Annotated in this window: 105 protein-coding genes and 1 pseudogene (1 of these 106 running past the window's edge); 44 read left to right on the top strand and 62 right to left on the bottom strand. The window is 71.8% G+C overall.

From position 1 onward, the window contains the following. Positions 1-1,208 carry the 3' portion of an FAD-binding protein gene (locus ASF89_RS14840; RefSeq protein WP_055816263.1) on the top strand. 46 nt of this gene lie to the left of the window's left edge, so 1,208 of the gene's 1,254 nt are visible here — the last part of the coding sequence; its start codon lies beyond the left edge, outside the window; it ends in the stop codon at positions 1,206-1,208. 104 nt (positions 1,209-1,312) lie between these two features. Here ASF89_RS14840 and ASF89_RS14835 read toward each other — a convergent pair whose 3' ends face one another. Together ASF89_RS14835 and ASF89_RS14830 are read right to left on the bottom strand one after the other, a co-directional pair. Continuing rightward, on the bottom strand, positions 1,313-1,963 hold the full coding sequence (locus tag ASF89_RS14835; RefSeq protein WP_055816260.1) for a histidine phosphatase family protein: 651 nt from the start codon (positions 1,961-1,963) through the stop codon (positions 1,313-1,315). Positions 1,964-2,035: 72 nt separating this feature from the next. After that, the gene (locus ASF89_RS14830) at positions 2,036-2,713 is read right to left on the bottom strand and encodes a DedA family protein (RefSeq protein ID WP_055801691.1); all 678 of its coding nucleotides are present in this window, start codon (positions 2,711-2,713) and stop codon (positions 2,036-2,038) included. Positions 2,714-2,892: 179 nt separating this feature from the next. Here ASF89_RS14830 and ASF89_RS14825 point away from each other — a divergent pair, with 179 nt between their 5' ends. The 3 genes from ASF89_RS14825 (at position 2,893) to ASF89_RS14815 (ending at position 6,326) form a co-directional block, all read left to right on the top strand. Further along, positions 2,893-3,843: an ABC transporter ATP-binding protein gene (locus ASF89_RS14825; RefSeq protein WP_055801694.1), complete on the top strand. Its 951-nt coding sequence runs from the start codon at positions 2,893-2,895 to the stop codon at positions 3,841-3,843. After that, positions 3,840-4,715, top strand: a complete 876-nt coding sequence (locus tag ASF89_RS14820) for an ABC transporter permease subunit (protein WP_055801698.1) — start codon at positions 3,840-3,842, stop codon at positions 4,713-4,715. Before ASF89_RS14825 ends, ASF89_RS14820 begins: the two co-directional genes overlap by 4 nt. A gap of 135 nt (positions 4,716-4,850) precedes the next feature. Next, positions 4,851-6,326, top strand: a complete 1,476-nt coding sequence (locus ASF89_RS14815) for an MDR family MFS transporter (protein WP_055816257.1) — start codon at positions 4,851-4,853, stop codon at positions 6,324-6,326. A 282-nt stretch (positions 6,327-6,608) separates the two neighbouring features. Here the strand turns inward: ASF89_RS14815 and ASF89_RS15895 are convergent, their stop codons facing one another. Both ASF89_RS15895 and ASF89_RS14805 read right to left on the bottom strand, forming a co-directional pair. After that, positions 6,609-7,589: a glycyl-tRNA synthetase gene (locus ASF89_RS15895; RefSeq protein WP_162240705.1), complete on the bottom strand. Its 981-nt coding sequence runs from the start codon at positions 7,587-7,589 to the stop codon at positions 6,609-6,611. 731 nt (positions 7,590-8,320) lie between these two features. Then, positions 8,321-9,031, bottom strand: a complete 711-nt coding sequence (locus ASF89_RS14805; RefSeq protein ID WP_055816251.1) for an NAD(P)H-hydrate epimerase — start codon at positions 9,029-9,031, stop codon at positions 8,321-8,323. A 295-nt stretch (positions 9,032-9,326) separates the two neighbouring features. Here ASF89_RS14805 and ASF89_RS14800 point away from each other — a divergent pair, with 295 nt between their 5' ends. Further along, the gene (locus ASF89_RS14800) at positions 9,327-10,124 is read left to right on the top strand and encodes an alpha/beta fold hydrolase (protein ID WP_055801711.1); all 798 of its coding nucleotides are present in this window, start codon (positions 9,327-9,329) and stop codon (positions 10,122-10,124) included. 403 nt (positions 10,125-10,527) lie between these two features. After that, positions 10,528-12,126 (top strand): FAD-dependent oxidoreductase, encoded by a 1,599-nt coding sequence (locus ASF89_RS14795; RefSeq protein ID WP_055816248.1) that lies wholly within the window; start codon positions 10,528-10,530, stop codon positions 12,124-12,126. On the opposite strand, the gene ASF89_RS14790 is transcribed toward ASF89_RS14795, so the two are convergent. Both ASF89_RS14790 and ASF89_RS14785 read right to left on the bottom strand, forming a co-directional pair. Beyond that, entirely contained in the window at positions 12,048-12,872 is an 825-nt protein-coding gene (locus ASF89_RS14790; protein ID WP_156357460.1) for a Pr6Pr family membrane protein, read from the bottom strand. The genes ASF89_RS14795 and ASF89_RS14790 overlap by 79 nt on opposite strands. 180 nt (positions 12,873-13,052) lie before the next feature. Next, on the bottom strand, positions 13,053-13,889 hold the full coding sequence (locus tag ASF89_RS14785) for an aldo/keto reductase (protein ID WP_055816245.1): 837 nt from the start codon (positions 13,887-13,889) through the stop codon (positions 13,053-13,055). Positions 13,890-14,200: 311 nt separating this feature from the next. On the opposite strand from ASF89_RS14785, the gene ASF89_RS14780 reads away from it, so the two are divergent. Then, on the top strand, positions 14,201-14,482 hold the full coding sequence (locus ASF89_RS14780) for a hypothetical protein (RefSeq protein ID WP_055816243.1): 282 nt from the start codon (positions 14,201-14,203) through the stop codon (positions 14,480-14,482). A 146-nt stretch (positions 14,483-14,628) separates the two neighbouring features. Here ASF89_RS14780 and ASF89_RS14775 read toward each other — a convergent pair whose 3' ends face one another. The 8 genes from ASF89_RS14775 to chvE form a co-directional block, all read right to left on the bottom strand. Continuing rightward, positions 14,629-15,306, bottom strand: a complete 678-nt coding sequence (locus tag ASF89_RS14775) for an endonuclease/exonuclease/phosphatase family protein (RefSeq protein ID WP_055801787.1) — start codon at positions 15,304-15,306, stop codon at positions 14,629-14,631. A 189-nt stretch (positions 15,307-15,495) separates the two neighbouring features. Next, positions 15,496-18,654, bottom strand: a complete 3,159-nt coding sequence (locus ASF89_RS14770; protein WP_082490083.1) for a S8 family serine peptidase — start codon at positions 18,652-18,654, stop codon at positions 15,496-15,498. Positions 18,655-18,830: 176 nt separating this feature from the next. Then, entirely contained in the window at positions 18,831-19,943 is a 1,113-nt protein-coding gene (locus ASF89_RS14765; protein ID WP_055816237.1) for a helix-turn-helix transcriptional regulator, read from the bottom strand. A gap of 86 nt (positions 19,944-20,029) precedes the next feature. Then, positions 20,030-21,040 (bottom strand): LLM class flavin-dependent oxidoreductase, encoded by a 1,011-nt coding sequence (locus ASF89_RS14760; RefSeq protein WP_055816234.1) that lies wholly within the window; start codon positions 21,038-21,040, stop codon positions 20,030-20,032. A gap of 47 nt (positions 21,041-21,087) precedes the next feature. After that, the gene (locus ASF89_RS14755) at positions 21,088-22,095 is read right to left on the bottom strand and encodes a LacI family DNA-binding transcriptional regulator (RefSeq protein WP_055816231.1); all 1,008 of its coding nucleotides are present in this window, start codon (positions 22,093-22,095) and stop codon (positions 21,088-21,090) included. A gap of 101 nt (positions 22,096-22,196) precedes the next feature. Beyond that, on the bottom strand, positions 22,197-23,465 hold the full coding sequence (mmsB, locus tag ASF89_RS14750) for a multiple monosaccharide ABC transporter permease (protein ID WP_082475426.1): 1,269 nt from the start codon (positions 23,463-23,465) through the stop codon (positions 22,197-22,199). Further along, on the bottom strand, positions 23,452-25,002 hold the full coding sequence (mmsA, locus tag ASF89_RS14745) for a multiple monosaccharide ABC transporter ATP-binding protein (protein ID WP_156357461.1): 1,551 nt from the start codon (positions 25,000-25,002) through the stop codon (positions 23,452-23,454). The genes mmsB and mmsA overlap by 14 nt, the downstream gene beginning before the upstream one ends. Positions 25,003-25,102: 100 nt before the next feature. Then, complete coding sequence (chvE, locus tag ASF89_RS14740; protein WP_082475427.1) at positions 25,103-26,233, bottom strand: multiple monosaccharide ABC transporter substrate-binding protein; 1,131 nt, start codon at positions 26,231-26,233, stop codon at positions 25,103-25,105. 514 nt (positions 26,234-26,747) lie between these two features. Here chvE and ASF89_RS14735 point away from each other — a divergent pair. Next, on the top strand, positions 26,748-27,065 hold the full coding sequence (locus tag ASF89_RS14735; RefSeq protein ID WP_055801742.1) for a hypothetical protein: 318 nt from the start codon (positions 26,748-26,750) through the stop codon (positions 27,063-27,065). A gap of 88 nt (positions 27,066-27,153) precedes the next feature. Here ASF89_RS14735 and ASF89_RS14730 read toward each other — a convergent pair whose 3' ends face one another. Genes ASF89_RS14730 through ASF89_RS14720 form a run of 3 tightly spaced genes read right to left on the bottom strand, consistent with a single transcriptional unit; the run spans position 27,154 to position 30,948 of the window. Then, complete coding sequence (locus tag ASF89_RS14730; RefSeq protein WP_055816228.1) at positions 27,154-28,674, bottom strand: LCP family protein; 1,521 nt, start codon at positions 28,672-28,674, stop codon at positions 27,154-27,156. A gap of 47 nt (positions 28,675-28,721) precedes the next feature. Continuing rightward, the gene (locus tag ASF89_RS14725) at positions 28,722-29,699 is read right to left on the bottom strand and encodes an aldose 1-epimerase family protein (protein ID WP_235484156.1); all 978 of its coding nucleotides are present in this window, start codon (positions 29,697-29,699) and stop codon (positions 28,722-28,724) included. Continuing rightward, complete coding sequence (locus ASF89_RS14720; RefSeq protein WP_055801748.1) at positions 29,692-30,948, bottom strand: FAD-binding protein; 1,257 nt, start codon at positions 30,946-30,948, stop codon at positions 29,692-29,694. Before ASF89_RS14720 ends, ASF89_RS14725 begins: the two co-directional genes overlap by 8 nt. Positions 30,949-31,198: 250 nt before the next feature. Here ASF89_RS14720 and ASF89_RS14715 point away from each other — a divergent pair, with 250 nt between their 5' ends. Both ASF89_RS14715 and ASF89_RS14710 read left to right on the top strand, forming a co-directional pair. Continuing rightward, complete coding sequence (locus ASF89_RS14715) at positions 31,199-31,627, top strand: hypothetical protein (RefSeq protein ID WP_055816225.1); 429 nt, start codon at positions 31,199-31,201, stop codon at positions 31,625-31,627. A 138-nt stretch (positions 31,628-31,765) separates the two neighbouring features. Next, entirely contained in the window at positions 31,766-32,086 is a 321-nt protein-coding gene (locus ASF89_RS14710) for a hypothetical protein (protein ID WP_055801752.1), read from the top strand. A gap of 95 nt (positions 32,087-32,181) precedes the next feature. Here the strand turns inward: ASF89_RS14710 and ASF89_RS14705 are convergent, their stop codons facing one another. Both ASF89_RS14705 and ASF89_RS14700 read right to left on the bottom strand, forming a co-directional pair. Further along, on the bottom strand, positions 32,182-32,886 hold the full coding sequence (locus ASF89_RS14705) for a hypothetical protein (RefSeq protein WP_055816222.1): 705 nt from the start codon (positions 32,884-32,886) through the stop codon (positions 32,182-32,184). Beyond that, entirely contained in the window at positions 32,883-33,218 is a 336-nt protein-coding gene (locus ASF89_RS14700) for a PadR family transcriptional regulator (RefSeq protein ID WP_055816219.1), read from the bottom strand. Before ASF89_RS14700 ends, ASF89_RS14705 begins: the two co-directional genes overlap by 4 nt. A gap of 120 nt (positions 33,219-33,338) precedes the next feature. On the opposite strand from ASF89_RS14700, the gene ASF89_RS15780 reads away from it, so the two are divergent. Further along, on the top strand, positions 33,339-33,794 hold the full coding sequence (locus ASF89_RS15780) for a MarR family winged helix-turn-helix transcriptional regulator (RefSeq protein ID WP_156463444.1): 456 nt from the start codon (positions 33,339-33,341) through the stop codon (positions 33,792-33,794). Further along, entirely contained in the window at positions 33,791-34,558 is a 768-nt protein-coding gene (locus tag ASF89_RS14690; protein ID WP_082490082.1) for an SDR family NAD(P)-dependent oxidoreductase, read from the top strand. Before ASF89_RS15780 ends, ASF89_RS14690 begins: the two co-directional genes overlap by 4 nt. A gap of 128 nt (positions 34,559-34,686) precedes the next feature. Here ASF89_RS14690 and ASF89_RS14685 read toward each other — a convergent pair whose 3' ends face one another. From ASF89_RS14685 to ASF89_RS14675, 3 genes are all read right to left on the bottom strand, one after another. Next, entirely contained in the window at positions 34,687-35,367 is a 681-nt protein-coding gene (locus ASF89_RS14685; protein WP_055816210.1) for an ABC transporter ATP-binding protein, read from the bottom strand. Positions 35,368-35,450: 83 nt separating this feature from the next. Continuing rightward, positions 35,451-36,950 (bottom strand): ABC transporter permease, encoded by a 1,500-nt coding sequence (locus tag ASF89_RS14680; RefSeq protein ID WP_055816207.1) that lies wholly within the window; start codon positions 36,948-36,950, stop codon positions 35,451-35,453. Positions 36,951-37,033: 83 nt separating this feature from the next. Further along, the gene (locus ASF89_RS14675) at positions 37,034-37,789 is read right to left on the bottom strand and encodes an HAD family hydrolase (RefSeq protein ID WP_082490080.1); all 756 of its coding nucleotides are present in this window, start codon (positions 37,787-37,789) and stop codon (positions 37,034-37,036) included. A 133-nt stretch (positions 37,790-37,922) separates the two neighbouring features. Between ASF89_RS14675 and ASF89_RS14670 the strand changes: the two genes are divergently transcribed. Continuing rightward, positions 37,923-38,570, top strand: coding sequence for a LysE family translocator (locus ASF89_RS14670; RefSeq protein ID WP_055816202.1), 648 nt, complete (start codon positions 37,923-37,925; stop codon positions 38,568-38,570). Between the two features lie 146 nt (positions 38,571-38,716). Here the strand turns inward: ASF89_RS14670 and ASF89_RS14665 are convergent, their stop codons facing one another. Further along, positions 38,717-39,322 carry a TetR/AcrR family transcriptional regulator gene (locus ASF89_RS14665; RefSeq protein WP_055802135.1) on the bottom strand — a complete coding sequence of 202 codons (606 nt, stop codon included), beginning with the start codon at positions 39,320-39,322 and terminating at the stop codon, positions 38,717-38,719. A gap of 55 nt (positions 39,323-39,377) precedes the next feature. Between ASF89_RS14665 and ASF89_RS14660 the strand changes: the two genes are divergently transcribed. Together ASF89_RS14660 and ASF89_RS14655 are read left to right on the top strand one after the other, a co-directional pair. Continuing rightward, on the top strand, positions 39,378-40,175 hold the full coding sequence (locus tag ASF89_RS14660; protein WP_055802138.1) for an SDR family NAD(P)-dependent oxidoreductase: 798 nt from the start codon (positions 39,378-39,380) through the stop codon (positions 40,173-40,175). Beyond that, a complete protein-coding gene (locus ASF89_RS14655) occupies positions 40,172-41,116 on the top strand; it encodes an SDR family NAD(P)-dependent oxidoreductase (protein ID WP_055816199.1) in 945 nt (314 codons plus the stop codon). The genes ASF89_RS14660 and ASF89_RS14655 overlap by 4 nt, the downstream gene beginning before the upstream one ends. Before the next feature lie 39 nt (positions 41,117-41,155). Here ASF89_RS14655 and ASF89_RS14650 read toward each other — a convergent pair whose 3' ends face one another. The 6 genes from ASF89_RS14650 to ASF89_RS14625 form a co-directional block, all read right to left on the bottom strand. Then, complete coding sequence (locus ASF89_RS14650; protein ID WP_082490079.1) at positions 41,156-41,563, bottom strand: SRPBCC domain-containing protein; 408 nt, start codon at positions 41,561-41,563, stop codon at positions 41,156-41,158. A 291-nt stretch (positions 41,564-41,854) separates the two neighbouring features. Further along, positions 41,855-42,229: a recombinase family protein gene (locus tag ASF89_RS14645; RefSeq protein ID WP_082490077.1), complete on the bottom strand. Its 375-nt coding sequence runs from the start codon at positions 42,227-42,229 to the stop codon at positions 41,855-41,857. Between the two features lie 259 nt (positions 42,230-42,488). Continuing rightward, positions 42,489-42,917: a cupin domain-containing protein gene (locus ASF89_RS14640; RefSeq protein WP_200937198.1), complete on the bottom strand. Its 429-nt coding sequence runs from the start codon at positions 42,915-42,917 to the stop codon at positions 42,489-42,491. A 71-nt stretch (positions 42,918-42,988) separates the two neighbouring features. Continuing rightward, positions 42,989-44,437: an MSMEG_0567/sll0787 family protein gene (locus ASF89_RS14635; protein WP_200937196.1), complete on the bottom strand. Its 1,449-nt coding sequence runs from the start codon at positions 44,435-44,437 to the stop codon at positions 42,989-42,991. A gap of 1 nt (position 44,438) precedes the next feature. Continuing rightward, positions 44,439-45,554: an MSMEG_0568 family radical SAM protein gene (locus tag ASF89_RS14630; RefSeq protein ID WP_235484154.1), complete on the bottom strand. Its 1,116-nt coding sequence runs from the start codon at positions 45,552-45,554 to the stop codon at positions 44,439-44,441. A gap of 12 nt (positions 45,555-45,566) precedes the next feature. Further along, on the bottom strand, positions 45,567-46,097 hold the full coding sequence (locus ASF89_RS14625) for an MSMEG_0572/Sll0783 family nitrogen starvation response protein (RefSeq protein WP_055802064.1): 531 nt from the start codon (positions 46,095-46,097) through the stop codon (positions 45,567-45,569). Positions 46,098-46,355: 258 nt separating this feature from the next. Here ASF89_RS14625 and ASF89_RS14620 point away from each other — a divergent pair, with 258 nt between their 5' ends. From ASF89_RS14620 to ASF89_RS14595, 6 genes are read left to right on the top strand one after another with little or no spacing between them, the layout of a single operon-like run. Beyond that, positions 46,356-47,252 (top strand): carbon-nitrogen hydrolase family protein, encoded by an 897-nt coding sequence (locus ASF89_RS14620; RefSeq protein WP_055802061.1) that lies wholly within the window; start codon positions 46,356-46,358, stop codon positions 47,250-47,252. 1 nt (position 47,253) lies between these two features. After that, positions 47,254-47,589 (top strand): MSMEG_0570 family nitrogen starvation response protein, encoded by a 336-nt coding sequence (locus tag ASF89_RS14615; protein ID WP_235476681.1) that lies wholly within the window; start codon positions 47,254-47,256, stop codon positions 47,587-47,589. Continuing rightward, positions 47,586-48,875: an MSMEG_0569 family flavin-dependent oxidoreductase gene (locus tag ASF89_RS14610; protein ID WP_055816190.1), complete on the top strand. Its 1,290-nt coding sequence runs from the start codon at positions 47,586-47,588 to the stop codon at positions 48,873-48,875. The genes ASF89_RS14615 and ASF89_RS14610 overlap by 4 nt, the downstream gene beginning before the upstream one ends. Positions 48,876-48,884: 9 nt before the next feature. After that, entirely contained in the window at positions 48,885-49,733 is an 849-nt protein-coding gene (locus ASF89_RS14605) for a carbon-nitrogen hydrolase family protein (protein WP_055816188.1), read from the top strand. Positions 49,734-49,758: 25 nt separating this feature from the next. Further along, positions 49,759-50,913: an MSMEG_0565 family glycosyltransferase gene (locus tag ASF89_RS14600; RefSeq protein WP_055816186.1), complete on the top strand. Its 1,155-nt coding sequence runs from the start codon at positions 49,759-49,761 to the stop codon at positions 50,911-50,913. Beyond that, positions 50,870-52,336, top strand: a complete 1,467-nt coding sequence (locus ASF89_RS14595; protein ID WP_055816183.1) for an AMP-binding protein — start codon at positions 50,870-50,872, stop codon at positions 52,334-52,336. Before ASF89_RS14600 ends, ASF89_RS14595 begins: the two co-directional genes overlap by 44 nt. 121 nt (positions 52,337-52,457) lie before the next feature. Here ASF89_RS14595 and ASF89_RS14590 read toward each other — a convergent pair whose 3' ends face one another. The 3 genes from ASF89_RS14590 to ASF89_RS14580 all read right to left on the bottom strand — a co-directional run bounded on the left by ASF89_RS14590 (position 52,458) and on the right by ASF89_RS14580 (position 56,391). Continuing rightward, positions 52,458-53,840: an NtaA/DmoA family FMN-dependent monooxygenase gene (locus ASF89_RS14590; RefSeq protein ID WP_055816180.1), complete on the bottom strand. Its 1,383-nt coding sequence runs from the start codon at positions 53,838-53,840 to the stop codon at positions 52,458-52,460. 174 nt (positions 53,841-54,014) lie between these two features. Next, a complete protein-coding gene (locus ASF89_RS14585) occupies positions 54,015-55,370 on the bottom strand; it encodes an MFS transporter (protein ID WP_162236441.1) in 1,356 nt (451 codons plus the stop codon). Between the two features lie 277 nt (positions 55,371-55,647). Beyond that, positions 55,648-56,391, bottom strand: coding sequence for a gamma-glutamyl-gamma-aminobutyrate hydrolase family protein (locus ASF89_RS14580; RefSeq protein ID WP_162240706.1), 744 nt, complete (start codon positions 56,389-56,391; stop codon positions 55,648-55,650). An 89-nt stretch (positions 56,392-56,480) separates the two neighbouring features. On the opposite strand from ASF89_RS14580, the gene ASF89_RS14575 reads away from it, so the two are divergent. The 3 genes from ASF89_RS14575 to ASF89_RS14565 are packed head-to-tail and all read left to right on the top strand — an operon-like array spanning position 56,481 to position 57,638. Then, positions 56,481-56,924 (top strand): hypothetical protein, encoded by a 444-nt coding sequence (locus ASF89_RS14575; RefSeq protein WP_055816177.1) that lies wholly within the window; start codon positions 56,481-56,483, stop codon positions 56,922-56,924. Continuing rightward, entirely contained in the window at positions 56,921-57,235 is a 315-nt protein-coding gene (locus ASF89_RS14570) for a transcriptional regulator (protein WP_055802031.1), read from the top strand. The genes ASF89_RS14575 and ASF89_RS14570 overlap by 4 nt, the downstream gene beginning before the upstream one ends. A 49-nt stretch (positions 57,236-57,284) precedes the next feature. Continuing rightward, positions 57,285-57,638 carry a PRC-barrel domain-containing protein gene (locus ASF89_RS14565; RefSeq protein WP_055802028.1) on the top strand — a complete coding sequence of 118 codons (354 nt, stop codon included), beginning with the start codon at positions 57,285-57,287 and terminating at the stop codon, positions 57,636-57,638. A gap of 71 nt (positions 57,639-57,709) precedes the next feature. Here ASF89_RS14565 and ASF89_RS14560 read toward each other — a convergent pair whose 3' ends face one another. Continuing rightward, entirely contained in the window at positions 57,710-60,013 is a 2,304-nt protein-coding gene (locus ASF89_RS14560) for a hypothetical protein (RefSeq protein ID WP_055816174.1), read from the bottom strand. A gap of 408 nt (positions 60,014-60,421) precedes the next feature. Between ASF89_RS14560 and ASF89_RS14555 the strand changes: the two genes are divergently transcribed. Beyond that, positions 60,422-61,462 (top strand): glycoside hydrolase family 16 protein, encoded by a 1,041-nt coding sequence (locus ASF89_RS14555; protein ID WP_055802021.1) that lies wholly within the window; start codon positions 60,422-60,424, stop codon positions 61,460-61,462. 58 nt (positions 61,463-61,520) lie between these two features. Here the strand turns inward: ASF89_RS14555 and ASF89_RS14550 are convergent, their stop codons facing one another. The 5 genes from ASF89_RS14550 to ASF89_RS14530 all read right to left on the bottom strand — a co-directional run bounded on the left by ASF89_RS14550 (position 61,521) and on the right by ASF89_RS14530 (position 67,075). Then, a complete protein-coding gene (locus ASF89_RS14550; protein WP_055816171.1) occupies positions 61,521-62,882 on the bottom strand; it encodes a glycosyltransferase family 2 protein in 1,362 nt (453 codons plus the stop codon). Then, the gene (locus ASF89_RS14545; RefSeq protein WP_055816169.1) at positions 62,879-64,810 is read right to left on the bottom strand and encodes a flippase; all 1,932 of its coding nucleotides are present in this window, start codon (positions 64,808-64,810) and stop codon (positions 62,879-62,881) included. The genes ASF89_RS14550 and ASF89_RS14545 overlap by 4 nt, the downstream gene beginning before the upstream one ends. A gap of 237 nt (positions 64,811-65,047) precedes the next feature. Next, on the bottom strand, positions 65,048-65,704 hold the full coding sequence (locus ASF89_RS14540; RefSeq protein WP_235484152.1) for a hypothetical protein: 657 nt from the start codon (positions 65,702-65,704) through the stop codon (positions 65,048-65,050). 31 nt (positions 65,705-65,735) lie between these two features. Next, positions 65,736-66,713, bottom strand: coding sequence for an NAD(P)-dependent oxidoreductase (locus ASF89_RS14535; protein WP_082490076.1), 978 nt, complete (start codon positions 66,711-66,713; stop codon positions 65,736-65,738). An 83-nt stretch (positions 66,714-66,796) separates the two neighbouring features. Further along, positions 66,797-67,075, bottom strand: coding sequence for a helix-turn-helix domain-containing protein (locus tag ASF89_RS14530; protein WP_055802013.1), 279 nt, complete (start codon positions 67,073-67,075; stop codon positions 66,797-66,799). Between the two features lie 81 nt (positions 67,076-67,156). Between ASF89_RS14530 and map the strand changes: the two genes are divergently transcribed. Together map and ASF89_RS14520 are read left to right on the top strand one after the other, a co-directional pair. After that, positions 67,157-67,939, top strand: a complete 783-nt coding sequence (map, locus tag ASF89_RS14525) for a type I methionyl aminopeptidase (RefSeq protein ID WP_055816164.1) — start codon at positions 67,157-67,159, stop codon at positions 67,937-67,939. Between the two features lie 99 nt (positions 67,940-68,038). After that, entirely contained in the window at positions 68,039-68,371 is a 333-nt protein-coding gene (locus ASF89_RS14520) for a DUF3140 domain-containing protein (protein ID WP_055816161.1), read from the top strand. Between the two features lie 59 nt (positions 68,372-68,430). Here ASF89_RS14520 and ASF89_RS14515 read toward each other — a convergent pair whose 3' ends face one another. Then, the gene (locus ASF89_RS14515) at positions 68,431-68,988 is read right to left on the bottom strand and encodes a CGNR zinc finger domain-containing protein (protein WP_082475446.1); all 558 of its coding nucleotides are present in this window, start codon (positions 68,986-68,988) and stop codon (positions 68,431-68,433) included. Between the two features lie 73 nt (positions 68,989-69,061). Between ASF89_RS14515 and ASF89_RS14510 the strand changes: the two genes are divergently transcribed. The 3 genes from ASF89_RS14510 to ASF89_RS14500 all read left to right on the top strand — a co-directional run bounded on the left by ASF89_RS14510 (position 69,062) and on the right by ASF89_RS14500 (position 71,500). Further along, positions 69,062-70,069 carry an EamA family transporter gene (locus tag ASF89_RS14510; protein ID WP_055816158.1) on the top strand — a complete coding sequence of 336 codons (1,008 nt, stop codon included), beginning with the start codon at positions 69,062-69,064 and terminating at the stop codon, positions 70,067-70,069. Next, positions 70,066-70,791 carry a TSUP family transporter gene (locus tag ASF89_RS14505; RefSeq protein ID WP_055802000.1) on the top strand — a complete coding sequence of 242 codons (726 nt, stop codon included), beginning with the start codon at positions 70,066-70,068 and terminating at the stop codon, positions 70,789-70,791. The genes ASF89_RS14510 and ASF89_RS14505 overlap by 4 nt, the downstream gene beginning before the upstream one ends. A 64-nt stretch (positions 70,792-70,855) precedes the next feature. Further along, complete coding sequence (locus ASF89_RS14500) at positions 70,856-71,500, top strand: MOSC domain-containing protein (protein WP_082490075.1); 645 nt, start codon at positions 70,856-70,858, stop codon at positions 71,498-71,500. A 96-nt stretch (positions 71,501-71,596) separates the two neighbouring features. On the opposite strand, the gene ASF89_RS14495 is transcribed toward ASF89_RS14500, so the two are convergent. After that, positions 71,597-72,733, bottom strand: coding sequence for an AI-2E family transporter (locus ASF89_RS14495; RefSeq protein WP_055801993.1), 1,137 nt, complete (start codon positions 72,731-72,733; stop codon positions 71,597-71,599). A gap of 274 nt (positions 72,734-73,007) precedes the next feature. On the opposite strand from ASF89_RS14495, the gene ASF89_RS14490 reads away from it, so the two are divergent. After that, positions 73,008-74,513: a DHA2 family efflux MFS transporter permease subunit gene (locus ASF89_RS14490; RefSeq protein ID WP_055816151.1), complete on the top strand. Its 1,506-nt coding sequence runs from the start codon at positions 73,008-73,010 to the stop codon at positions 74,511-74,513. A 139-nt stretch (positions 74,514-74,652) separates the two neighbouring features. On the opposite strand, the gene ASF89_RS14485 is transcribed toward ASF89_RS14490, so the two are convergent. The 6 genes and pseudogenes from ASF89_RS14485 to ASF89_RS14460 form a co-directional block, all read right to left on the bottom strand. After that, a complete protein-coding gene (locus ASF89_RS14485; RefSeq protein WP_055801987.1) occupies positions 74,653-75,558 on the bottom strand; it encodes a phosphogluconate dehydrogenase C-terminal domain-containing protein in 906 nt (301 codons plus the stop codon). After that, a complete protein-coding gene (locus ASF89_RS14480; RefSeq protein ID WP_055801982.1) occupies positions 75,551-76,354 on the bottom strand; it encodes a sugar phosphate isomerase/epimerase in 804 nt (267 codons plus the stop codon). Before ASF89_RS14480 ends, ASF89_RS14485 begins: the two co-directional genes overlap by 8 nt. After that, positions 76,351-77,151 (bottom strand): triose-phosphate isomerase family protein, encoded by an 801-nt coding sequence (locus ASF89_RS14475; RefSeq protein ID WP_055816148.1) that lies wholly within the window; start codon positions 77,149-77,151, stop codon positions 76,351-76,353. The genes ASF89_RS14480 and ASF89_RS14475 overlap by 4 nt, the downstream gene beginning before the upstream one ends. Further along, a pseudogene (locus ASF89_RS14470) lies at positions 77,148-77,712 on the bottom strand (RpiB/LacA/LacB family sugar-phosphate isomerase). Before ASF89_RS14470 ends, ASF89_RS14475 begins: the two are co-directional and overlap by 4 nt. 36 nt (positions 77,713-77,748) lie before the next feature. Further along, positions 77,749-79,491 (bottom strand): dihydroxyacetone kinase family protein, encoded by a 1,743-nt coding sequence (locus tag ASF89_RS14465; protein WP_055816145.1) that lies wholly within the window; start codon positions 79,489-79,491, stop codon positions 77,749-77,751. A gap of 110 nt (positions 79,492-79,601) precedes the next feature. Beyond that, positions 79,602-80,993: an MFS transporter gene (locus ASF89_RS14460; protein ID WP_055801940.1), complete on the bottom strand. Its 1,392-nt coding sequence runs from the start codon at positions 80,991-80,993 to the stop codon at positions 79,602-79,604. Positions 80,994-81,162: 169 nt separating this feature from the next. Between ASF89_RS14460 and ASF89_RS14455 the strand changes: the two genes are divergently transcribed. Next, positions 81,163-81,912 carry a FadR/GntR family transcriptional regulator gene (locus ASF89_RS14455; protein WP_055801937.1) on the top strand — a complete coding sequence of 250 codons (750 nt, stop codon included), beginning with the start codon at positions 81,163-81,165 and terminating at the stop codon, positions 81,910-81,912. Positions 81,913-81,994: 82 nt separating this feature from the next. On the opposite strand, the gene ASF89_RS14450 is transcribed toward ASF89_RS14455, so the two are convergent. After that, positions 81,995-82,597 (bottom strand): DNA-binding response regulator, encoded by a 603-nt coding sequence (locus ASF89_RS14450; protein WP_055801934.1) that lies wholly within the window; start codon positions 82,595-82,597, stop codon positions 81,995-81,997. Then, entirely contained in the window at positions 82,594-83,778 is a 1,185-nt protein-coding gene (locus ASF89_RS14445; RefSeq protein WP_055816142.1) for a sensor histidine kinase, read from the bottom strand. The genes ASF89_RS14450 and ASF89_RS14445 overlap by 4 nt, the downstream gene beginning before the upstream one ends. A 131-nt stretch (positions 83,779-83,909) precedes the next feature. Here ASF89_RS14445 and ASF89_RS14440 point away from each other — a divergent pair, with 131 nt between their 5' ends. Beyond that, positions 83,910-84,851 carry an ABC transporter ATP-binding protein gene (locus ASF89_RS14440; RefSeq protein WP_082475443.1) on the top strand — a complete coding sequence of 314 codons (942 nt, stop codon included), beginning with the start codon at positions 83,910-83,912 and terminating at the stop codon, positions 84,849-84,851. 37 nt (positions 84,852-84,888) lie between these two features. Beyond that, a complete protein-coding gene (locus ASF89_RS14435) occupies positions 84,889-85,653 on the top strand; it encodes an ABC transporter permease (protein WP_235484150.1) in 765 nt (254 codons plus the stop codon). Positions 85,654-85,789: 136 nt separating this feature from the next. Here ASF89_RS14435 and epsC read toward each other — a convergent pair whose 3' ends face one another. From epsC to ASF89_RS14405, 6 genes are all read right to left on the bottom strand, one after another. Next, entirely contained in the window at positions 85,790-86,338 is a 549-nt protein-coding gene (epsC, locus tag ASF89_RS14430; protein ID WP_055816139.1) for a serine O-acetyltransferase EpsC, read from the bottom strand. Position 86,339: 1 nt separating this feature from the next. Continuing rightward, positions 86,340-87,278: a cysteine synthase A gene (cysK, locus tag ASF89_RS14425; RefSeq protein ID WP_055816136.1), complete on the bottom strand. Its 939-nt coding sequence runs from the start codon at positions 87,276-87,278 to the stop codon at positions 86,340-86,342. Positions 87,279-87,508: 230 nt separating this feature from the next. Further along, positions 87,509-87,694, bottom strand: a complete 186-nt coding sequence (locus ASF89_RS14420) for a hypothetical protein (protein WP_156463441.1) — start codon at positions 87,692-87,694, stop codon at positions 87,509-87,511. A gap of 211 nt (positions 87,695-87,905) precedes the next feature. Further along, on the bottom strand, positions 87,906-89,603 hold the full coding sequence (locus tag ASF89_RS14415) for an FAD-binding oxidoreductase (RefSeq protein ID WP_369814563.1): 1,698 nt from the start codon (positions 89,601-89,603) through the stop codon (positions 87,906-87,908). Next, positions 89,600-90,493 carry a 1-acyl-sn-glycerol-3-phosphate acyltransferase gene (locus ASF89_RS14410; protein ID WP_082475438.1) on the bottom strand — a complete coding sequence of 298 codons (894 nt, stop codon included), beginning with the start codon at positions 90,491-90,493 and terminating at the stop codon, positions 89,600-89,602. Before ASF89_RS14410 ends, ASF89_RS14415 begins: the two co-directional genes overlap by 4 nt. Then, complete coding sequence (locus tag ASF89_RS14405) at positions 90,490-91,269, bottom strand: SDR family oxidoreductase (protein WP_055801922.1); 780 nt, start codon at positions 91,267-91,269, stop codon at positions 90,490-90,492. Before ASF89_RS14405 ends, ASF89_RS14410 begins: the two co-directional genes overlap by 4 nt. A gap of 85 nt (positions 91,270-91,354) precedes the next feature. Between ASF89_RS14405 and ASF89_RS14400 the strand changes: the two genes are divergently transcribed. The 4 genes from ASF89_RS14400 to ASF89_RS14385 are packed head-to-tail and all read left to right on the top strand — an operon-like array spanning position 91,355 to position 95,707. Beyond that, a complete protein-coding gene (locus ASF89_RS14400; RefSeq protein ID WP_055816131.1) occupies positions 91,355-92,176 on the top strand; it encodes a hypothetical protein in 822 nt (273 codons plus the stop codon). Continuing rightward, positions 92,173-94,503, top strand: coding sequence for an SDR family oxidoreductase (locus tag ASF89_RS14395; RefSeq protein ID WP_055801915.1), 2,331 nt, complete (start codon positions 92,173-92,175; stop codon positions 94,501-94,503). Before ASF89_RS14400 ends, ASF89_RS14395 begins: the two co-directional genes overlap by 4 nt. Positions 94,504-94,526: 23 nt before the next feature. After that, on the top strand, positions 94,527-95,363 hold the full coding sequence (locus ASF89_RS14390; protein WP_055801912.1) for a hypothetical protein: 837 nt from the start codon (positions 94,527-94,529) through the stop codon (positions 95,361-95,363). Beyond that, positions 95,360-95,707: a LysR family transcriptional regulator gene (locus ASF89_RS14385; protein ID WP_055816128.1), complete on the top strand. Its 348-nt coding sequence runs from the start codon at positions 95,360-95,362 to the stop codon at positions 95,705-95,707. Before ASF89_RS14390 ends, ASF89_RS14385 begins: the two co-directional genes overlap by 4 nt. Positions 95,708-95,711: 4 nt before the next feature. On the opposite strand, the gene ASF89_RS14380 is transcribed toward ASF89_RS14385, so the two are convergent. The 4 genes from ASF89_RS14380 to ASF89_RS14365 form a co-directional block, all read right to left on the bottom strand. Continuing rightward, positions 95,712-96,950: a GAF domain-containing protein gene (locus ASF89_RS14380; RefSeq protein WP_156357472.1), complete on the bottom strand. Its 1,239-nt coding sequence runs from the start codon at positions 96,948-96,950 to the stop codon at positions 95,712-95,714. Positions 96,951-97,054: 104 nt separating this feature from the next. Further along, positions 97,055-97,654: a hypothetical protein gene (locus tag ASF89_RS14375; RefSeq protein WP_055816126.1), complete on the bottom strand. Its 600-nt coding sequence runs from the start codon at positions 97,652-97,654 to the stop codon at positions 97,055-97,057. Positions 97,655-97,823: 169 nt separating this feature from the next. Further along, positions 97,824-98,402: a type 1 glutamine amidotransferase domain-containing protein gene (locus ASF89_RS14370; protein ID WP_055816122.1), complete on the bottom strand. Its 579-nt coding sequence runs from the start codon at positions 98,400-98,402 to the stop codon at positions 97,824-97,826. 122 nt (positions 98,403-98,524) lie between these two features. Further along, on the bottom strand, positions 98,525-99,424 hold the full coding sequence (locus tag ASF89_RS14365) for a sugar-binding domain-containing protein (protein ID WP_082490094.1): 900 nt from the start codon (positions 99,422-99,424) through the stop codon (positions 98,525-98,527). A gap of 188 nt (positions 99,425-99,612) precedes the next feature. On the opposite strand from ASF89_RS14365, the gene ASF89_RS14360 reads away from it, so the two are divergent. From ASF89_RS14360 to ASF89_RS14345, 4 genes are all read left to right on the top strand, one after another. Beyond that, a complete protein-coding gene (locus ASF89_RS14360; protein ID WP_055816116.1) occupies positions 99,613-101,364 on the top strand; it encodes a glycerol-3-phosphate dehydrogenase/oxidase in 1,752 nt (583 codons plus the stop codon). A 146-nt stretch (positions 101,365-101,510) separates the two neighbouring features. Continuing rightward, positions 101,511-102,170, top strand: a complete 660-nt coding sequence (locus ASF89_RS14355; RefSeq protein ID WP_055801890.1) for a GntR family transcriptional regulator — start codon at positions 101,511-101,513, stop codon at positions 102,168-102,170. A 60-nt stretch (positions 102,171-102,230) separates the two neighbouring features. Further along, positions 102,231-103,046 (top strand): hypothetical protein, encoded by an 816-nt coding sequence (locus ASF89_RS14350; protein ID WP_156463440.1) that lies wholly within the window; start codon positions 102,231-102,233, stop codon positions 103,044-103,046. 226 nt (positions 103,047-103,272) lie between these two features. After that, complete coding sequence (locus ASF89_RS14345; RefSeq protein WP_055816111.1) at positions 103,273-103,842, top strand: manganese efflux pump MntP family protein; 570 nt, start codon at positions 103,273-103,275, stop codon at positions 103,840-103,842. 9 nt (positions 103,843-103,851) lie between these two features. On the opposite strand, the gene ASF89_RS14340 is transcribed toward ASF89_RS14345, so the two are convergent. The 3 genes from ASF89_RS14340 to nadE form a co-directional block, all read right to left on the bottom strand. Further along, the gene (locus tag ASF89_RS14340; RefSeq protein WP_156463439.1) at positions 103,852-104,748 is read right to left on the bottom strand and encodes a hypothetical protein; all 897 of its coding nucleotides are present in this window, start codon (positions 104,746-104,748) and stop codon (positions 103,852-103,854) included. A 239-nt stretch (positions 104,749-104,987) separates the two neighbouring features. Then, positions 104,988-105,836, bottom strand: a complete 849-nt coding sequence (locus ASF89_RS14335; protein ID WP_055816103.1) for an alpha/beta fold hydrolase — start codon at positions 105,834-105,836, stop codon at positions 104,988-104,990. Positions 105,837-105,909: 73 nt separating this feature from the next. After that, entirely contained in the window at positions 105,910-106,734 is an 825-nt protein-coding gene (gene nadE, locus ASF89_RS14330; protein WP_055816100.1) for an ammonia-dependent NAD(+) synthetase, read from the bottom strand. A gap of 260 nt (positions 106,735-106,994) precedes the next feature. Here nadE and ASF89_RS14325 point away from each other — a divergent pair, with 260 nt between their 5' ends. Further along, positions 106,995-107,726 carry a hypothetical protein gene (locus tag ASF89_RS14325; RefSeq protein ID WP_055816097.1) on the top strand — a complete coding sequence of 244 codons (732 nt, stop codon included), beginning with the start codon at positions 106,995-106,997 and terminating at the stop codon, positions 107,724-107,726. Positions 107,727-107,878: 152 nt separating this feature from the next. Continuing rightward, a complete protein-coding gene (locus ASF89_RS14320) occupies positions 107,879-109,165 on the top strand; it encodes an Nramp family divalent metal transporter (protein ID WP_055816094.1) in 1,287 nt (428 codons plus the stop codon). Positions 109,166-109,237: 72 nt separating this feature from the next. Here the strand turns inward: ASF89_RS14320 and ASF89_RS14315 are convergent, their stop codons facing one another. Beyond that, entirely contained in the window at positions 109,238-111,514 is a 2,277-nt protein-coding gene (locus ASF89_RS14315) for a hypothetical protein (RefSeq protein WP_055816092.1), read from the bottom strand. Positions 111,515-112,664 lie beyond the last annotated feature (1,150 nt).

Here is a 112,664-nt window from a genome sequence, read left to right as displayed (position 1 = left end):
CGGACGTCGTCGTCCCGCGATCCGTCGCAGACCTGCAGGAGGCGGTGGCCGGCACCGCGCGCATCCGCGCCCTCGGCACCCGCCACTCGTTCAGCGACGTGGCGGACGGTCTCGGCGTCCACCTCTCGACCGAGGCGCTCCCCCTGGACCTCGTCGTCGCGGCCGACCGCCGGACGGCGACCGTCGGCTCGGGCTCGACCTACGGAGCCGTCGCCCGAGCCCTCGAGGCCGAGGGACTGGCCCTGGCGAACATGGGCTCGCTGCCCCACATCTCGGTGGGCGGGGCCGTCGCGACCGGCACGCACGGCTCGGGGGTCCGACTGCAGAGCCTCTCCGCGTCGGTCGCCGCCCTCGAGGTGGTCGGGCCGGACGGGACGATCCGGACGATCCGCCGCGGCGAGGCCGGATTCGGAGGGAGCGTCGTCAGCCTCGGGGCCCTCGGCGTCGTGGTGCGCGTGACGCTCGACGTCGAGCCGACCTACCGCATGCGGCAGGACACCTACGTCACGCTGCCGTGGTCGAGCGTCGACGCGCACCTGGTCGACGTGCTGTCGGCCGGGACGAGCGTCTCGCTGTTCCACGAGTTCGACGACTCGGTGCGCGAGGTGCTGGTCAAGTCCCGCGTCGCCGAGGGCGCGGACGACGTGGGCGTCCCCGATGAGCTGCTGGGCGCCTCCCGGGCTCCCGTCGACGAGCACACCGAGGTGACGGGCGACTCGCACACGCCGATGGACGGCAGCGTCGGGCCGTGGCTCGACCGGCTGCCGCACTTCCGGCTCGACGCGACGCCCTCGCACGGGTCCGAGCTGCAGAGCGAGCACTTCGTCGCGCTCGACGACGGCGCCGCGGCACTGCACGCGCTGCGGGCTCTGGGCGCGGACCTCAGGCCGCACCTGCACACCTGCGAGACCCGGGCGGTCGCGGGCGACGACGCCTGGCTGAGCCCGACTCCCGTCGACAGCCTGGCGATCGCGTTCACCTGGAGGAAGCACCCCGTCGAGGTGGCCGGCCTGGTGGAGAGGGTCGAGGAGGTGCTCCGTCCGTTCGGATCGCGGCCCCACTGGGGCAAGCTCAGCTCGCTCGCACCCGAGGTCGTCGTCGCCCGGTATCCGCGGTTCGGCTCGTTCGCGGACCTGGTCGGCGAGGTCGACCCGGGTGGGAAGTTCGTCGGACCGTTCCTCGAGCGCCTCCTGGCCGCGGCTCGCTGACGGGCGGGCTCCGGTCGGTCGCGCACCGGCCCGGTCGTGTCACCGACCGGTCGTGTCACAGAGCCGGTCGCACCCTCTGCCGGTCGTGCCAGCTCGCTCGAGTGCTAGAAGGCCTCACCCGTGGGGTCGAGGTCGTCGTCGTCGAGCTCGGGTCCGCCGACGGGGCGCCCCTCCCACGAGAGCAGCCGCCAGCCCGACTCGGGGTCGCCCTCGAGCGTGACGACGCCGGTGTTCTCGAGCGGGTGCTCTTTGACGAAGAGCGCCGAGCCGACCGCCCGGGCCCCGCACCACCCGCGGATGGCGGCACCGTGGCTGACGACGGCGACGGTCTCGTGCCTGCTCGCCACCACCTGCGCCACGGCCTCGTCGAAGCGCGTGAAGAACTCGTGACCGTCTTCGCCGCCGGGCAGTCGACGGTCCAGCTCGCCCGTCACCCACGACACGACCGTGCCCATGTAGGTCGACACGGCCTCGGGGTCGCTGCGCGCCTCGAGATCGCCGGCGATCACCTCGCGGAACCCCGCGACCTCGACCGGGTCGAGCGACAGGGCCGACGCGAGCGGCGCGACGGTCTCGTGGGTGCGACGGAGCGAGCTGACGAAGAGCGCCCCGATGTCTTCGCCGACGAGCGCACCGGGCACGGCCGAGGCCTGCGCCCGACCGAGCTCGGTCAGGCCGGGGCCGGGCGCCTCGGTGCCGAGTCGACCGGCGACGTTGTCGGGGGTCTGGCCGTGTCGGATGAGCAGAAGACGCATGGGTCAACCCTAGAGGGGACCTCCGACACGAGACCTGCGGGCGGGGGCGCTCGGGTTCAGGGGCGCTCGGGTTCAGGGGCGCTCGGCGGCGGCACGCGCGCGGCGGCCGCGGAGGATGCTGCGCAGCCCGGTGATGAGCACCGGCGTCACCGAGAGCAGCACGAGCACGATCGCCCACACGTCGACGTGGTCGCGGATGAGAGGGATCCCGCCGAGCAGCGAGCCGAGCACCACCATGCCGACGGCCCAGAGGAACGCGCCCACGACGTTGAAGAGCAGGAACCTCGGGTACCGGTACCCGGCCGTGCCGGCGGCCAGGGGCACGTAGGTGCGGACGATCGGCACGAAGCGACCGAGGATCAGCGAGACCCCGCCGTACCGGGCGAAGAACGCCTCGGCCTTCTCGAGGTGCGCGGTCTTGAGGACGCGCGCGTCGGGTCGGAACCACCGTCGACCGAACCGGTTGCCGAGCAGGTACCCGACCTGGTCGCCGAGGAATGCCGCCACGAAGGCGCAGAGGGCGATCGTCCAGACCTGGAGCCCCAGGGCCTCGTGCAGCAGCCCCGCGGTGAACAGCAGCGAGTCGCCGGGAAGGAACGGGAACAGCACGCCCGACTCGATGAAGATCATGATCGAGATCCCGGCCAGGGCCCACGGCCCGAGGGCGGGCAGCAGCGACTCCGGGTCGAAGAGCAGGAATCCGCCCGACGCGGCGGGCAGGGCGGTGGCGAGGAGGGAGGCGGTGGTCACCGGAGGACTGTAGCGTCCGCGGCTCGCAGACACCGCGCCTCCTCCTCCCGCGGGACGAGGTCGGCGCCCTCGATCTCGTCCGACGGAGGGATACCGCCCGTGAGGGACAGGCTCCTAGGCTGACGTCGGGACGAGGCCGCCGCTGGCGGCCCCCACAGCCACGAGGAGACACCCCACCGATGATCGAAGCCCAGGGCTTGACCAAGAGGTACGGCGCCAAGGTCGCCCTCGACCACGTCTCGTTCACCGTCCGCCCCGGTCTCGTGACCGGGTTCCTCGGGCCGAACGGCGCCGGCAAATCGACCACGATGCGCATGATCGTCGGTCTCGACCGGCCCACCGCGGGCACCGTCACGGTCAACGGCCGTCGCTACGCCGATCACGCCGCGCCCCTGCGCGAGGTGGGCGTGCTGCTCGACGCGAAGGCCGTGCACCGCGGCCGGTCGGCCGCCGACCACCTGCTCGCCATGGCCGCCACGCACGGCATCGGCAGGTCGCGCGTCAAGGAGGTCATCGCCCTCACCGGTCTCGAATCGGTGGCCAAGAAGCGCGTCGGCGGATTCTCGCTCGGCATGGGGCAGCGTCTCGGCATCGCCGCGGCCCTGCTCGGAGACCCCGCGACCGTCATCCTCGACGAGCCCGTCAACGGCCTCGACCCCGAGGGCGTCGTCTGGGTGCGCACGCTGGCCCGCCACCTGGCGAGCGAGGGTCGCACCGTGTTCCTCTCGTCGCACCTCATGAGCGAGATGGCGCAGACCGCCGACCACCTGATCGTGCTCGGTCGGGGTCGCGTGCTCGCCGACTCGCCCGTCAGCGACGTCATCGCCCAGGCCTCGGGCGACGCCGTGCGCGTCCGCAGCCCGCGCGCCGACGACCTCGTCGCGCTGGTCGGCCCCGGGTCCGCGACCGCCACGGCGCTCGAGCCCGGACTCGTCGAGCTCCGCGGCGTCAGCGCCGCGCGGGTCGGGGAGCTCGCCGCGGCATCGGGCATCGTGCTGCACGAGCTGACCCCGCTCGTTCGCTCGCTCGAAGACGCCTACATGACCCTGACGCAGGACTCCGTCGACTACCACGCAGGAGGCGCGCCCACCACCGACGCGCCCGTCACCACCGAAGGGGCCCAGCGATGAGCACCACCGCTCCCACCCGTTCCACCCGCTCGCGCACCACCGGCAGCGGCGTCACCTTCGGCGGCGTGCTGCGCTCCGAGTGGATCAAGCTGCGCAGCCTCCGCTCGACCGTGTGGTGCTTCGCGATCATCGCGGTGCTCATCATCGGCTTCGGCGCCCTCTTCAGCAGCGTCGCCTCCGGCTTCGAGGGCATGCAGTCGACGCCCGAGCAGGACCAGTCGCTCGCGGCCTCGGTCACCACCATCGGCGTCGCCTTCGCCCAGCTCGTCGCCGCCGTCCTCGGCGCCCTGATCATCACCGGCGAGTTCGGCACGGGCATGATCCGCTCGACCTTCACGGCCGTGCCCCGCCGTACGCCGGCCCTCGTCGCCAAGCTGATCCTCGTCGCCCTCGGCACCTTCGTGGTCTCGGCCGTGAGCCTCGGCATCACGTCGCTGCTGGCGGTCCCGCTGCTGCGCGGCGTCGACATAGAACTCGATCTCGGCGACGGCCGCTACTGGCTCTCGATGCTCGGCGCCGCGGCGTCGGTGGCCTTCATGGCCATGATCTCGTTCGGTCTGGGCATGATCATCCGCAACAGCACCGGCGCCATCGCCGCCGCGATCGGCCTCGTGTTCGTCGTGCCGATCCTCTTCTCGATCGCCATGGGCCTCGTCGCCGGCACCTGGGTGTACTCGGTGTACGAGTTCATCCCGCCGACCGCGGCCTCGCGTCTCTACGAGTACGTCGTCGACGGCGCCTCCATGCTGACCGGGCCCGCGATCGACGGGGCCATCCGCCTCGAGGCCTGGCAGGCGCTGCTCGTTCTCGTCGGCTGGGTCGTCGTGCTCTTCGGGGCGGGGCTCGCCCTCGTCAAGCGTCGCGACGTGTGATCCACCCGCACCGCGCCTCCTCGGCGTGACGACCGACGGTCCGGCTCGACCGATCCCCACGGATCGGGAAGAACCGGACCGTCTCGTGCGTTCGGTCACCAGGCACACCCAGCCGTCACCCTCGAGGAGCCCCATTTGACCAGCGCGACATCCCCGACGACGACCACCGAGCACGTCTCCGACGACGACGGGACGGCGGCGCGCAACAAGCTCGTCATCGGCCTGCTGCTCGTCTCGGCGTTCGTCGTCATCCTCAACGAGACGATCATGGGCGTGGCCCTCCCGAGCCTGACCCGCGACCTCGGCATCACCGTCACCGCCGGCCAGTGGCTGACCACCGGCTTCATGCTGACGATGGCCGTCGTGATCCCGATCACCGGGTTCCTGCTGCAGCGGTTCAACACCCGACCCGTGTTCATCACGGCCATGAGCCTGTTCAGCCTCGGCACGGCCATCTCGGCCATCGCGCCGGGCTTCGGCGTGCTGCTGCTCGGCCGGGTCGTCCAGGCGTCGGGCACGGCCATCATGATGCCGCTGCTCATGACGACGGTCCTCACCCTCGTGCCGCCGGCCACCCGCGGACGCACGATGGGCAACATCTCGATCGTCATCTCGGTCGCCCCCGCGATCGGGCCGACCATCTCGGGCGTCATCCTCAGCGTGCTCGAGTGGCGCTTCATGTTCATCCTCGTCCTGCCCATCGCCCTGGCGGCGCTGGCGCTCGGAGCGGCCCGCGTCAAGAACGTGACCACACCGAAGAAGGTGCCGCTCGACCTGCTGTCGGTGATCCTGTCGGCCTTCGCGTTCGGCGGCATCGTGTTCGGACTGAGCTCGATCGGCGAGGGAGCCGAGGCGGCCGTGCCGGCGTGGGTGCCGCTCGCCGTGGGCGCCGTCGCGCTCGTCGTCTTCGTGCTGCGTCAGCGTTCGCTGCAGCGTCGGGACCGCGCACTGCTCGACCTCCGCACCTTCTCGTCGCGCACGTTCACGATCTCGGCGACCGTCCTCGGCATCGGCATGATCGCCCTCTTCGGCACGCTCATCGTCCTGCCGATCTACCTGCAGAACGTCCACGGTCTCGACCCGCTGGCGACCGGCCTGCTGCTGCTGCCCGGCGGTCTCGTGCAGGGCCTGCTCTCGCCCGTCGTCGGACGCCTCTTCGACAAGCACGGCCCGACCGTGCTGCTCGTGCCCGGGACGATCCTCGTCAGCGCCGTGCTCTGGTTCATGTCGACCGTGTCGGAGGCGACGCCCATCCCGATGATCCTCGGAGCCCACGTGGCGCTGAGCATCGGCCTCGCCCTCATGTTCACCCCGCTGTTCACCTCGGGCCTCGGCTCGCTGCCGTCGAACCTCTACTCGCACGGCAGCGCCATCGTCGGAACGGTGCAGCAGCTGGCGGGCGCGGCGGGCACCGCCGTCTTCATCACGGTCATGACGCTCGCCACGACCGCCGCGGCTCGGGGCGACGTGGTGGACGTGGCCGCGACCGGCGCCGGCGTGCGCGCGGCGTTCCTGGTGGGTGCGATCATCTCGGTGTTCGCGGTCGTCGGAGCGTTCTTCGTCCGCCGACCGCCGGTGACCGAGGGCGCCGCGCCCGTGTCCGCCCACTAGCGCCAGCCCGCGCCGGCGCCTGGCCCGCGCCGCACCCGCGCCGGCGCCTGGCCCCCGCCGGCGCCTGGCCCCCGCCGGCGCCGGCGCCTGGCCCGCGCCGGTGCCTGGCGCGCGCCGGTGCCTGGCGCGCGCCGGTGCCTGGCGCGCGCCGGTGCCTGGCGCGCGCCGGTGCGCCAGCGCCGGCGCCTGGCCCGCGCCGGGCCCGGCCCCGGCCCCGGACCACCCCCCCCTGGCCACCCGGCACCCGCACCCGCACCCGCACCCGCACCCTGCCCCGCGCTCTCAGCCGGCCGCCTCTCCCCTGGTTCGCCCGGTCGGCAACTCCTGCGTCCTGCTGACCCTCGGAACGGCGAGGCGCCAGTGTCTGCGGCCCCGCGGCCCGAGGACTCGCGGCAGGCAGGAGTTACCGGCGGACACGCGCCTCGGCCCGCCCGCCAGGCCGATCAGCGCGTCGATCGCGGCCGCCGTCGGCCCCCATGTGTCGCGCACCATCCTCGTGCCCGCCCGGAACGGCACGTGACCTGAGCGTGCGATCGCCGCGTCCTTGAGGCGGTCTTCGTCGAACCGCATCTGGTGATGCTCACGCCCGTCGGTCTCGAACCCCACGATGCCGTCGACGACCATGTCGATGATCTTCCGCGTGCGTCCGACAGGCACCTGACGCTGAACGACGTGACCCGCGCGCCGCAGGCGGGTTCCCGCCGCGCTCTCGAGGATGCTCTCCGCGCCTCCGTCGCTCCAGGCCACGAGGCCCGCCGCGTCGGCGCGTCGGCGAGAGAGCACCTCGACCGCGTCGTCATCGTCGTGGAGGAGACCAGACCGCCGGGCCCAGTCGACGAGTATCACGGCGTCCTCCAGCGTTCGCGCCTCGACGACGGCCCGAGCGAGCGCATCCCGAGGATCCACCGACCAGGTCGTCCCCCGCTCGCTGAGCTCCACCCGGTCCCAGACCACTCTCACACCGCGGCGTCGTCGCAGCCGAGAGGCGGTCTCGGGCACGGAGACCGTGACCGTCGGCCGCGTCCACGACCAGGCCCCCATCTGACCGAGGGCCGCGGCCCCGGTGAGACGCCCTCCGATACTGACGGCCACGTACCGGGGGTCGTCCCTGTCCCAGGTCGAGTACCACCCTCGACGCGGCCTCGTGACGCTTCTCGAGCGGACTGCCGCCGTGAGGTGCCGGTCGGTCGCTCCGTGCGCCACGAGATCGTGCTTATGCAGCAGGCCGCCGGCGGACGAGACGAGTTCAGCGATCGTTGTCATGCCGACAGATCGTGCCGATGACACGACGCACCCGCGCGCGCCGATCTCGGCACTGTGGAGGCACCGGTCGCAAGACCAGCTGTGGAGGATCTCCTCGGAGGTCAGCACGTCACGGGGAACGATCGGCCTCTCCGTCGGCAACTCCTGCGGCGTGCAGTCGGAGTGCTCCTCACCCGACTGCCGCAGGTGCCGGGGCCCCCGCCGCCAGGAGTTGCCGACCGTCACGGAGGGGCGTGTGGGGACGTGCGGACGGCGGGAGTGTGCGGACATGGGGGGGGGAGGGGGGACGTTGGGGGCGGACGTGGGGGGACGTTGGAGGGCGTTGGGGGCGGACGTTGGGGGTGCCGGTTGGTGGGGGTGTGTGGGGACGGTGGGGCGTTGTCAGTGGAGGTCGGGGGTAGCGGAGACGGAGGCTGGTGAGGGTACTGACCGTCGGGCTGAGCGGCGGCCGCCTCCGGGGCGGCGAGGGCGTGCGGCGCGCGGCGGGCGGCGGGCGCGGGCGCGGCTAACTCCTGCCAGGTGCTGCAAACCGGCGACGCCACGCCCGCAGACGCCCATCTGCGCAGCCGCAGGCAGGAGTTGCCGACCGGACGAGACGAGGAGCTGGGGTGGGGAGGTCGTCGTTGGCTCGGAGCTGTCGGTCACCGAGGACTCGGGCGTGGACGAGCGGGGGTCACCGAGGGGTTAGGGAGTCGAAGAGCGAGCTTCGACGCGCGAGGGTCGCCGAGGGGTTAGGGCGCGGAGGAGCGGGGGTCGCCGGAGGCGTCGAGGGTGGAGAGGTGAGGGTCGCCGAGGGCCAGGCCGATGTCGATCAGCACCACGCGCCCGGCGAGGTCGGGGCCGCTCCCCCGCAGCAGCCCGGTCTTGCGGCCGCCGAATGTGACGGTCACGTCCGCCGGGAGCACCAGCTCGGCCGTCCCGTCGTCGGGGTGCAGACCGCTGGGGATGTCGACGGCGACCACCAGGGCGTCGACGCGTCCGAGCGCCTCGACGATGCGCCCCGCGTCGCCTCGCAGTCCGCCGCTCGCGCCGATGCCGACCATCCCGTCGAGCACCACGTCGTACCCGCCGACCAGGCCCGGCGCGGTGGCGGGGTCGGTCCAGGGCCCCGGGCCGTCGAGGGTCGCTCCTGCGGCGAGCGCTGCGGCGAGTGCCACCTCGTGCAGGCGCGAGCCGGTGGGCACGATGGTCACGGCGCCACCCGACGGCACCAGGTCCCGGGCGAGCGCCGCGCCCGCGTAGAGGGTGTCACCGCCGTTGTCGCCGCTGCCGACGAGCAGCAGCACCCGGCCAGCACTCCCCCGGGAGGCCGAGGAGGCGCGGAGCAGGTCCCGCACGACCTCCGCGAGCCCTGCGGCGGCCCGCTGCATGAGCGGCTCACCGGCGTCGAGGAGCGGCTTCTCGGCGGCGCGGATCTGAGCGGCGGTCCAGGCGTCTGTCATGACTCCACTCTGCGCCCGGGCGGCACCGCGCCGCTCATCTCACGGCGCGGAGGACGGCCCCCACCCTCGGAGTCCACCACCCTCCGCCCGCCGAAGGCCATCCGCCGCTCTGCGCTGTGGCCCGCTGGCTGGCACCCACCACGCACCACCGGCCACCCGCCACCCGCCACCTACCCCGGGCTGCACCGCACCCGCCCCCGCCCCCTGCACCCACCGCGGGCCGGGCGGTACCCGCCACCACCACCCACCGGGCCAGGCGGCGCCCGCCCCCGCCGGCCGCTGCCAGACTGAGGGGATGCGTGCTCAGGCGAACAACCCCGTCGACGGAACCGAGATCGCCTACGAGGTGGGCGGTGACGGCCCGCCGCTCGTGCTCGTGCACGGCTCGGGTCTCTCGCGCGGCACCTGGCGCGGGCTCGGGTACCTCCGGGACCTGCAGCGCGACTTCACGGTCGTGGCGCTCGACATGCGCGGCCACGGCAAGAGCGGCAAGCCGCACGACGCCGATTCGTACAGCATGGACCTGCACCGCGGCGACATCGAGGCCGTTCTCGAAGCGACGGGGCTGGCCCCGGCTCACTACGTCGGCTACTCGTTCGGGGCGCGCATCGGACTCTCGATCGCCGCGCACACCCCGGGTCTGCTCCGCACCCTGACGACCGTCGGGGGCAGCTGGGCTCCGATGAACGGCAACATCGGCGCGACCTTCGCGCCCGACTGGCACGAGGCGCTGACGACGGGTGGCATGGCCCGCTTCGTCGAGCGGTGGGGCGAGACGATCGGCCGCCCGATCGACCCGGAGACCCGTCTCGCCTTCATGCACGACGATCCGGAGGCGCTCGCCGCCTTCTTCACCGCGGCCGAGACCGGGGGCGGCCTCACCGTCGACCAGCTCGACTCGGTGACCGTCCCGACCCTGCTGCTCGCCGGCACGCGCGACGTCGACCGGCACCGCGAATCGCAGGAGGCCGCGCGCCGCATGCCCGCCGCGGTCTTCTACTCGCTCGTCGGCCAGGACCACGCATCGTCGCTGCTGCCCGTCGATCAGGTGACGGACCTGCTCCGCACGTTCCTCGAGACCGTCGACGCCTGAGGGCGCCGCGCCGGCCCGTGCGGACCGAGGAGACGCAGGGCGGCCGGCCGGGAAGGCCCGCGCGCTCGAGCTCCGGCTCGAACGAGCCGAGGAGGCGCGGGTCGACGGACCAGGGATGCCAGCGCGCTCGAGCCCCGGCCCGCGCGGACCGAGGAGGCGCAGGTCGACCGACCGGGACGGCCCGCGTGATCGAAGCCCGGCCCGCGCATGCCGAGGAGACGCCGGGCGACCGACGAGGAAGGCCCGCGCGCGAGCCCCGGCCCGAGCGGACAGAGGAGACGCAGGGCGACCGACCCGGAAGGCCCGCGCGCTCGAGCTCCGGCTCGAACGAGCCGAGGAGGCGCGGGTCGACCGACGAGGAAGGCGTGCGCGCTCGGGGCCGCGGGCTGCGAGAATCGGGAGCATGGGCATCAGTCGTCGCGCGTTCCTGACGGGCACGCTCTCGGGCGCCGCCGTGCTCGTGCTCGCCGCGTGCACGACCGACGCGCCCTCTCCGGCGCCGTCGACGGGCGGGCCGACCCCGACGCCGACCGAGGCCCCGACCGCGCCGGCCGGTGTCGCCGCGGCGGGGTTCCTCCGCAGCAGCTGGGCCGACGACGCCCTGGCCGGAGGGTCGTCGAGCTACCTGGCGACCGGCTCGACGGTGACCGACCGGCTGACGCTCGCCGGCTCGCTCGACGATCGGCTCTTCTTCGCCGGCGAGGCCGTCGCCGACCGGCACGCGGGAACGGTCTACGGTGCGAGGGCCTCGGGCTTCGACGTCGCCGACCAGGTCGCGGCCGTCGCCGCCGAGGGTGAGCGCATCGCCGTCATCGGGGCGGGGATCGCCGGTGCGACCGCCGCTCGGGCCCTGGCCGACCGCGGCTTCGACGTCGTCGTGGTCGAGGCGCGCGACCGCATCGGCGGTCGCATCCACACGGTCGCCGACGACTCGTGGCCGTTCCCGGTCGAGCTGGGCGTGTCGACGCTGTTCGGCGACGCCTCGCCCGCCCTCGTCGGCGCGCTGACCCTGGCCGGGGTGGACACCGTCCGAGTCGACGGCGCAGGCGGCGCCGGCGGCGCGACCGACACCTCCGACACCCCCGGCTCCACCGCCTCCCCCGGCTCCGGCACCGCGCAGGTCGCGGCCCGCACCGCCGACGGCACGACCACCGATCTGACCGGCGCACTCGCGGCCGCCGTGACCACCGCCTCCGCGTGGGCTGCCGGCACCGACGGCGTCGACAGCGGCGACGGCACGGGCGGCGGCCTCGGCACGTCGGCGCGGCAGGTCTTCGCCGAGTCGGGCGCCGACCGGGTCTCGAGCACGCCCGACGCGACGGGCGTGTCCGACGCCGAGCGCGTGGCGTTCCTGCTCGACACCGTCCTGCCCGCCCGGTTCGGCGCCGAGGCGGGCGACCTGGCGATGAGCCAGATCGGTGACGATCTCCTCCCCGTCGATGCGACCCTCGTCACGGGCGGCTTCGAGTCGTTCGTCACGGGGCTCCTGGACGGACTCGACGTGCTGCGCGGCAGCACCGTGGTCAGCGTCCAGTACGGCGATCAGGGGGTCGGCCTGCGACTCGCGACGGGCGAGTCGCTCTCGGCGGACCGCGTCGTGTCGACGATGCCCCTCGGGGTGCTCAAGCGAGGGGCGGTCGAGTTCGATCCCGCTCTGCCCGCCGCGTACTCGTCGGCGATCGAGTCGCTCGGGATGGGCGACCAGGAGGTCCTCTGGCTGCGCTTCGATCGGGCGTTCTGGTCGACGCAGGCCACCGTCTGGGCCGTGCTCGACGACACCGCGAGCGATCGCCTGTTCGTCAACCTCATGCCGTCGACGGGCGAGCCGATCCTGGTGTCGCTGACGGGCGGCGACGCCGGTCGCGCGGCTGCGGCCCTCGACGACGACGAGGCCGTCACCGCGGCCCTCGCGTCGCTCGAGCCCTACCTCGACCTCGTGTCGGCCTCGCCGACCCCGTCCGGCGAGCCGACCGTCGACCCCTCGGCGACCCCCGGCTCCTGACGCGTGGCTACCGCCAGGTCCCGAGGACCGCGGCGACGCCTGGACGACCCTCGCCGTGCCTCCGGGGAGAGCCCCGCCCCCGCCCTGATCGCGGGAGTCCGAGGAGGCGCGCCCGTCACCGCCGGACGATGCCGCGGACGCAGATGGCTCAGCCCGACGAGGGCCACCGTCACCCCGATGATCGTGCCGATCGCGATGCCGTTGTAGAGCACGAACTCGTCGGGCCAGCGCACCTGGGCCGGGTCGAGGAAGAAGTACGGGTACCAGCCGACCCGCGCGCCCCGCCAGATCGTGAACAGCCCCCAGACGACGGGGAACGGCAGGGCCGCGAGCACGAGGCTCCATCGGACCCTCGTGCGTCCGGGTGCGAAGATCCAGTCGACGAGCACGAACGTGGACAGATAGAAGTGCAGCACCTGGCTCGACCAGGGGACGCCGATCGTGTAGTTGTGACTCGCCGACTCGATCACGATGACCCCGTAGACGAGGCCCGACACGATCACGTACGTCGTCACGAGCGCGTGCAGCGAGGCGAACCAGCGCGGCTCGGGCACTCCCCGCAGCATGAGGATGCCCGACGCGGTCAGCACGACGACGTTCGCGATGTTGCTCTGCTGGGTGAAGTAGCTGAAGTAGTTCACGGTGCTGAACGTGCTGAAGCCGAGAACGTAGACGAAGTACGAGACGAGGGCCGATGACCCGGCGGCGGCGGCGAGCAGCCGGAGAACGCCCACGAGTCGTCGCACGTCGTCACACTCTCCCGGGTCAGGCCGTCGTATCGGAAGAACCGAGCGTACTAGCGGAGCCTGACGGCGACCGGGTCGCGGGGGCCCGCTCCGGGTACGGCCGACCCGCGCCGCAGACGACGACCGGGCCGCCGCGCACGAGGCGCGACGACCCGGTGGGTGTCTCGAAGCGGGGGCCGCTTACGGGATGTAGTTGAACTCGTCGGGGTTCGGGCCCGTGCGCTCGTCCTTGTTCAGGGCCGTGATGGCGGCGACGTCCGCGTCGGTCAGCTCGAAGTCGAACAGCGCGAAGTTCTCTTCGACGCGCGAGCGCGTGACCGACTTCGGGAACACGATGTCGCCGCGCTGGATGTGCCAGCGGAGCGTGACCTGGGCGGTCGACTTGCCGACTCGCTCGGCGATCTCGGTGATCGTCTCGTCTTTCAGGACGCCGCCCTGGGCGATGGGCGACCAGGCCTCGGTGTGGATGCCCTTCGACACGCCGAACTCGCGGAGCGGGTCCTGCGTCAGGTACGGGTGCACCTCGATCTGGTTCACGACCGGCACGACCGAGCCCTCGGCGATCACGCGCTCGAGGTGCGGCTGCTGGAAGTTCGAGACGCCGATGGACTTGGCGCGGCCGCTGGCGTGGATCTCCTCCATGGCCTTCCACGTCTCGATGTAGTCGACGTCGATGCCGGGCAGGGGCCAGTGGATGAGGAACAGGTCGACGTAGTCCTGCTTGAGGGCCTCGAGGGTCCCGTCGAACGCCTTCAGCGCGTCGTCGCGCTTGTGGAAGCCGTTGTTGAGCTTCGAGGTGACGAAGATGTCGCTGCGGTCGAGGCCGCTCTCGGCGATGGCCTCGCCGACGCCTGCCTCGTTGCCGTACATCTCGGCGGTGTCGATGTGGCGGTAGCCGACCTCGAACGCGGTGAGGGTGGCGTCCTTCGTCTCGGCCGGGTCGACCTGGTAGACGCCGAACCCGAGCTGGGGGATCTGGATGCCGTTGTTCAGAGTGATGGTGGGGATCGTGGTCATGTGAGAAGCCAACACCCGGAAGCTGTCCAGGCTTCCAGATTGGCTCTGGTGTCTGCAGCCCGGGCGTGTTACTGTCGTGAGTCGCTTGGAGCAGATCTACTCTGATCGTTCCCGGAACAGCAGCAGCCGAGTCCACACCGGCCATCTGATCCGAACAGCCCGACATCATCGGAGCCACCTCACCAGGTGCTCACTCCTCCGGTGATCGTGACACGGGCCCGACCGGACACCGTCCGAACCGCCGTCGCATCCCGACGGCCCACGCGAGCCGAGAACGCCGCGTGCCGCAGAGCACATCGAGAGAACGCATCATGAAGAACACCATCACCACCATCACCGGGACGGTCACGACCGTCCCCACCCTGACCACCGCCCGCCTCGTCGAGTTCGTCGTCGTCGACGACCGTGGCGCCGAGTTCGCCGTCCGCGCATGGAGCGACGTCGTCACCGACGCCGTGCGCGTCGGCTCGACCGTCACGGTCTCGGGCACCGAGGGCTGGGTCATCCCCGGCCGCAGCTGGCGCCGCGAGCCGAGCCGCACCATCGTGCAGGCCTACTCGGTCGACGCCGAGGCGCTGCTCCTCGCCGCCTGATCGATCCGACGCGACCCCCACGGTCGCGGGAGTGACGACGAACCGCCCGCACGGCCTCGCCGTGCGGGCGGTTCGCCGTGCGAGCGATCCGCCGTGCCGGCGGTGAGCCCCGCGAGCGATCCGCCACGCGGGCGGCGCACCGGCCGTCAGGCGGTCAGCAGCCCCTGCGCGCGGACGAGGATCGGCCGGTGGTCGGAGATCCCCGCCGGCAGCGTGACGATGTCGTCGATCGTGAGGTCGATGCTCGTCGCGAAGTCGAAGTGCCCCTTGACGTAGCGGTAGCCGAGATAGGTAGGCGTGTCGCTGCGGGTGAGGATGAACCCGTCGCGTTCGATCTGCTTGCGGAGCCCCTGGTGGAACCAGGGGTAGTTGAAGTCGCCCACCATGAGCATCGGCACGCCGGGGGCCAGCGCGCGCATCAGCTCGTGCGCCGACGAGACCTGCTTCCGCCGCAGCCCGTTCGACGCCGTCAGGGGCGCCGCGTGGAACGACCCGACGAGCACGTCGGTCTTCGAGACGCGGTCGGCGAGATGCATGGCCAGGAGCCGTTCGTGCGCGGGCGACATGACCCGGTCGTGCATCGACTTCTTCAGGGCGTAGACCTGGGAGCCCAGCAGCTCGAAGCGGTCGGGCCGGTAGTAGGCGGCGAGGCCCAGACGGTTGTTGCGGGTGGACGCCGCCAGCACCAGGTCGCCGAGTCGCTCGGGGATGTCGTTCGTGTCGGCCTCCTGCAGGCAGAGCACGTCGGCCCGGTGATCCCGCGCCAGGGCCTCGATCTCGCCCTTGGCCGTGTGCTCGCGCAGGTTGTAGCTGATCACGCGCATCGAGTTGCCGTCTTCTTCGTTCACGGGGACCGAACCTAGCCCACTCACGTTTCGCGGACGTGCAGATCGGGTGGGTTCTTCGCTCTGCGAACAGGCAGGAGGCGGTCCGCACCGTCTCTCGACAGGTGCGGACCGCCTCCTGGTCACCATCCGACGCGGGGCTCAGGGCCGCGCGCCGTCAGCGGCGGCTCAGCGCCAGCGCGGCCACCAGTGGTGGATCAGGCCGCCGATGGCGTTCCAGATCCAGTCGAGGATCGCGCCGAGGTCCCATCCGTGCCCCGGTGTGCCGGGCTCGGTGGGCGGCTCCTCCGGTTCGGGCTCGGCGCCCGAGGCGACCGTCACGTAGGTGACGGTGCCGGTGTCGCCGTACGAGACCCGGCCCAGATAGCTGGAGTCGTAGTCGAGCCCCGACCACGAGGTCGTGACCGTCGTCGTCTCGCCGAGCGCCGCGTCGAGGGTCGCGGGGTCGACCGCGAAGCCGCCGACGGCCTGCGCCGGGTCGAGGAGGTACGACGTCAGCGTGTAGCCGAGGTCGCCGGCCCCCGAGTAGAAGTCGACCATCAGCACGTAGCTGCCGGCCTCGGGCGCCTCGACGTCGAGCTGCTCGTCGGCGGATCCCGTCGCCGCGTAGTCGACCAGGGTGTCGGGCTCACCGGCCTCGTCCGCCGAGTAGAGCAGCAGATCGAGATCGGCCGTGTCGTCGGCGGAGTCGAGCACGAAGCGGCCGTGGGTCGTCCCCTCGGCGACGGTCAGCGGCACGAGCGCGGGCTCGCCCCCGGCCGTGCCCGAGCCGGTGGCGACGGACCCCTCGACGAGCCCCTCGGTCTCGAGCGGCAGCGTCAGCGCGTCGCCGGCCGTCACGTCGAGAGCGGCCTCGCCCGAGGCGCCCTCTCCGCTGATCTCGGAGGCGGCGTCGAGCTGGACGGGACGCACGGCCAGCGGGCTCCCCACGTCGTGGCTGCCGTCGCTCCAGGTCAGATGTCCGGTGGCGAACTCGTCGAGCGCCGCCGTGGTGCGGGTGAAGGTGACCGAGTACTCCTTCTTCTCGCCCTCCTGGGCGAAGGAGAGGGTCGAGGGCGAGACCTCGACCGAGACGCCCGGCATCTCGACCGGCGCCGCGGTGTACGTGCCCGCGCCGGTGGCCGTGACGGTGCGCGTGACCGTCGCCGTGCCCGCGAGGGATCCGACGCTGATCGACGGGAGGTTCATCGACGAGTCAGTGCCCTCGACCGTGCCGATCGAGTCGACGTAGGCCTGCCACTGATCGGGGCCGTTCTCGTAGAGCAGACCCGGGTCGAGGAACCTCGTCGGGTCGACGTGGCCGGCGCCCTGCGCGAAGACGTCGCGGTTCGGCCGGCCGTCGGCTCCGACCAGGTCGTAGGCCGTCGTCATCATGGCCGACTTGACCTCGCTGGGCGACCAGTCGGGATGCGCCGACAGGTAGAGCGCGGCGAGACCGGCGATGTGGGGCGACGACATCGACGTGCCCGAGAGGAACTCGTACGAGCCCTCCTCGCCGGCGGCGTTCGCGCCGTCGGCGAGGATCGCCACTCCGGGGGCCGAGATGTCGGGCTTCAGCAGGTTGCCGCCGTCGGCCGTGACCGGGCCGCGAGACGAGAAGCCGGCGATCTGCGGGGTCGCGGGCTCGGGCAGGGCGTCGGGGTTGCCGTCGAGGAGGGTGACGGTCGCGCCCTCGGTGGCCGCGTAGGCGTGGAGGGCCGTGTAGCCCTCGGCGTCGACGTGGACGGTCGGGATGACGTGCTCGTCGAGGTCGACGGAGCTCGGGGTCTTGTTGACCAGCAGCATCGCGATGCCGCCGACCCGGTCGACCTCGGCGCTCTTGTCGGTGCGGCCGACCACTCCGCGGTCGCAGAGGACCACGGCGTCGTCGGGCACGAGCGAGGCGTCGAGCGTGCCCGGCGTGCAGAGCAGGGCGTCGGCGGTCGTCGCCGAGGCGAGCTTGACCGCCTGCGAGTCGACCAGCGTCCCGGTCAGGCCGTCCGTTCCGACGGGGACCGTGATCGAACCGCCGAGGTACGAGATGCCGTCGCCGGTGCGGGCGGTCGCCGAGTAGCTCGGGATCGTGCTGGCGGCGACGGTGGTGATCCAGGGCGCGGCGTTGTCCGCGGTGGTGGCCGTGGGGCCGTCGTTGCCGGCCGAGGCGGCGACGAAGACGCCGGCCGAGGCCGCTCCGAGGAACGCCTGGTCGGTGGCCGAGTAGGTGCTCGTGGCGCCGCCCCCGCCGATGGAGTAGTTGATGACGTCGACGCCGTCGGTGACGGCCGCCTCGATCGCGGCGATCAGGTCGAGGGTGGCGCAGCCGTCGTCGTCGGTCGACACGCGGTCGGGGCCGTCCCAGCAGACCTTGTAGGCGGCGATCTTCGCCGCGGGCGCGACGCCCGAGATCGTGCCGAAGTCGCGCCCGGCGACCTGGGCCTCGACGTCGGCGTTGCCGGCCGCGGTCGAGGCCGTGTGCGAGCCGTGCCCGTTGCCGTCACGGGGCGAGAGGTACTCGCCCTGCTCCTCCGTGCCGATGTTGCCGACCCCGAAGCCGTCGACGAAGTAGCGGGCGCCGATCAGCTTCGTGTTGCAGTCGGCGGCGGTGAACTGCACGCCGGTCTGGCAGACGCCCCGGAAGGTGCCCCCGTCGCCGCGCGGGTAGACGGTCGCGTCGCCCTCGAGGTGCGGCTCCGTCTCGCTGGCGGCGCCGAGCGGGTCGCCGGCGAACGACGCGTTGCCGGCGGCGATGCCGGAGTCGATGATGCCGACGACGACGCCGTCGCCCGCGGCGTCCTGACCGCCGAGCGAGTCCCAGACGCCGCCGGCGCCCTGGGCGTCGCCGAGTCCGAGGAACTCCGTCGACGGTGTCGCCTGCAGCTTCAGCAGCTCGTTCTTCGACACGGCGGCGACCGTCGGGTCGGCGGCGAGCGACCGGGCCTGGTCGGCCGTGAGATCGGCCGCGAACGCGTTGGTCGTGACCGAGTAGTGGGCGTCCACCGAGGCGCCGACCGCTGCGGCGACGTCCGCCTGGGTCTCCTCGAGGTGATCGCTGTATTTTTGCACTGGAGCGGCGCGGGCGTCGAGTCGCGTGCCCTCGGGCGTCGCAGTCGCCGGGAGGCCGGCCGTGCCGCCCTCGTAGGTCGCGGCCGCCGGCTCGCGGAGCGTGACGATGTACTTGCCCGCCGAGAACGACGTGTCGCCGACGACGGCCGGCCCCTCGGCTGCGACGGCCGACGACGCCGGCAGGGCGACGACGCCCGCGCCGACGAGACCGGTGGCCACGAGACCCGACAGGAGGAGCGCGGAGAGAGGGACTTTCGGCCGACGAGGGCCGGATGGAATGATCACGGGTGCCTTCCGACGCTGTCGCCCCCATGGCGAAGTCGTCGAGTAAGAGTTACCTGAGAATTCATCTGCCCCTCAAGCGGGGGTGCTGGCCGATCGATGCCACTGGCCGGGTCAGGCCGGTTTGTTTACCTGTCGTGACCTGTTCGGGGGACACCGTGTCCGCCGAAGGGCCGACGTCAGATCCAGCCTCGCCGCGACGCCTCGACGCCGGCGTGGAAGCGGTTCGTCGCTCCGAGCTCGGCGAGCAGCTCATGCAGACGCCGACGCACCGTCCGGACCGACACGCCCAGCCGCTGGGCCACGACCTCGTCGGTCGCCCCGGCCGCGACGAGCGCCACGAGGTCGCGCTCGTCGGCGCTCGGCGGACGTCGTGACCCTCCCGTGGCCGCTCCCCCGGACGCCGCCAGGCCCTCGTCGGCGACGCGGGCGGCGATCAGGGCCCAGTCGCTCGAGGCCGGGCCGGGCACGCCGTCGTCGGGGGCGCGCTCGACGGGCACGGGCACGGCCGAGCGCCATCGCTGCTCGAACAGCTCGACGAGCGCCGCGACGAGGGCGGGCGACTCGGTGACGAGCGCCTCGGGCGCGGCCGGGTCGTGCCCGAGCGAGACGAGGGCGATGCGTTCGTCCGCGACGGCCAGCTTGACGGGCAGGGAGTCGGTGAGCCGCGCCTCCTCGCCGTGACCGCCGAGTCGGCGGACCCCCTGCCACCGGCCGTCGGCCCCGAAGCTGTCGATCGTGTAGACGGCCCGCCAGCGGACCCCGCGGGCCAGCGCCGTCCGCTCGGTCGCCTCGTTGCCGGCGACCACGTACGGCGGGCGGTCGAAGGCCAGGAACGAGCGGGTCGCCGTCAGCTCGAGCCGCGAGTACCAGTCGCCGACGGCCGCCCCGCCGACGAGCGTCCGCGTCGTGGCCGACGGGTCGGCGAGGCGGCGCGTCTCGTCGAACAGCTCGGCGAGGACGGCCGTGGAGGCGCGGGCCGCGGAGAGCGCGTCGGCCCGCTTCGTCACGAGGGCCGGCACCGAGACCCGGGGGTCGATGGCGGCCCAGCGCCCCTCGGGGGCGGGCCGCTGATCGGAGCGCGGCGACGGGGCCGGAGCCGCGGCCCCGCGGTGCACGAGACCGAGCTGACGCAGCTGCTCGAGGGCCACCGCGACCGCTCCCCGGTCGATCACGGGCAGGGCGGCGGCGACGTCGTCGAGCACGACGCCGTCGGGCTCGGCCAGGACGACCTCGAGCACCTCGGCGGCGACCTCGTCGACCCCGAGCGCCGAGAGCTCGGGCAGACTCATGCGCTCGACCCTAGCCGCGGCGCGCGGAGACCGAGCGCGCGTCGCCCCGGCGGGTCATGCGGCGGAGCGCGCAGCGCCCCGGCGGGTCACGCGGCGGGTGCGAGCTCCATGGCCTCGGCGAGCAGCGCGACCGACCGCAGCCGCACCTCCTTCGAGGACCCGGCGTGCGCGACGATCAGCTCGTCGGCCTGCGCCGTGCGGGCGAACTGCTCCATGTACTCGCGCGACTCGGACGGGGTCCCGACCGCTGTGTAGGTCGTCATCGTCTGCACGTGCTGCCCCACCGGGGTGCGCAGCAGGTGGTCGAGCTCGGCGTCGTCGAACTCGCGGGCGACGTCGATCTGACCGCTCTGCCGCAGCAGCATCAGCAGACGCTGCCGCTTCACGACCGCGAACTGGGCGTCGGCGTCGTCCGCGTCGTCGGCCACGACGGCGTTCACCGCGGCGATGACGTACGGCTCGGCGAGCTGCTCGGACGGCTGGAACTCGCGGCGGTAGGCGGTCACCGCGTCGATCAGGTCGCCGGGCGCGAAGTGCGAGGCGAACGCGTAGGGCAGACCCAGGGCCGCGGCGAGCTTCGCCCCGAACAGCGACGATCCGAGGATGTACAACGGCACGTTCGTGCCTCCGCCGGGGACCGCCTGGACGCCGGCCACCCGCGACTCGCCGGCGAGGAACGCCTGCAGCTCGAGGATGTCCTGCGGGAACCGCTCGGACGACGCGGGGTCGCGGCGCAGCGCGCGGAACGTCGCCTGGTCGCTGCCGGGCGCCCGCCCGAGGCCGAGGTCGATGCGGCCCGGGTGCAGCGTCTCGAGCGTGCCGAACTGCTCGGCGATGGTCAGCGGCGAGTGGTTCGGCAGCATGACGCCGCCCGAGCCGAGACGGATGGTGGACGTCTGGCTGGCGATGTGGGCGATCAGCACCGACGTCGCGCTCGACGCGATCGACGCCATGTTGTGGTGCTCGGCGTACCAGACCCGCCGGTACCCGCTCGCCTCGGCCTGCTGTGCGAGGGCCACGGAGGCGGCGAAGCTGTCGCGCACCGTCTCTCCGGGGGCGACGGGGGCGAGGTCGAGGATCGAGAGGGGAATGCTCATGCGGGTGCCAACACCGAGGAGGCGCGGTTCATGCCCGCGCGCGGCCTCTAGTCGGCGACGGTGCGGGGCGGCGCCGTCGAGGCGCGCGCGACGAGCTGGGTGGGCAGCGAGGCCACGGGCGTGGAGTCGCCGGCGAGAACGGCCTCGACCGTCGTCATGATGAGTCGGCCGAGCGCCTCGAAGTCCTGCCGGACGGTCGTCAGCGGCGGCAGGAAGTGCGCCGCCTCGGGGATGTCGTCGAACCCGACGATGCTGACGTCGCCGGGCACCGAGACGCCGGCCTCGGCGAGGGCGTGCATGAGGCCGAGCGCCATCTGGTCGTTGCCGCAGAACACGGCGGTCACCTCGTCGCGGGCGACCCTCTCGACGATCTCGCGGCCGACCCCGTGACCCGAGGCCGGGGTCCAGTCGCCCCGCAGCAGCACCGACGGCTCGAGTCCGAGTCGCGTGCAGGCTTCGCGCCAGCCCCGTTCGCGGTCGCGGCCGTCCATCCAGCCCTCGGGCCCGGCCAGATGCGCGATGCGCGTGTGACCGAGCGCGACCAGGTGCTCGACGGCGGACTCCGCGCCCGCGACCTGATCGAGCGACACGGTGTGGTGCCCGGGCTCGGCCTCGCTGTCGGCCGTGACGAGCGGCACCGACAGATCGGCCCGGCGGAGCACCCGCAGCACCTCGGGGTCGGGGGCGATCAGCACGAGGGCGGCGACGTTCTGACCCAGCAGCGAGTCGAGGGCCTGCTGCATGCCCTTCCGGTCGGCGACGTCGAGGGTGGCCATCGAGACCTGATAGCCGGCCCGGCGCGCGGCGCCGTTGAAGCCGTGCATCGTGCTCGAGGGGCCGTAGTACGGGAACCCGGTGCTGATCAGGCCGAGCGAGGTCGTCCTGCGGCTGGCGAGGGCGCGGGCCGCGAGACTCGGCCGGTAGTTGAGCTCGTCGATGGCCGTGTCGACCTTCGCCTTCGTCGCCGGCCTCACCGACGGATCGCCGTTCACGACCCTCGAGACGGTCTGATGCGAGACGCCGGCCGCGGCCGCGACGTCGAAGAGGGTTGCCACGAGATGATCCTAGATCTGTTCGTTTCGCGGGTCGGACGGGCCCGGACGACGAGGAGGCGCGGCCCCCTCGATCGGGAACCGCGCCTCCTGGGGTGGTCGCTCTACTTGCCTGCCGAGGCGGCGCGACGCTTGTTGAAGACGTCGAACGCGACCGCGGCGAGCAGCACGAGGCCCTTGATGAGGGACTGGTACTCGGTGCCGACGCCGAGGATCGACATGCCGTTGTTGAGGATTCCGATGATCAGACCGCCGACGATGGCGCCGGTGACGGTGCCGATGCCGCCGGTGACCGCCGCACCGCCGATGAAGACCGCGGCGATGGCGTCGAGCTCGAAGCCGTTTCCGGCGCTCGGGCTGGCGAGGTTCAGCTGACCGGTGAAGACCAGGCCGGCGAGGGCCGAGATGACGCCCATGTTGACGAAGAGCAGGAACGTGACCCGCTTCGTCTTGATGCCCGACAGCTCGGCGGCGTGCAGGTTGCCGCCGATGGCGTAGACGTGGCGGCCGAAGACCGAGTTCTTCATGACCGTGGAGTACACGACGACGAGGACCGCGAGGACGACGAGGACGATCGGGGTGCCCGAGTAGCTGGCGAGGAGGAACCCGATGTACATGACGAGGGCGACCGTGAAGACCATCTTCGTGATGAACCACAGGAAGGGCTCGTCCTCGAGCTGGTACTTGCGCCGCGTGGCCCGACCGCGGAGACCGGTGCCGATCAGGGCGACGGATGCGATCGCGCCGAGCACGAGGGTCAGCGGCTCGTAGCCGGTCGTGCCGAACGCCGGCAGGAAGCCCGAGCCGATGTCGCGGAACCCCTGGGGGAAGGGCGAGATCTGCTGACCCTGCAGGGCGATCTGAGCCGCACCGCGGAAGGCGAGCATGCCCGCCAGGGTGACGATGAACGCCGGGATGCCGAAGTAGGCGATCCAGAACCCCTGCCAGGCGCCGACGAGACCGCCGAGGATGAGGCAGAGCACGACGGCCAGAGGCCAGGGCAGACCCCACTGGGTGATCATGACGCCGGCCATGGCGCCGGTGAACGCGACGATCGAACCGACCGAGAGGTCGATGTGACCGGCGATGATCACCATCACCATGCCGATGGCCAGGATCAGGATGTAGCTGTTCTGGACGACCAGGTTCGACACGTTGATCGGCGCGAGCGTGATGCCGTCGGTCGTGACCTGGAAGAACAGCACGATCACGATCAGCGCGATGAAGAGGCCGATCTGGCGGAGCTGCCCGCCGAGGTACGAGACCGCACCGACGAGGGGGTTGCCGCCGGAGCCGCTCTGCGGCTGACGGGAGGTGGGCGACCCGCCCGTGGGCTTCGGGTCGGTGGCCTGGGTGGGGCTAGGCGCGCTCATTGACGGGGCTCTCTCGTTCGAGGGTCATGTACTTCAGGAGGAACTCGGGGGTCGCCTCGGCGATCGGCACGTCGGCCGTGATGCGTCCCTCCGAGAGGGTGTAGACGCGGTCGCAGATGCCGAGCAGCTCGGGCAGCTCGCTCGAGATGACGATCACTCCCTTGCCGGCGTCCGCGAGCTGGTTGATGATCGTGTAGATCTCGTACTTCGCGCCGACGTCGATGCCTCGGGTGGGCTCGTCGAGGATCAGCACGTCGGGGTCGGTGTACATCCACTTCGACAGCACGACCTTCTGCTGGTTGCCGCCCGAGAGCTTGCCCGTCAGGGCGGCCACGTTCGGCGCCTTGATGTTCATGCTCTTGCGGTAGCCCTCGGCGACGCGGCTCTCTTCGGAGCTGTTGACGAAGCCGGACTTCGCCAGCTTGCGGAGGGCCGAGCCCGAGACGTTGCGGGTGATGTCGTCGATCAGGTTGAGACCGTACTTCTTGCGGTCCTCGGTCGCGTACGCGAGACCGGCCTTGATGGCCTTGCTCACGGTGCTGGTGTCGATCTTCTCGCCCCGCTTGTAGACGGTACCCGAGATGCCGGTGCCGTAGCTCTTGCCGAAGACGCTCATGGCGAGCTCGGTCCGACCGGCGCCCATGAGGCCCGCGATGCCGACGATCTCGCCGGCCTTCACGTTCAGGTTGGCCTGGTGGATGATCTCGCGGGTCGCGTCGAGCGGGTGGTGGACGGTCCAGTCCTCGATGCGGAGGAGCTCCTCGCCGACGTTCGACTCGTGAGCGGGGTACCGGCTCTCGAGGTCGCGGCCGACCATGCCCTTGATGATGCGGTCCTCGGTGACCTCGCCGGCGTGCATGTCGAGGGTCTCGATCGTCTTGCCATCGCGGATGATGGTGACCTTGTCGGCGATCGCCTTGATCTCGTTCAGCTTGTGACTGATGATGATCGACGTGATGCCCTGCCCCTGCAGGCTCTTGATGAGGTCGAGCAGGTGGGCGGAGTCGTCGTCGTTCAGGGCCGCCGTCGGCTCGTCGAGGATCAGCAGCTTGACCTTCTTCGAGAGCGCCTTGGCGATCTCGACCAGCTGCTGCTTGCCCACGCCGATGTCGGTGACCTTCGTCACGGGGTTGTCGCGCAGCCCGACGCGGGCCAGCAGGCCCGCGGCGTCGAGGTTGGTCTTGTTCCAGTCGATGAAGCCGCCCTTGGACTGCTCGTTGCCGAGGAAGATGTTCTCGGCGATCGACAGGAACGGGCTCAGCGCGAGCTCCTGGTGGATGATGACGACGCCGGCGGCCTCGGAGTCGTTGATGTTCTTGAAGTCGACGGGCTGGCCGTCGAGCAGGATCTGGCCGTCGAAGGAACCCGAGGGGTAGACCCCCGACAGCACCTTCATCAGCGTCGACTTGCCGGCGCCGTTCTCGCCGCAGATCGCGTGGACCTGGCCGCGCTCGACCTCCAGCGTGACGTTCTGCAGGGCCTTGACGCCGGGGAACGTCTTCGTGATGTCGCGCATCTCGAGGATCGTGTTCGCCACGTGTTCCTTCTCTCGTGCATGGGGTGGGGGCGGAGCTGTGGGGCGCAGGAGGCGCGGCACGGGTGCCCCGCGCCTCCTGCGCCCCGGGGGGCGGGGCGACCTACTTGAGGTCGGCCTCGGTGAAGTAGCCGCTGTCGACGAGGACCTCTTCGTAGTTGTCCTTCGTGACGATCGTCGGCTGGAAGAGGTACGTCGGCACGACCTTCTCGCCGTTGTCGTACGTCTTGTCGTCGTTCGTCTCGGGCGTCTCGCCCTGGAGGATGTCGTCGGCCATCACGACGGACTGGTCGGCGAGCTGACGGGTGTCCTTGTAGATGGTCGAGTACTGCTGACCGGCGATGATCGACTTGACCGAGGCGGCCTCGGCGTCCTGGCCGGTCACGACCGGGAGCGCGTCGGAGCTGTAGCCGGCACCCTCGAGGGCCGAGATGATGCCGATCGAGATGCCGTCGTAGGGCGACAGCACGCCGTCGAGCTTCGTGCCGCCCGAGTAGGTCGACGCGATGAGGTTCTGCATGCGGGCCTTGGCCGTGGCCGGGTCCCACTGCTGGGTGGCGACCTGCGTGAACTCGGTCTGGCCGGAGCCCACCGTGATGGTGCCGTCTTCGATGTAGGGCTTCAGGGTGTCCATCGCGCCGTTGAAGAAGAAGGTCGCGTTGTTGTCGTCGGGGCTGCCGGCGAAGAGCTCGATCGTCTTCTTGTCAGCGCCGTCGATCTTCTTGCCGTCGGCGTCGGCGAGGCCGAGACCGGTGAGGAGGCTGGTCGCCTGGTCGACGCCGACCTTGTAGTTGTCGAACGACACGTAGTAGTCGACGTTCTCGTTGCCGGTCAGCAGACGGTCGTACGAGATGACGGGGATTCCGGCCGCGGCGGCCTGGTCGAGCTGGTCGCTGAGCGAGCCGCCGTCGATCGAGGCGACGATCAGGACCTTCGCACCCTTGGTGATCATGTTGCTGACCTGCTGGACCTGCTGGGGGATCTTGTTGTCGGCGTACTCGAGGTCGACCTTGTAGCCCTTGTCCTCCAGCGCGCTCTTGACGGCGTCGCCGTCCTTGATCCAGCGCTCGGAGACCTTGGTGGGCATCGCGACGCCGACGAGGGCGCCCGCGTTGTCTCCGCCGGTGTCTCCGCTGCCGGAGTCGGCGCCACGGCCGCCGCCGCCCGAGCAGGCTGCCAGCGACGTGACGAGGCCGACGGCGACGATGCCGGCGAGGATCTTCTTGTTCTTCACGGTGTGATTCCTTTGGTGTCCGTGTCATCTCGACGACGTCGTCGATGACGGTGGGAGGGGGGTGAGGGTGAGTCGAGGGGGGCGATCCGGCCGAAGTGACCGGTCACACGGGAGGGCGTCGAGTGCGACGGGGAGGCGACCGCCGGGGCTGAGGCCGCGTCCGGGCCGGCTGCGGAGCAGGCTCGGGGCGACGTGCGGGGCTCCGACCGGAGTGATCGGGGCGGCCGCGGGGCCCGGAGTCAGCCGAGGAGGCGCGGGGCCGGGCCGTCGGCGACGGGGTGCGGCGAAGAGAGGGCGGCCAGGGGGCGGCGGCTCGCGCGTCGGGTTGTGGTGCTGGTGTTCACAGGTGACCTCTTCGTCAGGGACTGCTTGCAATGTGAGCGCTCACATCCGAGCGCTCGCCAACTATGCGCGTTGCGCAGGCGCGTGTCAAGTCGGTTGACCCCCTGTGGGGTTAACACGCTCGCCACACGCCGTTCACGTCGCTGAGCGGAAGGCACGGCACAGTGTCCGCATGATCACCGCGACGGCCACCGTCCACACCGCGCACGACTCGGCCGGTCTGTTCTGGCTGTCGCGGCGGCTGCTCTCCGAGCACGTCGCCGCCCGGGTCGGCGAGGGCCAGTACCTCGTGCAGCTCGCCGACGCCGGCACGGTGCTGCTCACCGAGTCGACGGAGATGCTCCGCTTCGACATGGTCGTCCGTGACGAGCTATCGGCCCGCCGCACGCGTCGCGCACTCGAGGCGGCTCTGCACCGCCTCTCACCAGGGTCGGTCTCGGCGACGACCTGGGAGTCCGACCCGGTTGGCACGCGCTCGATGCCGGCCTAGACCGCTGCACGGCGGGCTGACCGCACCCGAGGGTCAAGGGCCGGTCGACCGCTGCACCCTCGGTCGACCGCACCCGATCGGGTCAGGGTCAGTTGATGCAGGCGCCGGCCGCGTAGCTCGTGCCCGCCGGGGTGGGCGTCGGCGCGGGCTCGGGCGCGACGGTGGCCTCGGGCGCCGTGGTCTCGGCCGGTGTCGAGGGCTCGGGGGTCTCGGTGACGGGCGGCTGCACGGTGATGCCGTCGCTGCCGAGCACGACCGTGACGGCGGTCACCTGACTCGACGCGACCGCGACCGCTCCGGGCAGATAGGCGGCGACCGCCTTGGCCTGGGCCTCCTGCCCCGCGGGGTAGTTCACGACCGTCGCGGCCGTCGCCGACGCCGACGTCGGGGCGCCGGTGACGAAGCCCGCCGCAGCCAGGGCCTCGGTGGCCGTCGTGGCGGCGCCTGTGACGCCGCTCGCGTTGGCGACACTGACCGAGACGTCGGCCGGCGCGGCCGCGACGGCGTCGGTGTACGCCTGCGGCGGACCCACGAGCCCCTGGATGAACCCGGGCATGGCGCCCTTGTCGACCTCGACGATCGACAGCGGCGAGCCGCCGACCGAGATCGTCGGCGTGCCCAGGATCGGGATGGTGGCCGATCGGACGTTCTCGGGCCGGAGGTTCTTGACCTGATTCGCCAGCTGCAGGAAGTTCAGCCCCGAGTCGGTCTCCATCGACGAGCTGACGGCGTCGAGCACCGAGCCGAGCTTGGTCGGGTTCAGCAGGGTGCCGGCCGAGAGGATCTTGCGGGCCTCGACGCTGAGGAAGTACTGCTGACGGACCTGGCGGTCGAGATCGCCGCCGGGGAGGCCGTGCCGCTGGCGCACGAACGACAGCGCCTGCTTGGCGTCGAGCGTCGAGACCCCCGCGGGCAGATTCACCCCCGAGAAGCTGTCGACAGCGGCCTGGTTGAGGCAGACGTCGACCGGGCCGAGCGCGTCGACGACGCGGTAGAAGCCGATGAGCGACACGCGCACGTAGTGATCCATCGTCAGACCGGTGAGGTTCTGCACGGTCTGGATGAGCAGCTGCGCGCCGGCGGCCTCGCTGCCCCCGTGCTCCTTGCCGAGCGAATAGGCCGCGTTGAGCTTGTTCTGCCCGTAGCCCGGGATCTCGACGTACGAGTCGCGCGGCATCGAGATGAGGGTGGCGCTCGAGCCGTCGGCGGGGATGTGCAGGACGATCATCGTGTCGGTGTTCGACGCTCCGCCGTCGGAGTCGGTGCTCAGCAGCGCGAGCTCGTCGGGGGTGGCGTTGTCGGGTCGGTGATCGTCGCCGACCAGCAGGATGTTCTGGGCCACGCCGTCGACGTCGTCGTCACCGTCGTCGCCGGCCGACGGGATCGCGTCGACGTGCGTGACTCCGCCGACGAACCGGTTGTAGCTGTAGGTGGCGTAGCCGCCGGTGAGCAGCAGGAGGGCCGCGAGCACACCCGCAACGGCGGGCAGCACGACGACCCGGCGACGACGGCCTCTGGCGTGCCGCGGAGGCGTGCGGTCGTCCGTCGCGGCGGCGTGGCCGCCCTCGAGGGGCGCCGTCTCGTCGTGTCGTTCGGATCGTCTGCTCACACTCGATGGTAACCAGACGACCCGTGACCGTTCCTGACGATCAGCGCTCAGACGATCGCGGCGATGCTCCAGGACGCCTCGTGCGACTCCCCCGGTCCGAGGTGCACGAGGTCGACGCCGCTCGTGAACGCGTCCGGCGGGCAGGTCATCGGCTCGACGGCCAGACCGCGGCGGTCGTCCTCCGGCTCGGGGCGGTCGCCGGTGTGCACCTGCACCCAGGGGAGCTCCCGGCCCCAGCTCATCCGCACGCCGGTGCCGTCGGCCGTCGTGACCCGCGCCTCGTGACGCCCGCCGGCCGCCGCCGCGACGTCGGTGAAGGCGTGATCGACGAAGAGGTCGCCGATGAGCCGACCGTCGCGGAAGTCGAAGCCGTCGCGTTCGGAGACCCCGTGCACGCCGAGCGGCACGAGGCGGTCGTCGGTCACCTCGAGGTAGCCGTCGGCGGCGAGGGTGAGCGTCCAGTCGTCGACGCGGCCCTCGCCGGCGACGAGGTAGGGGTGCGGGGCCACGCCGTACGGCGCCCGCCCGGCGGCGGCGTTCGACGCCAGCACGGTCGTGTGCAGACCGTCGTCGTCGAGCCGGTACTCGACCCGCAGGTCGAGGCGGTACGGGTAGCCGTCGCTCGGCGCCAGGCGGGTGGCCAGCACGACGCGGTCGGGCGCGTGGTGCTCGACGTCCCATTCGGCCCACTGGACGAGCCCGTGCAGAGCGTGACCGCGCTCGACCTCGGTGATCGGCAGCTGACGCTCGACCCCCTGGTCGTCGTAGAGCCCGTCGACGACCCGGTTGGGCCAGGGGGCGAGCAGGGCGCCGCGGTAGAGCGGCCGGACCTCGTCGACGCCGAACGGGACCACGAGGTCGCGGCCGTCGTAGGTGAGGGCGCGCAGGGTGGCGCCGACACCGGCGATCTCGGCGCGATACGGGCCGTGCTCGATGGTGCTCGCCCGGCCGCTGAGAGGCAGCGGCGCGTCGACCGGACCGGTCGCTGCGGTCGTGGACGAGGAGGCGCGGGTGGGGTCAGACAACAGGGGACTCCTCGAAGACGGTGCGGGCCAGGTGGTCGTTGCGGAAGCGCCCGTCGGGATCGACGGCGCGGGCGTGCGCGGCGAAGTCGTCGAGTCTCGGGAAGCGGCGGCGCAGCGTCCCGTGGTCGAGCGTCGCGACCTTGCCCCAGTGCGGGCGGGCGTCGAACGGCGCGAGGGCCTCCTCGACGACGGGCAGCACGGCGAGTACCTCGTCGGCCAGGCGTCGCCACGTGAAGTGGAAGGCCACGCTGTCGCGTCCGCCGCTCGGGCTGAGCCACGCGTCGTCGGCGGCCACGGTGCGGATCTCGCTGACGAACAGCACGTCGGCGAAGCGGTGCCCCACCGCGCGGAGCGCCCCGATCGCGGCGGCGGCGTGCTCGGCGGGCACGAGGTACTCGCTCTGGATCTCCTCGCCCGCGCTCGGGGTGAAGTCCGCCCGGAAGTGCGGGAGCCGGTCGAGCCAGGGCCCGGGGACGCCGAGCTGCGGCGTCACGGCGTCGGCCGCGGTGTCGGGGAGCATGTGGACGGCCGCCTCGGCGGGCACGCCGCCCAGGTCGGCGAGATCGAGCCGGACCGGGTCGCCGACGCGGGCCTTGGCCCAGACCTGGTCGACGGCGTCGCCCGTCCACCGCGTGAAGAGGCTGACGCTGTACGCGTGACCGAGCACGTCGTCGAGCCGATCGAGGGCGGCCCGCCAGGGCAGCGCCGAATGCACGGTCTGCACCACGTCGAACGTCGGGACCGTGTCGAGGACGAGCGCGGTGACCACGCCCAGGGCCCCGAGACCCACCACCGACGCCTCGAAGCGGTCGTCGCCCCGGCGGACGGTCTCGAGGGAGCCGTCGGCGCGGACGAACTCGACGGCCGCGACGGACGCCGACAGGGCGGGGTTGCCGACTCCCGAACCGTGGGTGCCGGTCTGCACGGCTCCGGCGACCGAGATGTGCGGCAGCGAGGCGAGGTTCGGCAGGGCACGACCCTGACGCTGCAGCTCGACGGCCAGGACGGCGTGCGTCGTCCCGGCCCCGACGCGGACGGTGCCCGCCTCGGCGTCGAGCTCGATGGGCACGTCGAGCCGATCGAGCGACACGAGAGCGCCGTCGGTGTCGGCGACGCGGTTGAACGAGTGCCTCGACCCGAGGGCCTTCACCCGTCGAGACGAGGTGACGACGTCACGGACCTCGTCGACGGTGGTGGGACGGCGCAGGTCTGTCGTCGAGTACTCGACGTTGGCGGCCCAGTTGTGCATCGGGACTCCTTCGGCTCGGTGGCGCGTCCACTCTAGACCTCCGCACCCGCCCGAAGTGAGCGCTCACTCTCCTGCCCCTCGACCGACGCGGGCGGGCGACGACACGCGGCGGACCCCCCGGACTGGGGAGGCGCGACCCCCCTCACTGGGGAGGGGGCGGGCATGCTCCGAGCCGCCCGCACCCTGTTGTCTGGAACAGGACGCCAGGCGAGGGAACGCGGGCGACCGAGACGACCAGGGGACGACCACGATGGACACCACCGCATCCGGCACGGATCAGCCGCCCGCCGTCGTCCAGCGCGCCCCACGGACCCTCGGGAGGATCCGGTCGGAACGCGCCCCGCGCCTCCGGAGATCCCCCCGCTTCTACCTCACCTACCTCGACGAGCCGCAGGCCTCGGGCGACCTCTCCGTGCCCGCCGGCAGCTGCCTCGTGCTGCGGTCCATCGGCGGAGACGACCCCCGGCTCGTGGAGGTCCGCCTGCCCGACGACTCGATCGTCGGCATCGCCCGCCTGCGCCGCGGGTCGTCCGTGGGCGTCGCGTCGCCCGAGTCGCTCGCCGCCCTGGTCTCGCTCGGGACGGTCTTCGTCGACTGGACGTCGCCCGACGGCGTGCGCCGCGCCTCCTGGCTGCGCGTCCCGCCGATCCCCGCCCGGTACCGCACCCTCGCCGGCTGATCGTCGGCGTCGCGATCGACGCCCGGGCAGCAGCCAGGGCGCGACCCGGCGCCTGAGTGAGCGATCCGCGCGGCCTCTTCGGTCGGTCCAGGATGCGCGAGCCGGGCTTGACTGGGAGGACGCCGATCAGGAGACGCCATGAAGAACATCCGCTACGACAGCGCCATCATCCTCACCAGCGACGACGTCGCCGACGCCGTCATCGAGTACGCGGCAGCGCTCTCGGGAGGCGACCGCGCCGACACCGTCGAAGTCCCCGCCGTCGCCCCGGACGGGATGATGACGACCACGAAGATCCTCATCGGGCCGGCCAGCGAACTCGTCGTCGAGGACGCCGAGGCTGACGAGCTCGAGATGGAGAACACGGAGTTCGTCGAGCGCCTCCGCGCGGCGGCCGAGACCTTCGGGCACAGCGAGCCCATCCACGCCGCGGACCGCGAGACCCCCGAGAAGCTCTGAGAGCGCGACCGCATCTCGCCGAGCCGCCCGACAGCCGATCGGTCAGGGGGCTGGCCGCTCCCCCGCAGCTCCGGGGCGCCGACTGTCTCGACAGGTCAGTCCGAGACCGAACTCGGTGAACGATCCCCCATCGGACCGGTATGGCGAGGGTTTCGATGGAGACGCAGGACCGTCGGGGCGCCGAGCAGCGCAAGGGTGAGCAGGACGATGACTGGTGCGTGCGAGATCCACACCGTGGACGTGGGCACGAACCACAGCTTCGCGGCGAGCAGATGAGTCACTGCCAACTGGTTCACCGCGAGTTGCGCAGCGAGGTAGGCCACGTACCCGCCGATGCACAGCACCGACATCAGATACCACCGCTTCCACCGAGCAAGCAAAGGCAGAGGCAGGAAGAGCAGCGCCGGTGCCAGCTGCAGGAGGAACCGCAGGTGCTCCCACAGGAACCACTCGCGTCCGTCAAGGGCCAACATGACAAGCCCGTACACGGCGGGTGGGCAGTAGAGGATGCCTGCGATCAGTTGCAGTCGCTTCGACACCATGGCGTAGCCGGGCCGAAGAGATCTGCCGGCGTGCAGATCATGATCCCGGATCGCTGTCCGGGCGATGAGTTCCGGAGCACCGAGGATCTCCTCGAATGGGCGCGGGTCCTCTGGAGCGGCGTCGTCGAGGTGATCCGCGACGCCCCGGAGCACGTCGCGCCGTCGGCCCGAGGGAAGAACGGACAACTCCCGCCGAAGTTCGCGGAGGTAGCGCGCCTTCTCGTCAACACGACCGGCGAGAAGAGGTGAGGTCGTCATGGAGTCTCCAATAGGTCGTCGACGGTGTTGCGAAAGGGTGCCCACGCTGCCCGGAAGGCAGCGAGACGGGTGTGGCCGGCACTCGTCAGCGTGTAGTACCGGCGCTGACGACCGTCCGCCGGGTTCGTGAGCTCGGTATCGACAAGGCCCGCGTCCCGCAAACGGGAGAGCAGCGGGTACAGGGTGCCCTCGCTCGCGAGCAGGCCTCGCTCCCCCAGCACCTGTGCGAGATTCCGCCCGTAACCGGGTCCCGAGGTCAGGGCGGACAGGACGCAGAACTCCAACACGCCCTTGCGGAGGTTGGTGAGGATCCTGTCCTGTTCATCGCCCATGCCGAGACTCTAACCTTGCTATACAAGGCATTGCAACCCAAGGCTTTCTTGCTCGTGTCTGAACCGATTCGGCTTCGTGCGGGGTCGCCAGCCCGGGGCCTTGATGGAACCTTGGGTTACATGAACACGTCCCGAGCGCTGCCCGGCCACGACTTCGGCTTGGCGGCATCACGCTTCCATCGTGCGACGCGGCAGGCGGTCGAGGCTGCGCTCGAGCCCTTCGAGCTCTCAGGCGCCCAGTACGGAGCGCTCGTCTTCGTCGACCGCAACCCGGGAACGAGCAACGCCGATCTGGCCCGGTTCCTCCTCATCACGCCCCAGGCGCTGGGGCGCGTGACTGCGCAGCTCGGTGTCCGAGGCCTCCTCGTCCGAGATGCCGACGAAGCGATCGGCCGACGCCGACCGTTGGCGCTGACACCCCTCGGGACACGGGTGGTGCGGGAGGCCGAGCCTGCAGTCGAACGCGCTCAGCAACAGCTTCTGAGCCCCCTCACGACCGAACAGCAACTGGCCTTACTGCATGCGCTCGATGCGTGCACGCCATTCCCTGACAGTCCCGGAAAAGACCTGACATGACTTCTTCCCCCTCCCAGATGACCCCACTGGTCGTCGTCATCGGCGGCGGCACGGGCATGGGCCGCGACATCGCCCTGGACCAGGTGAGCCTCGGGCGAGATGTCCTGATCGCCGGTCGACGCGAGGGCCTGCTCACAGAGACGCAGCGGTCCGCGGCAGACCCCGAGAAGATCCTCACCGTCCTCGCCGATGCCTCGACAGTCGAGGGTGTCAGCCGGATCGTCGATGCCGTGGGCGACAGGCGCGTCGCGGGCGTCGTCGCCGCCGCGGGTGGGCAAGGCGGATTCCGTCGACCGGGAACCGACCTCCCGGCGATCGAGAGCGCGTGGGCCGACGCTCTCCGGGTCAACCTCTTCACCGTCGTCCTGCCCGTCGAGGGTCTTCTTCCTCAGGTGCTCGACACGGAAGGACGAATCGTCCTGATCGGCCCGCCGGCCGGACTCGACGGCGGCGGGGGCCCCTGCTCGACCGCCAAGGCCGCCGTCGCCGGCTACGGCCGCGACCTCGCCATCCGCGCTGGCAGGCGCGGCATCACCGTCAACACCCTCGCCCCCGGTTTCGTGGCCGACACGGACTTCTTCGACGCGGCCGGGCTCGGCGACAGCTCGACCATGATCGACGCCGCCGCCGCCCGCACCCTCGTCGGTCGAGTGGGTCAGCCGGAGGACATCACCGCGAGCGTCCGCTGGCTGCTGAGCTCGGAGGCAGGCTGGGTGACCGGGCAGACCATCGCCGTCGACGGCGGCACCGTCATGCTCCGATGACCGCCTGCCTCGTCGTGGGCGCCCACGGTCGAACCGGCAGCCTCGTCGTCGACGAGCTCGTGCGGGCGGGCCCGCCTGGACGATCATCCGCCCCGACGCCGTGACGGAGCCGGCTACGGCCTGCCGGGTCAGGCAGCCGGACCCAGCTCGGCCAGTTCGCCGCCCGCGATGCGGAGACGACGTTGTGCCCGCCGGGCCACGGCCGAGTCGTGCGTGACGATGACGAGGGTGAGCCCTCGATCACGCCAGACGCCCTCGAGCAGGTCCATGATCTCGTCGCGGGTGGCCTCGTCGAGAGAGCCCGTGGGCTCGTCCGCGAGCAACACGCTCGGTTCCTTGACGAGCGCCCGGGCGATGGCGACGCGCTGCTGCTGTCCTCCGGAGAGTTCGCTCGGCAGGTGGTCAGCTCGTTCGGCGAGACCCACGGACGCTAGTGCCGCCTTCGCCTTGTCCCGGCGTTCCGCCCGGGGCGTCGACCCGTCTGCGAAGGCCGTCTCGACGTTCTCCGCGGCCGTGAGGGTGGGGATCAGGTTGAAGCCCTGGAACACGAAACCGATCTCGCGTGCCCGTGCCGCCGCCAGGGCATGGTCGCCCGCCGCCGAGAGCTCGGAGTCACCGAGTCGAACCGTGCCGCTCGTGGGCCGGTCGAGCGCGCCGAGCATCTGGAGCAAGGTGGACTTGCCACCGCCGGTCGGTCCCTGGATCGCGACCATCTGCCCTGCAGGGATCACGAGATCGACCCCGTCGAGTGCTTTCACGGTGCGCTTTTTCTGCTGATAGGTCTTCGTGACGGCGGTGAGCGTGTACATGGGGTCGGTGGCTCCAGAGGCTGTGGTCGGTCGGGTCGTTCCGGCCGGAGCCGGGAGAGAGGTCGAGGTCGGGCGGGACGTGTTCACGCGACGCTCCTCAGGGCCTCGGCGGGACGCAGGCGGGAGGCGCGCCAGCCCCCGACGGCGCCGGCGAGCAGACCGCCGGCGACGGCGAGGCCGACGGCGAGCAGCACGACCGGGACGGTGACGGGAACATTCAGAGCGACGTCGGTGGTCGCCTGGGCGATCTGCTGCCCGAAGCCACCTCCGCCCGCAGCGGCGCCAGGGCCGTCGGCGCCGGGGCCTGCAGCGTCGGTCGTGGCTGCCGCGGACAGAGTCGGCGCCACGATGTTCACGACGAGCACTCCGATCAGGCCGACCGCGACACCGACGACGCCGCCGAGCAGACCCGTGACGAGCGACTCGCCCGCCACCTGGCGGGTGATGCGGGAGTTGCTCCAGCCGATGGCCTTGAGCGTCCCGAATTCGCGCGTCCGGCGGCTCACTCCCGAGACGGTGAAGAGGATCGCGATGAGGAAAGCTGCAGCAAGGACGACCACCGAGAGCCACGTCCCGAGCTTCCCGATCAGGTCGGACGCAGTGGACAGCGAACCCGACACGCTCGACGCGAGGTCGGATTGGGTGTTCACGGTGGCGTCCGGCAGTGCCGCCTGCAGGTCGGTCTTGAGAGCGTTGACGCCGCTGGCGCTCGATGCCGTGACGTAGACGTTGCTGATCTGGTCCGTCAGACCGCTGAGCGCCTGAGCGGTGTCGAGGGGCACGTACGTGTCAGAGGCGGTGGCGGCGTCCGACGACGTGGACGCCACGATCCCGACGACCGTGAAGTCGGTGCCGCCGATGGCGAGCGTGTCACCGACGGCGAGTTCAGCGCTCGTGGCGTACGTCTGGTCGAGCACGACGACGTCGGTCCCCGCGTCGGCGGCGGTGAAGCTGCGGCCGTCGACGAGCGATGCGCTGCTGAGCGGTCCGACCGCGTCCGTGGCGGGGTCGAGGCCCGTGACCGAGAACTGGTCGACGTCGAACGCGCTGCCGCCCGCGCCGTCGGCCCCGCCGGAGGGAGGCGCGGCCTCCGTGCCTGAGTCGGTACCGTCACCGGTCGCACCGTCGGCACCCGCGCCTCCTGCGCCCCCCGGGGAGAAGTCGGGCAGCGTGCCCGAGAAGCTGGAGTTCTGCAGGCTCAGGGTCGCGGTCGCGGCGGAGACGCCGTCGACACCCTCGACGGTGGTCAGGGCCGACGAGTCGAAGGTCGCAGTGCCGCGCGCGGCGGAGAGGGTGCTCTGGGCGACCTCGGTGCTGCCGTCGTCGGTCGTGGTGCCGTCACCGGAGCCGAAGGCGAACTGCTGGCCAGGTCCACCGGTACCCGGCTCGGCGATCTGAGTGATGGTGACGTCGGTTCCGACGCCGTAGATCGACTCGAGGACGGAGGACTGGGCGTTCCTCACGCCGGCCGCCACCCCGCTCACCACGATCACGAGGGCGATGGCCAGGGCGAGGCCCGCTGCGACGATCACGGTCTGTTTGCGTCTGTTGCTCAGCTCTCTGAGCAGGTAGGTCAGGAACACGGTTCTCCTCGGTGCGGGGATCAGGACGAGGAACACGCTAGGAAGCGACACCCTCAGATCCCCATGACCCACATATGCGCTTCCTATGGCTCCAAGGCCTCGGACCCGCCGTCAGGGTCGAACCACGTGCCCGGATGCTGATCGACTATCGGGCATCCGCAGACCGGGCGATCACGGACCGTGACCAAATCACCGATCGGAAGCTCGCGGCGCCTGTGGCCGTCCACCAGCAGCGCCTGCATCCCGGCTGCCCTGGCTCCGTCGATGTCCTTCACGAGATCGTCGCCGACGAACAGGCATGCCCCCGGCTCGACTGCGAGCTCAGAGGCGAGAACTGAGAAGGCCCTCACGTCGGGCTTCGACAAACCGATGCGCTCAGACGTGCAGACGACATCCAACTCGACGAGGAGACCTGTGCGCCGGACCTTCGCTGGTTGCTGAGCCTCCGCCCCGTTCGTCAGCAGCCCGATGCGATGACCGGGCGCGCGCAGGCTCCGAAGAAGCGGAAGCGCATCAGGGAATGCCCGCCACGACGACTCGTACGCCCGCAGATACTCGCTGAACAACTCGTCGATCTCGACGTCACTGGCGGGGACATGGACCCCGAGCGGCGGGAGGACCGAGCGCAGTCTCTCGCGGCGTTGCTCCGAGAAGCTGATCTCGCCCGACCGCCAACGCTCGAAGTGCTGCTCTTCGGCGGCGAACCAGCTATCAAGAGTCGAGTCCGACGCGACGACACCGAGCGAGCCGAGGAAGTGGACCGCGGCGGAGCGGGCCGAACCGTGGTGATCGAACAGCGTCCCGTCGAGGTCGAAGCCGACCGCACCCACTCGCGTCACCGCGCCAGTCTAGAAGTGGACCAGTGGCCGATCCCCTACCGGAACGTCATGAGATGTAGTCGAGCGTGCGCCAAGCTGGGAGCACGACGGGTGCCGATGACGCCGCCTTCACCCCCTCGAGAAAGACACCGGCATGATCTCGCTGACCGCCGCCTCCGCCATGGCCCTCGTCGCGCTGGGCATGGTGCTCACCCCCGGCCCGAACATGATGTACCTCGTCTCGCGCAGCATCAGCCAGGGCCGCCGCGCCGGCCTGGTCTCGCTCGCCGGCACCGCGGTCGGCTTCGTCGTCTACATGACGATGGCCAACGTCGGCCTCGCCGCGGTGTTCCTCGTGGCGCCCTGGCTCTACACGGCGCTGAAGGTCGCCGGCGCCGCGTACCTGCTCTGGCTGGCCTACAAGACGCTGCGACCCGGAGGCGCCTCCGTCTTCGACACCCGTGATCTGCCGCGCGACTCCACGGCCAAGCTCTTCCGCATGGGGCTCGTGACGAACCTGCTGAACCCGAAGGCGGCGATCATGTACCTCGCCCTCATCCCCCAGTTCGTCGACCAGAACGCCGGCGGCGTCGTCGCCCAGGGCTTCCAGCTCGGCGCAGTCCAGATCGCCGTCAGCCTCACCGTCAATGCCGCCATCATCGTCGCCGCCGGGTCCATCGCGGTCTTCCTCCGCCGCAGGCCGAGCTGGATGCGCTGGCAGCGGTGGGCCACCGGAACCCTCCTCGGCGCCGTGGGCGTGAAACTCGCCCTCGACGCACCCGCGCCGGCGGCGGCTGGATAGCGAGCGATCCCCTTACGGGACGCTCCAGCTCCGACAGCCGGACAAGAGATGCATCGTCGTGTGACAACCCGCCAGGAGCAGCCCCGCGATGAGGGCGACGAGCAGGTCGCAGTATGCGGCCGCCGCGCGAACGGTCGAGCCGGAGTTCAGACGCGGACGCGGTGCAACGGGTCGAGCGCCGAGTCCAGCGCCGCCTCGAGCGGCCACGCCGAACGCAGCGGCTGGCTCATCACGAGTCCGCCCTGCACCGCCGTGAGGATCACCATCGCGATCCGCTCCGGGTCGGCCTCGCGGTCGACGTCGCCCGACGCCTGCATCTTGCGGACCCCCGCGGCGAGCAGATCGCGCCACGCGCCCATGCTCTCGGCGATGACGCGCTCGAGCTCCGGGTCGGTCATGGCCGCCTGCGTCGCGAGCGACCCGATCGGGCAGGCCCACCGACCGAGGCCGAGGTAGTAGTCCACGAGCGCCTCCCGCCAGGCGCTCCACGACTCCCACGAGGAGAGGTCGTCTACATGCGGCTGCTGCGCGGCGAGCAGCTGCCCGCCCTCCCACGCGGCGACCTCGCGGACGAGCTCCGCCTTGCCGCCCGGGAAGTAGTGGAACAGCTGGCTCTTGCTCGTCAGGGTCGCCGCCCGGACGGTGTCGAGGGTCGTCCCGCCGATGCCCGACGCGAGGATCTGCTCGCCCGTCGCCTCGATGATGCGCTGCCGCGTTGCTCGGCCGCGCGCGGTGAGCTTCTTCTCTTCCACGCCCCGATCCTAACCCTCTGGACCACCGGGTCCATTCTTGTGCTAGTAATGGACCATGAAGTCCAATGAAGAGGAACTGCAGACCCTGACAGCCGACACCCGCTTGGCAGGCACGACCGCGCTCGTCACCGGCTCGACCAGCGGGATCGGCGAAGCCATCGTCCGCGTCCTCGCCGCCTCCGGCGCCGAGGTCGTCGTGAACGGGCGCGACGCCGGACGCGCCGAGGCCGTCGTGCGCAGCATCACCGAGGCCGGCGGTCAGGCCCACGCCGTGGTCGGCGACCTCGGCGGGACCGCGTCAGAGGTGCGCCGCATCGCCGCGGCAGCTGAGGACGCGCTCGGCGGCCACGTCGACGTCGTCGTCAACAACGCCGGCATCTACCCCGTTGGCCCCACCGCCGGCCTCTCCGACACTGACCTCGACGCCGTCCTCGCGGTCAACGTCCGCGCGCCCCACGTGCTCGTCGGAGCACTCGCCCCCGCGATGGTCGAGCGCGGAGGCGGCTCGATCGTCAACATCGGCTCGTGGATGGCCCGTGTCGGAGTCCCCTTCGGCGCCGCCTACACCGCCTCGAAGGCCGCCCTCGAACAGATGACCCGCACCTGGTCGGCCGAGTTCGGACCCTCCGGCGTGGGAGTCACGACCGTGTCTCCCGGCGCGACGAGCACGCCAGGCAACGCCGAGAGCGCCGACACCCTGGCCGCGATGACGGCGGGCACCGTGGCGGGCCGACCGGTCCGCCCGGTCGACGTCGCCTTCGCGGTCCGCTGGCTCGTCTCGGGCGAGGCGGCGTTCGTGCACGGCAGCACCGTCGACGTCGACGGCGGGATCGCCGCGGTCCGGCTCGCATGAACACCGACCCGACACTCCAGGACGCCCGACGGTTCGGTGCGTCCTCGACTGCCCTCGACGTGGTGGAGGGCATCGACCTGCACGGCCAGACTGCCCTGGTCACGGGTGCCAGCTCAGGGATCGGCGTCGAGACGGCAAGGGCTCTTGCCCGGGCCGGCGCGACGGTGGTCCTGGCGGTCCGCAGCATCGACGCCGGCGAGAGGACGGTCGAGGAGATCAGAGCCCGGGACCCGGCCGCGACCCTTCGGGTGATGGAACTCGATCTCGCCGACCTCAACTCCGTGCGTCGACTGACCGCTGAGTGGTCGGGACCCCTGCACCTGCTGGTCGCCAACGCAGGCGTCATGCACGTCCCCGAACGACGCACGCCCGAGGGTCGGGAATGGCACTTCGGCGTCAACCACCTCGGGCACTTCGCCCTGGCCAACGGCCTCCACCAGCCGCTGGCCGAGGCTCAGGGAGCGCGCGTCATCTCGCTGTCATCGAGCGGCCACGGTGCGAGCGGCATTCGCTTCGACGACCTCGACTTCCGTCGGACGCCCTACGACGCAGGGATCGCGTACGGGCAATCGAAGACCGCGAACGTACTGTTCGGCGTCGAGGCCACGCACAGATGGCACGACGAGGGCATCACGGCTGCTGCCGTGATGCCCGGGGGCATCTGGACCGGACTGCAACGCCACTGGGACCCCGCCGTGCTGGCCGCGATGAAGCGCCGCTACTCCCACCGCGTCAAGACGGTCGAGCAGGGCGCCGCGACATCGGTGTTCGTCGCCACACGGGCAGAGCTCGGCGTCGGCGCCCCGGCGTACTGGGAAGACTGCGGCCCGGCCGACGTCGTGGACCACATCATCGACGGGACCCACGGAGTCATGCGCCATGCCCTCGACCCCGACGTGGCTCAGCGCCTCTGGTCAGAGTCCGAAGCCCTGACCCGATGAGAAATCCGCCCACCAGATGGCAACCCGATAGCCGATCGTCTATCGGTACGCCGCCCTGAGCAGGTTTGCGAGATGGAAGTTCCACCCCTCCTCGTGTGCGGCTCGAAGTCCGTCGCCATCTACGAGCTGCCCAAAACCTCGTTCCGTCAGCGTGACCGTGCTCCGCTCGCCGTCACTACGGATGTCGAAGCGGACCATAAGTGGCGACGGCCATTCCGGCTGCTGCCACACGAAGGCCAGCCGACTCGGCGGTACTGCTTCCGTCACGCGACCGTCAGCGAAGTGCTCGCGGCCGCCCTCGGTCCAGGTCTCGCGCACGACCGAGCCGACCTCAGGAGTCAGCACCAGCTCAGGCCACCAGGAGTCGCGCTCGTCCGTAAGCGCGCACCACAGTCCCTCCGCGGAGGACACCGATGCGACGGTGATCGACAGAGAGTCAGCGCACATGCTCAGACGCTAGTGCGTCTGCCCAGCACCGGTGCCGATGTGCCGGCCAACGATCGGTTACCGGGCAGGGTCAGGTCTCAGAGACTTCCGACCAGCGCGTGCAGGAATCGCAGGACGGGGCGGGCCAGCTATCGCCAAAGCCAGAAGCAGCGGCCGAGGCCACCAGCCGGGCGCCTCACTATTGGCGCGGTCCCGGCGCCGCCGGGCGCGCTCGGCACGCGTCCGGGGCTGCGGCCTACGACGCGCGCGGCCTCTAGGGCGTTCCGGCAGGGGCAGTTCCGACTCCGACATCTACGCTTGCTCGGCTCTCTGGACGGCCCGGTAGACCGTCGAGCGTGCGACGCCGAACAGCTCGGCGATCTCGCTCGTGGTGTGGGCGCCGGTGCGGTGCAATTGCACGAGGTGACCCTTCTTGGTCAACTCGTCCGCGATGTCGGTCGCGTCGCGCAGCGAACGAGCGAGGCGGTCGAGCTTGGTGACGACCAGGACGTCGCCGGCACGGCACGCGGCCAGAGCTTCGCGGAGCCCGGGTCGCGCTCGAGTCGTGCCCGAGAGCCCGTGCTCAACATGCACGTGTTGAGCGTCAACACTAAGTGCTTCGAGACCGTCACGTTGTGCCGCGAGATCCTGCCCCGAGGTCGAGACGCGAGCGTATTCGATGAGCATCCGACGTCCGTAGCGTTTAAACCCCCTTCACCGGGCATTTTTGCGGGACAGGCATACGCGAATCCGCAGGCCAGGCCCCACTTGACATCGGCCGATGAAGACGGGCTCGAGCAGGTGTCCCGATGAACGACCGCCTGTCGGACAGCCAGAGGGATGCGTCACCGCAGACAGAGACACCGGCTGCAGACTCGCGACCGGATCGACGCCCCGCCCGAGTGCTTCCAGGGCGGGAAGACTCCGCGGAAGCCGCCCCATCTGCTCAGGCGTCGAACATCGGATACGGCTGATCATCCTCACTCGCGTAGACGATTCCGAATGGTTTGTTCGTGATGAAGAGGAACGTCACGTCGTTGTCCGCGGTCGCCCCGTGCTCCATCCACCCACCCTCGGGGAACCAGACGAAGTTGCCCGGCCCGTACTGCCCCCGGTGCGTGTTCAGCACTCCGTCGAGGACGTACATCCCGTGGGCATGAGGGTGGGTGTGCCACGTGTTCGTGAAGCCCGCCGCGTAGCGGAGCATCATCACCTGCATGCCGGTGTCGGGGTCGCTGAAGAGGCTCTTGCTCGGCAGCTCGGCCCCGGTCTGGGGCACGAGGAACGTCCCCCACGGCATCCGGCTCGAATCGGCGACGATGACGTCTGTCTGGTTGGTCGGAACGGTCTCGGTCTTGTCCGTGATCTCGGTCATGGCGATCCTTTCGGGGGAGGTCATGCTCGGCGTGTGAGGAGCGGCGGAACGTGTCAGCGATCGTGGTGCGGTCAGGCGGGCCCGAGACCGGTCACGCCGCCTGTGACGGCTCGAGTCGTGACGCCGTCCGGCCAGCGCAGCTGGACGCCGCGCTCGAGGGTGAGCACGCCCACCTCGGCGGTCTCCGCGTGCGACGAGTGCATCCGGGACTCGCCAGCGCGGTCGGCGGTCACCATGCCGAACCCCGGGAAGCAGCTCAGCCAGTCGCCCATCGTGACGTCCCTCACCCCGTGCCCGGCACCTCCGGGGTTCGGCACCGCGGGTGTGGGCACGGACGCGACGTCGACGACCGCGCCGTAGCCGCTGGCCTCGGCCAGCATGCCGACGGTACCGACGATCCCCGCCATGCTGACGTCCTTCGCCGCTGCCGGGCGGGCTCGTGCCACGGTGCCGGCCAGGTCACGCAGCTCGTGCGAGCGGCGCCCCTCGGTGGAGTTCCATTGGGTGCCGTGCTGACCTTCGCGCCATGCCCCCGTCACATCGATCGTGAGGCTGAGTGCATCGCCGTAGCGACCGCCACCACCCGGCACGGGGTGCGCCGTGCGTCCCAGGGCCGTCACGCTCAGGGCGGCCGGCACCCCGACCTGCGTGTGGCCGCCGAGCAGTGGGACTCCCCATGCCTCGGCGCCGCGCCGCAGGCCGGTCATCACCCGGCGGACGAGCGCGGCGTCTCGGCCGCCGACCGCGTCGAGGATCCCCACGGGCGTCGCGCCCATGGCACTGAGGTCGTTGACGTTGACGAGCACGCCGCACCAGCCGGCCCATTCAGGGTCACGCTCGACCATGGACGGGAGGATCGCGTCGCATGCGGCGACCACGTCGGTCCCGGGCACGGGGGCGCCGTCGTCGCCCACCCAGCCGGGGCCGCCGAGGGCGCCGACGGGCGATGACGCCCATGCCGTGTGCGGTTCGAGCACGGTCTCGAGGAGCGTCTTGGTCGCGTCGACGAGACGCTGGTAGCGGTCGATCGGCCAGCGCATCCGCAGGTGGTCGACCCCGCCGATCACGCAGGTGCCGGTGGTCTCCCAGCCGAGGCGGCGGAAGAGCACCGAGCTGCGCACCTGCACGGTCGCATCGAAGCGGACGACGCCGAGCTGCTCGGCCAGGGCTGATGCAGCACGGACGAGGGCGGAACCGATGCCGAGCGCGCTGCGGGCGGCGGGCGCCACGACGAGCCGGGACCCCGTCCACCAGCCGATGTCCCGCTCGCCCTCGGGGGCGAGGCGCACACCGCCGACGATGACGGTGCCTGCCCGGGCGACGAGCACGATCGTGCGCGGGTCGTCGTCGAGGTCGTCCTGGTCGCTGCCGTCGAACAGGCCCTGCTCGTCGACGAACGCGACGTGGCGCAGGCGGCGGTACGCCTCCAGGTCGCGCCCGTCGGCGATCCCGATGAGGAACTCGGCGGGCGGCACCACGACCCGGGGCCCCATCAGGGCCGGCACGTCGAGCAGCGCCACGTCAGCCCCCCGCCGTCTGCAGCGCGGAGCACGCGCCGCACGCGGCGCAGCCGGCCTTCTGGTCGGTGCCCTTCATGCCTGCGGCGATCAGCGCCTCCGACACCCTGAACGTGATGTCGTGCAGGACCGAGCCGTGCGGCGCCGGGACGTGGTCGACGTCCACGGCGAGGGTCCCCCGCAGCGGACGGAACGGCACGACGAACGGGTAGACGCCCATGTCGATGAGCTCCTGCGCCCCGGCGACCAACTCGTCGGGGTCCTCGCCCAGCCCGACCAGCAGGTACGTGGAGACCTGGTTGCGGCCGAAGACACGGACGGCCTCGCGCCAGGCGGCCCGGTACTCGTCCATCGAGACGCGCGACTTGCCCGGCATCCAGCGGCGCCGCACATCGTCGTCCATCGACTCGACATGGATGCCGATCGAGCGCGCTCCGGCCTCGTAGAGGTCGGTGATCGTCGCGAGGTCCCCCGGGGGCTCGCACTGCACCTGGATCTCGAGCCCGGGCACGACGGCCTTGATCGCGCGCACGCACCGCGCCAGGTGCGTGGCTCCGCGGTCCCGCCCCTTCGAGGTGCCGGTGGTCATCACCATCTGCTCGACGCCGTCCAGCCGCCAGGCGGCCTCGGCCACCTCCGCGATCATCGACGGCGTCTTGACGGCCACGGTCGCGCCGGCGTTCAGCGACTCCTCGATCGAGCAGAAGCGGCATCGCTCGGCGACGTCGTAGCGGACGCAGGTCTGCACGACGGTGGTGGCGAGCACCTTCGCCCCGTGGAGGCGCGCGATCTTCTCGTACGAGACGCCGTCGGCGGTCGACAGATCGTAGAACCGGGGCCGTCCGACCGGTGTGACCTCGATGCCGGTGTCCTCGCCGTCGAGGTACAGCCTGCCGTCGTCGACGAGGTACGGGCTGTCCTGGTTCTGCGGGATCGCGGTCTGGAGGCCCTGGAACATCACGTGCCCGTCGTCGCTGGGACCGGCGCCTCCTTCTCGGTGGACGGGCGCGGCGACGCGGATGCCGCGGATGGCGACGTCGACCCGGGCGGAGAGCGCGCCTCCGTTCGAGATGCCACCGGCACGGCGAGCAGGGGCCTGCGACTCGTTGGTGATCGTCACGCGATCACCGGCTCAGACCATGTAGGTGCTGTTGATGATGGCGCCCTTGCGGGCGTAGTGGATGACGGCGTCCTGCACGTCGAGCGGGTGGGCGGGGATGACGCCGGCGATGAGGTCCTCCTCGCGCGCACCGTGCAGGGCGAGGCCGAAGCGGCACGCGAACACGGTGCCGCCCTCGGCGATGAAGGTCTCGAGGGCGTTGTTGATGTTGTTCTCGCCCGGGAACCCGTCGGCGCCGGTCGTCGGGAACCCCCGGTTGGCGATGGCGTTGATCGAGCCGGGGCCGTAGAAGTACAGCACGCTCGTGAAGCCCTTGCGGAGGGCCCTCGTCGCCTGCAGCACGGCGACGAAGCTCACCGACGACTCGTGCGCGATCCCATGCACGAGCTGGAAGTAGTACTCGTCCTTCGTGGCGGTGTAGTCGGGGAAGATCTTCGTCGATCCGTAGATGTTGCTGCCCTTGGGCAGCGACGGGTGCGCGATCTCGTTTCGCGAGGTCTCGATGTTGTCGAGGATCTGCTGGTCGTAGTCGATGTCGCTCATGGTGCGGGCTCCTTGCGGGGTCGGATGAGGAACTGCCGGTCGATCTGCGCTCGAGTCTTCGGCCCCAGTGTTACCGGCTGATTACCAGGGGACGTTCTTTTGTTTCGGGACCGCCGATCGCACTCATCTATTGCGGCCCCGACCGTCGAAACGAGGTCTTATTCCCGCCGAAACCAATCAGAAACACGATGTGACGTTCACTGGAGGCGTGCAGGACCCTGCGCGAACGGCCCCACCGACGCACCGCAAGGAGACACCATGGCAACGACCGTCGCTGCCGTCTCGGCGAACTTCACCCGAGACCTGGACCAGAACTACGAGCTCATCGAGAGCCTCGTCCACGAGGCGCGCGAGGCGGGCGTCCAGCTGCTGGTCTTCCCCGAGGCTGCGATCGGGGGCTACCTGTCGTCGCTCGGCAACCACGGCGACACCCTCAAGACCACCACCCGGTCCCTTCCGCCCGCGATCACGCTGGACGGCCCCGAGATCGGTCGAGTGCAGCGGATCGTCGGCGACATGGTCGTCTGCATCGGCTTCTGCGAGTCGGCCGACGACGGCGAGACCCGGTACAACGCCGCCGTCTGCCTCGACGGCTCGCAGATCTACGGCTCGTACCGCAAGGTGCACCAGCCCCTCGGCGAGGCCATGTCGTACTCGGCCGGCGACGTCTACGAGGCGTTCGACACACCCGTCGGACGCCTGGGCATGCAGATCTGCTACGACAAGGCGTTCCCTGAGGCGGCCCGCTCGTTGGCGATGGACGGCGCCGAGATCATCGTCAGCATGTCGGCCTGGCCGGTCGCCCGGACCGCCACCGCCGAGAACCTGCAGGACGACCGCTGGACCTACCGCTTCAACCTCCTCGACCTGGCCCGAGCCCTCGACAACCAGGTCTTCTGGATCGCCTCGAACCAGGCCGGCACCTTCGGCTCGCTCCGCTACGTCGGAAACGCGAAGGTCGTCGACCCGGGCGGCAACGTGCTCGCCACGACGCTGCTCGACGCCGGCCTCGCCATCGCCGAGATCGACGTCGAGGGAACGTTCCGGGCGATGCGCGGCGGCATGTTCCACCTGCGCGACCGTCGACCCGACGCCTACCGCACGGGCGAGGCCACCGCCGCGACCGCTGCTGCGGGGGTGCTCGCCCGTGCCTGAGATGACGTTCCAGGTCCGCTGGCCCGACGGCACCGAGACGGCGTGCTACTCCCCGAGCCTGGTGATGCACGACTACCTCGTCGCGGGGGCCGAGTACCCCCTCGCCGAGTTCGTCGAGCGGTCGACCACCGCGCTCCGGGTGGCGAGCGAGCGAGTCGCCGCGAAGTACGGATTCGCGTGCACCTCCGCGATGCAGCAGGAGAGCGAGATCACGGCCCTCGCCGCCACGCACGACGGAGGCGCGGTGCAGGTGCTCGAGATGCAGCCGCCGTCGCCCGCCCCCGCAGCCGCACCCGCGCCTCCTTCGCTCGCCTCCTCGTCGGAGGTGGCTCCGTGACCGCACCGCGCCGGGTCGTCGACGGCACGCACGTCGAGGTCGCCGTCGTCGGCGGCGGCCAGGCGGGCCTCTCCATCAGCTGGCACCTGACCCGGCAGCGCATCGACCACGTCGTGCTCGAGCGCGACACGATCGCGCACGACTGGATCGACCGCCGCTGGGACGCCTTCACCCTCGTCACGCCGAACTGGCAGTGCGCGCTGCCGGGTTTCGCCTACGACGGCGACGACCCCGACGGCTTCATGGGCCGCGACGAAGTCCACGCCTGGATCCGCCGCTACGCCGATTCGTTCGATGCGCCCGTCGTCGAGAACGTGCTCGTCACGCGCCTGCGTGATGCTGCGACGGGTGGCTTCGAGGTCGTCACCGACCAGGGCACGATCCGCGCCGACCAGGTCGTCGTCGCGACGGGGGGCTACCACCGGCCCGTGCTGCCCGCGGTCGCGGCGGGGGTCTCGTCCGACATCGTGCAGGTGCACTCCGCTGACTACCGGTCGCCCGGGGCGATGCCCGAGGGCGGCGTGCTCGTCGTCGGCTCGGGCCAGTCGGGCGCTCAGATCGCGGAGGACCTGCATCTCGCCGGCCGACGCGTGCACCTCGCGCTCGGATCGGCACCCCGCTGCGCCCGGTTCTACCGCGGTCGCGACTGCATCGCCTGGCTGAGCGACATGGGCGTCTACGACATCCCCGTCCAGGCGCAGGTCGGCGGCCTCACGAAGCGCGAGTCGACGAACCACTACATGACCGGACGCGACGGCGGCCGCGACATCGACCTGCGCGCCTTCGCGCTCGAGGGCATGCAGCTCCACGGCCGCCTCACCGCCGCCGACGGCACGGCACTGACGTTCAGCCCGACCGCCGAGGCGTCGCTCGACCACGCGGACTCCGTGATGGAGTCGATCAAGACCGACATCGACCGCTACATCGAGCGGGAGGGCCTCGATGCCCCGACGGAGGCGCGGTACACCCCCGTCTGGCGGCCCGAGACCGAGGTCACGGGCCTCGACCTGCGCGATGCCGGGATCACGAGCATCGTCTGGTCGGCGGGGTTCCGCTCCGACTACTCGTGGGTGCAGATCGGCGTGTTCGACGGGGCCGGCCACCCCACCCACCAGCGCGGCACGACCACGACGCCGGGCCTCCACTTCCTCGGACTGCCGTGGCTGCACACATGGGGCTCGGGCCGGTTCGAGGCCGTCGCCCGCGACGCCGCGCACGTGGCGGACAGCATCGCGGCCCGGGCGGGCCGGTCGCCTCTGCCGGAGGAGGCCGTGGTGCCGGGCTAGCCTGTCGCCATGGCCGAGATCACGATGGGGGCCGTCGCCGCGCACTTCGGGCGGGACGTCGAGCGCACGCTGTCGAAGCTGCCCGGCATGATCGAGCAGGCCCGCCAACGCGGGGTCGACCTGCTCGTGCTGCCCGACGCCACTCTCGGCGGCTACCTGCTCGACATGGTCCACCCGGGGCCTGAGGCCCTGCCGCCGGCCGTCGAGATGGACGGGCCGGAGGTGCAGGCCGTCGCCGACATGGCGGGCGACATGACGATCTGCTTCGGCGTCGCCGAGCGCGAGCTCGACGGCGGCGAGGACGTCCGCTACAACAGCGCGGTCTGCGTGCAGGGCGGGCGCCTGCTCGGCACCCACCGCAAGGTGCATCTCCCCCTCGGCGAGTCGGAGGCGTACCGGGCGGGGAGCTCGTTCACGCCGTTCGACACTCCCGTCGGCCGGCTCGGCATGATGATCGACTTCGACAAGACGTTCCCGGAGTCGTCCCGCACCCTGGCCCTCGACGGCGCCGAGCTGCTCGCCTGCCTGAGCGCTTGGCCGGCCAGCGTCACCGACCGTTCGGACCGCATGCGCAACGACCGCCAGGCTCACCTGTTCGACCTCTACGACTGCGCCCGCGCGGCGGAGAACCAGCTGTACCTCGTGTCGTCGAACCAGACGGGGGTGCTCGGCGGGCTGCGGTTCCTCGGGCAGGCGAAGGTCGTCGACCCCGCCGGCGAGGTCGTCGCGAAGACCTGGGCCAAGGGCGGGCTCGCCGTCGCCACGGCCGACGTCGTCGCGAGCGTCGCCCGGGCACGCCGCACCATCGACCACTTCCAGGAGCGGGCCCCCGACGCGTACGCCGCTGAACTCCGCTGACCACCTCCCGACCCCGAGGAGCCCCGTGCGCATCGCCCAGATCACGTACTCGACGAAGCCCCGCGGCGGCGTCGTGCACACACTCGCCCTGTCGGAGGCCCTGGCGCGTCGGGGCCACGACGTGACCGTGTGGACGCTCGGCCGGGGCGGTGACGACGCGTTCTTCCGCCGCGTCGACCCGGCGGTGGAGGTGCGGGTCGTGCCGTTCGCCGCGCGGGACGACGAGTCGGTCGGCGACCGGATCCGACGGTCGATCGAGACGATGGGCGCCGGGTTCGCGACCGAGCGCGCCCGAGCCGCGTACGACGTCGTGCACGCGCAGGACTGCATCTCCGCGAACGCCGTCGGCCCGTGCCTCCGGACGATCCATCACCTCGACGAGTTCACGACGCCGCAGCTCGTGCGCTGCCACGACGAGGCGATCCGTCACCCCATCGCCCGACTCTGCGTCTCGGCCGCCGTGGCAGCCGACGTCGAGCGCGGCTGGGGGGTCACGCCGACCGTGATCCCGAACGGCGTCGACTCCGCGCGATTCGCGGCGGCCGCGGCCTCCGGTCCCGCGAGCGACGCCGGCAGGGCACGCTGGCGCGAGCGACTCGGCGACTACGTGCTCGCGCTCGGCGGCATCGAGCCCCGCAAGGGCAGCATCGACCTCGTCGAGGCCTTCGCCCGGCTGCACGCCCGGCGACCGCACGTCCGACTCGTGTTCGGCGGCGGTGAGACCCTGTTCGACTACCGGTCGTACCGCGCCGCATTCGACGAGCGGGTCGTCGCGCTCGGGCTCGACCCGGTGATCCTCGGCGTCGTCGACGACGACGATCTGCCGGCGCTCGTGGCTGCCGCCGGGGCGCTCGCCTTCGTCTCGACGAAGGAGGGCTTCGGGCTGGCCGCCATGGAGGCGCTGGCCGCGTCCGTGCCCGTCGTCGCGCGCGACCTCCCGGTGCTGCGCGAGGTCTTCGGCGAGACCGTCGCGTACGCGACCGACGACCGGTCGATCGAGGAGGCGCTGATCGCCGCCCTGGACGGCACCGGTCCCGCAACCCGTCCCGGCCGCGACCTCGCGGCGACGCACGACTGGGACGACGTCGCCCGAATGCACGAGGACTTCTACGCCGCCGTCGGGAAGGAGGGCGATCGTGGTCAGGCAGTCGATCTCCCGCGTCGTCAGCGGTCTCGCTGAGGCCGACCCGCACCGCGTGGTCGTCCGCGACGACACGGCGACGCTGACGACCTCGGAGCTGGACCGCGCCTCCGACGCCCTGGCGCGGGCCTACCTCGACCTCGGCGTCGGCCAGGACTCGCTCGTGACGGTCGCCCTGCCGAACACGGTCGAGACGGTCGTCGCGTGCGTCGCCATCTGGAGATGCGGGGCCACGCCCCAACCCGTGTCGCTCGGGCTCGGCATCGCCGAACGGGCCGAACTCGAGGAGCTCGTCCGCCCCGCGCTCGTCGTCGGGTCGCGGTCGTCGTCGCCCGACGTCCCGTGGCTGCCCGCCGGGTGGGTTCCCCCCGCCGTGTCCGCCCACGACGGGCCCCTGCCCGACATGTGGGCCGCGAGCTGGAAGGCGCCGACGTCGTCCGGCTCGACGGGGCGACCCAAGGTCGTGATGGCGGCCGGCCCCGCCCTGATCGATCCCGACGTCGCCGTCGCGCCCTTCCTGCCCCGCGACCAAGTGCAGCTCGTCTCCGGGCCGTTGACCCACTCAGCGCCGTTCACGTACGCGTTCCGCGGCCTCCTGACCGGCCACGAACTCGTGCTGCTGCCCCGCTTCGACGAGCGGGACACGCTGCGGGCGATCGCCGAGCACCGGGTCACGTGGATGATGCTCGTCCCGACCATGATGCACCGCCTGCTGCGGCTGCCCCAGGCCGAACGGGCGGCAGCCGACCTGTCGTCGCTGCAGACCGTGCTGCACCTGGGGGCCCCGTGCCCACCGGATCTCAAGCGCCGGTTCATGGCCTGGGTCGGCGCCGAGCGGGTCGTCGAGGTCTACGCGGGCAGCGAGTCGAACGGCGTGCTCGCGATCCGCGGTGACGAGTGGCTCCAGCACCCCGGCAGTGTCGGACGGCCCGCCGGCGGCACGACGGTCGCGGTGCGATCACCGGCCGGCGTCGATCTGCCGACCGGCGAGACAGGACAGGTCTGGCTGCGGCGCGAAGGCGACCCCACCTACCGGTACCTCGGCACCCCCTCGATGCGCACCGATGACGGTTGGGACACCATCGGAGATCTCGGACGCCTGGATGACGACGGGTACCTGCACATCGTCGACAGGGTCGACGATGTGATCCTGCGGGCCGGCGTGAACGTGCACCCGAGCGAGGTCGAGAGGATGCTGGAGACGCACCCAGCCGTCCGGAGCGCAGTGGCGTTCGGTGTCGCCGACGACGACCTGGGCCAACGCATCGAGGCCGTGGTCGACGTCGCCGGCGCGACCGTGACCACGGCGGAGATCCTGGCCTGGGTGCAGCAGCGGCTCGACCCGGCCAGATGCCCGGCGACGGTGCGCATCGTCGACGAACCCGTCCGGAACGACGCGGGCAAGACGAACCGACGGACCTGGGCTGCGCGGACTCCACCTCGAGGGGCCGACACGGCGTGAACATGCTCGCGGTGCACGCCCGACGACGGTCGGGCGGAACCGACCGAGCAACCGACCAGGCGCCTGCTCTTCGGAAGCGGGTCGATCAGCGGCGTGCTCGCACCAGCCTGCTCGGGCCCCCTCAGCGCCGGTAGGCGGCCGCCGGGTGCGTCTCGGGGAGGCGCGGGCCGCCTCCCGTGAGCCGCTCGCGCAGGGTCTCCCCCGGCACGTACGCCTCGCGGACGCGCCCCCGGCGGCGGAGCTCGGGCACGATCAGCTCGACGAAGTCGCGCAGCGTGTCGAACGAGTGGTACTGGCGGAGGTTGATGCCGTCGATGCCCTCCTCGTCGAGCCAGCGCTCGATCTCGTCGACCACGACGGTCGGCGTGCCGGCCACGAAGAAGGTGCCGCCCCAGGCCTCGTCGACGGAGTCGACCAGCTGGCCGACGGTGATGTCGAGGGGCAGGGAGGCGGCGCCCGGGTGGTCGAGACGACCCTCGATCTCGAGGGCCTCGCGCACCGTGCGATCGCTCGGGTGGGACAGCGCGTCGAACGGGACGCTGCGGTGCACGAGCCGCCCCTGCGCGCTGGCGGACGACCGGTACAGGGCCAGCTTCTCGGCGACCTCGGCGTCGGTGCGCCCCGTGATGACACCCGCCTGCACGATGAACCGCACGTCGTCGGCGGACCGGCCCGCCTCGACGGCCGCCTCCCGCGTGGCCGCACCCACCGCCTTGACCGCAGGGCCGCCCGTGAAGACGACCTCGGCGTTGCGGGCCGCCTGCTCGACGCCGTTCGGCGACGCCGTGGCGAGGAACAGCACCGGCGTCCGCTGGGGCGACGGCTCGCTGAGATGGGGCCCGGCCACCCGGAAGTGCGCACCCTCGTGATCGATGGCGTGCACCTTGGCGGGGTCGGTGTAGACGCCCGAACCGGGCTCGAGACCGTCGGCGCCGGGGTCGGCGACCACCGCGTCGTCCTCCCACGAGCCCTCCCACAGCTTGTAGAGCACGTCGAGGTACTCCGCCGCGCGGGCGTAGCGCTCGGCCTTCGGGATCTCGGCGTCGAGGCCGAAGTTGCGGGCGGCGTTCGGCAGATACGACGTGACGACGTTCCACCCCACCCGACCCTTCGTCAGGTGGTCAAGCGTCGACATGCGCCGCGCGAACGCGAAGGGGGGCTCGTAGCTGGTCGAGAACGTGATGCCGAAGCCGAGGTGCTCGGTCACCGCCGCCATCGCGGGCACGACGAGCATCGGATCGTTGTTCGGAGCCTGGATCCCCTCGAGCAGGGCGGGCGCGGGGCTGTCGCCGTAGACGTCGTAGGCCCCGAGCACGTCGGCGATGAAGATCGCGTCGAAGCCGCCGCTCTCGGCCAGGCGCGCGAGCTCGAGCCAGTACGCCAGGTCCTTGTACTCGCTGCGGTGGTTGTGGGGCAGGCGCCAGAGACCGTGAGTGATGTGCCCGACGCAGTTCATCTCGAAGAGGTTGAGGATGAGCTGCTTCGGCGCGGAGGACTCGGTCATGCGTCGATCCTGCCCGATCCGATCGTGACGCCGCTGCGCGATGACCCCCGGTGACGCGTCGACGGCCGCGCCGCGCCTCCTCGGCCATCCCCGTGTGCGGATCTCCCGAGGCCCGCGCGGACCGCGACCTGGAGGCCGGAGGGGCGGAAGGCGCGGACGGGCCGGAGGCGCGGGTCAGGCGTCGGGGCGCGAGTGACCTCCGAGGGTGGGGACGGATCCGGTGCGCGACGGGATCGTCCGGATCGAGCCCGTGACGACCGCCACGGACGAGGTGATCGTGCGGAGGTTCGAGGTCGACAGCGACACCTGCGAGTGGCCGTCGGTCGGGAACCCGCGCCGGGCCAGCAGCACGACGACGAAGCTCCCGGCGACGACGATCGACGCGGTGAACGGCAGCGCCGCCAGACCGGTCATCTCGAACGCCCGGGCGCCGAGCGCGGCACCGGCGGCGATGCCGACGTTCGAGCCGGCGTTGATCAGGGCTCCGGCGATGTCGGGGCTGACGCCGCCGGTGCGGATCGCCGCGGCCATGAACAGGGTGCCGGTCGTGCCGTTGGCCGCCACCCAGACGCCGGCGACGACGAAGGTGCCCACGAGCGAGCCGTGCACGAACGGCAGGGCGCCGAGCGCCAGCGTCATCACCGCGACGGCGACGAGGAGGGTCTGCCGCGGGGCGCGGTCGACGAACGCCCCCGCGACGAGGAGGCCGATCACGCCGGTGGCGCCGAGCACGAGCAGGGCCGTCCCGGTCGAGCCGGCACCGAGCCCCGCGCCCACGAGGTACGGGCCGATGTAGGTGTAGACGACGTAGTGCCCGGCGAACAGCAGCAGATCCGCGACGACGACGGCGAGGAGTCCGCTGCGGGCCCACGACGCGACCGAGCCCATGTGCGGGTGGGCCTCGCCCCGGACGGCGGGCAGGAACACCAGGGCCACGACGGCGAGGAGCGCCGAGGCGATCGCCACTCCCGTCACGGCGAGGCGCCAGCCGACCTGGTCGCCCACCGTCGTGGCGACGGGCACGCCGATCACGAAGCCGAGTGAGCTGCCCGAGTAGACGAAGGCGATGGCCCGCCCGGCGAGACGGGGAGGCACGATGCGCGTCGCGTAGGCCGACGCGACCGAGAAGAACAGGGCGTGCGCGACGCCCCCGACCACGCGCCCGGCGCAGAGGAACTCGAAGCTCGGGGCCAGCGCCACCATGAGGTTCGAGACCGTGTAGCCGACGAGGGTCGCCACGAGCACGGCCTTGCGCGGCACGCGCGCCGTGGCCCGGGTCAACGGCAGCGCGAGCACCGCGACGGCGAGCGCGTAGACGGTGACGACGACGCCCATGCGCGACTCGGCGACGCCGAGATCGGCGCTCATGGTCGAGAGCAGGCCGACGGGCATCAGCTCGGTGGTGATCGCGAAGAAGGTGGACAGCCCGAGCACGGCGATGCCCACGACGGCGGACGGGGTCAGGGTGTGCGGCTGCTGGTGGGTCGTCCGGCTGGTCGTCGACGACGGACGGGTGAGGGTGTCGGTCACGGGCGTGCCTCCGGTTCGGGCGGAGAGCGCGCACGACGAGACGACTCGTCGGGAGGACGCCGCCACGAGGCGTGCCGGGGCACGGGTCGCGGGGGCGATGCGCACTCGCCGCGATCGTTGCTGACGGGTGGGAAGGGGGATTGCCACTCCACGACGAGGGCGCTTCATCCAGTGTGACATATCCCCCTCCCCCGGCCGCAAGCCCCGGAATCGGAGGCGGCGACGGAGGCGCGCCCCCCACGGTCATGCAGGGCGACGGAGGCGCGCCCGCCCCCGGTCACGCGGGAGCGACCTCGTCCCGGGCCGCCGCGAGCAGATCGGAGAGCACGTCGCCGCGCGCCCCGGCGTCCTCGGGGTGCCACTGCACGCACCAGAGCGGCGCCGCGGTGTGCTCGAGCGCCTCGACGGTGCCGTCGTCGGCCCACGCGACCGCGGCCAGCCCGCCGCCGAGCCGCCCGACGGCCTGGTGATGCGAGCTCCGCACGTCGAACGCGTCGCCCCCGAGCCGGGCCGCGAGATCGCTGGCGGGGTCGAGCCGGACGTCGTGATCGACCATGCTGTCGTCGGGCGCCCCCGCCCGCACGTGGGCGTCGCCCGGCAGATGCTGCACGAGGTCGCCGCCGAGGGCGACGTTGACCAGCTGCATTCCGCGGCAGATGCCGACCGTCGGGACCCGCGCCTCCACGGCTCGGACCACGAGGGCCATCTGCGCCCGATCGGCCGCGGGGAACGTCTGGGCGCGACCGGGGTACTCGGCCTGCCCGTCGTAGAAGACGGGGTCGACGTCGTCTCCGCCGGTCAGCAGCACGGCGTCGGCTCGCTCGAGCTCGGCGAGCAGCCCCTCGACGCCCGCCGCCTCGGCCGCGACGCGCGTCGCGTCGAAGCCCGCCTCGTCGGCCGCCCGCAGCACGCTCGCCGTCAGCGCACGGAGCTCGGCGTGGAACGCGGGGTCGTCGCGACCCTCGTCGCTCACGTCGACGACCAGGAGGAGGGGGCGGGAGGCGCGGGTCATGTCGGTCATCATGGCACCTCGACGTGATCCCGAGAAAGTACTTGCCAATCGAGAAAGTACTTTCTAGTCTGTAGTCACACGACCGAGAGGAAGAGATCATGACCGACCGCACGTCGCTCCCCACCCCCGACGAGGCCCGCCGACTGCTGTCCGACGCCGACAGCACCGGCCGGCAGGCCACCGCCGCCGCCAGCTGGCCCGCCGTCGCCGTGCTGCTCGCCTTCGGGTCGACGCTCTCGCTCGGCACCCTCGCGCTCGGGCTCACCGAGGGCCGGAACTACCTCGTGGCGATGGCGGGTCTGCTCGTCTGGATCGGGGTGATCATCGCCTTCCAGCTGGCCTTCCTGCGATCGCACAAGGTGGGCTTCGGCAAGCGCTGGGTCGGCTACATCGTCGGCCTGTTCGGCGTCCACGTCGTCTCGATGGTGGTCGTCGCGGGCTCGCAGGGCGAGAGGGTCGTCGCGACCTGCCTGCTGGCCGGCGCCCTCCTGGTCGTCTCGGTCGGGTGCGCCCTGGTCGAGGCCCGCGAGGCCCGGCGATGAGCGGCGAGCACCCCCGTCTGCGGCTGTCGGACACCCTCCATCAGCCCGTGCGGTTCTCGATGACCGCCGCCCTCGCCGCCGCCGAGCAGCTCGACTTCCGCGATCTGCGCGACGCCGTCCAGGTGAGCGACTCGACGCTGAGCAAGCAGATCGCGATCCTCGAGGACGCGGGCTACGTCACCGTGAAGAAGGGCTTCGTCGGCAAACGGCCCCGGACGTCGCTGGCGCTGAGCACCGAGGGCCGGGCGGCCTGGCACGAGCATCTGTCCGTGCTGCGCGAGATCGCGTCGGGAGCGACCCCGGGCGACTAGCGTCGGAGGGGTCGCTCCGGCCCTGACCGCGTCGACAGAGAGGGACTCCATGTTCGAAGCCGAGAACCTGCGTGACTGGATCGGCCTGCCCGTCGTCGACCCGAACGGCGACAAGGTCGGGACGCTCGAGAGCATCTACTTCGACACGTCGACCCAGCTGGCGACGTTCGCCACGGTGCAGGCCGGCATCGTCGGCAAGAAGCTCCTCTTCGTGCCCCTGCAGGGCGCGGTCGTCGCACCGAAGCACCTCAAGGTGCAGTTCGACAAGAAGATCGTGAAGGACGCCCCGTCCATCGACACCGACGGCGAGCTCGAGGCGTCGCGCGAGCCCGCCCTCTTCGAGCACTACGGCCTGGCCTACTCGGTCGGCTCGACCGGCGAACGGCGCCTCGGACGCCGCTGACACCGGGAACGACCGACGGGGTCGGCGTCGTCTCAGGACGACGCCGACCCCGTCGGTCGTTCCGAGCCCGCTCAGCCGCGGACGGCCTCGGGGTCGGTCAGCCGGTAGAGCTTCGCGGTCGGGCTCGTGTAGACGACCTCCCACCGGTCGTCGTCGGCGAACGCCCGACCGAGCTCCTGGTAGTCCGCGTAGGTCTGGAACCCGTAGCGCTCGTCGTAGGCGCCGAGCACGTCCGAGACGATGACGTAGTACTCCGACGCCTCCCAGCCGACGGCGAACTGCTCGGTGAGGTCGCGCTCGTCCTGCACCGCGTCGTAGCCGGGGCCCGTCTCGGCGTACCCGTTCAGCGACTCGCGGGGCACGTACTGCAGCCGGTCGTACTTGGCCGTCCGGGCGCCCGGGGTCGCGTTGCCGTTGCCCGGCACGAGCAGGGCCGCGTAGGGCGCGGCCTCGTTCTCGAAGGCGAGCGTCGCGCGGGTCGTGTCGACGCTGGCCACGCGGTTCCAGTCGAGGGCCGTGTTGCCGTAGACGTTGACGCCGACGACCAGCACGAGGGCCGCCGCGAGGGCCGAGACCCCCAGCCGCCGCGAGAGGCGACGGGGCCACGGCAGCATGGCGGCGAGGATGCACAGCCACGGGGCGGCGAACAGCGTCACCCGGAAGATCCCCTCGGCGCCGTAGTTCGTCACGATGATCAGGCTGACCGGGCTGGCCGCCGCGAGCACGAGAGCCCATTGCTGACGGGACTTCCGGTGGAGCACGAAGGCCGTCAGGGCGGCGAGGCCGACCAGCACCAGGACCACCGCGGGCAGACCGAACGCCAGCTGGTTGACCAGCGGCTTGCCGAGGGTCGCCCCGTCGTGCTCCGGCGGCGCCGCGTTGTCGAGCACGTTGCCCGCCGCGGAGGGGATGAGGAACGTGCCGAGCACCGACCGGTTGGCGAGGGCCCAGAGCACCGCCGGCACGAGCACCAGCGCCGGGGTCCACCACGGACGCACGAGCCGGAAGACGACGAACACGCCGAGCGCGGCCGTGGTCAGGTAGGGCGAGATCTGGTGCGTGACCGCCAGGGTCGACCCGAGCACGAGGATCGCCGCGAGCGACCACCAGCCGACCACGCCGGAGGCGCGGGGCCGGGTCGAGTGGGCGGGGTCGCCCTCGGCGACCAGCTCGCCGGGGTCGGCCGGCCGGCTGCTCGACGCGAAGGCCGTCTCGGCGGCGGGACGACCGGCGCTGAGAGCCAGCGCGCCGATGCAGAGCGAGAGCACGATGCCGAGCGACTGCGGCGAGAAGTAGATGGTGTTGAGGGTGAGCGTCAGGGCGAACAGCCCGCCGGCGAACCAGGCCCGGCCGTCGTGCGCGAGGAACCGACGCGCCAGCACGGTGGCCGCGAGGGCGATCACGGGGGTGATCATGACCGGCCACCAGGTGGCGATCATCATGACGTCGCGGATCCCCGCCACGTCGGCGACCCAGGCGATGCCCGAGAACAGGCCCGCCCACGACTGGAAGATGTCCGTGCCGAGGGTCACGCCGCCGTTGACGCGGATCGAGTCGATGACGCCGACGTGGCGGGCCGCGCTGACCATGGTCGGGGTGCCGTAGACGATGGCCTGCGAGAGCACGACCACCCCGCTCAGCACGAGCAGCGGCAGCGCCGGGCTGCGGTGCGTGACGAGGGCGAAGACCGCCGCGGCCACGAGCAGGGCCAGGCCGACGAACCAGCCCGGGCCCTCGAGGGTGAAGAGGCCGCCGGGCGTCGGGTCGCTGCGGACGAGCAGCGACGACCCGATGACGAGCACGAGGGCCGCCGCGGTGGCGAGGGGCACCCAGGGCAGGCGACCTCGGGAGCCGGCCCGCGCCTCCTCGGAGTCCGCCGAGAGGCCGGACGCCCCGTCGTCGGCACGCGCCGCGCGGTCGAGTCCGACGGCCATGATCTCGCGGACCGTCGCCGTGGCCAGCAGCACGATCGTGACCATGACGACCGTGGTCATGGTCCCGGTGGGCTGCCAGAGGCCCGTCCGCGCCATGGCGGTGCCGATCAGCACGGTCGACGAGAGACTCGTCACCACGGCCACCAGCACGAACCGCGACGCGCGCATCGGCGCGGCGAGCAGGGCGGGCGCGATGCCGAGCTCGAGCAGCAGGAACACCGGGACGGCGATCTCGCGGAGCGCGGTCGCCCCGGTCGCGAAGCCGAGGCCCATCACGACGAGGGTGCCCCAGACGAGGCCGGCCGCGGCGAGCCGCCACGCGGGCGTCATCACCGCATAGGCGTCGCGGGTCGGGACGAGGGTCGGGTGACTGCGTCTCGCGAGGTCGGGGTCGGCGCCGTCGGGGCGCGCACTCGCGAGGGCAGAGTCAGCTCGGGTCACGAGTGATCTCCAGGGGTAGCCGCCTCTCCGCACGGACGGCGCGCTCGACCGACGGGTGTGCACGACCCTGGGTGGGGGTCGTCCCATCGGCGGGGTACAGAGCGCCGAGTTCGGGTCGGCGTGGTTCGGGTCGTCGCCGTACTCGTGGGTATCGGGCAGGGCGGCTCATGACAGGGTAACCTCCGGAGACCCTCGAGCGATACGCCCCATCCGGTCTCGGACAGGTGAACAGTGGACTACGAACGGGTTTCCCGGGGGGGTGCCCCTCGCTCGGGGGGTGTAACGTCGCGAGACGGACACGGCGCTTGACCAGCGGCACGCGGCGGGTGATGATCAGTCGACCGCCGAGTCGCGGCGGGCGAACCCGAGCCCGCCTCCTCGACGGCCGTATCCGAAGGAAACGACGACGTGCCGACCCACGAGAGGCCTCATGAGCGCTCTCGACGACGCCGGACGCGCCTGGCCGTCACCGCCGTCGTGGCCGTCTCGGCCATCGCTCTCGTCGGCGTGCCCCTGCTGGTGCTCGACGAGGACTCCGGCGCGATGACCCCGTTCAGCGTCGGCCCCGATCCCGCGCGGCGGCCGCCGGTGCCGACCGCGGCCCCGACCACGGTCGCCCCGCAGCCCCCCGTCGACACGACCACCGACCCGCCGGCCCCGACCGCCACCCCCGCGCCGGCCGATCCCGTCGATCCCGCCGTCGATCCGGCCTCCGGCGAGTCGTCCGCCCCCTCGGCGGCCGATCAGGCCTCGCCGAGCGGCGAGGCGGCCCCCGTCGGCGATCTGCCCGGCTGGACCCAGACCTTCGTCGACGACTTCGACACCCCCGTCGACCGGGGGTCGTTCCCCGGCCCGTACGCGAGCTCGTGGCTGCCCTACGACGGCTTCACCGACACCGCCGACATCGGCACGTACCGGGCCTCGGCGATCTCGGTCGCGGACGGCATGCTCTCGCTCGGGGTCTCCGCCCTCGGCGACGACATCACCTCGTCCGCCGTCGTGCCTCTGGTCGACGGGAAGTGGGGCGGGACGACGTACGGGCGCTACAGCGTGCGCCTCCGTTCGGACCCGGTGCCCGGCTACAGCGCCGCGTTCCTGCTCTGGAGCGACGACAACGACTGGGACGACGGCGAGATCGACTTCCCCGAGGGGCATCTCGACAAGAACGTCCGGGCCTACAACCACACGCCGGGCGACCCCGCCGAGAACTCGTTCGCGCGCCGCACGGCCGTTCCCTTCAGCGAGTGGCACACGTACACGATCGAGTGGAAGCCCGACGAGATCGTGTTCTCGATCGACGGCGTGACGATCGGGACGACGCGCAGCGACATCCCGACGGCGACCATGCACTGGGTCATGCAGATCGAGACGTCGAAGAAACGGCCCCCCGAGGGGGCGGCGGGCGCCGTTCAGATCGACTGGGCCGCGATCTACCGCTACGACGGCTAGGTCCGAGGCGCGACCCCGCGCGACCCCGCCGGGCGGGCGGGAGCCGGGGAGGCGCGGGTCAGCGCCGCGAGGCCCCTCCGCCGCGTCCGTCGCCGCCGTCCAGCCGCCGCGCGAGCCGCCGGCTCCGCAGGTACGCGATCGGCCCGGTCGGGTAGTGCCGCAGCTCGTTCAGCACGAGCGCCCGGGGGTAGGCGTCCTCGAGGCCGGCGGGACGCGCCTCGACCTCGCGCGCCGCGCCTCCGGAGATCCGCGACAGGCTCTGCACCGCCATCGACCGGACGGCGAGGGGCAGCTGCCAGGCGAGTCCCGCGATGTGCCGCGGGTCGCCGAGCACGAGCGACGTGAGCATGGCCGTGAAGCCGAGACCGTTGCCCCGCAGCTGCTTCAGGAGCTCGTCGGTGCCCACCCGGTGACGGTGATGGACGACGGCGGCCGGCTCGTAGGCGATGCGGCCGCCCGTCCAGAGCACGCCCACGAAGGCCGCGAGGTCCTCGCCGCCGCGCGCCGGGGTGCCCGTGCCGAGGGCCAGGTCGAATCCTCCGATCCGCTCGAGCGCGCTCCGCCGGAACGACATGTTCGCCCCCGCGCCGTACGCGCCGACGCCGTAGACGGCGAAGCGCCGGACGATCTCACCGCCCTCGGACACGGTGATGCGCGAGCCCCGGACGAGCCGCGACGAGCACCGTTCGGCGTCGAGCACGAGAGGACGCCAGGTGCGCTCGCCGCTGAATCCGCCGTAGTAGCGCTCGAACCAGATCTGCGCCGGGGTGTCGAGCTCCGCGGGCAGGATCAGACCGGTCACGACGTCGACGCGCGGGTCGTCGACGAAGCGCTGGGCGAGCTCGCGGAGCCAGTTCGGCTCGACGCGCACATCGTCGTCGGTGAAGACCACGATGTCGCCGCGCGCGGCCGCGACCCCCGCGTTGCGACCCGCCGAGATCCCCTTGCGGGGCTCGTGGATCGTCCGAACCCGGGCGCGGCCGGCGACGAGACCGGGCAGGACGTCGTCGGCCGGGACGACGGGGCGGTTGTCGACGATGAGGAACTCGACGTCGGGGTAGTCGACGGCGGCGAGCCCGTCGAGCAGCAGCTCGAGGTCCTCCCGGCGTCCGACGATCGTCGACACGACGACCGTGACGGACGGCAGGCGCTCGTCGGGCAGGCGCGGGGGCCGGGCGGCCTCGTAGCGGGCGGCCTCGTCGCGCAGGTCAGTCAGCGGGGCGAGCGCCTCGCGGGTCTCCCCCGGGTCGGCGGAGAGCACGACGTCGGCCACGCCGATCGGCAGACCGTGCCAGGTGCCGAACACCATGGCCGAGTCGTAGCGGGCGTCGGCCACGAGGTCGGGCAGCGGCTCGGCGAGGTCGACCACGACGACCCGACGGGGTGCCGGCTCGGCGGCCGGAGGGCGCTGGGGGGTCAAGAGGTCTCCTGGTCGTGACGGGACGTCTCGGGGGCGTCCGGGGTGGTCGCGGCGTCGACGGGCAGCGACTCGGGCGGGCGGCGGGCCGCCGACAGACGGCGGAGGAACCAGGGCAGGCAGGCGACAGCGACCACGAGACGCGCGATGTTCCATTCGAGGGTCTGCGGCAGCGCCGTGGTCGCGCCGGCGAAGACGACGCTCGCGAGGATCGTCAGCAGCAGAGCGCCCGACGACCCGTGCCAGGGCACCCGCCTGGGCAGCACGACGAGCTGCAGCGAGGCGAGCACCGAGTAGGCGATGACCGTGGCGATGGCCGCGCCGAGGATGCCGAACGGCGGCACGAGGACGAGGTTCAGCCCGATGTTGGCGACGGCCGCGATGCCGGTGATGACGCCGAGCGTCTTCGCTCGCCGTTCGATCGTCAGCAGACGACCGCTGGCCCCGCCCGCCGTCGCCGGGTACGCCGTGAGGGCGACGACGTAGACGACGATGGTCAGGGTGGCGGGCTCGAACCCCTCGGGCACGAGGATCGGCATCGCGATCGGCGAGGCCAGCGTGAGCCCGATGACGATGGGGTTCAGCAGGCGGTAGATCTCGTCGCGTGCGGTCATGGCGAGTGCGAACCGCGCCGCCTCGTCGCGCATCTTCGCGAAGTGCGGCGCCCAGGCGCTGTTCGTGAACGACAGCAGCAGGATCACCGACGAGCCCACCACGTAGGCCACCTGGTACTGCCCCACGGCGTCGGGGCCCATCAGACGCTGGATGACGATCCGGTCGCCGGCGTTGAGGACGAAGTAGGCGAGGCTCGCGAGGGCGAGCGGCACTCCGAACGAGATGGCGCGGCGGCTCACCCGGCCGTTCACGAGACCGCTGACCAGCGGCCGCGTGAAGACGAAGCCGATCAGCATGGCGAGCGTCTGGCTGATCACGCTGCCCCAGGCGTACGTCAGAGCGCCGCCGCCGAGGGTCAGCAGCAGCGTGAGGCCGATGGCCTGCCCGCCGACGGCCGAGACGATGCTCGTCGTCGCGAAGGCCCGGAACCGGTCTTCCGCGAGCAGCAGCGCCAGCATGACCTGGACCGCCGCCGACGGCGCCGCCCAGAGCATGACGACCAGCACGAGATCGCCTTCGGTGCCGAAGCCGAGCGCCTCGGCCCAGAGCGGGACGGTCAGGACGGCGACCGCCGTGACGGCGAACGAGATCACGAGGCCGACCATCACGAGACCGCGGGCGTTCCGGCCGTTCCCGTCCTCGGCGTGCTGCAGCACCAGGGCCTGGTCGAGACCGAGCAGCGCGAGCACGCTGAGCACCTGGTAGATCGCCTGCGCCGTCGAGAAGGCGCCGAAGTCGGTCACGCCGAGCAGATGCGCGAGGACGGGCGAGACCACGGTGCCGACGACGAGCTGCAGCGACCAGATGACGACGTAGAGCAGACCGCGGCCGAACAGACGCGACTGGTCGGGAGCCGCCTCCGCGCCTCCGGTCCCGGCGTCGTCCGAGGGGACGCCCGCCGCGGCGACGGGAGCGTCGACGGCCGCGTCCGCCCCGGCGGCCTGGGGCCCGCGATCGGCGTCGCGACGCGGGAGGTCGATCGAGCCGGTGCGGACCCGGGCGACGACCCGCGCCTCCTCGGCCTCCGCCTCGTCCTCGGGATGGGGCAGATGGACGGAGGCGCCGAGGGTCTGGGGCGCGAGGGAGGGCATGGCGAACGCGCCGGTCGCCTCGGGGTTCCAGGTCAGCTCGGCGTGCGGCGGCGGATCCGCCGCGGGTGCGGCTGCGACGGGCGCGGCCGCGACGGTCGCGGCGTCGACGGGCGCGGCTGCGACGGTCGCGGCGTCGACGGGCCGGTCGGCCGCGTGGCGCGGGGTCGAGCGCCGCGGGATCTCGGCGGACGGGTCGTCGGGGCTCTCGGGCGGGGCAGACCGCATGGGTGATGTCCTGTCAGGTTCGGGTCCTGGACGCAGCCTGCCCGACGCTTCGGGGGGCGTCAGGGGCGTCGACCGGTCCGAGGGGTAGGCGATCCGGGTCGAGCGTCGAAGTCTGAAGCTATCTCATGGCCGGAGATCGGACAACGCCGCGTTCGGGGCGAAGCCGCGTGCCGCCGGTTCGCGGTCGATCGCCGGCGAGGCACGGGCGGGTGCCGACGAGGCGCGGAGGAGGCGCGGTCAGCGGATCGTCGTCACCACGTCGACGAGGCTCGGACGCGCCGGAGCCGAGCCGAAGCCGAAGCGCACCGGCGGGCTGAGGGGCGCGAGGGGCCCGAGATCGGCGCCGCCCCGCGTGGTCACGGCGGCCGTCACGTCGCGCACCAGCGTCACGCCGTAGTACTCGCGCTTGCCACCGCCGGCCGAGCCCGCCGTCCGCGCACCGCGGACGAGCACCCGCGCGACCGGGTCGATCAGCCGGAGCCACCGCGGTTCGGTGGCGAGACGCGTCGGCACGAGGCGCATGAGCATGCCGAGCGGCGAGATGCCGCCGATGGTCAGCCGGACCGCGAGATCTCCCGCCGTCACCGCGATGCCGCCGTCGACCCGTCGCGTGTCGACGGGCACGACGCGCACCTCGTCGAAGGTGTAGGTGGACGAGACGTAGTCGGCCACCTCGGTCGACGGGGCCAGCAGGAGGCGGTGGCCGGCGCCGTCCTCGATCATGACGTCCGTGAAGCGGCCGAGGGGCGAGCGCTCCCACATGCCGATGACGACGCGGGTGCCCGACGCCGTGCCGATCCCGGCGATCCGGCCTTCGAAGCGGGCTGCGGCGGTGGAGCCGGCGGCGGCCGGGCGGGCGGCGTCAGGGCGGGCGGAGTGCGGGCGACGACTCATGCGGGCGACCGTACGCCGAGGCGGCTGGGGATCAGTAGCCCGCGTCGACGTCGACCACGCCCACGGGTTCGCCCCCGCTCGCGAGGGCCTCGATGTTGGCCTGCACGCGGCCCTCGAACAGCGGCTCGGTCATGACGTCCGTGTTCGCCTGGTGCGGGGTGATGAGCGCCCGGGGCTCGCTCCACAGCGGGTGCCCGTCGGGGAGGGGCTCGGGGTCGACGACGTCGAGGCCCGCGGCCCCGATGCGGCCCTCGGCGAGCGCCGACACGAGCGCGTCGGTGTCGATGAGCCCGCCGCGCGCGATGTTGACGAGCACGGCGGTGTCCTTCATGGCGGCGAGCCGGTCGGCCCCGATGAGACTCGTGGTGCCCTCGGTCAGCGCCGCGGCGACCACGACGACGTCGGCGGCGGGCAGCACCTCGTCGAGTCGGTCCGTGGTGACGGTGCGGGCGGCCCCCTCGACCTCGCGGGCGGTGCGCACCACCATCGTCACCTCGACGTCGAACGGCTGCAGCAGTCGGAGCAGCTCGGTGCCGATGCCCCCGGCGCCGATGATCAGCACGTGGCCGCCGTTCAGCGAGATCCCCCGCTGGGCGCGCTCCCACGAGGTGGCGCGCGCCCTGATCTGCAGCGAGCGCAGCGTGGCGAGGGTGAGGGCGAGCGCGTGCTCGGCGACCGGTGCGCTGTAGGCGCCCTTGGCGCTGGTGAACACGAGCCCGTCGCGCCGTGCGCCCCGCATGGTCTCGAGGTAGGCGTCGACGCCGGCGCTCGGCAGCTGCACGACGGAGACGCCCGGGTGCTCGTCGATCGCCCGGCGCAGCTCGCCCTGGTCGACGCCGCCGGCGACGACGATCATGCGCGTCTCGTCGCCGAGGGGGACCTCCCGGGCCCCGGCCCCGGCGATGGCCCGCCGGGCGGGGGCGGCGCCCCAGGCGTCGGTCTGACCGGCGTCACCTCGGGCGGCGGAGTCGGCGGCGGCGGGCAGGACGGTGACGGCGAGATCGGTCATGCGTCAACCTACCGAGCCGGCCCGGATCGCGTCCCGTCCCCCGGCGTGCGATCGGCCGCGACGAGGAGCCGAGGAGGCGCGGGTCACGAAGCGGTCAGCGCCGGCTCGTCGAGACGGTCGCCCGTGCTGGCCTCGGCCCAGACGACGTCGAGCGAGAGGCCCACCACGCCGGCGACGGCCGCGACGGTCGCGAACGAGGGGGTGGCGATGCGCCCGGTCTCGATCTTGCGGAGCGTCTCGGGCGAGACGCCGGCGGCGACGGCGGTCTCGTTCATCGACCGCGCGCCCCGAGCGCGGCGGAGCGCGGCGCCGAGGCGGCGACCGCGCTCGACCTCGACGGGGCTCAGCGGCAGTCGGACCATGCGCCGATCGTAGCCCGGATCGAGGCGCGGCGGTATAGTTATCGGCGGCCGCACCCCGCACCCACCCCGGAAGGCACCCGCGTGATCGAGATCCTCACCCCCGTCGAACTCCAGCGAGCCCGGCGCACCGGTGCACTGGTGGGCGACATCCTGCACGAGCTCTCGGGCCGTGCCCGGGTCGGCACGAACCTGCTCGAGATCGACGCCTGGGCCCGCGAGATGATCCTCGAGGCGGGCGCGACCTCCTGCTACGTCGACTACGCGCCGTCGTTCGGCCGCGGGCCCTTCGGCCACTACATCTGCACCGCGGTGAACGACGCGGTGCTGCACGGGCTCCCCCACGACTACGCGCTGGCCGACGGCGACCTGCTGACCCTCGACCTGGCCGTGGTGCTCGACGGCATCGCGGCCGACGCGGCCGTCAGCTTCGTGGTGGGCGACTCGCCCCAGCCCGAGAGCGACGCCCTGATCGACTCGACGCGGCGTGCGCTCGCCGCGGGCATCGCCGCGGCCGGCCCGGGCGCGCGGCTGGGCGACCTGTCGGCGGCCATCGGCGACGTGCTGAGCGCCGACGGCTATCCGATCAACGTCGAGTTCGGCGGCCACGGCATCGGCTCGACCATGCATCAGGACCCTCACGTGGCGAACACCGGTCGCGCCGGCCGCGGCTACAAGCTCCGTCCGGGTCTGCTGCTCGCCCTCGAGCCCTGGATCATGGCCGACACCGACCGGCTCGTCACCGACCCCGACGGCTGGACGCTCCGCAGCGCGACCGGCAGCCGCACCGCGCACACCGAGCACACGATCGCGATCACCGAGACCGGCGCCGAGATCATGACGCTGCCGGCGCACCTCCGCGCCTGACCCCGGCCCTCCGCGCCTGACCCCGCACCTCCGCGCCTGACCCCGGCGCGCCTCGCGGCCGCCCGAGCACCGGGCGCACCGCGGGAGCACGATGGGCGCATGAGCGACCACGACGACGAGGCGACGCGCGACGAGTTCGGCGACGCCGTCAACATGACCGCCTCCGAGCTCGAGCGCTGGCTCGACACCGACGAGTCGAAGGAGGTCGGCCAGAAGACCGACGGCCACGAGTCCACGGGTCACGCGAGCGGTCGTCACATCGTCCGCATCCTGAAGAAGAAGCAGGGCGACTACACGGACGACGACCACGCCCACATGCGCAAGGTCGTCGGCTACGTGGCCCGCCACTCGAAGCAGCGCCCCGAGGGCGACGTCACCGACACGCACTGGCGCTGGTCGCTGATGAACTGGGGCAACGACCCCCTGAAGTAGATCCGGATCCGCGGGGCGGGCCGGGTCCGCTCGGGTCGGAAGGAGCCGAGGAGGCGCGGCTAGGCGCCGCCCGGCGGCCGGCGTGCCCGGAACGCCACCATGTTCATGCGGTTGCCGCATCGCACGCTGCAGAACCGCTTCGAGCCGTTGCGCGACAGATCGACCAGCACGCCGTCGCAGTCGGGCGCCTCGCACGCCCGGAGGCGCCCGACCTCGTCGGAGCGGATGACGTCGACGAGGGCGAGGGCGGCCTCGACCCTGATCCGCACCGCGAGGGGGGCGTCGTCCGCCGTCGCGTGCACGTGCCAGTCGAAGCCGTCGTGCCGCACGAGGCGCGGTGTCGCATCGGCGTCGCCGAGCAGGGCGTTGACCTCGCCGACCATGGTCTCGCGATCGAGCGACCACAGTCGTCGCAGCTCCGTCCGCGCCTCGTGCACCTCGCGCAGCTCGCGCTCGTCGTGGTCGATGCGCCCCGAGAAGCCGCTCCCGGCGAGCAGAGCGCCGAGCTGCTCGACCGTCGCGAGCTCGTCGGCGCCCGACCTCGACGCCGAGGCGGACGTGTTGAGCAGCACGACGTCGAAGGCGAGGACGTCGGTCGTGTCAGGGGCGAAATGCAAGTTGACTCCTTATCGTGAGACACCCTAGCGTCAGGATCACCAGCCGCTCGAGCCCCTGACCAGAAGGCCTCCCATGTCGCATCACTCGACCACGCGGGGTCTGCTCGTCGCCCTCGTCGCCGCCACCTCGTTCGGCGTCTCGGGCGCCCTCGTCAAGCCGCTCCTCGAGGGCGGCTGGAGTCCGGCCGCGGCGGTCACCGTGCGCGCCCTCGTCGGCGGACTCGTGCTGACGCCGTTCGCCCTCCTCGCCCTGCGGGGCCGCTTCGGCACGCTCTGGACGGCGCGGTGGCGCATCCTCGGCATGGCCGTCGTCGGCGTGGTCGGCACGCAGGTCTTCTACTTCGCGGCCGTCCGGCGGATCCCCGTCGGCACGGCGATCCTGATCGAGTACATGGCGCCGCTCCTCCTCGTCGCCGTCGCCTGGGTCGTGACCCGCCGCAGGCCGGCCGCGGTCGTCCTGGTCGGCGCGGCGGTCGCCGCGGGCGGACTCGTGCTGGTCGTGTCGCCCGGCGGCGGCGGGCGCCTCGACCCCGTCGGTCTCGCGTCGGCGGCGGTGGCGATGGTCTGCTGCGCCGCCTACTTCGTCATCGCAGCCCGACCGGCCCGCGGACTGCCACCCGTGGCGCTCGCCTGCGCGGGGCTGCTGGTCGGGGTCGTCGTGCTCGTGCTCGTCGGAGCGACCGGCCTGGTGCCCTTCACCGCGTCGGCCGCCCCCGTCGGGCTCTTCGGCGCCACGACCCCCTGGTGGGTCCCGATGCTCGCCGTCGGCGTCGTCGCCACCGCGATCTCGTACGCGGCGAGCATCACCGCGACGACGATGCTGGGGTCGCGACTGGCGTCGTTCGTCGGCCTGCTCGAGGTCGCCGCCGCCGCGCTGTGGGCCTGGATCCTGCTCGGCGAATCCCTCACCCTCCTGCAGGGGCTCGGCGGGGCGGCGATCCTCGCGGGGATCGCCTTCGTGCGGTCGGATCGCGAGGGGTCGCCCGAAGACGCCGTGGCCGAGGCGACGCCCATCGCCCCGGCGTCGGCACCGGCACCGGCACCGACCGGCGCTCCCCCGGGGGCTAGCGTGGAACGGTGACCCCGTTGACCCTCGGCCTGGCCGCCGCCGCGATCATGCTCGGGGCGCTGACCCAGCGCATCTCGGGCATCGGCTTCGCCCTCACGGCCGCACCCCTGCTCGTCATCGTGCTGGGCCCCGAGGCCGGCGTGACCGTCGGCAACGTGCTCGCCGCCGCCCTCGCCGCGGTGCTGCTGGCCCAGACGTGGCGCACCGTGCGGTGGCGGCGTGCCCTGCTGCTCGTCGCGCCGGCGCTCGTCGCCGTCCCGATCGGGGCCTGGGTCGTCCGAACCGCCCCGACCGGGCCCCTGACCGTCACCGTCGGGGTGCTCGCCCTGGTCGGGGTGCTCGTCATGGCGTTCTCGTCGACCGTGCGGCTGCTGCCCGGCCCGGGAGGCGCGGTGGCGGCCGGAGCGCTCGGCGGCTTCATGAACGTCACGGCCGGGGTCGGCGGCCCCGCGCTGACGGTGCACGCGACGAGCGAGCGCTGGTCGCGGGACGTCTTCGTCGGCACGGGCCAGGTGTTCCTCCTCTCGGTCAACCTCGCGTCGGTGCTCTCGAAGGGCGTGCCGACGGAACCCTGGGGCGTCTGGGTCGGCGCCTTCGCCGCCCTCCTGATCGGGGCCGTCGCCGGCCATCGCCTGAGCCGTCACGTCTCGGCCCGGGTGGGGCGCATCCTCGTGCTCGTGCTCGCCGCGGTCGGCAGCGCCGCCGCCGTGGTCCGGGGCCTGCTGCTGCTCTGACGGCCCGAGCCGGCCGGTCACGCCGTGCTTGTCGCCGGGCCGCCCCGTGCGGCACCATGGCGGGATGCCCTCGCTGACCGCCGTCTGCCGCGTCCACGCCCTGCTCGACGACTCGGGCTCGGTCGGCGTCACCGCCATCGACAAGCGACCCGTCGACGGCCCGGTCGAGGTCAAGCGGCTCGGCGTCCGCGGCGACGTCCAGGCGAGCCGCGCCCACCACGGCGGCCCCGACAAGGCCGTCTACGCCTACGCCGACGACGACGCCGCGCACTTCGCGGGGATCCTCGGCTACGAGGTCGTGCCCGGGCTCTTCGGCGAGAACCTCCGCACCTCCGGCGTCGACGTGACCGGCGCCGTCATCGGCGAGCGCTGGGCCGTCGGCGACACCCTCGTGCTGCAGGTGACGATGCCCCGCACGCCCTGCGCCACCTTCGCGCGCCGTCTCGGCGAGAGCGGCTGGGTCCGCCGGTTCCAGGCCGAGGGGCGCCCGGGGGCGTACCTGTCGATCGTGAAGGCCGGGCCCGTCCAGGCCGGCGACCCCGTCTCGGTCGTGTCCCGCCCCGATCACGGGGTCACCATCGGCGACGTCTTCGCCGGTCTCGACGCGCAGCAGGCCCGAGCGCTGCTGAGCTCCCCCGGCCCGCGTCTCAGCGAGACGATGCGGGGCATCGCCGAGAAGGCCGTCGCGCGGGTTCCCGCCGACGCCTGAGGCCGGACTGCCGGGTCGACGGGCCGCCCTGGGGAGCCGAGGAGGCGCGGCTCGGCCGACCCGCGCCTCCTCGGCCGTCCGCGACCCCGGTCGGGGTCAGACCCGCTGCTGCCTCGGCACGACGACGCGCTCGAAGACGAGCACCCCGGCCGTCGCGATCGGGATCGCCACGAGCGCGCCGAGCACGCCGCCGAGCGCTCCTCCGCCGAACGCCGCGACGATGACGAGCGCCCCGGGCACCGCCACCGCCTTCGACATCACGCGGGGCGTCAGCACGTACGCCTCGATCTGCGCGTAGACGAGCAGCACGATCCCGACCACGACCGCCGTCACGGGCGACACGGTGATCGTGGCGGCGATGATGATCGCGTACGCGACGACGGTGCCGACCACCGGGATCAGGGCGCCGAGGAACGCCAGGGTCGCGAAGAGCACGGGCACCGGTCCGCCGGCGATCGACAGCACGATGAACACGAACACGGCGTTGACGGCCGCGAGCACGACCTGACCCGCGACGTAGCGGCCGACCGAGAGGAAGATCTCGTCGGCGATGTCCATGACCCGCTCGCGGTGGCTGCGCGGCACCGCCCGACTGAGCGAGCGGAGCATCTGCGGCAGCGTGACGGCGAAGTAGAGGGTGAGGATGGCGACGACGATCACGGCGGTGATGCCGGTGGTGATGCCCTGACCGACGGCGAGCAGCCCGCCGCCGAGGGCGAGCAGCTTGTCGGGGTCGAGCAGATAGGCCGAGACGGCCCCCACGGCGTCGTCGACGTCGAGATCGAGACCGAGCGTCTCGACCGTCTGCTGCACCCAGGGCTCGCGCGACAGGTGCTGCAGCGTCGCCGGCGTCTCGCGGATCACGTAGCCGAGCTGCTCGACGAGGGCCGGCACGACGGCAGACACGATGCCCGCGACGAGGCCGACCACGAGCACGACGGCGGCGACGACTCCGACCCACCGGGGCGCGCCCCAGTCGACGAGGCGACGCACGACGGGCTCGAACGCCAGCGCCAGGAAGAACGCCAGCCCGATGTAGACGAGGATCGTCGACAGGGCCATCAGCGACACGATGATGCCCACGCCGAGACCGCCGCCCAGCGTCGCGATCAGTCCGAAGCGGAAGGCGCCGGTGCGTCGGGAGGGGTCGGGAGGCGCGGGGTGCGTCGCGCCCGTCGGTCCGGTCGCCGACGCCGAGCGTCGGACGGCGCGGGCGCGTGAGGAGAGTGCCATGGGTCCATCCTGTCGTGGCATCGCGGCGCGGGGCCGCCCCGTGGTCGCTGCGCGTGGTCCGCCCTCGTGGCCGTTCCCCGCATCCGTCGCCCGGGGTTCCTGCCTCGGCCGGGAAGAAAATGCAGAGTCTGAATCTTTGCTCCAGGGGTCGGGTACGATCGCAAGCTCCGGCCGACCGGTCACTGCGCTCTCGCCGCGACTCCCCCGCTCGCCCTCCCGCGCCTCCTCCCCTCTTCCGTCCCCCGTCGGCCGCGCGCCGCACGAAAGGCTCCTCATGACCGACGCCTCCGTCCGGGCCGCCTCCCCGGCGCCCGCCATCCCCCGGCAGTCCTGGCTGGCGCTCGTCGCCCTGCTGCTCGGCATGTTCATCGCCCTGCTCGACACGACGATCGTCAACGTCGCCCTGCCGACCATCCGAACCTCGCTCGACGCGTCGGAGGCGACGCTGTCGTGGATCATCTCGGGCTACGCCCTCGCCTTCGGACTGACCCTCATCCCCGCCGGCCGCATCGGCGACCGCATCGGCCACAAGTGGGTCTACTTCACGGGCGTGCTGCTCTTCACGCTCGCCAGCCTCGCCTGCGGCGTCGCGACCAGCGACGTGCAGCTCGTGGTGTTCCGCGTGGTGCAGGGTCTCGCCGGCGGCATCTTCGTGCCCGCGGTGACCGCGTTCATCCAGCTGCTGTTCCCGGGGCGCGCCCGCGGCAAGGCGTTCGCGATCATGGGCGCCGTCATCGGCGTCTCGTCGGCGCTCGGCCCCATCATCGGCGGTCTCATCATCCAGGCGTTCGGCGACGAGAACGGCTGGCGCCTGGTCTTCTTCGTCAACCTGCCCTTCGGCGTCATCACGCTGATCGCGGCGGCCATCCTGCTGCCGAAGCGCGACGAGTCCGTGCCCCGCCCCGACAAGGGCCTCGACGTCGTCGGCCTCGTGCTCGTGTCGGCCGCCTTCGTCGCCCTGCTCGTGCCGCTCATCCAGGGGCAGGACGAGGGCTGGCCCTTCTGGACCTACCTGACCATCGCCGCCGGTCTCGTGCTGCTCGCCGCCTTCGCCCTGTGGGAGGTGCGCTACACCCGCAGCGGCCGCACCCCGCTCGTGCCCCCGACCCTGTTCTCGCACCCGTCGTTCACCGGCGGCGTCGTGCTCGCCCTCGTCTACTTCGCCGCGTTCACCAGCATCTTCTTCACGATCTCGCTCCTCTGGCAGTCGGGTCTCGGCAACAGCGCCCTCGCGTCGGGCGCCGTCGCCATCCCCTTCGCCGTGGGCAGCATCATCTCGTCGTCGCAGAGCAACCGCATGGCCCAGAAGCTCGGCCGCAACGTGCTCGTGCTCGGCACCGCGCTGGTCGCCGTCGGACTCGGCGCGATGTGGATCCTGCTGATGGTCACCGACGCCGCCGACCTGACCAACTGGCTGCTGCTCGTGCCGCTGCTCGTCGCCGGTCTCGGCAACGGGTTCTTCATCGCCCCGAACGTGCAGTTCATCGTCGCCACCGTCGACCCCCGCGACGCCGGCTCGGCCAGCGCCGTCATCTCGGCCATCCAGCGCATCGGCTCGGCCGTGGGGATCGCGATCATCGGCAGCGTGCTGTTCGGGTCGCTGCCCGGCGGGCGCGAGCTCGCCACGGCGGCCGGTCGCGCGACGGGCTTCACCGACGCCGCCGCCGCGGCCATGGGCGTCAGCGCGGCGTTCGCCGTGCTCGCCTTCGCGCTCGTGTTCGCGCTGCCGCGCCGGGTCGACCAGCGCCGCGCCGCGCCCAGCGCGCCCGACGCCGGCTAGCCGAGCGCAGGCGCAGGGACAGGGGCCCAGCCGGGCCTCGCGCCGGGAAACGCGAAGCGGACCGGGCGCCGCGACATCGTCGCAGTGCCCGGTCCGCTTCGCAGGGCCCGGCGGCGGCGACCGACGCCGCCGCACCCGATCAGCGCTTGACGGCGTCGATCTTCAGCATGCGCGCGATGACGTGGTCCAGCTGCTCGTCGTCGAAGATCTTCTTCCAGTCGTCCTTGACGATCGACTCGCGGCCGTAGTCCATGGCGATGTGGCAGGCGTCCGAGAACGGGTTCGAGCCGCGCAGCGCGTTGGTGAGCGCGATGCCCGTGTGGCCCCAGAGCATGGCCCGGGCGGCCTCGGCGGGGACGCCGGCCTGGTTGACCGTCGTGTCGAGCGCCTCCTGCAGCAGTTCGCCGATCATGCACGCGATGGTCTCGACGAGGGTGGGCTCGAGGATCGCCAGCTGCTTGACGGTGACCCAGTGCACCTGGATGACGGGGGCGTAGATCGTCGTGATGACGTCGGTGGCCAGCTGACGCACGACGTCGGTCGGCTCGCCCTCGAGGGCGGCGACGACCTCCTGCGGGGCCGCGATGCCGCCGAACGTGTCGGCGTACTCCTCGTCGGTGCGGCGCTCGAGGAACACCGACGGGTGGCAGGGGTGCGCGACGGCGTAGTGGATGTCGTCGCGCTGCTCGAGGAGGCCCGCGTAGGCGGCGGCCGGGTCGAGGGTGAGGATGATCGAGCCCGACTTCATGGCGGGGACGACGCTCTCGGAGACCTTGCCGAGCACGACGTCGGGCACCGCGAGGATGACGACGTCGGCGTCGACGATGGCGTCCTCCGTCGAGGTCACCTCGCGTCCGAGACCGCGGATGAGCTCCTGTCCGGCGGGCGACGCCTCGCTGTAGAAGACGGTGTACCCGCTCTTCTCGAGGTTGTTCGAGACGCGCTGGCCCATCTTCCCACCGGCGCCGATGACGGCGACGGTGACGTCGGGGGTCCCCTGGTCGGCGGCCTGGGTCACGGTCTGCGTGCTGAGGGTGTCAGTCATTGCTGTTCTTCTTCCTGAGGTGTTCGATGGTCAGGGTCGTCCACTCCGCCTCGAGGCGGGTGGTGGTCTCGGGGTCGTCGTGCCAGGGCAGCCAGTGCTCGACGACCTGGTTGATGCCGCGCGCCTCGGGCTCGAGGAGGGCGAGCATCCCGTCGTAGTCGAGGCGTCCGTCGCCGAGGGGCGTGCTGGTGAGGGCGAAGCCGACCCAGCCGTCCTTCCGCGAGAAGGCGAAGTCCTTGACGTGCCAGTTCTTGACGTAGGGCGCGCAGCGGGCGGTCACATCGGCGGGGTGCTCGAGGTTCGCGACGGTGTTCGCGGGGTCGAGCACGATGCCGAGCCGGTCGCTGCCGATGCTGCGCACGACCGCCACGAGCTCGGTCGAGGTCACCTGCTCGTAGGTCTCGAGCGCGAGGGTGACCTGCGCCTCCTCGAACTCCGGCAGTACCGCGCGGAGGCGCCGGTCGGTCTCGATCGCGTCGGGTCGGTCGTCGCCGGCCGTCCACATGCTGCGGACGAGGGAGGCGCGGAGCGCGACGGCGAGACGCAGATACGTCCGCAGCACGGCCGGGTCCGTGCCCCGGGTGCCGAGCTCGAGCGTCAGGTCGAGCTCGTCGGCGAGGGCGCGGAGCGCGCGCAGCCGGTCGTCGTCGTAGTCCGCGAGCGGCGCGTGGTCGCAGATCTGGAACAGGCGGACACCCTGGGCCGCGGTGTCGCGCATCATGTCGTCGAGCGTCATCGGCTCCGGCACGCGGTCGGAGCCGCGCCAGAAGTAGGCGTAGGTGCTGAGGCCGATCACGCGGGCACCGCCTCGTCGAGGGCCAGCGCCTCGTCGAGGATGGTCTCGACCGCGGCGACGTCGTGCGCGAAGCGTCCGAGGAACAGCCCGGCGACGTCTCCCCCGAGGTCGGTCAGCAGACCGGGCCCGGCGCTGCCGCCGTAGATGACCCGGCTGCCGGCGTGCGACGGCAGCGCGGCGAGGTGCTCGTCGACGGCGCGGGTGACCGCGACGATGTGCTCGCTCGCGGCCGGCTCGGGGGCGCCGATGGCCCAGACGGGCTCGTAGGCCACGAGCAGCGGGCCCGTGAGACCGGCGGCCTGCGCGTCGGCGAGGGCGGAGTCGATCTGCGACGTCACCTCGAGGGCGGCGACGGCGGGCGGGGCCTGCTCGATCTCGCCGACGCAGAGCAGCGGCGTGATGCCGTTGCGGAGGGCGGCCGCGGTCTTGGCGGCGACGACGGCGTCGTCCTCGAAGAACAGGCGTCGGCGCTCGGCGTGTCCGATCTCGGCCAGGGTGCAGCCGATCTCGGCGAGCTCGACGCCGCTGACCTCGCCGGTGAACGCCCCGGAGTCCGCCGACGCGAGATCCTGAGCGCCCAGCCGCACGGGAGCCCCGGCGAGGGCGTCGCGAACCGGCACGAGGGCCGGGAACGACGGGACGACGAACAGCTCGACGAGACCCGACCGCACCGCGGGGTGCCGTTCGGCGAGCTCGCCGACGGCCCTCGACCACTCGATGGTCTGCGCGTGGGTGAAGTACATCTTGAGGCTCACCCCGATGGTGAACCGGGGGGCGCGGTCGGCTGCGGGGCTCATGACTCGCCGTCGAGGCCGACGGGCTGCGCCGAGCCGTCGTACTCGCAGATGCTCTGCACCTTCTCGGCGGAGGCGCTCGTCGTGTCGAAGCGGTAGGTCAGCCACTCCTTCGCGAGACGGCGCATGAGCTCGACGCCGATGACGCGCTGCCCCATGCAGAGCACCTGCGCGTCGTTCGAGAGCACGCTGCGCTCGACCGAGAACGAGTCGTGCGCCGTGACGGCGCGGATGCCGGGCACCTTGTTCGCCGCGATCGCGACGCCGAGACCGGTGCCGCAGATCAGGATCGCCCGGTCGGCCTTCCCGTCGGCGACCATGCGCCGCGATCGCGACGCCGAGACCGGTGCCGCAGATCAGGATCGCCCGGTCGGCCTTCCCGTCGGCGACCATGCGCGCCGCGTCGACCGCGACATGCGGGTACGCGGTGTGGCCGTCGGCGTCGACCCCGACGTCGACGACGCTCGCGACGCCGTCGTTCGCGGCGAGATCCGCCTTGAGGATCTCCTTGTAGTCGAATCCGGCGTCGTCCGATCCGACGACGATGCGCAGCTGGTCAACCATGGTGGTGCCTTTCCGTAGAGCGGGGACGGGGGGAGGTCAGGAGGCGCGGTGGCCGGGGGTCTGCTCGGCGAGCACCCGAGCGATGGTCAGGGTGATGAGACCGAGCGAGGTGGCCCCCGCGTCGGGCGTGCCGAGGCTCTTCTCGGCGTGCGGTCGGGCGCGGCCCATCTTCGGCAGCAGGTCGGCGGTGGCGGCGGCCGCGCGGACGGCCACCTCCGAGGCGCCGGCCCAGGCCGTCGGCAGGTCGTCGCCGGCGTCGACGGCCGCGCCGAGGGCGGCGGAGAACGGCACGAGCACGTCGACCATGGTCTTGTCGCCGACCGTGGCGCCGAACTCGAGGATCGCGTCGGTCGCGGCCGCGACCCCGGCGGTCACCGAGTGCCGCGTCGGCGCGGCGTCGTCGGTCAGGGCGGCGCCGATGCTCGCGAGGGCCGAACCCCAGAGGGCGCCGGAGGTGCCGCCGGCCCGGTCGGACCAGGCGTCGCCGGCCAGGTCGAGGAGGGTCCCGGCGCCGGCTCCACCGGCCAGGGCCGCATCGGCGGCGGCGACCGCGGCGGTGACCCCGCGCTGCATGCCGATGCCGTGATCGCCGTCGCCCGCGACGGCGTCGATGCGCCCCAGCTCGTCGGCGTTCTCGTCGATGGTCGCCTTGACGGCGACGAGGGCGGCGTGGACGACGCGAGCGGCGCTCTGCGACTCGGCCGACGCCGGCGGGATGGCCTCGGCTACGAGGGCCTCGAGCTCGCCGACCTCGACGCGGTCGGCCGCGTCGACCGACCCCTTCTTGTAGGCGGGGGCGTCGACGGGGGCGGTCCAGAACGTCTCGAGCTCGTCGTCGAGCCAGAACAGGGTCAGCGAGGCGCCGGCCATGTCGAAGCTGGTGACGAGCTCGCCGACCTCGGGCTCGACGACGACGAGGCCGGCGTCGCGCAGCAGCTGGTCGACCCGGGCGTAGACCACGAAGAGCTCCTCGTACTTGACCGAGCCGAGGCCGTTCAGGAGGACCGCGACCCGCTGGCCCCGCGACTCCTCGACGCCCTCGGGCAGCTCCGCCAGCAGGGAGGTGACGAAGAGCTCGGCCAGCTCGTTCGCCGTCGGCACGTCGGCCTCGCCGATGCCGGGCTCGCCGTGGATGCCCATGCCGACGGCCATGCGGCCCTCGGGGACGGTGAAGAGGGGCTCGTCGGCCCCGGGCAGCGAGCAGCCCGAGAACGCGACGCCGAAGCTGCGGGTGCGCTCGTTCGCCTTCTCGGCCACCCGGACGACCTCGTCGAGCGGATAGCCGGCGTCGGAGGCCGCGGCGGCGCTCTTGAAGACGGTGAGGTCGCCCGCGATGCCGCGACGACGGTGCTTCTCGGCGAGCGACGCGCTCGAGATGTCGTCGGTGACCGTGACGGTGCGGGTCTCGATGCCCTCGGCGATGAGCTTCGCCTGCGCCTGGTCGAAGTTCAGCACGTCGCCCGCGTAGTTGCCGTAGCTCAGCAGCACGCCGCCGCCCGAGTGGGCCGACCGGGCCACCGAGCGCACCTGCTGCCATGACGGCGACGCGAAGAGGTTGCCGAGCGCGGCGCCGTGGGCGAGCCCCTGGCCGACCAGGCCGCCGAACGCCGGGTAATGGCCCGACCCGCCGCCGACCACGAGCGCGACCCGCCCGGGCGTGCTGCGCGTCGCGCGCACGACACCGCCGTGCACCCGGCGCACCCAGCGCTGGTTGGCGGCGACGAAGCCGTCGATCATCTCGTCGGCGAAGTCGCTCGGTTCGTTGTAGAGGCGGGTCATCTGGGCTCCTGGCGGTGCGGATCCCCGACGGTGGAGATCACTGGGTGTGTGGGGCGGGCGGTGCCGAGGAGGCGCGGTGCGCGATGATCGCGACCCGCGCCTCCTCGAGGTCAGTCGAGACCCGAGGTCCGGGCGAGCTCGGCGGCCTCGTCGGGGGTCGCGGCCCCCTCGGGCTTCCTCATCTTGCTCAGGATCACCATGAGGACGGCCGAGAGCAGCATGAAGAACCCGACGATGAACATCGGCACCTCGTAGTTCCCGGTGGCGTCGGTCACGGCGCCCGTGATGTACGGGGCGCTGAATCCGGCCAGGTTGCCGATCGTGTTGATCAGCGCGATGCCGGCCGCCGCGGCCGCCCCGGTGAGGAACTGCGTGGGGAGGGTCCAGAAGTTCGGCAGCGCGGCGAAGATCGCCATGGCGGTGACCGCGATGACCGCGATGGTGGCCTGCGGCGATCCCGTGAACAGGGCGACGGGGATGCTCAGACCGCCGACGACCGCGGGGATGACGATGTGCCAGGTGCGGAGGCCGCGACGCGAGGCGTCACGCGACCAGAAGTACAGGGCGATGGCGGCGGGCACGTAGGGGATGGCGGTGATGAACCCGCGCTCGGTGACGCTGAACTCGGTGCCGTACTGCTCCTGGAACCCGCCGATGATCGTCGGCAGGAAGAACGCGAGGGCGTAGAGGCCGTAGACGAAGCCGAAGTAGATGAACGCGAGCATCCAGACGCGGCCGTTGCCGAACACCTTGAGGATGCTGGGGTGCTTGCCGCCGGCGGTCGAACCGGTCTTGCCGGCGGACTCCTTCTTGAGGGCCTCGGTGAGCCAGACCTGCTCGTCGCGGGTCAGCCACTTCGCGTCGGCGGGCTTGTCCTTCAGGTAGAACCAGGCGATCACGCCGATGACGATGGCCGGGATCGAGACGCCGAGGAACATGAAGCGCCAGCCCTCGAGGCCGAAGAAGAAGCCGTCGTGGCTGATCAGCCAGCCGGCGAGCGGGGCGCCGATGACCGAGGTGAGGGGCTGCGCCAGGTAGAAGAGCGCGAGGATCTTGCCGCGGTGGCGCGCGGGCACCCACAGGCTGAGGAACAGGATGGCGCCCGGGAAGAACCCGGCCTCCATGACACCGAGCAGGAACCGCAGCACGACGAGCTGCTCGAAGTTCTGCACCCAGGTGAACAGCAACGAGACGATGCCCCACGAGACCATGATGCGGGCGAGCCAGCGGCGGGCGCCGAAGCGGTGCAGCGCCAGGTTGCTGGGCACCTCGAGCAGGATGTATCCGATGAAGAACACGCCCGAGGCGAAGCCGAACTGCGCGGCCGACAGGGCCAGATCGCTCTCCATGCCGTTCGGCGCGGCGAATCCGATGGCCGTGCGGTCGAGGTAGTTGATGAAGAACATCAACGCCACGAACGGCACCAGACGGATGGCGACCTTGCGGATCGCGGACTTCTCGACGGCGCTCTGCGGCTCCGCCGAGCGGGTTGGGGTGTCCACATCGACTCCTTCGATATCTAACGACTCTGTTGGATGACGTCACCGGTTCTCGAAGGAGCCCCGTTGCACGTGCTCGACCATGGTGCCGTGCTCGGGTCCGACTTGTCAACCGGTTGACCAATCCAAGCGTCGCATCGGATCTCGCCATAGCGGTCGGTAGGCTTGCCGCGTGCCCGCCTACCCCGACGACGACCCGACCTCGCTGCGGCTCGACCTCGAGCTCGTGCCGAAGGGCACCGCGGTCTCCGAGGTCGTGAAGCAGCTGATCGGTCTGCTGACGGCGGGCGAGCTCGTACCGGGGTCGCGCCTCCCCCCCGAGCGGCAGCTCGCCGAACGCATCGGCGTCGGCCGGTCGGCGGTCCGCGAGGCTCTGGCCGCCCTCGAGATCCTCGGCATCGTCAGCGTCCGCCCCGGCTCGGGCACGTACCTCCGCGACACCACGTCCGAGCTGCTGCCCACCACGCTGAGCTGGGGCATGATGCTGAACGCCACACGCACCCGCGAGCTCATCGAGGTGCGCAGCGGTCTCGAGATCCAGGCCGCGACCCTCGCCGCGGCCCGCATCGACGACGCGGACGTCGAGAAGCTGCGCGGGTTCGTCGACACGATGCGCGAGCACCGCGACGACATCGACACGTTCCTCCAGGCCGACATCCGCTTCCATCTGCAGATCGCCATCAGCGCCGACAACATCGTCCTGCGCGACCTGCTGCAGAGCACGCGGTCGCTGCTGCGGCTCTGGGTCGAGCGCGGCCTCCGCGACCGTGTCCAGGCCGAGGCGGCGTACCGCGAGCACCTCGACGTCTTCGAGGCCATCGCCGCCCGCGACCCCGCCGCCGCCGAGCAGGCCATGCGGCGCCACATGTCGACCGCCGGCGAGCGCGTCGGCCACGCGGACGTCGGCGGCCCCTCCGCCTGACGCGCCCGACCCGGCCCGGCGGGCGCGGTGCGACTGGCGCGGCGGGCCCGGTGGCGCGGTGGGTCCGCCGGACCGCATCCCGTCACAGCCAGCTGCGCTCGCGTGCGATCCGTGCCGCCCCGTGCCGCGACGAGGCGCCCGTCTTCTGCATGGCCGACGACAGGTAGTTCCGCACGGTGCCCGAGGCGAGATGCAGTCGGGCGCTCATCTCGCGCACCGACAGCCCCTCGGTCGTCAGTCGCAGCGTGTCGAGTTCGCGCTCGGTGAGCGGGCAGTCGTCCATCATCGCGGCGGCCGAGATGTCGGCGTCGATGTACCGGCGCCCCCCGTGCACCTGCACGATGACCCGTTCGAGCTCGTCGGGGTCGATCGACTTGGGCACGAAGCCCCTCACCCCCGCGCTCAGCGCGCGCCGCAGCACCCCCGGTCGGGCGTGCCGGGTCAGCAGCACGACGGCCTGTCCGGGCCGGCTCGCGAGGATCGCCGTCGCCGCGTCGATGCCGTCCATGCCGGGCATCTCGAGATCGAGCAGCACGACGTCGGGCTCGTGCTCGGCGGCGAGGCTCACGGCCCCGGCACCGTCGCCCGCCTGCGCCACGACCTCGATGCCGTCGCCGAGATCGAGCAGCGCGGCGATCGACCGCCGCAGCAGCGTCTCGTCGTCGGCCAGCAGCACGCGGATCATGCGCGCCGTCCGGTCGTCGGCGCCGTCGATCGCGAGACCGAGGAGGCGCGGGGCGTCGAGTCCGGCCCCGTCGCCCCGGCGCCCTCCGCCCGAGCCTCGAGTCGGAACACGCCGTCGTGGTGACTGGTGGTCACCGCTCCCCCGATCGCGGCGAAGCGCTCCCCGAGGCGGGCGAGTCCGCTGAGCACGCGCGGGGCCTCGGCGGCGCCGTCGTTCTCGATCATCACCGAGTCCGGACGGATCCGGATCGTCGCGTGCTCGGCCTGGGCGTGGCGCAGCATGTTCGTCGTCGCCTCGCGGACGGCGTGCCCGAAGAGGTCGTCGGCGGCGTGACCCTGCGGCGGAGAGCCGTCGACGACGAGGTCGATGCCCGCGGCGCGGATCAGCTCGGTCGAGTTCGCCAGCTCGCCGGCGAGCGTCAGGGCCCGCTCGCCGTACGCGAGCCGGCGGGTCTCGGCGATCGTCTGCACGATCAGCTGCTCGGCCTCGCGGAGGTGGCGCCGCGCCTCGTCCGGGTCGCGGTCGAGCGTCTTGGCGGCGAGCTGCAGCTGCAGTCGGCTGACGTGCAGGGCCTGACCCTGGATGTCGTGCAGGTCCACCGAGAAGCGGTATCGCTCTCGCACGACGGCCAGCTCGGCCGTCGTCTCGCGTGCGGCCTCGATCTCGAGGTAGAGGTCGAACCCGTACCGGTTCAGCCGGTAGACGAGGTAGATCGCCGCCATCGTCACGACGACGACCGCGATCGAGACCGGCAGGACGACGGGTCGCCCGCCGCTTGCCGGGACGAGCAGCGGCGCCACCGCGACACCCATGGCGGCGACGAGCCACCGCCACGAGGTGAAGGGCGGGGTCGTCGTCACGAGACCGACCGAGACGCCGAAGAAGAGCAGGAGCGTCGGATTCTGCCCGTCGAGGTGGGCCGCCCACCAGAGGGCGGCGGACGACGTGAGCGACAGGGCCGCGAGCCACCACGGGGCCCCGCGCTCCCAGAAGACCGAGTGCGCTGCCACCGCGATCGAGACCGCGATGACTCCGACGACCAGCCGCACCGGCGCCCCCTCGGTCGTCAGCGCCGCGACGGAGAAGACGGCCAGGAACGCCACGAGAGACACGAACGACCCGGTGACGTACCGCCGCATCCGCGTCAGCGCGGGGAGGCGGTCGGGGGTGCGGCGGGGCATGGGTCCACGGTAGCGACAGCCCCCGACGCCCGTCAGCACGCGATGTCATGCCCCGACGTGACGGATGTCACACCCGGGTGGTGGCACGGCGGCACTACCGGGCGCGCGCCCGCCCCGGCATCGTCGAGGTCATGACGAACTCCACCGACACCACGCCCCGGCCCGCCGTGACGCACGACCCCCGTGACGGGTCGGACGTCGTGATCTCGACCACCGGTCTGACCTGCACGTACGGCGACTTCACGGCCGTCGACGGCGTCGACCTCACGGTGCGGCGCGGCGAGCTCTACGCTCTGCTCGGCACGAACGGCGCCGGCAAGACGACCACCCTCGAGGTGCTCGAGGGCCACCGGGTGGCCGACGGCGGCGCCGTCGAGGTGCTCGGAGGCGACCCGACCGACCGCTCCCGCACCCGACGCCGCCTCGGCATGATGCTGCAGGACAGCGGCCTGGCCCCCGAGCTCACGGTCCGCGAGAGCGTGCTGCTCACGGGCGCGATCTCGGGCCGCGACGACGACGTCGACCGCGTGCTCGGTCTCGTCGGCATCGACCACAAGGCGCGTTCGCGCGTCGCCCAGCTCTCGGGGGGCGAGCGCCGTCGCGTCGACTTCGCGGCCGCCGTCTGGGGCACCCCCGAGCTGGTCTTCCTCGACGAGCCGACCACGGGGCTCGACCCGGCGGCCCGCGACGCCCTCTGGGACGTCGTCACCGAGCTGCGGGAGGCGGGGGTCACCTTCGTGCTGACCACGCACTATCTCGAGGAGGCCGCCGACAACGCCGACCGGATCGGGCTGATGCACGCGGGCACGATCCGCCGCGAGGGCACCGTGGCCGATCTCACCGCCGGCAGCACGACCAGCATCCGCTTCGTCGCCCCCGGACCGCTCGACGAGCTCCCCCTGCGGGTCGCCCGCACCGAGAACGACCTCGTCGTCGTCGAGACCGACGCCCCGCAGCGCGATCTCACCCGGCTGCTGACCTGGGCGGCCGAGGCCGATCGGCCTCTGGAGCGGCTGACGGTGCACCAGTCGGGACTCGACGAGGTGTTCCGCGAGCTGAGCCGCGCCTCCTAGGCCCCCGATCCGACCGACCCTCTCGAAAGGACCACTCATGACCACCGCCACCGCCCCTCGTCCGTCCGAGTCCCCGGCCACGCCGGTGCGTCGCTCGGGCCCGCTCGCCATCGCCGTCGCCGAGCTGCGGATGCTCGTCCGCAATCGCACCGTCGCGCTCTGCGCCCTGCTCCTGCCGCTCGCATTCGGAGCGCTGACCTTCGCCGTCGGCAGCTACGGCACGGGGGGCATGCTGGCCGGCGTGCAGATCATCGGCATGCTCGGACTCGGCGTCTACGTCACGGCGACGACGACCCTCGCCGCCCGGCGGCAGTCGCTCCACCTCAAGCGACTGCGCAGCGGCTCCGTCTCGGACGCGGGCATCATCGGCGGGCTCGTGCTGCCGGTCGTCGCCGTCAGCCTCGCGCAGCTCGTCATCGTGCTCGGGGTGCTGGCGATCGAGGAGCCGCCCGTGAACCCCGGTCTGCTCATCGTCGCCGTGCTCGTCGCCGAGGTGATGTTCGCCGCGTTCGCCCTCGCCACGGCCGGATTCAGCACGTCGCCCGAGCACGCCCAGTACACGACGATGCCGATCTACCTCATCACCCTCGGCGTCGCCATCTGGTGGACGATCACCGGCGCCGACGATCTGCTCTGGCTCAAGCGGATCCTGCCGGGCGGTGGCCTGATGGAGCTCATCGTCCTCGCCTGGAACGGCGGCGACCTCGGGCTGCTGCCCGTGCTGCTCGCCCCGACGCTGCTCTGGGCGGCCGTGGCCGTCGCGGGCGCGGTGCGGTTCTTCCGCTGGGAGCCCCGCCACTGACGCTCCGCCGGGGTTCGGGTCGAGCGTCGGCGCCCGCCCCTGCGGGCCGCCGAGCCTCGGCGCTTCGCCCGACCGTCAGCGCCCGTCCGTGCGGGCCGGCGGGCGTCGGCGCCGCACCCGAGCGGGGCCGGCCGGCCTAGTCCCGGGGACGCGCCACGGCGGGCACCCCGACCGCGATCGAGCCGGGCGGCACGTCCCTCGTGACGACGGCGTTGGCGCCGACGATGCTGCCCGCACCCACCGTGACGCCGCCGAGCACGGCGGCCCCGGCGCCGATCATCACGCCGTCGGCGAGGGTGGGGTGACGACGGCCGAGCGCGCCTCCTCGGCCCTTGCCCCCGAGGGTCACGCCGTGGAACAGCGTGCAGTCGTCACCGACCACCGCGGTCTCTCCGATCACGACGCCCATGCCGTGATCGATGAACAGGCGGCGGCCGAGTCTCGCCCCCGGGTGGATCTCGACCCCGGTCAGCGTGCGGGTCAGCTGCGACACGACCCGGGCGAGGGTGCGGGCGCCGAGGAGGTGCGGCGCACCCTCCGCACGCCACAGCCGCGAGGTCACGCGGTGCGCCCACACCGCGTGCAGCCCCGAGTAGACGAGGGCGGTCTCGAGGCGCCCCCTGGCCGCGGGGTCGCGCCGGCGGACGGTCTCGAGGTCCTCCCGCAGGCGGGCGACCAGGCGCATGCTAGGCGCCTGCGAGGTCCTGGAAGAGCACCGTCGACAGGTAGCGCTCGCCCGTGTCGCAGACGATCGCGACGATGCGCTTGCCGGCGTTCTCGGGGCGCTTGGCGATCTCGAGGGCGGCGTGCATGATCGCGCCCGACGAGATGCCCGAGAGGATCCCCTCGTGCGTCGCCAGGTCGCGGGCGACGCGCAGAGCGTCGTCGAGCTGCACCGGGAACACCTCGTCGATCTGCGAGCGGTCGAGCACCTCGGGCACGAAGTTCGCGCCGATGCCCTGGATCTTGTGCGGGCCGGCCTTGCCCTCGCTGAGCAGCGGCGAGTCGGCGGGCTCGACGGCGACGACCTGCACGCCGGGCACCTGCTCGTGCAGCACGCGGCCGACACCCGTGATGGTGCCGCCGGTGCCGACGCCGGCGACGAAGAAGTCGATGCGGCCGTCGGTGTCGCGGAGGATCTCGGGCGCCGTCGTGGTGCGGTGGATCTCGGCGTTCGCCTCGGTCTCGAACTGCTGGGCCCAGATCGCGTTCTCGGTCTCGTCGACGATCTGCTTCGCGCGCTCGACGGCTCCCCGCATGCCCTCGGGCCCGGGGGTCAGCACGATCTCCGCGCCGTAGGCCTTCATGACCGTGCGGCGTTCGACGCTCATCGTCTCGGGCATGGTGACGATGACCTTGTAGCCGCGAGCCGCGCCGACGAGGGCGAGCGAGATGCCGGTGTTGCCGCTCGATCCCTCGACGATCGTGCCGCCGGGCTTCAGCGCGCCCGACTTCTCGGCCGCGTCGACGATGGCGACGCCGAGGCGGTCCTTGACGCTGGCGCCGGGGTTGTAGAACTCGAGCTTGGCGAGGATCTCGGCTCCGCCCTCGCCGGCGAGGCGGTTGATCTTGACGAGGGGCGTGTCGCCGAAGGCGGACGTGATGTCGGCGTGGATTCCGGGCATGAGAGTCTCTTCCGTGAGCGGTGTCTGTGCGTTCGAATCGAACCCTCATCCTAGGTCGGCCCCCTGTGCCGCCGCCCCGCCGAAACGCCACCGATTCGACAACCCGCCACGTGATCTCGTGGCGGGTTGTCGAAGATGTGGCGTCGTGACGACGTCTAGGCGCCGCGCCGCAGGGCGACGGCAGACGCGTGGGAGACGATCGTGCCCGGAGAGAGTCCAGCCAGGAGCGCTCACAGGGTGATGAGATGACGCTCGGTCGTATCGAAGCGAGCCCGATCCTCAGCCATGACGAAGGCCCCTTGGCAGACCCTCTGAGCCAGTCCGCGCCGAGCATCGCGCCTCAGCGCCTCGGCCTCGCGGCTCCTGCTGCCGAGCGCCGCCGCGAAGATGATGGAGGAGAAGATCCGGCCGACCATGACATCCACCGTGTCCGACGTCGATGCGCGATCCGCACCTCCTCGGCTCCGCTGTGGACAGGCAGACGGCGTCGCTGTCTGGGGAGGGAGAACCGGCACGCAATCCGCCACGGAATCAACACGCCGCCAGCGGATCCGGTGGCGGCGTGTTGAATCGGTGGCGGATCGCCCTGGCGTCGAGGGCGCGGGCGCGGGTGTGCGCGGGCGGGCGCTACGCGCCGGTCACCTTGCCGGGGTTGAACACCCGCCCCGGGTCGGCGGAGTCGAAGAGCCCCTGCATGACGGCGACGCCCTCGGGCGAGACGTCCTGGGACATCCACGGCTGGTGCTCCAGGCCGACGCCGTGGTGGTGGCTGACGGTCGCGCCGGTGTCGATGAACGCCTGCTGGATGGCGTGCTTGACGACGTCGTACTCGGCCTCGGCGTCGGAGCCGTGCTCGAAGGCGAACGTGAAGTACAGGCACGCCCCCGAGTGGTACGAGTGCGACAGGTGGCCCATGATCCAGCCCTGCTTGCCGATCTGGTCGAAGGCCTGGTTGGCGGCGGCGTACACGCGGGACGAGACGTCGCGCAGCTTCGACCAGGGGGCGGCGGTCTCGCTGACGTCCGCCGCGCCTCCGTGGTCCATGAAGAAGTCGCGGAGGTAGGGCGTGTCGAACTTCTTCTGGTCGTAGAGCTTGCCCGGGCCGGTGCCGACGCTCATGCCGCGGTTCGCCTTGACGATCTTCGCGACCGTCTTCTGCGTGCGTGCGACGTGCTCGGGGCTGCCCTCGTAGCCGATGAACGACAGGCACATCGCGTCGATGTCCCAGCCCTTCGCCTTGAGCAGGGTAGGCAGCAGATCGGTGATCTTCTGCGAGATGCCCTTGCCGGGCTTCGAGGTCGCGAACGAGAAGGCGGTCTCGTGCGCGTCGCTGACGCGGGTCACCGAGGGGTGCGCGTCGCTCTCGGCGATCGCCTGCATGGCGGCGAGGCCGTCGTGCCACGACGGGAAGAGGTAGGCCAGGATCTCGCGCTTCTCGGGCAGGCGGTGCACCTGGGCGGTCACCTCGGTGATGACGCCGAGGCGCCCCTCCGAGCCGATGATCATCTCGCGGAGCGACGGCCCCGTCGAGGCGCTCGGCACGGCGCGGATCGCGAGCACCCCGCCGGGGCGCACGACGCGCAGCCCCTTGGTGATGTCGGCGATGTCGCCGTACTTGTCGCTCTGCATGCCCGACGAGCGGGTGGCGACCCAGCCGCCCATGGTCGAGTGGGTGAAGCTGTCGGGGAAGTGCCCGAGGGTCCAGCCGCGGGCGTTGAGCTGCGCCTCGAGGTCGGGGCCCTGGCCGCCGGCCTGGATGCGGGCGAGACCGCTGTCTTCGTCGATGTCGAGCACCCGGTCGAGACGACCCATGTCGAGCGAGATGACGGTGCGGGTCTCGGTGGTGATCGGCTCGAGGCTGCCGACGATGTTGCTGCCGCCGCCGAAGGGGATCAGCACGAGATCGGACGCGACGGCGAGGTCGACGATGCTCTGCACCTCGGCCTCGTCGGCCGGGTAGACCACGACGTCGGGCACGCGCTCGAGGATCCCGGCGCGGATGCGGATGAGATCGCGGATGCTCTTGCCGTAGGTGTGGACGACGCGGTCGTGGTCGTCGGTGGCGACGGCCCCGGGTCCGACGATCTGCTCGAGCGACTCGACGACCTCGGGGGCGGCGATCGAGGCCGGGACGACGAGGTCCGCGAAGTCGAGACCGGTGTCGTGCCCCTCCGACAGCTCGACGCCGACGATCTTCTTGACGAACGGCGCGAAAGCGGGCTTGTCGTGGTGGTGGAAGGCGACGCCCTCGACGCCCCAGCCCCACCACTTCATGTGCTTCACGGCTGCGACGGTGTCGCTCTTCTGCTGCTGGACGTCGGTCACCGATGTGCTCCTTCGGACGGGTTGTCAGGCCCCAGGATACGGGCCGTGTTGGCGTCGCGGAGACGCATGACCTCGGCGCGGACGCGCGTCGAGAAGGCCGCGCTGCTCTCGCCCTCGAGCGGCAGCATGGGGTCGCCGAACGCGACCCCGACCGGCAGCCGGCCGGGTCTCGGCCAGTTCGAGCCGCGGGGGTGGGCGATGTTCGCGCCGATCAGCGCGAGGGGCACGACGGGCACGCCGCAGGCCGAGGCGAGGGCGGCGGCGCCGGGCTTGAAGTGCCCCACCGCGCCGTCCTTCGAGCGGGTCCCCTCGGGGAACACGAGCACGGGGTAGCCGCGCTGCAGCAGCGACTTGGCGCTGACCGTCGGGTGCCCGGCGCGTCCCCTCGCCGCGGCACGGGCGGCGGCGCGGCGTCGGGCCGAGCTCTGCGGCGTCGAGCCGGCCGAGGCCCCCTCCGAGGAGGCGCGGGTCGCGTCGGCCGCGGAGGCCGGCGCCCCCGAGCCCCGCTGCACCGGGAACGCGTTGAAGAACAGCTCCGTCAGCTGGCGGCGCCACGGCACGTCGAAGAAGTAGTCGGCCGCCGCGCCCGTCGCCAGGTAGCGGGCGAGTCGCCGAGGGAGGGCCCCCAGGATGAGCGGGGCGTCGAGGTGGCTCGAGTGGTTCGCGACGACCACGAACCCGCCGGAGAGACCGTCGAGGCGGTCGCGGTCGATGACGGTGACATCGGTGATCGACCAGATGGTGGGCTTGAGCACCATGCGCTGGGCGACGTAGCGCGCCATGGCGTGCCGGCGCGAGCTGAACCGGTCGCGGGCGTCGGTGGCGACGTCGCCGGCACGCTGGGCGACGGCGTCGAGGCGGGGGTGCTCCCGCTTGTCTCGGGGAGTCACTGCTCGACGGGCTTCCGCCGACTCGACGAGATGCGTCCCGAGGCGGCGCGGACGGCGCTCCGCGGAGCGTGCCTCACCAACCAGAACAGCACCCGGTACCGAACCGTGGGCATGGAGACCACCTTGCCTTCGTCGACGTCGCGCAGACACGCGGTCACGAGGTGTTCGGCGCTGAGCCACAACGCGTTGGGTATCGACGACGACCGGATGCCGGCGCGCTGATGGAACTCCGTCCGCACCCAGCCGGGCAGCAGGGTCGTCACGCCCACGCCCGTGCCCTTCAGCTCGACCGACAGGCTCTCGCCGAACGACGTGGCCCACGCCTTGATCGCGCTGTAGCCGCCCATGGTCATGAAGCCCGCGGTGCTCGACACGATCACGATGCGACCACGGCCCCGGAGGCGCATGGCCCGTGCCCCGGCGCCCGAGAGCACCAGCACGGCGCGGCACATGACCTCGAACGCCGCGTCGTGCGCGGCGACGTCGGTCGAGGACAACGGGGTGTGCACGCCGAAGCCGGCGTTGTTGACGAGGAGGTCGATGGGCGCCGAGGCGTCCTCGAGGCGGGCCGCGACGCGGTCGACGTCGGCGCGGTCGCCGAGGTCGGCCTGGAGGACCTCGACGCGCCGTCCGAGCGCGCGCAGCTCGGCCGCCGAGGAGTCGAGTCGCGAGAGGTCTCGAGCGACCAGGACGATGTCCCAGCCGCGCGAGGCGAGTTGGCGGGCGAATTCGGCTCCGATGCCGGACGTGCCCCCGGTGACGAGCGCTGTTGCCATGCCGCTTACGATACGGTCTGTAGGGCTCGCAGCGTGCATCGTGCCCGAACCACCACACGAGAGCGTCACGAGAGGATCGCAGGTCTTGAGCACCCGCAGTGACCCCTACGACTCCACCGACTTCGACATCCGCGAGTTCACCCTCACGGCGCAGGGCGCGTTCCGCGACGAGCTGCAGCTCGACTCCTTCGCGACGACGCCCCTCGACGACGACTCACTGCGCCTCCTGCGTCATCTCGGCCGCCTCGAGAGCGCCACGATGGAGCACCTGCGCAACCTGCTCGTGACCGCGACGCACAAGGACGCCCGGGTGACGGCGTTCCTCGTCACGTGGGCCTTCGAGAAGTTCTGGATCGCCGACGCGATCGACGCCGTGCTCCAGGCGCACGGGCTCCCCCGCCTGAAGGAGGTCGACGAGGGCCCCCGGCGGCACAGCGCCTCCGACGCCGTCGAGCGCCGGGGCCCGATCACCCGGGCGATCGAGGCCATGGGCAAGGGCGTTCCGATCGTCGCGGTGCACATGACCACGGGTCTCGTCGACGAGTGGGTCCTGGGCGACGCCTACGACGTCCTCGTCGAGCGCGCCGCCGACCCGGCCCTGTCGGCCGTCGTCGCCCGCATCCGGACCGTCAAGTCGCGTCACGAGCGCTTCTTCGACATCGAGTCGCGCTGGCGCCTCGACGACTCGCCCCGCGCGGTCAAGCAGACCCGCGCCTCCCTCGCCACCGCCGTCTGGCCGATCGGCGCCGTCGAGCGCGCCGACGCCGAGCGCACGTTCTTCGACACGATCGTCTACGGCGGGGCCGCGGGTCACGTGCGGGCCGACGCCGTCGGCGACCGCGTCGCCGGGCTCCCGGGGCTCGACCCCTCGATCGGTTCCGCCGTCACACGAAAGCTCACCGCATGACCACCGCCCTGCCCTCGTCCGCTCCCGGCTCGACCGAGACGAGCCTCGGTTCGTCGCACGTGCTGCTCACGGGCGGCACGGGCTTCGTCGGACAGGCCATCCTCGAGCGTCTCCTGTCGACGCACCCCGACACGACCGTGACGCTGCTCATCCGCCCCAAGGCGGGCACCCCGGCCCTCGGTCGCCTGCGGCACCTGCTCAAGAAGCCGGTGTTCGCCACGTGGCGCGACCGCGTCGGACCGGCCGAGGTCGAGCGAGCGCTGACCGAGCGCCTCCGGGTCGTCGAGAGCGGGCTCGGATCGCTGCCCGATCTGCCCGCCGACCTCGACGTGGTCATCCACAGCGCCTCGACGGTGTCGTTCGATCCGCCGATCGACCAGGCGTTCGACACCAACGTCGGCGGCGCCGTCGGTCTGTACGAGGCCCTCGGCCGGGCCGGCGGCGACCCGCACGTCGTGCACGTCTCGACGGCCTACGTCGGCGGCATCCGCAAGGGCGTGTTCCCCGAGTCGGCGCTCACGCACGAGGTCGACTGGCGTGCCGAGTACGCCGCGGCGCGCGACGCCCGCGCGCGGGTCGAGGCCGCGTCGCGTCAGCCCGAGACCCTCCGCCGGTTCCTGGCCGAGGGTCGGACGGGTCACGGCAAGACCGGCCCGCAGGCCGTCTCGACCGCAGCCGAGGAGGCGCGGGTCGCCTGGGTCGCCGCCCGTCTCGTCGACTACGGGCGCACCCGAGCCGAGACCCTCGGCTGGACGGACGTCTACACGCTGACGAAGGCCTTCGCCGAGCGCGCCGCCGAGGAGCTCTGGGCTGCGAAGGGCCACCGCCTCTCGGTCGTGCGCCCGGCCATCGTCGAGAGCGCCCTGCGCCATCCCTTCCCGGGGTGGATCGACGGCTTCAAGGTCGCCGACCCGCTGATCATGTCGTACGCCAGGGGTCTGCTGCCCGAGTTCCCCGGGGTTCCCGACAGCGTGCTCGACGTCGTGCCGGTCGACTTCGTGGTGAACGTCATCCTGGCGGTCGCGGCGAACCCGACCCGCGCCTCCTCGGAGTCCGCCGGGTCCGGCTCGGAGCCCGCCGGCGACGCGCAGTACTTCCATGTGGCGTCGGGCAACAGCAACCCGTTCCCGATCCTGCGGATGTTCGAGAACCTCAACACGTTCTTCACCGCGAACCCCCTGCCGCGCGACGAGCACACGTCGATCCCGGTGCCGACCTGGAACTTCCCGGGGGTGCGCAAGGTCGAGGGCGCCATCCGCATGAAGCAGCGCACGAACGACCTGCGCGAGAGGGTGCTCACGCGCCTGCCGTCGAACGCGCGCACCCGCAGCGCGCTGACGGCCGTGCAGACCCGCCGCGGCGATCTCGAGTCGCTGCAGAGCCTGACCGACCTCTACCGGCACTACGTGCAGTCCGAGATCATCTTCGACGACCGTCGCACCCGCGCCCTCCACGCCGGCCTGCCGGCGGGATCGCCGGCCGGCATCGGCTTCGACGTGACCGACATCGACTGGGAGGACTACTTCCAGACCGTCCACTTCCCGTCGATCACGGCGATGACGCGCGCGTTCTCGGTGCGCCCGGCGGCCGCCGGCGCGGTCGCCGACACCAAGGCGCTGCCCCGGCGCGACGACGTCGTCGCCGTCTTCGACCTCGAGGGGACCGTGCTCGACTCGAACATCGTCGAGCAGTACCTGTGGGTCCGCTCGAACGGGTTCCGCAAGGCGGCGTGGCCCGGCGAGGTCGCGAGTCTGCTGACCGGCCTGCCGGCCTATCTGCGGGCCGACGCCCGTGACCGCGGCGAGTTCATCCGATCGTTCCTGCGGCGCTACAGCGGCATGCCCGTCTCGCGGCTGCAGAACGTCGTCTCGTCGAGCGGCTACGCGGAGACGGTGCGACGGCACACCCTGCCCGACGCCCTCGCGCGGATCGCCGAGCACCGGGCCGCCGGTCACCGCACCGTGCTGGTGACCGGGTCGATCGGCACGCTCGCCGCCCCGCTCGCGTCGCTCTTCGACGAGGTCGTCGCGAGCACCATGCACTCGCGTGACGGCGTGTACACCGGGTACCTCGCGCAGCCCCCGCTCGTCGACGAGGCGCGAGCCGCCTGGCTCACGCAGTACGCGACCGAACGGGGGGTCGATCTCGCAGGTTCGTACGGATACGGTGACTCCCACGCCGACCTCGTCTGGCTCGAGCTCCTCGGCAACCCGTCAGCCGTGAACCCCGACGCCAATCTCGCACGCGAAGCGCTCCGAAGAAGATGGAGCATCCGCGACTGGACTCGTGGCGGCATCACAGCGAAAGGAGACGGAGGCAGGGCCTGACGCCCGCGCCTCCTGAACACGGCATGGCATTCGACATCGACAAGTTCGCCGCGACCAGCGAGCGGATCACGTGGGACGACCTCGACCTCGACCACTTCAAGAAGAACCCCCTGTCGGCCGATTCGCTGCGCACCCTGCGGTACATGGCCGACGTCGAGTACCACACGGTCTGCTACACCCGGGACCTGCTGACGACGCCCTCGCACAAAGAGGACGACGTGTCGACCTTCATGACGATGTGGAACCGCGAGGAGTTCTGGCACGGCGAGGCCCTCGCCGCCATCCTCGAGGTGCACGACATCAAGGTCGACTACGACCAGCTGCGGGCGAACCGCCTCAAGCTCGGCTGGCGCGACCGCCTCGACCCCGTCAAGCAGGGTCTGCTCGGCAAGTTCGTCGGCTCCGACTTCGTGGCCGTCCACATGTCGTGGGGCGCTGCCAACGAGTACTCCGCCGTCGCCGCCTACAAGCGCATGGCCGAGCTCGAGCAGGACCCGGTGCTCGCCGAGCTGCTGCGACGCATCGCCAAGCAGGAGGCGCGGCACGTGGCCTTCTACGTGTCTCAGGCCCGAGAACGCCTGATGAAGAGCAAGAAGGCGCAGAAGCTCACGCGCTTCCTGCTCTCGAAGGTGTGGGCCCCGGTCGGGTCGTCCATCATGGAGCTCGACGACGTGAGGTTCGTCTTCGGTCAGCTGATGAGCGGCGTCGACGGTCGCAAGGCCGCCGCGAAGCTCGACCAGAACATCTCGAACCTCCCGGGGATGAGCGGGCTGACCATCTTCCAGAAGGCGCTCGACGGCCTGGGCGTGCGTGCCGACGGCGCCGCGCCGTCGGCGAACGGGTCGGTCGCCACCGCGTGAAGACGAGTCATCTGAGGCACTTCCTCGTCGCGGCCGAGGTCCTGCACTTCCCCGTGGCCGCCGACAAGCTCGGCATCTCGCGTCAGAAGCTCGAATCGTCGATCGAGGCGCTCGAGCTCGAGTTCGGGCAGCGGCTGTTCGATCGCGACGCGTCGCCCTACCGCCTGACCAAGGCCGGGCGGGCGGCGATCGAGGTGGCCGAGGCCGAGCTGGCGAGCCCGTCGACGCCACCCGCGCCTCCTGCACCCCCGGCGGGCGGCAAGGCCAAGGCGAGCAAGGGCAAGGGTCGCACCCCGGCGGTCAAGGGCCAGCCCAAGCCCTTCAAGAAGCGCCAGGGACGCTGAGGCGCTAGCGGGCCGCGAGTCGGCCGGCCGCGTCCGACGCGTCGGAGTCGTCACCCGGACGGATCCTCAGCTCGCGCTGCACGGCGAGGGCCAGCTCGCGCAGCAGCACCAGATCGACGCCCTCGGAGCCCCGGGGCTCGGCGTCGACGACGCAGAGGGCGCCGATGCGCACCCCGTCGTCCGTCTCGATGGGGTGCCCGGCGTAGAAGCGGATCGCCGGATGCGAGACGAAGCGGTCGTCGCGCCAGGCGTCCGGCACGACCAGGGGCCTGCCGCTGCGGATCGTGTGGGCGCAGAACGAGTCGGCCAGGGGCAGCTCGATCCGCGACGATCCCGAGACGGCCTTGTTCCAGTGCCGATCGTCGGTGATCAGAGAGAACGACGCGCCCTGCGTGCCGAGGAGGATCCTCGCCCGGTCGACGATGTCGTCGAACCTCTTCTCGGCCGGGCTGTCGAGCAGACCCAGCGCGCGGATGGCCTCCACCCGCCGCTCGTCGCTCTGCGGCGCGTGTCGGGAGGCGCGGGCGCTCCGACCGTCGGCCAGCGCCGAGTCGACGAGCGGTGCCGCGACCTCGGCGAGCGCGGAGCCCCAGGCCTGGTACCGCCCCGCGTCGCGGGAGAGAGCGTCGGTGGCGTCCGGCATCGCGGGCGCCGGCATGACGTGCGTGGTCGGCCGGGTCGCGCAGAGCGCACGGGTCGTCTCGTTGAGAAGCGCGGCGTGCCGATCCACGAGGCCCCCGGGCACGGCGCCGAAACCGGACACGCTGCTCGGCGGCTGGATCCCGGCGACGATGATGCTCGCCGTGGGGCTCGTCACCTGCTCGACGGCGTCGAGCAGGTGAGAGAGCGATCGACGCCACTTGTGCGCCGGCAGCAGGGTGAGGGCGTCGCTCATGCCCACGACGACGACCACCACGTCGTAGCCGCAGAGCTCCCGGTCGGGGAGGTGGTCGGCGGCGTGCTCGATGGTCATGTCCGGGTCGGCGACGACGTCCACGTCGGCGCCGCGGCCGGTCAGCGTCGAGAGCCGCCGGGCGAGATGCCCGGGGATCGCGAGGTCGTGGCATCGGACGCCCCAGCCCACGGCGGGGCCGTTGCCGAAGACCAGCACGCGGTCGGGGTCGACGCCGGGGGCGTGGACGTGCGGGTCGTCGTCGGGGCGGGGCCGCATCCTGAGGTCGTCGACGACCCTGTACCGACTCCTGAGGAAGGCGCGGAGCACCCGCTGCCTGATGCTGGTCATGGTCTGATCTCCCGATCCCCAGGGCGCCCGGGGCGGTCTCGGCGCGACGAGGCGGTCTCCCTCGTCGTCTGAACGATCAACTATCCGCCGTCGCGGGGGCGGCCTCAACCCCCCGTCGGGGGCGTGGTCGATCGCGCGGCGAGGGCGGCGAGGTCGTCGCCGAGGCCTGCCAGCCTGGACTGCTTGTCGTCGCGGTAGTCGTCGTCCACGACGACCTGTCTCGCACGGACGCGGGTGACGACGGCCGAGCCGACGTCTCCCCAGGCCCGCTCGACCGCCGCCGCGACGATGCCGTCGACGTGGTCCGGGTCGTCCCGCAGGGCGTCGAGACGGTCGGCGACGGTGACGTAGGCGTTCTCGCGGAACCAGAGGGTGTCGTCGTCCCCCGGCCGGTAGTCGTGCTGGTGACGGGATCGACCGCGGGCTCGGAGGGCCTTCGCCCGCTCGCCGGCGATCCGCGTGTTCTGCGCCCGCTGCTCTTCGGCGAGGCGGTGCAGGGTGCGCCGGACGGCCGCGGCCGTCTCGTCGTGGTCGAAGACCTCGTTGTCGCGCAGGGCGTGCACGACGATGCGATTGGCGACCGTGACGACGGCGGCGGCCCGGGCGATGAGGAGCGCCTCGACGACGGCCCTCTCGAGGGCGGCGGGATCGACCGGCGCCGGCGTCGGCGTCGGCGTCTCGCTGCGCTTCTTCCCCCACATCATCGCGGGACTCCCTCTCGTGGCGGTGCCTGGCTTCGTGCCGCGTCGATCGCAGACGGCGTCCTCACATTAAAGACCTCCCGTCCCGGGGCCGACGAATCGGCGCGGGACGGGAGGCTGCGGGTCGCGATGCGGGAGGCGCGGGTCGCCCTCGCGCCCCCGCCACGGGCCCTCAGGACGCGACGGGCTCCTGCGACGCGGCGGCCGTGGTCGTCTCGCGGACGAAGTCGTCGAGATCATCGGGGGTCCGCGACGTGACGAGGGTGAAGCCCTCCTCGACGTCGGTCACGACCGAGCGGTCGGTCCAGGACCCTCCGGCGTTGCGGATGTCGGTGGTCAACGAGGCGAACGAGGTGAGCTCCTTGCCCTTGACGAGGTCGGCCTCGACGAGCAGCCAGGGCCCATGGCAGATCGCCGCGATGGGGCGGCCGCTGCTCGCGAACGCGGACGCGATCGAGACGGCGCCGGCGTCCTGGCGGAGGGTGTCGGCGTTGATCGTGCCGCCGGGCACGAGCAGGAGGTCGAACTCCGAGGCGTCGACCTCCTCGATGGTGGTGTCGGGGCGGACGGACTCGCCCGGGTCCTTGTCGCCGACGAGCGTCTCGACGGGGGCGGTCGACTGAGCGGCGACGACGACGGTCGCGCCCGCGTCGCGCAAGGCGCGGGTCGGGACGACGAGCTCGTCCTGCTCGACGCCGTAGTTCGTGACGATCGCGAGGACGCGACGTCCGGTGAGATCGGTGCTGGCCATGAGGACCCTCCTTCTGGCCCGTCGGGACGGGCCGGTCGACTACCCGTCCCGTCTACGCCCCGAGGCTGGGTCCGCCCTCCGCGGGCTGTCCCCCGGGGTCGACCCGCGCCTCCCGGGTCCCGTCAGCTGGCGAGCAGGGCGCGCGCGGTGCCCTCGTCGATGATCAGGTCGGTGACGAGGCCCGCGGCCAACGTGCCGCGGACGGCCGCGACCTTGGCCGTGCCGGCCACGACGCAGACGCGACGGGGCACCCGGCGGATGGTGGCGAGGTCCGGTCCGCTCCCGCGTGCGTTGAGCGCGATGTCCACCGACGAGCCGTCCTCGCGGAAGAACACCGTCGCGACGTCGCCCACCACGCGGTCGCGCTCGAGGCTCGCCTGATCGCTCTGCTCCAGGTAGGCGCCCGAGTAGACGTGGCTGGGCACGAGCGCGCCGCGGGCGCCGACGCCGAAGACGACGAGGTCCATGCGCTCGTGGAGCTCGAGCACGCGCCGGGTGCTGCGTTCGCGCCACAGGGCGCGCTTCGTGGCCGGGTCGTCGAAGAACGCCGGCACCGGGAACTGCTGGATGACGGCGCCGTACGCGTGGCCGAAGCGTCGCAGGATCTCGCTGGCGTACTCGATGCCCGACGTGCGGGTGTTCGCGGCGCCGTTCAGCTGGACGACGATCGAGTTGTGGGTGGCCTTGGGCACGAGGCACCGGCTGACCGCGCTGAGCGTCGAGCCCCACGCGACGCCGATGACCATGTTCGAGTCGACGTACGGCGTGAGCGTCCGTGCAGCGGAGAGGGCGACGCGATCGAGGCGGTCGACGTCGCTGGCCTGGTCGGGCACGGGCACGACGTGCGCCACGACGCCGAAGCGGTGCCGCAGGGCTTCGCCCACCACGGTGGCCTGATCGAGCGGCGACTTGATCTGGATGTCGACGAGTCCGGTGTCGCGAGCGGACTTCAGGAGGCGCGAGACGGACGAGCGGGACGTCCCCAGCTCGTGGGCGATCGCCTCCATCGTGAGGTCCTGCATGTAATAGAGGTGGGCGGCGCGCAGGGCGTCCTGGGTCTTGTCGGCTGAGAGCAGATCGGTCACGACGGCCTCCGTGCACGTTTGTGCAGTTACGTTGCACCCTTGGGAACAGGGGTCGACGATAGACGATACCGGCGAGAGCTGCCGGCCGACATCGTCGGACACACGCAACGCGAAAGAAGCTCCCAGTGACTGCGTCAAAGAAGACTGAACCCGCACGACCCAACGTCGCCCGCATCATGGACCGCCCCACGGCCAAGGTCCTCGTCGTCGGCGGCGGCATCAACGGCATCGCGACGTTCCGGGACCTGGCGCTCCAGGGCGTGGACGTCGTGCTGGTGGAGCGCAACGACTACGCCTCCGGCGCGTCGGCCGCCTCGTCGCACATGATCCACGGCGGCATCCGCTACCTCGAGAACGGCGAGTTCCGCCTCGTCCGCGAGAGCGTCGAGGAGCGCAACGGCCTCCTCAGGATCGCGCCGCACTACGTCAAGCCGCTGCAGACGACGATGCCGATCTTCTCGACGTTCTCGGGCATCCTCAACGCGCCCCTGCGCATGCTGACCCACAAGCAGCGCTCGACGAAGGAGCGCGGCGCGCTCCTCATCAAGGTCGGCATGACGCTGTACGACTCGTTCTCGCGCGACGGCGGCTCGGTCCCCCGCCACCAGTTCCGCACGGGCAAGGCCGCGCTGAACGACATGCCCGCCCTGAACAAGGACGTCAAGTACACCGGCACCTACTACGACGCCTCGGTGCACGAGCCCGAGCGTCTCGCGCTCGACGTGCTGAAGGACGGACTCGCCGCCGGCGAGCACGCCCGCAGCGCGAACTACGTCGAGGCGATCGGCTCGCGAGACGGCGGCGTGCTGCTGCGCGACGTCGTGAGCGGCGCCGAGTTCGTCGTGACGGCCGACGTCGTCATCAACGCCTCCGGCCCCTGGACCGACCTCACCAATGCCGCGTTCGGCGGGGAGTCCGCGTACATGGGCGGCACCAAGGGCTCGCACATCGTCGTCGACAACGCCGAGCTGCTCGAGGCGACCCGCGGTCGCGAGATCTTCTTCGAGAACGACGACGGCCGCATCGTGCTCATCTACCCGCTGAAGGGCCGCGTCCTGATCGGCACGACCGACATCGACGCCGACCCGTCGCAGCCGGCCGTCTGCACCGAGGAGGAGGTCGACTACTTCTTCGACCTCGTCAAGCACGTGTTCCCGCAGATCGACGTGACGCGCGACCACATCGTCTACCGCTACTCGGGCATCCGCCCCCTGCCGCGGCACGAGGACACCGCGCCCGGGTTCGTCTCCCGGGACTACCGCATCGTCGAGACGCCCATCGCCGGCCTGCCGTCGTCGACGGTGCTCAGCCTCGTGGGCGGCAAGTGGACCACGTTCCGGGCCCTGTCGGCGCACCTGTCGACCGAGGCCACCACGCGGCTCGGCGTCACGCGGACGGTCGACACGACGGGCATGGCGATCGGCGGCGGCAAGGACTTCCCCGCCACCGACGCCGCTCGCACCACCTGGGTCGCGGCGCACGCCGACGGCCTGGACAAGGCGCAGGTCGACCGGCTGCTGACCCGCTACGGCACCCGCGCCTCCTCGGTGATCGACGTGCTGCTCGACCAGCCGTCGGAGCCCCTGGCCAGTCACCCGGAGCTGACGCGCGCCGAGATCGCGTACTTCGCCGAGCACGAGGACGCGGTGCACCTGTCGGACGTCGTCCTGCGGCGGACCAACCTCGCCTTCGTCGGCGGGGTGACCATCGAGCTCCTCTCGGAGATCGCCGACGTCCTCGGCGAGGCCCTGGGCTGGGACGCCGACCGTCACGAGTCCGAGATCGAGGCGACCCTCGAGGTGCTGCGGACGTCGCACGGCGTCGAGGTCCCCTCGCAGCACGTCCCGAGCGCGACCGGCACCCCGGCCGCCTCGTGACCCCCGCGCGTCGGGTCCCCTGAACCGGTCCGACGCGCCCCCGAGACCCACCCTCCGCGAACTCGCGGCGGGTGGGTCTCGTGCGTCCGGGCGTCGGAGGACTCGGTTAGAGTCGTTCCCACACACCTGTGATGAATGGAGCCCGCATGCCGATCCCCAGTTCGCCCCCGGCGGCCGAGCGGCAGCTGCTGCGCGACACGGTCCGGGCGCGCATCCGCGACGCCATCATCGACGGCACGCTCGAGCCCGGCGAACGCCTGCACGACGACGAGCTCATCACCTGGCTCCAGGTCTCGCGCACCCCGATCCGCGAGGCCCTCGGCGACCTGGTCCGGGCGGGCCTGGTCGAGATGGCCCCCAACCGCTACACGCGGGTGGCCACGCCGAACGCCGACGAGGCGGTCGAGGCGGTCCAGACCCTCGGCGTGCTCTACGGCGGCGCCGTCCGCCTCGCGGTCCCCCGACTCTCGGCCTCGGTGCTGAAGCAGATCACGACCGCCATCGACGGCTGCCTCGTCGATCTCGAACGCGAGGACGGCCCCGCCCTCAACGCCCACGCCGTGGCCCTCTTCGCCCTGTACGTCGAGCAGTGCGGCAACAGCGCGCTCCAGCGGGTCTGCCGCGACGTCACCGACGGCCTCGCCTACAAGCTGCGCGTGCCGAACATCGTCGAGGTGCTGCAGTGGTCCGACATGCCCGAGTCGTTCCGGCTCCTCCGTCAGGCCACCATCGACCGCGACCCGATCACGGCCGAGCTCGCGGCGGAGGCGCTGCACGAGCTGCCCGGGGCGAGACCCGTCCGCTGACCGGTCCGGGGCGTCCACCGCGCCGACTACTCTTGTCCCGACCGATTGGACACCACCGCCGTGACAGACATGAGCCTCCGGCTCCCGACGACCCGGTTCCGGGCCGTCTTCGCCCTGGGCCCGCGGCCCGCTGCCGCCCTCCCGGTACCCACCACGCTCGGCAAGCCGAACCTGTACGGCGAGTTCGACGACGAGACGGGGCAGAGCACCCTCTACGTCGGGTTCGGCACCGGGCAGATCCATCTCGAGTCCGACGGCACGGGCATCGCCTTCCACTATCACGACGTCTCGGGCGACGACACCGACGTCAGCCCCTGGAACACCGCCGACACGCGCGCCCTGGTCGCGTGGTCGAGTCAGCTGCTGACCGACTTCCACCGACTGCTGCCCGCCGTGCTCGACGACGTCGACGACGCGGCCGCCTGGCATGACGCCGGCTTCGACCTCTGGGTCTGCGAGATCGAGGAGCCCACGAAGCTCGACCTTATCGAGGTCGACATCGAGGGCGAGCTGCTGACCCTCCCCTGGCTCGGCGCGGGCCACGTCGAGCACGACCACGTCGAGGAATCACCCCGCGGCGCGCGCGACGACTCCGCCGACGACGACCGCGAGCACCCCATCGCCCTCCTCTGGACCGCAGACCCCGGCAGCGAGCCCGATCGCGCCATCGCCGAGGCCTGGTTGCGGCCCGGCACCGAGCAGCCCGTCACCCGGGCGCTGCCGGGCGTCGACTGGGAGGCCGTCGGCTGGCCGGCGGACGAGGTCCTGTCGTGGCTCGAGGGCATCTACCTGAACCACCACGTGCTGCCCGACCCGGCGGGCACGATCCTCACCGGCGTGCTCGAGCGGCTCGGCGGCATCGACGGCACCGACTGACGGGCCACGGCAGGCCGGTTCGTCGCGACGCGATCCGCCCCACCCCTTCCTGAAGTCCGGAATTCGAGCCGCCGAACTTCTCTGATCAGGGCTTTCTCGCCCCTGAGGGCTCTCGGGGCATGGCAGGATCAGGACGTCCGTCGGCACCGCAGCCGCGCCTCCTCGTCTCCATCGCGCCCGGCTGCGCGAGCACGTCCGCGTGCGCCCGCTGAAAGGTCGTGCCTCCATGTCGTTCTGGACCCTCCTCCTGATCGCCGTCGGCGTCTCCGCCGACGCCTTCGCCGTGGCGCTCGGCAAGGGGCTGCACATGCGGCGCTTCTCGCTGCGCGACGCGGTCGTCATCGCCGTGACCTTCGGCGCCTTCCAGGCGGCGATGCCGCTCGTCGGCTGGCTGCTCGGGTCGGCGTTCTCGTCGTCCATCCGCGACGTCGACCACTGGGTCGCGTTCGGGCTGCTCGGACTGATCGGCGGGAAGATGCTCTACGAGGCGTTCTCGAAGAAGGCCGACGATGACGAGGACACCGACCGCCTGCGGCTCCGCGAGCTGATGGTGCTCGCCGTCGCGACCAGCATCGACGCTCTCGCCGTGGGCGTCACGCTGGCCTTCCTGCCGGTGTCGATCGGCGGCGCGGTCGCCCTCATCGGGGTGACGACCGCGATCGTGGCCTTCGTCGGAGTCGTCATCGGGCGGCGCGTCGGTTCCCGCTTCGGGCGGCCCGCCGAGATCGCCGGCGGGGTGATCCTCATCCTGATCGGCCTGAACATCCTCCTCGACCATCTGGGCGTCCTCGGCTGATCCGCCCGCTCATCGTCGGCACGGCACCCCGGCCGACGCGAGCACGGCCCGCAGTCGTGCGGGCTCGCGGAGATCGGACCAGACGCAGCGCACGAAGCCGGCCACGTCGGGATGCGCCCGGATGGCGTCCTCGCGCAGCCGCTCGTCGACGGCGACCTGCTCGGGTGTCCGGGGTCCGACGTGCCGACTCCGTGTGAAGCGCGCCGCCCCGTCGAACTCGAGCACGACGCCGTGCTCCGCGAACCAGAAGTCGACCCGGGGATCGAAGCTGCCGTCGGAGTGGAACCGGTGCTGGAGGACGGGCTTCGGCGCTCCGATGCGCGCGAGGACCACCCGGGCCAGACTCTCGCCGGGCGAGTCGGCGAGCGGAGAGGCGAAGGCGAGCGCGGACAGCGCGGCCACCCGCGACCGCGCCCGGGGCCGAGCCCTGATCAGGGCCTCCACATCGGCGACGGCCACGAGATCACGCCGGAGGAGATCGTCGAGGACGACCACGGTCTCGGCATGCTGCTGCGAGAGCGCCAGATCCGCCGCGGTCCGGGTCGGCGACGTCACCGGGACGCCCGACACCAGCCACGTGTCGAGCGGATCGAGCGTCTGGGCGTGCTTGACGACGTGCGCGGTGGCCTGCGCACGGATCCGCGCCGGATCGGTCACGTGCACGCGCGGCGGCCAGCCCCGCAGGCCCGGACACCGGTGGAGGGCCGCGGCCGTCTCGTGACTCGCGACCAGTCGTGCGCCGAGCCGGGGCATGGCCGCCAGCGCCTTGACGACGTGCCGTCGACGCGGCGTCAGACGGGTCCACTCGCCGTGGGTCACGTAGACGCCCGGGTGGACGGGACGGTAGCCCCCTGCTCCGACATGCTTCCTGAGGGCAGCGGCCTCGCGAGGCTCCATCTCGCTCACTCGATACAGGGTCGGAAACATTTCAGATGTCATGCATAGAGATTGTCCAATTGTCGCGAGCCACGCCACCGTCCCGACGCCCGGATCTCCGCTGAAACCAGGCAAAAGACGTCAAACCACCGACGGGGCGCTCGGACCGGACGCGGACGGCGCCCCTCGGCGACTCCCGGACGACGGACGGCCCGCACCCCCTGCCGACGAGACGACGAGGAGGTGCGGGCCGGGTGCCCGAGGAGGGCCTACTTCGCGAGGAACGCGAGCACGTGCTCGTTCCACTCGTCGCGGTGCGACACGGTGAGGCCGTGGGGTGCGCCCTCGATGACGACGAGCTCGCTGCCCGCGATGGCCTCGTGGGTCCGCTTGCCGCTGACCTCGAAGGGGACGATCGCGTCCGAGTCGCCGTGGATGACGAGGGTCGGAACGGTGATCTTCGTCAGGTCGTCGCGGAAGTCGGTCGTGGCGAAGGCCACGGTGCAGTCGAGGGTGCCCTTCGGCGACGCGCTCTCGGCGATGGCGAGGTTGTAGGCGAGCTGCTCGTCGCTGACCTTGGGCTTGTTGATCAGCGACGGGCTGCCGGCCGTGAAGAACATGGTCAGGAACTCCTTGAGGAACTTCGGACGGTCGCCGGTGATTCCGTCGTGGAACCACGCCGCGAGGTCGTCGTCCACGCCGCCGTCGGGGTTGTCCGACGCCTTGTAGAGGTAGGGCGGCACGGCGCTGGCGAAGACGAGCTTGGCGATGCGGTCCTGGCCGTAGCGGCTCACGTACCGCGCGAGCTCCCCGCCGCCCATGGAGAAGCCGACGAGCGTCACGTCGGTGAGGTCCAGCGTCTCGAGGAGGGTGTTCAGATCGGCGGCGAAGGTGTCGTAGTCGTAGCCGTTCCACGGCTGCGACGACTTGCCGAATCCCCGGCGGTCGTAGGTGATGACGCGGTGGCCCGCCGCGACGAGGGCGGGCACCTGCCCCTCCCAGGAGCGGCCGCTCAGCGGCCAGCCGTGGATGAGGACGACGGGCTTCCCGGTGCCCGCCTCTTCGTAGTACAGCTCGACGTCGGTGCCGGACGGGTCGGAGACGGGGAGGAGGGGCATGGGATTCCTTCGGTCGGTCGGATGAGACGTGTCTCGACCCAACACCCCGATCCTGAGGCGGGGCCGAGGCGACTCAGCGACGCCACCAGGTGTCGAACGGCGACGCCGGCACCCGGCGCTTGTGCTCGGTGGCGAGGTACCGCGTCTCGATGACCTCGGCCACGTCGTCCGCCACGTCGCCTCCTTCGAGATACGCGTCGATGTCGGCGTACGTGAGCCCGAGGTTGGCCTCGTCGGTCTGACCGGGGGTCTCGTCGAGGAGGTCGGCCGTCGGCGCCTTCTCGTACAGGCGCGCGGGGGCCCCGAGGTGCGCCAGCAGCGCCTTGCCCTGCCGCTTGCTGAGACCCGTCAGCGGCACGAGGTCGACCCCGCCGTCGCCGTACTTGGTGAAGAAGCCGGTGAGCGCCTCGGCCGCGTGATCGGTGCCGACCACGAGCAGTCGGCGCTCGCCCGCCAGGGCGTACTGCGCCACCATGCGGGTGCGGGCCTTGACGTTGCCCTTCGTGAAGTCGCTGAGCGCCGCCCCGGTCGCGTCGGCGTAGTCACGCGCGATGCCGTCGACGCCGTGCTGGATGTTCACCGTCACGCCCTCGGCCCCGGCGATGAAGCCGAGGGCGAGCTGCGCGTCGTCCTCGTCGGCCTGCACCTTGTAGGGCATGCGGACGGTGACGAGCTCGGCGCTGCCCCCGTCGGCGCGGACGCCCTCGACCGCGAGCTGGCAGAGCCGCCCGGCGAGCGTGCTGTCCTGACCGCCGCTGACGGCGAGCACGAAGCCGGCGGCGCCGGTCTTCTCGAGGTAGTCGCGCAGGAACGCGACGCGCGTCTCGACCTCGGCGGCCGGGTCGATGACGGGGCGGACGGACAGCTCGGCGATGATCTCGGCCTGGAGTGCTCTCATGCCAGAACGATACCCATCGCCGCCGGAGATGGGCAGACCGGGATCCGGTGCACCGGCCGAGGAGGCGCGGGTCAGCTGGATCGGCCCAGCGCGATGAACGCCGCGGCGACGAGTCCGAGTCCGGCGACGGTCATCGCGGCGATGAGGATGGTGAAGAAGAGCTCGGTCATGGGGGCCTCCGTGCGATCGGGTCCGGGTTCGCGGACGATCCTGTCATGGGCCGCATGGTAGAACGGTGGCCGGACCACCGAGAGGCACCTGTGCAGTCGACCCGCACCTCCTTCCGTACGACGCTCGGGCTCGCCGCGATCATCATGGCCGGCGTCGGGCTCGGGGGCTGCGCCGACTCCGCGGGCCCCGACGGACCCCGGGGCAGCGCCGGGGCGTCCGAGCTCGAGAGGCTCCTGCCGGAGCCCGGCGACGTCACGACCGCGAGCGGAGACGACGGCGGCGCCTGGGAGCTCGCGCAGGCCGCGTCGTCCGACGGCTCGCCCGCACCCTCGGAGCGCGAGTCGAGCTCCGGGTCCGGGATCGACGACGGCCTCGGCGTCTGCGCCATGGACTTCCGCAGCTTCACCGAGTCCGAGACCCTGCCTTCGGCGTCCGCCGTCTTCACGCGCGACCGGCAGCAGTTCACGACCGGCGTCGTGTCGCGCGACGACGCCGACGAGTACGTGGCGGCGCTCCGCGACGAGCTGGCGACCTGCCCCGAGACGACGACCGCGGGGGTCAGCGGCACCGAGAGCACCTTCGCGCTGACGCCCTTCGACGAGACCCTCGCCGGCTCGGCGGACGGCACGGACGGCGACGCGGTCTGCTTCACGTACGCCGCCTCGTTCGGTGGGGCCCCCGGCCGCGGTCACGCCTGCCAGGTCGCGCAGGGCGATCTCGTGACGCTGTCGTGGGTGCTGGCGCCGACCGACCGCGAGGCCCTCGACGCGGCCGCCTTCGCGCGCCTGGTCGACCTGTCGGTGGCGACCGCCGCCTCCTGAGGCACGCCGCGCCGTCGCGGTCCGGGTGGCGCGAGATGCGCGCACCCGCTTGACTGGGGGTCGATGACGCGCGACGCGTGTCGTCCAGGTCGAGCAGCGAGGCCCGGTCCCGTGAGCTCGACGTTCGACGACGAACGATCCGAGAGGACCCCATGGCCGCCAGCCCGGACGCCCCGAGCACCGACGACCTGACCACCCCCGTCTCCGCCAGGCGGTGGCGCATCATCGGACCCGGCCTCGTCGTCGCGGCCACCGGGATCGGGGCGGGCGACCTCGTCGCCACCCTGGTCGCGGGGTCGCGCTTCGGCTACGCGCTGGCCTGGACGGTGGTCATCGGCGTGGTCATCAAGATCGCGCTCGTCGAGGGGGCCGGCCGGTGGTCGCTGGCGACGGGGCGGACGATCTTCGAGGGCTGGCGGTCGCTCGGCCGCTGGACGAGCGTCTACTTCGGCGTGTACATCGTCGTCTGGGGCTTCGTCTACGGCGCCGCGGCCATGAGCTCGTCCGCGCTGCCGTTGCAGGCGCTGTTCCCCGAGGTCGACCTGAAGGTCTTCGCCATCGGAGCCGGGGTGCTCGGCGGCGTGATGGTCTGGTTCGGCCGGTACTCGTTCTTCGAGAAGATCATCGCGTTCTTCGTCGGTGTGATGTTCATCACCGTCGTGGGGTCGGCGATCGTGACCCTGCCCAACCTCGGCGACATCCTGGTCGGTCTCGTGCCGACCATCCCCGAGAACGGCCTGGTCGTGGCCCTCAGCGTCACCGGCGGCGTCGGCGGCACGATCACCCTCGCCGCGTACGGCTACTGGCTGCGCGAGAAGGGCTGGAACAGCCCGGGGTGGATGCGCGTCATGCGCCTCGACAACGGCGTCGCGTACGTGGTCAGCGGCGTCTTCGTGTTCTCGATGCTGGTCGTCGGCGCCGAGCTGCTGCACTCGGCCGACATCGCCCTGGCCGACGGCGAGGGCGGACTCGTGCAGCTCGCGGCCGTGCTCGGCGAGCGGTACGGCACGTTCATGACGTGGTTCTTCCTGATCGGGTTCTTCGCGACGTCGTTCTCGTCGATCCTCGGGGTGTGGAACGGCGTCTCGCTGATGTTCGCCGACTTCGTGGGCACCCTGCGCGGTCTCGACGCCGACGATCCGCGTCGCCGCATCGGCGGCACGTACTACCGGGCGTTCGTGATCTGGCTGACGGTGCCGCCGATGGCGATCCTGTTCCTCGACCGGCCCATCGGCCTCATCGTGCTCTACGGCGTGCTCGGGGCGCTCTTCATGCCGTTCCTCGCGATCACGCTGCTGTGGCTGCTGAACTCGTCTCGGACGCCCGCCGAATGGCGCAGCCGCTGGCTGAGCAACTCGATGATGACGATCTGCGCCGTGCTGTTCGTCGTGCTGGGGGTGCAGCAGCTCGTGACCGAGGTCGGCAGGCTGTTCGCCTGACCGCACGACGAGCGGAGAAGCCGAGGAGGCGCGGGTCGTGTCGACCCGCGCCTCCTCCGTGTTCCGATGCGACTAGTCCGCGGTGTTGAAGCGGATGGTCTCGCTGCCGTTGGCGATGTCGGCGCGCTCGCTCGTGACCGTGAAGGTCACGGGGTCGGTGCCGACCCAGCGGCGCACGGTCCAGGAGCCGTCGTACTGCACGGTCGCGACCGACGGCGCGGCGTTCGTGCCGTCGCTGACGGAGACCTTCGACCAGGTCGTGCCGGTGCCCGTGAAGGTCACGAAGCCGGCCGCGGTGTGGCTCGCGCCGTCGAGGGGCGACGTGACGGTCAGGTCACCCTGGGCGACCTGGTCGGAGTAGAGCCGAAGCGTGTGCGTCGTCTCGGCGCCGCTCACGGGCGTGTGGGTCACGGTGAACGAGATGAACCCGTTGCCGAGCCAGCGCGACGTGCTCCAGTAGCCCCGCTCGTCGACCTCGATCTCGATCGGCGCCAGGCCCGCCGCGGACAGCGTGACCTCGTCACCGGCGGTCCCGGTGCCCGCGATCGTGACGTTGCCCGGGGTGAAGGTGCCGCCGTCGGTGTGGCTGCTGATCGCGAACTCGCCGTCGCTCTCACCGGCGTTGAACTCGATCGTCTCGCTGCCCTGGGCGATTCCGGCTCGCTCGCTCGAGACCGTGAACGTCGTCGGCGCCGTGCCGACCCACCGGTTGACCGTCCACGAGCCGTCGTACTGCACGGTCGCGGTCGACGGTGCGGCCGTCGTGCCGTCGCTGATCGAGACCGTCGACCAGGTCGTCCCGGTGCCCGTGAAGGTCACCCAGCCCGGCTGGTCGTGACCCGCACCGTCGAGCGGCGCCGTGACGGTCAGATCGCCCTGGGCGACCTGGTCCGAGAACAGCCGCAGCGTCTGCTGCGTCGCATCGCCCGTGACGGGGGTGTGGGTGACGGTGAAGGTGATGAACCCGTTGCCGAGCCAGCGCGGGACGGACCACTCGCCCGCGGCGTTGACCGTGGCCTCCATCGGCGCCAGACCCGGCGCGGTGAAGGTCACCTCGTCACCGGTCGAGCCCTTGCCGCGGAACGTGACGTTGCCCGGGGTGAAGGTGCCGCCGTCGGTGTGGCTGTCGAGGCTGAACTCCTGACCCGAGACACCGGTGTTGAACTCGATCGTCTGCGAGCCGTTCTGCACGTCGGCCCGCGACGAGGTCACCGTGAAGGTCGTCTTCTCGGTGCCCACCCACCGGCGCGCCGACCAGGTGCCGTCGTACTGCACGGTCGCCGTCGTGGCGGGAACATCCGAGCCGTCGCTGATCGACACCGTCGACCACGTCGTGCCCTGGCCGGTGAAGGTCACCCAACCCTGCTGGGTGTGACCCGCACCCGCGGCCGGGGACGTGACCGAGAAGTCCTGCTCCACGACCGCGTCCGAGAACAGACGGATGTTCTGGATGGTGTTCTCCCCCGACGCCGCGGTCTGCGACACCGACATCGTGTAGGCCGCGTTGCCGAGGTACCGCACCGCACTCCACGTGCCATCCGACCGGACCTCCGTCGAGACCCCGACGCCGGTGCTCGGCGCCACCGTCACCGTCGCACCCGGCGTGCCGGTGCCCAAGAACGTCACATCACCCGGCGTGAACGTGTCACCATCGCCGAAGTTGTCGAGCGTGACGGGTGCGTAGGCCTGAACGATGGACACCGGAGCCGTGCCGGCCGTGTGGAACGCGCCAGTCGACGAGGTGCCCTCGTAGACGAAGCCCATGCCGGAGGTCGGACCCACTGCCGCGTCGTCCGCCACCTGGACGGCAGCCGTGTACCTGAAGTGCTGTCCACCACCGACGTTGGTCGCAGCGCGGGTTCCGGTCAGCGTCCTGCCGTCGTCCGAGATGCTGATGTCCGTCAAGCGGAGGTTCAGCCCCTCGTTCCACGCCTCGTCGTCGATGTACCGGTACTCGCCTCGGATGAGGGACTCCGATGCGAAGCTCACGCCCTCGGGCGCGGTCAAGGTGACGACGGGAGCGAAGCCCTCCCGTGCCGAGTCGTTCTCCACAACGAATGACAGCTCACCCCGCGCACCGGGCGTCAGCGAGGTCGACTCGACGTCCACCGACGTGAATCCGCCGAAATCGCCGGCGATCGAGACGGGAGCCGTGCCCGTCGCGCGGAACGCGCCCGCCGACGACGTGCCCTCGTAGACGAAGCCGAGCGCGTTGTCGGCCACGTCGGCCGCGTCGGCCGCGGTGCTGACCATGACGGTGAACTTGAACTCCTGCGGGCTGCCGACCGTGCCGGACGCCTTGGTCCCCGTGAGGGTCCGTCCGTCGTCCGAGATGGTGACGTCAGTCATCCTCATGTTGCCGCCGTTGTTCCACGTGCTGGTTCCCGTGGTGCGCCACTGTAGACGAAGCCGAGCGCGTTGTCGGCCACGTCGGCCGCGTCGGCCGCGGTGCTGACCATGACGGTGAACTTGAACTCCTGCGGGCTGCCGACCGTGCCGGACGCCTTGGTCCCCGTGAGGGTCCGTCCGTCGTCCGAGATGGTGACGTCRGTCATCCTCATGTTGCCGCCGTTGTTCCACGTGCTGGTTCCCGTGGTGCGCCACTCCGCCTCCACCGTGGTGTCCGGCGCGAAGGTCGTCCCCTCCGGAGCGGTGAGCGTCACCGTCGGGTTGAGTGCCGAACGGGCCTCGGTGTTCTCCACCACGAACGACACCGCGGTGTCCTCGCCGCGCTGGAGCACCGTCGGGGCGACCTCGACNTCACCGTCGGGTTGAGTGCCGAACGGGCCTCGGTGTTCTCCACCACGAACGACACCGCGGTGTCCTCGCCGCGCTGGAGCACCGTCGGGGCGACCTCGACCGCTGCGATGCTGCCGAAGTCACCGGGAATGGACACCGGAGCGGCGCCGGTCGCGTGGAACGCCCCGGCGTTCGAGGTGCCCACGTGCACGAACGACATCGCGAGGCCCTCGGGGCCCTCTGCGTCGAGGGGCGTGGAGACGAGTGCACCGAGCTTCAACCTCGACCCCGCGGGCAGATCGAACGACTCGGTCGTGGCGTCGAGGTCGTAGGTCACCGACGAGGCGTCGGAGGAGAGCACGCCGTTCCGCAGCCCGAATCGGTCGGACGACCGCCATTCGGACTCGCCCGCGAGCTGCCACGGCACGACACGGTCGTCGGCATCGGCGAAGGTCGTCCCCTCCGGTGCCGTGAACATCACCTTCGAGGTCATCGACGTCACATCGGATGCCGTCTCGACCACGCCGGAGACCTCGGTCTCGGCTCCCCGATCGAGTTCGACGGCCTCGACCTCGACTGCTGAGAAGTCGCCGGCGTCACCCGTGATCGAGACCGGAGCCGTGCCCGCGGCATGGAAGGCGCCCGCCGATGAGGTGCCCCGGTAGACGAAGCCGAGCGCGTTGTCGGCCACGTCGGCCGCGTCGGCCGCGGTGCTGACCATGACGGTGAACTTGAACTCCTGCGGGCTGCCGACCGTGCC

Source organism: Frigoribacterium sp. Leaf172 (assembly GCF_001424285.1).
Classification (GTDB): Bacteria; Actinomycetota; Actinomycetes; order Actinomycetales; family Microbacteriaceae; genus Frigoribacterium.
This window is presented reverse-complemented; position numbering and strand designations above follow the sequence as displayed.

Bases quoted from the DNA above. Each gene is read 5' to 3' on its own strand.
- ASF89_RS14720 (WP_055801748.1), bottom strand. From the start codon at position 30,948: ATGCACAACTGGGCCGCCAACGTCGAGTACTCGACGACAGACCTGCGC.
- ASF89_RS14510 (WP_055816158.1), top strand. From the start codon at position 69,062: ATGTCGCATCACTCGACCACGCGGGGTCTGCTCGTCGCCCTCGTCGCC.
- ASF89_RS14660 (WP_055802138.1), top strand. From the start codon at position 39,378: ATGAAGTCCAATGAAGAGGAACTGCAGACCCTGACAGCCGACACCCGC.
- ASF89_RS14530 (WP_055802013.1), bottom strand. From the start codon at position 67,075: ATGGTCCGACTGCCGCTGAGCCCCGTCGAGGTCGAGCGCGGTCGCCGC.
- ASF89_RS14780 (WP_055816243.1), top strand. From the start codon at position 14,201: ATGAAGAACACCATCACCACCATCACCGGGACGGTCACGACCGTCCCC.
- ASF89_RS14335 (WP_055816103.1), bottom strand. From the start codon at position 105,836: ATGCCCCTCCTCCCCGTCTCCGACCCGTCCGGCACCGACGTCGAGCTG.
- ASF89_RS14390 (WP_055801912.1), top strand. From the start codon at position 94,527: ATGGCATTCGACATCGACAAGTTCGCCGCGACCAGCGAGCGGATCACG.
- ASF89_RS14710 (WP_055801752.1), top strand. From the start codon at position 31,766: ATGAAGAACATCCGCTACGACAGCGCCATCATCCTCACCAGCGACGAC.
- ASF89_RS14825 (WP_055801694.1), top strand. From the start codon at position 2,893: ATGATCGAAGCCCAGGGCTTGACCAAGAGGTACGGCGCCAAGGTCGCC.
- epsC (WP_055816139.1), bottom strand. From the start codon at position 86,338: ATGCGCCTGGTCGCCCGCCTGCGGGAGGACCTCGAGACCGTCCGCCGG.
- ASF89_RS14520 (WP_055816161.1), top strand. From the start codon at position 68,039: ATGAGCGACCACGACGACGAGGCGACGCGCGACGAGTTCGGCGACGCC.
- ASF89_RS14820 (WP_055801698.1), top strand. From the start codon at position 3,840: ATGAGCACCACCGCTCCCACCCGTTCCACCCGCTCGCGCACCACCGGC.
- nadE (WP_055816100.1), bottom strand. From the start codon at position 106,734: ATGAGAGCACTCCAGGCCGAGATCATCGCCGAGCTGTCCGTCCGCCCC.
- ASF89_RS14535 (WP_082490076.1), bottom strand. From the start codon at position 66,713: ATGACCGATCTCGCCGTCACCGTCCTGCCCGCCGCCGCCGACTCCGCC.
- ASF89_RS14655 (WP_055816199.1), top strand. From the start codon at position 40,172: ATGAACACCGACCCGACACTCCAGGACGCCCGACGGTTCGGTGCGTCC.
- ASF89_RS14765 (WP_055816237.1), bottom strand. From the start codon at position 19,943: ATGAGTCTGCCCGAGCTCTCGGCGCTCGGGGTCGACGAGGTCGCCGCC.
- ASF89_RS14345 (WP_055816111.1), top strand. From the start codon at position 103,273: ATGTCGTTCTGGACCCTCCTCCTGATCGCCGTCGGCGTCTCCGCCGAC.
- ASF89_RS15780 (WP_156463444.1), top strand. From the start codon at position 33,339: ATGAACACGTCCCGAGCGCTGCCCGGCCACGACTTCGGCTTGGCGGCA.
- ASF89_RS14580 (WP_162240706.1), bottom strand. From the start codon at position 56,391: ATGACCGACATGACCCGCGCCTCCCGCCCCCTCCTCCTGGTCGTCGAC.
- ASF89_RS15895 (WP_162240705.1), bottom strand. From the start codon at position 7,589: ATGACAACGATCGCTGAACTCGTCTCGTCCGCCGGCGGCCTGCTGCAT.
- ASF89_RS14760 (WP_055816234.1), bottom strand. From the start codon at position 21,040: ATGAGCATTCCCCTCTCGATCCTCGACCTCGCCCCCGTCGCCCCCGGA.
- ASF89_RS14775 (WP_055801787.1), bottom strand. From the start codon at position 15,306: ATGCGCGTGATCAGCTACAACCTGCGCGAGCACACGGCCAAGGGCGAG.
- ASF89_RS14320 (WP_055816094.1), top strand. From the start codon at position 107,879: ATGGCCGCCAGCCCGGACGCCCCGAGCACCGACGACCTGACCACCCCC.
- ASF89_RS14445 (WP_055816142.1), bottom strand. From the start codon at position 83,778: ATGCCCCGCCGCACCCCCGACCGCCTCCCCGCGCTGACGCGGATGCGG.
- ASF89_RS14620 (WP_055802061.1), top strand. From the start codon at position 46,356: ATGGCAACGACCGTCGCTGCCGTCTCGGCGAACTTCACCCGAGACCTG.
- ASF89_RS14715 (WP_055816225.1), top strand. From the start codon at position 31,199: ATGGACACCACCGCATCCGGCACGGATCAGCCGCCCGCCGTCGTCCAG.
- ASF89_RS14395 (WP_055801915.1), top strand. From the start codon at position 92,173: ATGACCACCGCCCTGCCCTCGTCCGCTCCCGGCTCGACCGAGACGAGC.
- ASF89_RS14380 (WP_156357472.1), bottom strand. From the start codon at position 96,950: ATGACCAGCATCAGGCAGCGGGTGCTCCGCGCCTTCCTCAGGAGTCGG.
- ASF89_RS14500 (WP_082490075.1), top strand. From the start codon at position 70,856: ATGCCCTCGCTGACCGCCGTCTGCCGCGTCCACGCCCTGCTCGACGAC.
- ASF89_RS14495 (WP_055801993.1), bottom strand. From the start codon at position 72,733: ATGGCACTCTCCTCACGCGCCCGCGCCGTCCGACGCTCGGCGTCGGCG.
- ASF89_RS14670 (WP_055816202.1), top strand. From the start codon at position 37,923: ATGATCTCGCTGACCGCCGCCTCCGCCATGGCCCTCGTCGCGCTGGGC.
- ASF89_RS14545 (WP_055816169.1), bottom strand. From the start codon at position 64,810: ATGCGGTCTGCCCCGCCCGAGAGCCCCGACGACCCGTCCGCCGAGATC.
- ASF89_RS14315 (WP_055816092.1), bottom strand. From the start codon at position 111,514: ATGACTGACGTCACCATCTCGGACGACGGACGGACCCTCACGGGGACC.
- ASF89_RS14565 (WP_055802028.1), top strand. From the start codon at position 57,285: ATGTTCGAAGCCGAGAACCTGCGTGACTGGATCGGCCTGCCCGTCGTC.
- ASF89_RS14490 (WP_055816151.1), top strand. From the start codon at position 73,008: ATGACCGACGCCTCCGTCCGGGCCGCCTCCCCGGCGCCCGCCATCCCC.
- ASF89_RS14575 (WP_055816177.1), top strand. From the start codon at position 56,481: ATGACCGACCGCACGTCGCTCCCCACCCCCGACGAGGCCCGCCGACTG.
- mmsB (WP_082475426.1), bottom strand. From the start codon at position 23,465: ATGAGCGCGCCTAGCCCCACCCAGGCCACCGACCCGAAGCCCACGGGC.
- ASF89_RS14485 (WP_055801987.1), bottom strand. From the start codon at position 75,558: ATGACTGACACCCTCAGCACGCAGACCGTGACCCAGGCCGCCGACCAG.
- ASF89_RS14570 (WP_055802031.1), top strand. From the start codon at position 56,921: ATGAGCGGCGAGCACCCCCGTCTGCGGCTGTCGGACACCCTCCATCAG.
- ASF89_RS14785 (WP_055816245.1), bottom strand. From the start codon at position 13,889: ATGACCACGATCCCCACCATCACTCTGAACAACGGCATCCAGATCCCC.
- ASF89_RS14605 (WP_055816188.1), top strand. From the start codon at position 48,885: ATGGCCGAGATCACGATGGGGGCCGTCGCCGCGCACTTCGGGCGGGAC.
- ASF89_RS14440 (WP_082475443.1), top strand. From the start codon at position 83,910: ATGACGAACTCCACCGACACCACGCCCCGGCCCGCCGTGACGCACGAC.
- ASF89_RS14590 (WP_055816180.1), bottom strand. From the start codon at position 53,840: ATGACCGAGTCCTCCGCGCCGAAGCAGCTCATCCTCAACCTCTTCGAG.
- ASF89_RS14615 (WP_235476681.1), top strand. From the start codon at position 47,254: ATGACGTTCCAGGTCCGCTGGCCCGACGGCACCGAGACGGCGTGCTAC.
- ASF89_RS14835 (WP_055816260.1), bottom strand. From the start codon at position 1,963: ATGCGTCTTCTGCTCATCCGACACGGCCAGACCCCCGACAACGTCGCC.
- ASF89_RS14435 (WP_235484150.1), top strand. From the start codon at position 84,889: ATGACCACCGCCACCGCCCCTCGTCCGTCCGAGTCCCCGGCCACGCCG.
- ASF89_RS14450 (WP_055801934.1), bottom strand. From the start codon at position 82,597: ATGATCCGCGTGCTGCTGGCCGACGACGAGACGCTGCTGCGGCGGTCG.
- ASF89_RS14405 (WP_055801922.1), bottom strand. From the start codon at position 91,269: ATGGCAACAGCGCTCGTCACCGGGGGCACGTCCGGCATCGGAGCCGAA.
- ASF89_RS14475 (WP_055816148.1), bottom strand. From the start codon at position 77,151: ATGAGCCCCGCAGCCGACCGCGCCCCCCGGTTCACCATCGGGGTGAGC.
- ASF89_RS14465 (WP_055816145.1), bottom strand. From the start codon at position 79,491: ATGACCCGCCTCTACAACGAACCGAGCGACTTCGCCGACGAGATGATC.
- ASF89_RS14795 (WP_055816248.1), top strand. From the start codon at position 10,528: ATGGGCATCAGTCGTCGCGCGTTCCTGACGGGCACGCTCTCGGGCGCC.
- ASF89_RS14705 (WP_055816222.1), bottom strand. From the start codon at position 32,886: ATGACGACCTCACCTCTTCTCGCCGGTCGTGTTGACGAGAAGGCGCGC.
- cysK (WP_055816136.1), bottom strand. From the start codon at position 87,278: ATGCCCGGAATCCACGCCGACATCACGTCCGCCTTCGGCGACACGCCC.
- ASF89_RS14650 (WP_082490079.1), bottom strand. From the start codon at position 41,563: ATGTGCGCTGACTCTCTGTCGATCACCGTCGCATCGGTGTCCTCCGCG.
- ASF89_RS14355 (WP_055801890.1), top strand. From the start codon at position 101,511: ATGCCGATCCCCAGTTCGCCCCCGGCGGCCGAGCGGCAGCTGCTGCGC.
- ASF89_RS14375 (WP_055816126.1), bottom strand. From the start codon at position 97,654: ATGATGTGGGGGAAGAAGCGCAGCGAGACGCCGACGCCGACGCCGGCG.
- ASF89_RS14645 (WP_082490077.1), bottom strand. From the start codon at position 42,229: ATGCTCATCGAATACGCTCGCGTCTCGACCTCGGGGCAGGATCTCGCG.
- ASF89_RS14685 (WP_055816210.1), bottom strand. From the start codon at position 35,367: ATGTACACGCTCACCGCCGTCACGAAGACCTATCAGCAGAAAAAGCGC.
- ASF89_RS14370 (WP_055816122.1), bottom strand. From the start codon at position 98,402: ATGGCCAGCACCGATCTCACCGGACGTCGCGTCCTCGCGATCGTCACG.
- ASF89_RS14540 (WP_235484152.1), bottom strand. From the start codon at position 65,704: ATGAGTCGTCGCCCGCACTCCGCCCGCCCTGACGCCGCCCGCCCGGCC.
- ASF89_RS14365 (WP_082490094.1), bottom strand. From the start codon at position 99,424: ATGCAGGACCTCACGATGGAGGCGATCGCCCACGAGCTGGGGACGTCC.
- ASF89_RS14625 (WP_055802064.1), bottom strand. From the start codon at position 46,097: ATGAGCGACATCGACTACGACCAGCAGATCCTCGACAACATCGAGACC.
- ASF89_RS14640 (WP_200937198.1), bottom strand. From the start codon at position 42,917: ATGACCGAGATCACGGACAAGACCGAGACCGTTCCGACCAACCAGACA.
- ASF89_RS14800 (WP_055801711.1), top strand. From the start codon at position 9,327: ATGCGTGCTCAGGCGAACAACCCCGTCGACGGAACCGAGATCGCCTAC.
- ASF89_RS14805 (WP_055816251.1), bottom strand. From the start codon at position 9,031: ATGACAGACGCCTGGACCGCCGCTCAGATCCGCGCCGCCGAGAAGCCG.
- ASF89_RS14690 (WP_082490082.1), top strand. From the start codon at position 33,791: ATGACTTCTTCCCCCTCCCAGATGACCCCACTGGTCGTCGTCATCGGC.
- ASF89_RS14735 (WP_055801742.1), top strand. From the start codon at position 26,748: ATGATCACCGCGACGGCCACCGTCCACACCGCGCACGACTCGGCCGGT.
- ASF89_RS14420 (WP_156463441.1), bottom strand. From the start codon at position 87,694: ATGGTCGGCCGGATCTTCTCCTCCATCATCTTCGCGGCGGCGCTCGGC.
- ASF89_RS14700 (WP_055816219.1), bottom strand. From the start codon at position 33,218: ATGGGCGATGAACAGGACAGGATCCTCACCAACCTCCGCAAGGGCGTG.